The sequence below is a fragment of the Lacticaseibacillus styriensis genome (genome assembly GCF_030770295.1).
GTDB classification, from domain to species: Bacteria; Bacillota; Bacilli; order Lactobacillales; family Lactobacillaceae; genus Lacticaseibacillus; species Lacticaseibacillus casei.
In genome coordinates this window covers 2,533,991-2,649,333 of the sequence record NZ_CP132483.1, presented here as the reverse complement: position 1 = coordinate 2,649,333, position 115,343 = coordinate 2,533,991, and the positions used below count along the sequence as shown (strand labels likewise).

Genomic DNA, 115,343 nt, shown 5'->3' with positions numbered 1-115,343 from the left:
ATGCAAAAACGGATCAGATTATTTGCGGCATATGCCTTATTAACGCTATTTTTCCACTTGAAAAAAACGAGTGGACTTAATTTCGGATTGACACTCGGCGACGTTTATTTATTAGTAAGCTGGTTGGGCGCAGCACCGAATTTTCTCGATAAAATCGAACGTAATGCGCAACGTCTGGCAGCTACTGGTCGATCCACCAAAGATTACGTCGCAGAAATGAAAAAGGATATGAATGTCTATCAGAATTTCATTTACAGTACCACGCCTGTCATGGCATCAATACTAGAAAGCGGCGGTATGGATCGTGTCGGCGCAGTCATCGTTAGATTTACTTTTCAGTTATTTCTTGTTTTGACTGCCCCGGTGATTTGGATCGGAGCGCTGCTCAGCAAATGGTTAAAGTACGTTTGGCGGCGACTCAATTGAGACACTTTTTGCAGAATAATAGCGAAGACCAAAAAACCGGATCAAGTGAGCTTTGCAACTCACCTGATCCGGTTTTTGTTCCGCTAACGGATGTTCATATGATCAACCGTTAATTTTTAGCCTTAGCATCCTGGTCCTTCAAGAGATCGCGAATTTCTTCAAGCAATTCTGTTTGTGTGGAGCCGGCGGGTTTTACCGGCTTGGCCGGGAGAAAGCGATTGACGCTGCGCACGATTAAGAAGACGACAAACGCAATGATCAAAAAGTTGATCACATCGTTCAGAAAATTGCCGTATGTAAACTTGGCACCTAACAGCGTGAAGGACAAACCGCTCAAATCGGTTTTGCCGGCAAACATGGACAGAATCGGGTTGATCAGATTCTTTGTTAAGGACTTAACTAAGCCGGTAAAAGCACTCCCGATGATAACCCCGACAGCAAGATCCAAGACGTTACCGCGCATGATGAATTTCTGGAATTCTTTTAACATCGCTCACACTCCTATGGTTTGAAACATGTTACGGTCAAGTTCAGTATATCGAAATGACCCGCCTTTCTGCACGTGAATGGCTCGCAGTGGTTACCATGCCCTCAGCAGCTGGGCAAGTGCCATGAGCACAATAATGCCAAACGCAATGGCATGCCGCCGTTTGTACAGCACCACTAAGGCAAGATATTCGCGGATAACCGCATTAGGCAGAAAGTAAAAGGAGGTGTTACCGCCAACACCATTGGCATCAATGCCCGCCATGCGCGCGTAAATACCGGCGCGGAAAAGGTGGTAATTGTTGGTAAAGAAGCTAGCCTTATACGGTGCTTCCCCGATTTCCTGCGTAATCAAACGCTTGGAAAAAGTCATGTTTTCCAGCGTCGTCGTTGACTTGTCCTCTAGCAAGGTATCTTTTTCAGGAATACCTTTTCCCAAAGCGTAGCGCTGCATGGCCAATGCCTCGGAAATCGTTTCGTCGCCACCCTTGCCGCCGGAAAAAATAATTCGCGGCGCCGGGCGGCCTTTTTTAATCTGCTTATGATAAAACTTGATGGCGGTGTCGATGCGGCTGGCGAGCAATGGCGAAACCTGGTCGCCATGGAGCAAGCCGGCACCGAGCACGATGAGAAACGTGCGATTGTGCGGCTGGGGGCGGAGGTTGTACAAGACTAGTACCGTGAGGAAGTTATAAAGTGTCAATAAGACATACAGACCGCCGAAGCTGAAGAAAACAGCTAAAGTGATGTAGATTGGCTCCGGAATAAAACGGCGTCCGAATGAGGCGGCGATTTCCAGCAAAAGTAATCCGATGGCGATGTAAAGCGTCAGCATGTTGCTCAATGAATGGCCTTCACGCCGCCAAACCAAGATGGCGTTCCACAACAGCCAGAACAAGTGTAAGGTGAATATGAGAATGACGATCAACACTGTGATGATGAAGAGGGTACCCGTAACCGAAATCAACAGAAGATTACTTGACCCTAAAATGGCTAATGCCAGTGCGAATAAGAAGGCAACAGCAAACAGATTGAACAACCAGCCATTAATCAGGCGGCGCGGCTCAACCGTAAAGCTGATGGCGAAGATGATACCCAGCACGATAGGGATTGAAAAAACAAATAATGTTTCCTGAACAGTCATCGAAAGGACTCCTTGTGTAGAGGTTAGAAATTGATTAGGGTATAATGTGATCAAAAGCGGAGGGATGCCATATGATTGATCCAGTGTTTGGTCGAAAAGATCCTAAGTTAGATTATCACACCCGAATTGGCGCGTATGGCGTGATTCCGGACCACAGCGGTGCACGATTGCTGATTTTACAAGCCCCGAACCATGCGTTGTTTTTACCGGGTGGCGGGGTTGAAAAAGGCGAAACGCCTGAAGCAACTTTGGCGCGCGAGTTGCTTGAGGAATTTGGTGCAACGGTTCACGTGACCAAAGAACTGGGCAAGTCGTCGGAATATTTTTATTCCCACCATCGGCAAACCGCGTATTACCATCCGGCAACCTTTTTTGCCTGTGACGAGCTGGCATTTGTCCAGGATCCCTTGGAAACGTTCAATACGTTGATGCTGATGCCCATCGATCTGGCACTGGCAGAACTCAAGCGTCCGACGCATCGCTGGGCCGTTGCCAAGTGGTTGGCACAACAGCCCAAACGCTGAAGGCGAAAAGACTAGTCGTGCAAGTGGGGGTCAATAACGCCGCCATTTAGTAGGTAATGCTGGAACTTTTCATAAATCGATGAAAAAAGATTGCTGTCCTCGGTGGCAAGCATTTCTTTTGGAAAATAGAATCGTTTATCACCGGTAGCCCGACCACTAAGCGCCGCCACCAACGGGGATAAAGTCGACAACTCCTCGAGGGTGCCGTCTTTTTGCATGATTTCGATTTGGGTCTTCGGATTGGCAGAGGCAGGATCGTATTGATCGTATGGTAAATCGAAGCTGTCATTTTCCGCCGTGTAGTATTGGGCATCAAAGCCGGCTTCTGTCACCAGATGGCGCAGTTTCGGCAGCAGTTCAGCTGTTTGATCGGTGAAGGTGACTGACTTAAGCGGCCGCCGGTTCAGAAAGCGATCGGCAAAGTCACTCAGAATGCTGTCCGGATAATCGAGCCAGTAAGTAAAGTAGGTATTGAGCACGCCGTCATCCAACTTGAGATAATCGCTTAAGGTAAATGACTGTTCAAAGAATGGCACTAATAATCGTGGCGAAAAACCCGGTTCGAACTGGCCAGACTCATAAAGAAACTTGGCGCGTTTCAGCAGATGGGACAAGATAACTTCCATCCCGCGTGATACTGGGTGAAAATACACTTGCTGATACATTTGAAAGCGACTGACAACATAGTCTTCAACCGCATGCATCCCGTTGGCTTCATACGCAATGCCATCTGAGTAAGGCCGCATAACCCGCAAAATGCGAGACAAATCGAACAATCCATATTTAGTTCCGGTATAGTAAGCATCATGTAACAGATAATCCATCCGGTCGGCATCGATTTGACTGGAAATCATCTGAACAACTTGCGGATTTGGATAAGTATGGTTGATGACGGAAGCTACCCGTTCCGGAAAATCAGAACTCACACTGCGTAGAATGCGGTTGACATTGGTATGCGGATCCGTAAGAATGGCGCGGGTAATGGCTTCGTGATCAGTATTGAAGATATGCTCAAAAGTGTGGGAATAGGCGCCATGGCCAATATCGTGCAGCAGTGCGGCACACAGAACAACGGGGCGCTCCCGATCATCCCAAAGGCCGTCTCCCGGCGTTTTGCTAGGGTAATTTGTGACAAAATTGTCGCACATTTCACGGGCAATTTCATAAACCCCTAACGAATGCGCAAACCGGGTATGCTCGGCCCCTTGGAATACATAGTCCGAAACGCCTAACTGCTTAATCCGGCGCAAACGCTGAAACTCCGGCGTATTGATCAAATCAAGAATCACGCGATGCTGCACGTGAATATAATTATGAACCGGATCGCGAAAGACTTTTTCGCGCGGTAATTTTTCAAATTGCATGGTGTTCCCCCATTTTCCTTAAGTGAGCGTGAGCCGGCGCGGTTGGAAGTCGAAGTGTAAGTGGCCTTGGGCGTGATGGCCCGGGTTTAGGCCATTGCGACCAAGGTACTTCTGCGCCGGGGAGCGCGTTATGATAAATGACGATTGCGATTGCGCAGATCCGCAGTGGCCGCAGCGAGTGCCTTGTGGTAGGCAGGATCGCGTAAAATTGCCGGCATCGAGTTCATATCTGCGGCAATGCCATTAGCAGCCAGAGCATTTAACAGTGCTAAAATGGCTTCGTTGCGGGTCAGCGGACGACCCAGCAAATCGCTGAGCGTGGTCATGGTTTCAGAACGAATAATTGGAAACTTGAAGTGCGGACTGGCGCTGGCATGTCCTGCCCGATAGAAGCGGCGTAATAAGTCGCACCGGGCATTTTGATCACCGAAGATGCTGCAATACAGCATGACGACGACACCAGCATGATTGCGTCGCTGGGCCATCCCGGCAAACTTTCGCCCGTGAACACTGAGGTCGTATTTGCCAGGACAATACGAATGAATAATTTCGCTGGTGGCAATGGGCAGGCTCGGGAACGCTGTTCGAAAAAGAGCGGTCATCATATCGTAGGCAGTGTCGATGGACAGATTGTCTTCATTAGGTAAAAAAAGTGAGACATTCAAGACGCCGCTATCGGCAATCACTGCCAAACCGCCGGAATTACGAACAAAGACGCCGTAATGATCACTGGCGAGGACTGGCAAGCCGTGCCCGAATTGCGGTAATTTTAAATCCTGCATTCCAAGGATCACGGTTTGCTCGGCTGTCCAAAAATGCAGCATTAGCGGTGGGTGCAACTCAGGATGTGCTAACAGGGCATTGGTATGGGCAAAGCTGAGCGGAGCTTCTTCTTTGGTGAAATCCTGTTGGAAAATGGCGGCTTGTTGTCCAGCCAGCGACGTCAGGTCCATCGTGCGCCCTCTTTCTTAATAGTAGATTACCTATATTATAACGAAGGTGGCAGGGCACGTCAGTCACAAAGACATTTTCCCTGCTTAAACTCGACCGAGTTGACCCGTGAGCGTACAATACGTTATAGAAAGGATTGACATTATGGATCTTTCACAAGGAGTGCCGATTCAAATTCACCTTGAGACGTTTGTCACACAAGGTGATGACACTGAGACACATGTTTTTGATGAACCCGGGACGTTGGTTCAAATGGGCAACGCACTTTATATTCGATATCAAGAAGTCGATGAAGATGCTGGAACCAGTATGCCAGTGACCATGAAACTGCGCGATGACGGCGACATTCAGCTGTCGCGCGGCAGCAGCAATGGCGATACGCAATTGAAGCTTTTCTTTGCCAACGAAAAGCGGGTTTTGACGCGCTATCGAACACCATACGGCATTATTCCGGTGGAGACAGTCACCCCGCGTATTGATGCCCGCATGACAACCGATCCGGTAGCAGGCGAGATTTACGTTGAGTATGAGTTGTTCGCAAATCACCAACATCTGGGAAATTATCGGTTAAGATTGCAATTCAAGGCATGAGCGTGTACTATAAGAAACAGACTGTAAAGACTTGGAAAGGGCGTGTATCGGTTGAAACTCAAAGCATTTGCCAATGCCGATAAATCAGAATTATCAATGATCGAAGTAGCCCATGAGATCCTCGAAGAAAAAGGGGATACCATGGCGTTCGTTGATCTGGCCAACGAGATCCAGACTTATCTCGGTAAGAGTGACGAAGAAATTCGTGAACGTTTGCCGCAATTCTACACGGATCTGAACGTGGATGGCAGTTTCATTTCTTTAGGCGATAACGTTTGGGGCCTGCGCGCTTGGTATCCATACGATTCCGTCGATGAAGAAGTTAACCATCCGGAAGATGAAGAAGAAGTACCACGTCGCAAGAAGCGCAAGAAGGTTAATGCCTTCTTGGCTGACGTAGCCGATGACGATGATGTCATTGATTACAACGACGATGATCCCGAAGATGAAGATCTCGACGCCGATAACGATGACGATGATTTTGACGACGATGATCATACCGGTTTTCATGATAAGATCGGCAAAGCTGCCGCAACTGACGATGACAGCGACGACGACCCTGACGACGGGTTGCCAGATGGCATTGAAGGCCAGCTAGCCGAGTTCGGAGACAATGACAGCGACGATGATGACGATAACGACGACATCACGGCTGACTTCTCCGGTGATGATGACAGCGATGACGATGATAGTGATGATGACGACAGTGACAGCGATAAGCACTAGTCGTTTAGGCCGTGCCCTTTAAAAAGGCGCGGCTTTTTTGGTTCGGTGAGCGCGTTATAGATCGATCGCACCAATCTTGATTTTACTCAATTCACTTTAATACTTGACGAGCCCCTTACAATTGGTTAATATACGTTTTGGGCGCTTTACAAAAGTGTAAAGCCAATACGGTTCAAGCTCCCTGTTCGTATGAATAGGGAGCTTGTTTTTGTTTTTTCCCGATTATTAAAAAAGGAGATTGGCTATGACCAAGTATATTTTTGTTACCGGTGGGGTCGTATCGTCATTAGGTAAGGGGATCGTTGCTGCATCCCTAGGTCGTTTGTTGAAGAATCGTGGCTTGAAGATCACGATTCAAAAATTCGATCCGTACATCAATGTTGACCCAGGCACCATGAATCCTTATCAGCATGGTGAAGTGTTCGTCACCGATGATGGTGCCGAGACTGACCTCGACCTTGGCCATTATGAACGGTTTATCGATATTAATCTGAATAAGTACAGCAATGTCACAACCGGGAAAATTTATTCTGAAGTCTTGCAACGTGAACGTCGCGGCGAATACCTTGGCGCAACCGTTCAGGTAATCCCCCACATCACCAACATGATTAAAGAGAAGATCATGCGTGCTGCCAAACACAGTGATTCCGATGTGATCATCACGGAAATTGGCGGAACGGTTGGGGACATCGAATCCTTGCCGTTCCTTGAAGCGATTCGGCAGATGAAGCGGGATGTTGGCTCGGATAATGTTTTCTACATTCATGCCAGTTTGGTGCCTTATCTGCGGGCAGCCGACGAAATGAAGACCAAGCCGACCCAGCACAGTGTCAAAGAATTGCGTAGCATTGGCATCCAGCCGAACATGCTCGTTGTTCGGACCGAAAAGCCGATCACGGAAGACATGAAGAAGAAAATCGCGTTGTTTACCGATGTGCCGGAAAATGCCGTGATTGAATCGCGTGACGCCAAAACGCTTTACTCTGTGCCGTTAGCATTGCAGGCGCAAAAAATGGATCAGATTGTCGTTGATCATTTTGGCTTTGATGTTCCTGCCGCGGATATGACCGAGTGGATGAAACTTGAGCATAAGGTTCAGCATTTGACCCACCACACTAAAATTGCGTTGGTCGGTAAATATGTCGCCCTAAAGGATGCCTATATTTCTGTTGCGGAAGCGCTCAAACACGCCGGGTACTACTGGGATTCCGATATTGATTTGGAAATGTTCCAAGCAGAAGATGTCAATGATGATAACGTCGAAAGTCTGCTGCAAGGCTTTGATGGTATCTTGGTTCCCGGCGGCTTCGGCGATCGTGGCTTAGAAGGCAAAATCGCAGCCATTCGTTACGCACGCGAAAATGATATTCCATTCTTGGGCATTTGCCTTGGCATGCAGATGGCATCAATCGAATTTGCCCGGAATGTTTTGGGACTTAAAGATGCCGGCACGACTGAAACCCATCCTGATGTCAAGGATCCGGTCATTGACTTGATGCGCGACCAGGTTGGCGTGAAGAACCTCGGTGGGACGTTGCGGCTTGGCCTATATCCATGTGTGTTGAAGCCTGGCTCTGTTGCAGCCAAGGCGTACGACAATGTTCATGAAATCCAGAAGCGTCATCGTCATCGTTATGAGTTCAACACCAAGTATCGCAAGCCGATGGAAGACAAAGGTTTGGTATTTTCCGGTGTTAGCCCTGATGACCGTTTGATGGAAATCATCGAATATCCGAAGAATAAATTCTTTGTTGCTTCCCAGTATCACCCGGAATTCCAGTCACGTCCGAATAAACCTGAAGGCTTGTTTAAGGCCTTTATCCAATCGGCTGGCGATTTTAAAAATTAATCGTTGATCATTGCTGCCTTGAAGCGGGATGCTTTGGGGCGGCTTTTTTGTTGCGATGGCTTGGTCAAAGCCTAGCGCAGAAGTCTGCGTGTAAGGGCCTCAAGCCTAAATGATCAAAGACCCTGGCTGTCACGTAGAGTCACTAACATTCTCCGCAGCGTCTTCAAAACGCGTTCGCAGTTGCAGGAATCTACGTGTAAGGACCCCAAGCCTAAATGGCCAAAGACCGGCCATTTAGGCTTGGGGCCACTTACACTCCGATTCCTAAGCGCTCCTGCTCATGCTCTCATCTTTTTACTCCTTGTTTTTTCCTCTGGGATTCATTAAACTTGTATATTGAGTGCATGGCGGATGAGTCATGGGCTTGCCTACCAGAAATCGCGTTTTATATTTGAAGCAAAAGATGCAGGTCAGCTTCAGCCTACTTGAAATGAACGACCTTAAGCGAGGATTTAAGTCAAATGGAAAAAATGCTGATCCACGGCGGAAAGAAATTGTCCGGTGAAGTTGTGATCGGCGGTGCGAAGAACAGCACGGTTGCTTTAATTCCGGCTGCAATTTTGTCGCGCACCCCGGTGACACTCGATTCAGTGCCGCACATCCAGGATGTCTATAATTTGATGGCCATTTTGGATGATATGAACGTCAAATCTGATTTTACCGAAAATGTTTTGACGATTGATCCAACAGAAATTCACGATGTACCGTTGCCGAACGGTAAAATTAAAAGTCTGCGCGCTTCCTATTACTTCATGGGGGCGTTATTAGGGCGGTTTGGGAAAGCCATTGTTGGGTTGCCCGGCGGCGATGATATCGGTCCGCGGCCGATTGATCAACATATTAAGGGGTTTGAAGCGTTAGGCGCTTCCGTGAGTAATGAACATGGTGCAATGGCGATTAAAGCACCTGCTGAAGGTTTACACGGTGCCCGGATTTTCTTGGATATGGTCTCGGTTGGCGCCACCATTAACGTGATTTTGGCGGCAGTGACGGCGAAAGGCCGCACGGTGATCGAAAATGCTGCTAAAGAGCCGGAAATCATCGACTTAGCGACTTACTTAAATAATATGGGCGCCAAGGTGCGGGGTGCCGGTACGGATGTGATCCGGATTAGCGGCGTGCCGACGCTTGAAGCACACAACTCGCACACCATCATCCCTGATCGCATTGAAGCCGGTACTTATTTGGCCATGGCCGCAGCGGTTGGCGAAGGCGTTAAAGTTAAGAACATTATTTCGGAACATTTAGACGCCTTTTTGGCTAAATTGGAAGAAATGGGCGTCGTCATGGACGTCGGTGAGGACAGTATTTTTGTCTATCCGTCAGGCGATTTAAAAATGGTCCAAATTAAAACGATGCCGTACCCGGGATTTGCGACCGACTTGCAACAGCCAATTACACCGTTGATGTTAAAAGCTCATGGTGAAGGACTCATCATTGATACAATTTACCCTAAGCGTGTCCGCCATATACCGGAATTATTGCGGATGGGCGCGGACATTACGATTGAAAATGATGTGATCATCCTGCATCATTGCGATCATCTGCAAGGAACCGAGGTCGCGGCTGAGGAAATTCGCGCCGGCGCCTGTCTCATGATTGCCGGGTTGATGGCTGAAGGGACAACGACGATCACCAAAGTCGATAATATCTTGCGTGGCTATGATCGAGTCGTGATGAAACTGCGCGGTTTAGGCGCTGATGTCGAATTGGTTGATTGAGATTGCGTTTATAGGTTGCGCGTGATAGACTATTAGAGTTGTAGTCATAGTATCTCTAGATCAGGCAATGATTTAGGGCAAAAGGAGTAATTGATTATGAAGCAAGGCATCCATCCAGATTATCATCCAGTTGTTTTCATGGATTCAGCAACTGGTTTTAAATTTATTTCCGGTTCCACCAAAACTTCCAAAGAAACCATCAAGTGGGAAGACGGCAAAGAATACCCGTTGGTTCGGGTAGAAATTTCGTCTGATTCTCATCCGTTCTACACCGGCAAGCAGAAGTTCACGCAGGCCGATGGGCGGGTTGATCGCTTCAACAAGAAATACGGCTTGGATAAGAAATAATAACAAAAAGCAGTCCGCTTGGGCTGCTTTTTTGTTAGCCATAACTTATAATAATATAAGTCGATTTATTAATTAAAGGGATAACTTGTCGAAAATGGAATCACGGAGTCGTTAAGAAGTTGTTATACTGATGTCAATGAGGCGGAGGTATTTCTGCCTTAGGCTTACACATTAACTTACACTCCCAAAAAAGTTCCCCCAAACTTTTCCACCGTTATGGTGGTTTTTTTATTGGGGAAAATGGCGCAACCCGATGTCTGGTATTGTGCCCAGCGATGCCTCAGTCCGCCAATATTAGTAAGCAATAATAAAAAGCAGCCAGACTTGGCCGCTTTCGATTTTTATTCTTAGACTTATTTGGCGTTAGGGATGACGTGCTCGATCAAGTCCTCGACTTCAGGGCCTGATAGAATTTGTTGTTCTAGCTTGAGGTTTTGAACGACTTTGCCATCGTGAATAATAATGAGATAAGAATCTTTATATCCGTCATTCAGATAAATAAATGTGATGCCGGCTGCTACAACGACTTGCGCCGATGCGGCACCACCCATAATCGGGTCAGCATCCGCATCACTGTAAAAACTAATCGTGCGATCAGGGTCGGGATCATTTAGCAGCGTGAGTTCGAATTCGAGCTTGGTTGCAGTGTGATCGGTGTCAAAATTTGCGTCATGCGTTAAATCATTGACATAATAAGGGAAGGCAAACGCTTTGGCGACTTCTTTGACGACGGTCTGACTCATGGCGACCAGTTGATCTTCAGGCAACGTTTTGATTGGCATGGGACCACCTCCTAAAACTGAGTCTACACCAAGCGCTTACAAAAATATAATAATTGCATCGATGCCTAGAACCCTTGAGGAAAAGAGGAAACGTCATGACTAAACGATCGAATTTTTTATATTGGTTAAATATTGGTGGCGACTTGCTGTACCTGCTGATTGTCGGCGGGCTTTTCATAAGTGGGCGGCCATTATTCCATGGACAGGCAATGTTGCTGGCGCAAGTTGCGTCAGGGATCTTAATTGTCAGTCTGCCTAGGTTAATGGAACACTGGTGGCATTTCCGGTTTCCGCCACTCTTGATTTACTTATTTGAAATTTTTATTTTGTTGAGCGTTTTGTTAGGCACGGGGTTGCAGTGCTACAGCGTGCCATATTGGGACAAGTTCGAGCATCTCTTCAGTGCGGCTATGTTAGCTGGGTTGGGCTTTGCCATTTTTGCAGCGTTAACGCCCGCAAAACGGTTAGCGACGACGAGTCCTTTGTTAATGGCGTTATTTGCGCTCGCATTTGGTACAACCATCGGCGTATTGTGGGAATTTTATGAATTTACGTTTGACGGCTTGCTGGGCATGAATATGCAACGGTACATGGCGGCAAGCGGGGTGTTGCTGCGCGGTCGGGCCGCGTTGATGGATACCATGGGCGATTTGTTCATGGACTTCTTTGGCTCGCTAGGCTTGGCTTTGTTTGGGTATTTTGGGATTAAACGCGACTTGCGGTGGTTAGATACGTTTACATTCCAACCTGAAGATCGCGGCACGCGAAATGAGGGGAAATAACTCAGGACAACAATTTTCGCAATTCGATTGTTGTATTCGGCGTCAGAAAGTGTGGCTGATAACGGCTGAGAAAATGATATTCTTCGGCGGCGGCCTGACGTTTGGCTAAGTCAGCCGAAGTTGCCAGCCAAATGAGCCACGGGCCGATTTCCGCGCCGGTCATGAACGTCCGCGCATGGTCGAATAAAGCCGGCCAGTCATCGGCGGTAGCAATGACCGCCATGTGGCCAAAGACTTGCGGATCGACAGGTAGTTCAGGTAGACGAACCGGATGTGGCTGCAACTGGTTGAGAAACGTATCAAAATCTGGTGCAACGGTGAGCCATTGGTCGACTTCGGTATCAATGTAACGAATCCGTCGCGGGTCATGACTCAGATCAAAGCCGAAGTATTGATGACCGGTATGAGCGAAAGACAAAAAGTCTGCTGGTAGATCGTCTGCAGTGATGGTGGCTCCCGGTGTTGCGAAGGCGTGAATACCAACACCGTCCAGGCCATCACTGGTTGGTTCCGAAGTTGGCAACCACCATCTTTTTGGCAGGCAACCGGTTTTAATCGTGGAAAAATAAGTCGAAGGTATGAGGTCAGTATGTGGAATTGTTGGTAAATTAGGTTGTGGGATCTTGTTTGGCCAGGGTAACATGTGCAGAACTCCTTTTTTGATTGAAGGGTCAAGATTGCCGCTGAAAGTCGTATAATGGTTGTGGGAGTTATAAGGGGTTTTAATCATGCGAAACGCAATGATTTATGTTCATCATGAACCGTTGGCACATTTATTTTTGACTTATGGTATTTCGGCAAGTGATTTGCTGAACAGTCAGCAAAAAATCCCAAGTCATTTGCTGTTATTGCCACCGGTTAACGAACAGGAACAGATTGATCCACATACTTGGTTTAATATTATTAACGGACGGGATCAAGTGCGTGAGTTTCTGCGAAGTAAAGAGGGTCAGACTCGTTGCTGGTTAGATTATGCCCGTCCGCGTTTTTTGCAGGAACTGACCCCTAACGAGATTGCAGAACTGCTATACTTAGGGCATGTCAAAACGCATCTCAGTTCACCTTTTTATTATAAACTACAAAATGAATTGGTTTACTTGCCGTTGCGTAATGGCATGGTGAACATGTATTTGCGGCATGAGGCGTTGTTCGAAGCCTTTTTGGCCGCAGCAATTAACAAATATTTGCGACGCATTGCCAACGAGCAGCCATTTTGGTTACGGTTGCGGCAACAACACTTTTCACCTTTGTCAGATGAAGCCTATACCCAGCTGTTCCCATTAATGGAGGATGGGGTGCTTTTTGATTTTCGCAATGTGCGGTTTTCCCGTGAACAAATCAGGATTCCGTTACTGGAGCCAAGCAATCGGTTTATTCCGGATAGCGCGTTTCCTGACAATGCCGTTCGGAAGCTTGGTAAATTGGTCTTGATGCGCCAGAAAAATCAGTGGCAGATGGTGCCGACTGAAACTGCCAAAAAAGCGTAACTTTAAGAAACTGCCTGCAAAAGGGCAGTTTCCTGCTTATAATGAATATGTTTGACTGGAAAAAGGTTGATGTGGCCTTTTTTCTGCATGTTGAAACGCGTTCGCTGGGCCAGAGACCTGCACATAAGGACCTTGGTCGCAATGGTCAAAGTCGGGCCATTACGCCTAAGGCCACTTATGCTCCGGTTTCTAACCGGCCCAGCTCACGCTCTTGTTGAAACGCGTTCGCTGGCGCAGGAGTCTGCGTGTAAGGACCTTGATCGCAATGGCCTAGGCCCGGGCCATCACGTTCAAGGCCACTTACACTCCGACTCCTAAGCGCGTCAGCTCACGCTCTACGTTTAAGAATTGGAGTCGAGTTAATGATGAAAATGACATTGGCAGAGATTGCGCGTGTCGTTAAAGCCCAGCCGCTTTCTGAGGCGGATGGTTCGCGCGTGGTTACCGGACTAACCTTTGATTCGCGTCGATTGAAGCCAGGGATGTTATTTGTTCCCTTACAAGGTGAACGTGACGGTCACGAGTTTATTCCGGCTGCCGCTGCTGCGGGGGCGGTGGCGACTTTTGTTGCGGCGGATCATGCACCGATCAAAACTAAATTGGCCGCCTTGGTTGTTCCGGATCCGCTGACGGCCATGCAACAGCTGGCCCAATATTACTTGTTGATGAAGGTCAATCCCAAGGTCGTTGCCATTACCGGCAGCAATGGGAAAACAACGACCAAAGATATGACCGCAGCGATTTTGGCGACGCAATATCATGTTGTGAAAACGCCAGACAATTATAATAACGAAATTGGCGTACCGATGACGATTTTGAGTATGGAACCCAATACCGAAGTGCTGGTCCTTGAGATGGGCATGGATCATCCGGGACAGTTGCACGCGCTGTCCTCCTTAGCCGAACCGGATGTTGCGGTCATCACTATGATTGGCGAAGCGCATATCGAGTTCTTTAAAACCCGCGCTAAAATCGCTGATGCTAAAATGGAAATCATCGATGGCTTAAAAGAAGACGGTACTTTTATCTACAACGGTGATGAGCCATTACTTGTGGAACGCGCCAAAAAAGTTACCCAAAAGCAGGAAACATTTGGTTTACATCCGGAAAACACCTTGTTTGCGCATTCTATTAACGGCCATCGCAATCATACCGAGTTTACGGTAGAACAGTGGCCGGATCTGACTTTCTCGATTCCGATTATGGGTGAGTATAACGTAGTGAATGCGTTGGCCGCGCTGCTTGTCGGTCGGCAATTTCATGTGAAGCCCGAGGTCATGCAAAAGGCACTCGCGCATTTTCAGGTGACTGCCAATCGGACGCAGTGGCTGATCGGTGATGCCGGCGAACAAATTCTCAGTGATGTTTATAACGCCAATCCAACGGCAATGCGGGCTGTGATCCGCGACTTTAGTGAATTTACGGCAACCGGCCGGCATATCGCAGTGTTAGGCGACATGCTGGAACTTGGCGACCAAAGCCAGGCGCTGCATGCAGGTTTGGCCGATGCCCTTGATCCTCATGAAGTACAAGTTGTCTATCTATATGGGTCGGAGATGCACGCACTGGCCGATGCTTTGGCCGACAAGTATTCACCCGATAACCTGCATTATTACCCGCTGTCAGACAAAGACCAGATGATTCGCGATTTGCAAAATGACGTCGGCCATGATGATATGGTGCTGTTAAAGGCAAGTCACGGCTTGCATCTGGAAACGGTTTTGGCCGCGCTGATCGCTGGGGGTCACGCTTAGAACCGGTCCTTTTTTAAAAGAAAATTTAATTGCATTGGATTGAGGCGAACACCAGCTAAGATGTTCGTCTTTTATTATCTTGTAAATTTTCATGAAATAAGCAGTCGCACCTTAGTCTCGAAGCGCTATCATCGCGATACCCCGGCATTTGGCCGGAGATTGTAAGCTCATGACCGCCACCATCCTGCAATGACACTTGTTCTTGTTTTTCAATTGTGAACGTGCTATTGTTGTTGAGATATGTTTTTTTGTCATTTACTGAAAATGCACGTGATGCCCGCGGATTCCTTGAAAACACGCTTGGGTAAACGCGTGCAGGAATTCTCAAGGAGGAACTCATTTGAAGTTTAAAGAACTAGGTTTGGATCATGATCTCTTAAAGGCAATCGCACAGTCAGGTTTTGAAGAAGCGACCCCGATTCAAGCAGAGACGATCCCACTGGTTCTGGAAGGCAAAGATGTGATCGGTCAAGCACAGACCGGTACCGGGAAAACGGCAGCATTTGGCTTGCCGATTCTGCAACACATCGATAAAGCTGACCGGAGTATCCAAGCACTGGTCATTTCCCCAACCCGGGAATTGGCGATTCAGACCCAAGAAGAACTTTATCGTTTAGGTCGCGACAAGAAGATCAAGGTGCAAGCAGTTTATGGTGGTGCTGATATTCGCCGCCAGATCCGTCAGCTTGCTGACCACCCACAAATTGTGGTCGGAACCCCAGGGCGGATTCTTGATCATATCGGGCGTCACACCTTGAAACTGGAACATCTTGATACCTTGGTATTGGATGAAGCCGACGAAATGCTCGACATGGGCTTTATTGACGACATTGAAAAGATTGTTGAACAGATGCCAACAGAACGTCAGACGTTGCTGTTTTCTGCCACCATGCCGGCAGCGATCATGCGCTTGACCAACAAGTTCATGAAGAGCCCGGTTGTTGTTAAGATTAAGGCCAAGGAACTGACTGCTGACACCGTTGAACAATACTATGTTCGCGCAAAGGACTATGAAAAGTTCGATGTGATGACGCGCTTGTTCGACGTTCAGGATCCTGATCTGGCATTGATTTTTGGCCGGACCAAACGCCGCGTTGACGAATTAACCCGCGGCTTGAAGGCACGTGGTTATCGGGCTGAAGGGATTCATGGCGATTTGACGCAGCAAAAGCGTATGAGCGTGTTGCGCCAATTCAAGAGCGGCCAATTGGACTTTTTGGTGGCGACGGATGTTGCGGCCCGTGGGTTGGACATTTCTGGCGTGACGCATGTTTATAACTATGACATTCCGCAAGATCCTGATTCATATGTGCACCGTATCGGTCGGACCGGTCGTGCGGGACACAAAGGGGTTTCGGTAACATTTGTCACACCAAATGAAATTGAATACCTGCACACGATCGAAGACTTGACGAAGAAGCGGATGTTGCCGATGAAGCCGCCAACCGCTGAAGAAGCGTTGATGGGCCAGATTTCCAGCGGCTTATCCACGATCAAAGAACAAGTCGAAGCCAACGACACTGAAAAGTATGAAGCCATGGCGGAAACGCTTTTGGAAAACTACACCCCTCTACAATTGGTTTCTGCCTACCTCAAAGCAGTCAGCCCGGATGATGCCAGTGCGGTTCCGGTCAAAATTACACCAGAACGGCCACTGCCACATCGCGGTCGCAACAATCACGGCCACGGAAACAATCGTGGCGGCGGTTATAAAGGCGGCTACAAAGGTAAGCGGCGCGAAGGCGGCTATCAAGGCAACCGTGACGGCCGGCGCAGCTATGACAAGAAGCGCAACTTCGGCGACAAGCGTAAGAATGTCAAACGTAACTTCAAAATTCGTTCAGGCGAATAAGCTTTCACGAGTCAAAGTTCCTAACACGAAAATTGACGGTTAAAATAAAACAGGCACCGGGGCTGATATCGTCTCGGTGCTTTTTTAATGGAAAGAAAGTTGGTTTTCTTCATGGCAACATGCACGCCGGAGGGATAGATCATTTGCGGCTAAATAAATAGATGCGGCAGCCAATTTGCCGAACATGGCCGATTTTTAATCAAAGCATGCTAAAATGACTTTATCAAATGTATTGGAGGCCAAGTATGATTTATGGCATCGGGGTTGATGTGACTGATTTAGGACGAATTCAAGCCGCCCAGGAAAAGAACCATGGATTCGCCGCAAAAATTTTGACACCCGTGGAATTAGCAAACTATCAACAATTGGATGGCCGCCGTGCCGTGGAATATCTTTCCGGGCGATTTTCAGCGAAGGAATCTTATTCCAAGGCTTTCGGTACCGGACTGGGCAAGGTTGCTTTGCAGGATGTTGAAATTCTGAATAACGAACTTGGCAAGCCGATTCTGACGAAACACCCATTTGCCGGCAATGCATTTGTTTCCATTTCCCATAGTGAGACTTTGGTGTTCACCGAGGTAATTTTAGAAAAAGAAGGTCCTGAACGTGACGATCGGTAACTTCCGACCAGCAACAGTTTTGATTGATGAAACAGCTATTTTGCATAATGTCCAGCATGAGGTGGCGCGGTTAAAAAAGAAGACCCAACTTTTTGCCGTTGTCAAAGCCGATGCTTATGGTCATGGTATGTTACGGGTAGCACGGGTTGCGAAGGCTGCTGGCGCAAGCGGCTTTTGTGTGGCGCTGCTTGACGAAGCGTTAGATTTACGAGATGCGAATTTTGTCGAGCCAATTCTGGTTTTAGGCATTGTGCCAAGCCAGCACGCTGCGATTGCTGCGGCACAAACGATTTCGTTACCGATTAGCAGTGTCGAATGGCTCGAGCAGGCGTTACCGGTGTTGGAAGCCCAACCGGAGTTGCCGCCTTTACGCATTCATCTTGCGTTGGATACCGGCATGGGGCGGATTGGCTTTACGGAAGATCAGGCACTTTTGGATGCCCTTAAGTTCATTCAGGCGCATCCGAAGCAATTTATGGTTGAGGGCATTTTCACCCATTTTGCCACAGCTGACGATCCAGATGATGCTTACTTCAAACAGCAAGTGGCCAAGTTTAACCATATGGTGGACTTATTGCCAACCCGGCCCCGGTACGTGCACGTCTCGAACTCGGCGACCAGTCTGTGGCATGCAGCATGTAATGGCAACATGATTCGCTATGGTGTGGCGATTTATGGCCTGAACCCATCTGGTGATGCGATTCCGACAACACCTTTCCCGCTGGAACCTGCCTTGTCACTGGAAAGTGAATTGACTTACTGCAAGCAGGTTCATGCCGGTGACGGTATTTCCTATGGTGTCACCTATCGCGCTAAAGGTGACGAGTTTATCGGTACCGTTCCAATTGGGTATGCTGATGGATGGCTGCGGCGGCTGCAAGGGTTCCATGTGTTGGTTGATGGACATGCCTGCGAGATTGTTGGCCGAATTTGCATGGATCAGTTCATGATTCGTCTACCAAAAGCCTATCCGGCAGGCACCAAAGTCGTTTTAATCGGGCAAAGCGGCGATCAGGAAATCACGCTCTTAGATGTCGCCAAGTATAGCGACACGATTCATTACGAAATTGCCTGCAATTTGACGCCGCGGTTAAAACGGCAAAGCATCAATCCGATCGGCAAATAACAAGGCAGTTTTTCAGATGATTGGCTAAGTGCGGTAGCTCCTGAATCGATTTTGTGATAAAGTAGCAACATGAACTTGGGAAGTTGGAGGAAGTTGTCATGAAGAAGCAAACGTCAGTAACGGTAACGTTTGATGCTGCTATTAAGGCGCGGTTAGATGCCTATTGTGAGTTGAATGACACGGATACTCAAGATGTGATCACGACAGCAGTGGCCAAATTTTTGCAGTCACAAGCACCCGATATCAACCAGCTGATTTCCGGCTACGTTGCCATGGGACAGATCAATACAGAGATCAGTCATGCTTTCTCCGCCTGCGAAAGTGAGGCATACGCCCATATTCGATAAGCAACGGGGGGCAAAAGCATGGATGTAACCGTAAAACGCGGAGATGTATTCTTCGCCGATTTATCGCCGGTTGTCGGATCTGAACAGGGTGGCAATCGACCTGTACTTATTATTCAAAACAACGTTGGCAACCACTATAGTCCTACGGTTATTGTGGCGGCCATTACCTCCAAGATCCAAAAACCCAAGATGCCCACTCATGTTGGCTTACGGGCAAAACAAGATGGGGTTGAACGTAACTCGGTGATTTTGCTAGAACAGATTCGCACCATCGATAAGCAGCGATTACAGGCGCGCGTGACAGCTTTATCAAGCGCAAAAATGGCGGCCGTTGATCGTGCGTTGGCAATTTCAGTAGGGCTCGTTAGTTTGCCCAAACCAAAAACATACAATAAAAATTAACGCAATATTTTGGCAAAAAGCCGCACCCACCTCAGTGATAAATTGACTGAGATGGGTGCGGCTTTTGGTTTATTCGACAACAACTGGCGTACCAGTTGGGACGGTTTCGAAAATCCACTTGGCATCCGGAATACTGAGGCGTACACAGCCATGTGAACCGGGTTTCTGGCCCAACTTTGCCGCTTCAGATTCAATATATTGACCGTTGACGTCAGTCGGCACGGTGTGGAATAAGTAGGTCCCGTGTAAGTAAAAGCTCGTGTAATAATGCGCGCCCATTTGTTCTTCAGGATTGAAAAAGTCATAGCCGCGTTCAGACTGAATCTTAAAGTGCCCATGCGGTGTCGAGTCGTCGATACCAGTTGAAGCATACATGGTGTAAAGGGTTTTAGCACCATCTTTAACAAATACCCGTTGCTTGTTCAAACTGACAACCAAGGAAAGATTAGGGTGTTGCGTCAAGTCAGGATAAGGCTGATTTTCGGAGGGAGCTTGCCAGTCGATTTTCTTTGTCACGTTGAGCGCAACTTTGCTAGTAGGCTGATGTGAAGACTGGTTAACCTTGGCGAGTGTTGTTCCGGTGCGAAAAATGGTGGCAGCAGGAACCGGTTTTTCTACTTGTTGGCCGGTGATGATGGTCACCAAACATACTGGTACCAAGACAGCGAAGAAAAACAGCTGTTTGCGAAATTTAGGTTTGAAATGATGGCTACGAAGGAAACGAATAGTGAAGACGATTCGATCCCAAAAATGCGTCAGAGTTTTCATGCGAGGTTTTCCTCCCCCGTGTCACGATCATTAGACCTGGATACTTATGCCAACGTATTATAAAGGATCTGCACTGCTTAAACCAGTAAACCGAATTGGCGCCAATGCTAATAGGCGATCTAAGCAGCGAGAAATGCGCGCCATACGCGTTCACCGGCACAGAAGCTTGCGTGTGTAAGAGCCTTGAAGCCTAGATGGCCAAAGCCCAGCCATTTAGGCTTCAAGGCCACTTACGCTCCAGCTTCTGACCGCGCCAGTTCACGCTCACCATATAAAAAAGCTCGGCAGTGGTCAAAACGTTGCCGGGCTTTTTAAAATCAGATTACAGTTCTTCATCTACCCGAATCGGCTGTCCGGATTGCAGATCGTCGATTTCAACTACGCGGAAACTCTTTTTCTCCAGGCGTGAGACAATTTCATTTAACGTGTTTTCATCGGTCCCTGCAGGCAAGGTGAACAAGGTGCGGCGGACGAATTCGTCGCGTTTGGCATCCAAGGTGATACAACCGGAAATGGACACATACTTAGCCAAAATCTTGCTCATTTTTGCCAAGTCGCCGCGTTCGCCGGTGGACATCACAGTCAGAACATAGGAGCCAACGTCAACGTTCCAAGCCTCAGACAGCATCCCAAGCAATTTGGCATGTGTGAGAATCCCGTAAAAGTTGGCATTTTCGTCCAAGACCGCGATGTAAGGCAGATCCTTGATGTTGAAGAAGACTTTGAAGAATGGGGCATTCACCGGAATCGTCTTGGTTGCATTCTTCAGCAGATAAGTAACCGGCAGACTCATATCGCCGCCTTGGGACTTATGGCGATAGATATGCATCTTGTAAATATTGCCGCGGAAGATCGTGCCGCTTTCATCCAAGATCGGCACACAACGAAAGCCGGAGTCTTCAAGGATCTTCAATGCTTCTTCAAGGGTGACCGTTTCCTTGACAGTGGTCAGGAATTCCTTTTTTAATACTAACGACTTAATTAACATTCGTTTTCCTCCATCAAAGGTGCACACTTTATTAAAATGTTCTAATCTTGTCCTATGATACCATAGTTTTTTGACGGTGTAACGGTCTTTCCGGGTAAAAAGTCAGCGCCGGATATTGCTTAACAGTTGGGTACAAAAAATCGGCTCGAGGGACGGGTTCGCCTTATGAGCCGATTTCTTGTTGGTTAAGATGTTACTGACTGAAAACTAATAAACGATAACCGGCGTTCCTTCATCAACTGCGGCATATAACTTGGCCATGAAATCAGGCGGGTTATTGACACAGCCGTGGGAACCGTGTTCCTTGTACCAATCGCCACCGTATTTAGGTTGCCACGGGCTGTCGTGAAGACCGACACCCGTGTAATCGATTGGCATCCAGTAAGAAACCGGGCTGGCATAGGAGCTGCCGTCATCATTTTTACCGCGCAACGTTGCATTACGTTGCTTCGACCAAACATAGAAGACACCGGATGGGGTTTCCTGGCTCGGCTTACCGGTTACGATATCGGAATCCATGACGACCTTCCCATCTTTAATGAACCATTCGTGTTGTTTCTCTTTTGAAACTTCAACGTAGGTATTGCCGATATCGCCGTCAGTTGCGTAACCGGAACCGCTGTGGACGACTTCCTTGTTAAGATCCTGTCCAGCTTTGACGCTGGCAAGAATCATCGCTGCGGTCGAGGTGACATTAATGCTCCAGCCATACGTGCCAGCAGGAACCGAAACTGTCCCTTGCTGTTGCGAGTTAAACTGACGGGTCTTATTAATGGTGCTGTACTGCTGTGATAGCGTCGAGACATAATTGGTAATGGCCTGACTGGAGACTGTTGCCTTGCCGTTGTCGTTGGTAACCCAGCTCATCACGGTTGCTTGAGGAACTGTGACGGTCTTGGACTGAATCTGCAAGGATACTTTGGTTCCGGCAAGCTTATTCATATCCCGTTCTGTCGTTTGCAGACTACTGTCAGACGCCTTAACGGTCGGCTTTTTGTACGTATCCGTTAAATTAACGGTTTGCCGATGATTATCCAAGGCGGTCGTCACCGTTTTAGCAAGTTTATCAGCGTCAATCTGATTACCGTTGACTTCTTTTTGAATCTTGAACTGGGTGCCATCTGCAACGAGTTTGGCATTGACCGGTTCTTGGCGTCCTTGGTTCAGTTTATTGGCAGTGGTGTCCGCAAACTGTTTTAGGGCAACACTGTTAATCGAAGGATCCTCATCAGCATGAGCCTTTTGACCCGCAAAAATCGAAGTGGTCCACAACCACGGATTTTGCTTATTCAGTGCCTGATTGAGACCCTTTTTGAAATCCTGGCTTAAGCCCAGGGCGCGGCCTTTGACCTTCATGACTTTTTTATTGCCTTCAACAAACGTATATTGGCGCTCATTGAACTGTTGTACCAGCTTCTTATTGGCCGCATTAACCGATTGACCAGACACATCAATTCCGAGAATTTCCGTGTTAGGCAAAAAATGATCGCGGTAGTGCATGCTCCGGACGATATAAAATCCGCCTAGAAGAACGACTAGCGCGCCGACAACGAGGAGCCACCGTTTATTCTTATTCACTGATCGCTGCCTCCTGCTCCTTGATTGTTCCTGTTTCGTAGCAAGCACTTCCTCAAAAAAATGACATTGTTCTTGCCTATTATAAGGTAACAAGCCCAGAATTAAAAGCGGTACGCCTCGTTCAGCTATAGGCATTTCGGGTGTGCTAACCATTAGCGGAGCGGCATCTGACAACTTTAAAAAAACATTATACTTTCAGGATGCTGCCAAGCGAGAGAAATGTGCTAAAGTCCCTAATCATTTTCGAGATTAAAAAAAGAACAACCAGGCAGTTGCCCAGCTGTTCTAGACTCAGTCATGATGATGATTACTGACGGGTTTCGATGTCGTTCTTCGCGAAGGCATCAGTCAGAACCTTCTTCAATTGTGAAGCAGATTTCTGCATGGATTCCTCTTCGTGGTCGGTCAATGGGATTTCCAGAATGTTCTGGATACCATTGCGGTTGATCACAGCTGGGGTACCGATGTAGATGTCGTTCAAGCCATATTGACCATCCATGTAAACGGACAGTGGCAGAACAGCATTTTCATCGTTCAGGATAGCCTTGGAGATACGTGCCAAAGCAGTTGCGATACCATAGAAGGTTGCGCCCTTGAGTTTGATGATTTCGTAAGCAGCGTCACGAACGTCTTCAAACATCTTAACAAGCTTGTCTTCCTTGATTTCCGGATGTGCTTTAACCCATTCGGCAATGGTAACGCCACCGATGTTGGCGTGTGACCATACAGGAAATTCAGTGTCACCATGTTCACCCATGATGTAAGCGTGGACCGAACGTGCATCAACGTTAACCATTTCAGCAATGGACTGACGGAAACGTGCGGTGTCCAATGAAGTACCTGAACCAACAACGCGGTTCTTCGGGAAGCCGGAAAGCTTCCAAGTTGCATAGGTCAAGATATCAACTGGGTTGGCAGCAACCAAGAAGATACCGTTAAAGCCAGAATCCACAATCGGATCAACAATGGACTTCAAGATCTTCAAGTTCTTGTTAACCAGATCCAAGCGGGTTTCGCCTGGCTTCTGAGGAGCACCAGCAGTGATAACAACCAGATCAGCATCCTTGGCATCGCTGTATTCAGCAGAATAAATCTTCTTTGGGCTGGTGAATGGCAGCGCGTTGCTTAAATCAATCGCGTCACCCTTCGTCTTGTCCTTAAAAATGTCAACGATCCCGATTTCTTGTGCAATACCTTGCAATACCATTGCATAGGCATAACTTGAACCAACGGCGCCGTCACCAACGAGAATAACTTTTTGGTGATCCTTATCCGTAATACTTGCCACGGTGATATCATCCTTTCTTATGTGCATGCAAACTGCATTTCATTGTGAGTATAACACATTATCAATTCGCCGAAACAAAATTGACAGACTTTTTCATAATTTTGCCATGGTTAAAAAGTCGCGCTCAGCCTTACAATAGCAAGGCTTGTGAATCCTGTGACAAGCTCGCTTTCAGGAACGAAAACGCTTGCATGAGCGATTTTCACGAGGGGTAAAAGCTTAACAGTTCACAAAAGGAATGTGCACAGTTAATCAGCCTTGATGTGTTATACTGCATACTAATAGAAATTCGCGTCCCAGTATGTGGATGACGGTGTATAGCGAAGTGACACCAAGCGCTTAACCTTGTGATGTTGGTTAGTGTTTGGTGTCCTTCGCTTGGCTTGGTTACGCAGGAATACACGCGGCTAAAAAACCAACTGTAGCTTGTCATTGTTGCCAAAAGGGTGCCAACCGCAAGCAACCGGGGCCGTTGAAAAAAGCACTAATTTAAGGAGACAAAATGAAAATGATCGTTGGTCTGGGTAATCCTGGACGAAAATATGCAGGTACCAAACACAACATGGGTTTTATGGTCGTTGACGAACTGGCTAAACGTTTGGGACTCAAACTTGATAAGCTTGAATTTGATGCTGCCACGGCGACTACCCGGATTCATGATGAAAAAGTGTTTTTGGTGAAGCCCCAGACTTATATGAATGCTTCAGGGCGGGCCGTACGCGAACTGATGATGTTTTATCAAATTCGGTTAGACGAAATCCTGGTGGTTCATGATGACATGGATCTGACGCTCGGCAAATTACGGTTGCGGCAACGCGGGTCAGCAGGCGGCCATAACGGGATCAAGGATATTATCAGCGCAACCGGCAGCGATGAATTTTACCGGTTGAAAATCGGCATTCAACACCCTCAGCGTCAGCGGGTTGTTGACTGGGTGCTCACGCCCTTTTCCCAAGCTGATCAGCCAATGATCGATGAGGCCATTACCAGAGCAGATGATGCGTTGGAAGACTGGCTAAATGGCATGCCGTTTCCGCAACTGATGAATAAGTTTAATTAAAAGTCGGTGGCTTGTTCGTGATCGCACGCGGCCGATTAGGTAAACTTAGTAGAAGAAAGAAGTAGGTGAAGCGATGAATTTGATCGACATGGTGCAGGCAGATCCAGAACTGTCGGCATTATGGCCTAAACTCAAGACCGGCCGTCATTTGGTGACAGGGCTTTCGGGTTCCGCCAAGACGGTCTTTTTTGGCGCGCTCTTGCAACAACGTCAGCAACAGCTTCTGATTGTCGAGAATAATCGTTTTCATGCTGACGAATTAGCAGCCGACTTGAGCAGCTTGTTAGGCGATGCGCTGGTTTATGACTTTCCAGTGGAAGACGTGCTGGCTGCCGAAGTTGCGGTGAGCTCACCGGAGACCCGCAATGATCGGATTAATGCATTAACTTTCTTGCAAAGCGGCAAGCCTGGCATTATTGTGACCAGCCTGGCTGGGTATAAGCGTATCTTGCCGGCGCCAGCGGTTTGGGCGGCTAGTGAGCTGGTCATCGATATGGATTCAGAGCTTGAGCCGCAAGATGTTGCCAAGCAATTGATTGCAATGGGGTATCGCCGCGATTCACTGGTTAGCGCGCCGGGGCAATTCGCCATTCGCGGTGGCATTATTGATATCTATCCGCTCAATCAGGATGATCCGATTCGCATTGAATTATTTGATACGGCCGTCGATTCGATTCGCACTTTTGACATTGCGACGCAGCGTAGTTTGAAAAAGCTGACGCGCATCGTGATTTCACCGGCGACCGATATGATCGCGTCAGATCAGGTGCTAAGTGCGACCGGTGAGCGTCTTGTGAAGCAGGCAACGGCTTACAAGGCCAAGGTCAAAGATGCGGATACCAAGCAAGCTATCACTGACGGACTTTTAACCACCGGCCAGCAGTTGCAAGCACTGGAACGGCCGGAGAATCTAGCTCTGTATGCACCGGAACTTTACCCGGAACATCAGCGCATCACTGACTACCTCACACCGGATGCACTCGTTGCCTTTGACGATTACAGCAGGTTACTGGATAGCGATACCCATTTAGTCCAGGAAACCGCAGAGTGGTATGCTCAATTGCAAACGGAAGGCCGGTTGCTGCCCAAGACACCTAATCCAAAAATTCAAGAACTTAATCAGCATGAACCGCATCCACGGCTGTATTTAAGCCTTTTTCAAAAAGGTATGGGACAATTGCGGCTTGATAGCCTGACCAATGTGCCGAGTCGCAATGTTCAACAGTTCTTTAGTCAGATGCCGTTGCTCAAAACAGAAACCGATCGCTGGGTGAAACAAAAACAAACCGTGGTCTTTCTGATTGCGGACAAAAATCGGCTAGATAAGCTGAGCGGAACGTTGAAAGATTTTGAGATTAGCAACGTTCTGACCGAACCCAATCATTTACTGCCAGGTCAGGTTCAATTGACGGAAGGCAGTTTGAAGAACGGCTTCGAACTGCCGGACATGAAGTTGGTCGTTGTCACTGAGCACGAGTTGTTCAATGCACGGCAGCGACGGCGGGCACGGCACCAAACACTGGCCAATACGGAACGACTGCGCAGCTACAATGAGCTGAAGCCCGGCGATTATGTGGTGCATGTTAACCATGGGATTGGGCAGTATACCGGTATGGAGACGATGGAAGTCGACGGTGTTCACCGCGACTACATCACCATCGATTACCGCAATAACGACAAGCTCTTTATTCCGGTTGATCAGCTGAATCTGGTGCAAAAATATGTTTCCGCTGACGGCAAGGCGCCAAGCGTTAATAAGTTGGGCGGCACCGAATGGCAGAAGACCAAACGCAAAGTGGCGGCCCGCATTGAAGACATTGCGGATGAGTTGATTGATTTATACGCCAAACGTGAAGCAGAAAAAGGTTATGCGTTTGGCCCGGATGATGATTTGCAGCAGAAATTTGAAGATGAGTTTCCTTATCCGGAGACGCCGGATCAGTTGCGGTCAGCCAAAGAAATCAAACGCGACATGGAAAAACCGAAGCCAATGGATCGCTTGCTTGTCGGGGATGTCGGCTTTGGCAAAACCGAAGTTGCGTTGCGGGCGGCATTTAAAGCGATTGATTATGGCAAACAGGTGGCCATTTTGGTGCCCACGACGATTTTGGCGCAGCAACATTTTGACACCATGAAAGAACGCTTTGCCGATTTTCCGATTAAAGTCGGGTTGCTGTCCCGTTTTCAGACGCCGCACCAAAATAAAGAGACCATCAAAGGCTTGAAGAATGGCACGATTGACATTGTCGTCGGGACACACCGGTTGTTGTCAAAAGATGTGGCTTTTCGTGATCTTGGTTTGCTGGTCATCGATGAAGAGCAGCGTTTTGGCGTTAAGCATAAGGAGCGTATCAAGCAGCTGAAAAGCAATGTGGACGTCTTAACGTTAACGGCGACTCCCATTCCGCGTACCTTGAATATGTCGATGCTGGGCGTGCGCGATCTGAGTGTCATCGAGACACCGCCGACCAATCGTTACCCGATTCAGACGTTTGTCATGGAGCAAAATCCCGGGGTGATTCGCGAGGCAATTGAACGCGAAATGGAGCGCGGCGGCCAGGTCTTTTACCTGCATAATCGGGTGGAAGATATGGAGCGCACCGTGAGTCAGTTGGAAGAGCTGGTGCCAGATGCCAGTATCGGCTACGCGCATGGGCAGATGACCGAAACGCAGCTGGAAAACGTCATTTATGATTTTCTGCACGGTGCCTATGATGTGCTGGTCACAACGACGATCATCGAAACCGGCGTTGATATGCCAAATGCAAATACGTTAATTATCGAAAATGCCGATCATTACGGCTTATCTCAGTTGTATCAACTGCGGGGACGGATCGGTCGTTCGAGTCGGGTAGCGTATGCCTACTTCATGTATCAGCCGATGAAGGTGCTTAATGAGGAGGCGGAAAAACGACTGCAGGCGATTAAAGATTTTACGGAATTAGGCAGTGGCTTCAAAATTGCCATGCGTGACCTGTCGATTCGCGGAGCCGGCAATCTGTTGGGCAAGCAGCAACATGGCTTCATCGATTCGGTTGGTTACGATCTGTACACCCAGATGCTCCAAGAAGCGGTGAACAAACGGCGCGGGATTAAAACGGCGCAGAAGACCGATGCCGAAATCGATCTGGGCTTGGAAGCTTATCTGCCGACCGACTATGTGGCTGATTCGCGGCAAAAGATCGAACTGTATAAACGGATTCGTGAAGCCAATAGCGATGAAGCCGAAACGGAAATCAGCGAAGACTTGATTGATCGGTTTGGTGACTATCCGCAGCCGGTGACCAACCTGCTGGCGATCGCGCATCTCAAACGGTTTGCCGACTTGGCATGGGTCAACAGCGTGCAAAAGACGGATCAAAAAATCGCGGTTGTGTTATCGCCGCAAGCAACCACTAAAGCGCAAGGCGAACCTATTTTTAAGGCGCTGGCCGCAACGACGCTTAAAGCTCAGGTTGCGATTGCTGATGGTAAGCTGACCGTGACGTTGACAATTCCTAAAACCATGCAGGCCGAGAGTTGGTTGGCGCAACTGACAGCCTTTATGCAGGGATTGGTGAACGTTGTCAATCCCCAGCCGGAGAAAAAGCCGGCAGCTTAATGCCTTATGATTGGCCAGCAGGGGTTTCGCGAATCGAGCGGTCAGCTGTGACCATGTTAACAGGAGACCACCATGCATAATCAACAAATGAAGTATTTAATGCGCGGTGCCTGGATCTTGAGCCTCAGCTCACTGATTGCCAAGATCCTCAGCGCAGTTTACCGGGTGCCATTTCAGAATATGGTTGGCGACACGGGATTTTACGCCTATCAGCAAATCTACCCTATCTACGGGCTAGGGATGACGTTTGCGTTGTCCGGATTTCCGGTTTATATTTCCAAACTTGTTGCGGAAGCTGACGGTGACGAAGCAAAGTTAACGGTGGCTCACCAGAGCAACGTGATTTTGAACTGGGTTTCGTGGGGGTTGTTTTTGGGCCTTGAATTTTTTGGTCAGGAAATTGCCCGTGCGATGGCTGATCCGGAACTATTACCGTTAATCCAAATCGTGGCGTTTATGTTCCTGACGATGCCGGTTTTGGCGACGGGACGCGGTTATTTTCAAGGTACTTTTGATATGGTGAAAACGGCTACGAGCCAAGTGGTTGAGCAGATTGTTCGGGTTGGCGTGATCTTATTGGCGGCATGGTGGTTCGTCCAATATCATTGGAGTGTCTACCAGATGGGTGCGATTGCCATGAGCGGGGCCTTTTTTGGCGGATTGGCAGCAGTGCTGACATTGTGGCGGCCGTATCACCGGATTTTTGGTCGCCGCCGCTTTCGTTTTCCTGGCGTTCACGCGTATGCCCACCTGATTAGTCGCTTCGTCAGGGAAGGCGGCGCGATTACACTGTATGCCGCACTGTTGATTTTGTTACAACTGGTTGACAGCTTCACAGTGACAAAAGGCTTGACCAGTTCCGGTATTGCCATGGCAACGGCCAAAAGTTTAAAAGGGATCTATGACCGTGGCCAACCCCTTGTCCAGCTAGGGCTTGTGGTGGCGGCTTCACTGTCCACAACTTTGCTGCCTAGTCTGACCCAGGCGCGTCAGCTACAGCAACGTCGGCAATTCATTCAACGTGGCGCAGAATTGGTGCATTTTAATCTAGCCTTTGCGCTTGCGGCGACTTCTGGGTTGGCTGTTTTGATGCCGGCAATTGATTTACTGCTTTTTGGCGATACCGCCGGCGCGTTTGTCTTACAATTGTATGCCATTGCGATTGCCGTTGTTGCCATGATTAATGCGTATAACGCCATCTTGCAGAGCTTGGATCGGTATAAGGGCATTAGCGTGGCGCTGCTGATCGGTATTTTGATCAAGTCCGGGATTAACCAGCCGCTGGTTGCCCGGTTTGGGACGGCCGGCGCCAGTGGTGCGACAATTCTGGCATTGGGTGTGATCCTTTGCTTGATTTATTATGCCGTTCCTGAGACGATCAAAGGCAGAAGTGCGCTGCGGCTGTTTGTGCCAAAATTGCTTGCGGTGACCGGTCTCATGGTGTTGGCGGTTTACCTGGCAGTTGGGTGGATTCCGCTGAGCTCACGGCTGGTTGCGCTTGGTGTTACCTTATTAGGCGTGGTTCTCGGCGTCATCGTCTTTTTACTGACAGGTACCTGGTTCAAACTTTTGACGTTGCGCGAAATGCTTGATCTGCCCGGCGGTAAAAAGTATTTAAAATTTGTACGAAAAATAAAAGCGAGGTAAAGATATGCGGTTAGACAAGTTTCTCAAAGTTTCCCGAATTATCAAACGACGCACCGTGGCAAAAGAGATTGCCGACAAAGGACGCATCACGATTAATGGTAAAGTGGCCAAATCCAGTAGCGACGTCAGTGTAGGCGACACGCTGGTCATTAACTTTGGCAACAAAACACTGACGGTGCGCGCCGATGATTTGGTCGAAACAACCAAGAAAAACGATGCGGCAGACATGTACACGGTGCTGAAAGAAAATTATAAAGAAACATTTTAATGCGGATTTGTTGGTCTGTAGCCCCTTTGATTTGTTATACTTGATTTACTGAAGTCGTAACACGTGGCTGGTGAAAACGAGGGTGCGATCAGATGGCAAAGAATAATATCAGTCAATTAAATAATGCGTATACGCGTGAGCACACAGCAAAAAAGCAGCGTGCGCCCAAGTCCCGGGCACACGCGGTACATATGAAACGCATTCGGAATTTGCTGATTCTGATGGTGGTAATTTTGGGTCTGGGGGGCTTTAGTGTGGTTCGGACGCAAATGACACTGGGTGAAACCAATCATGCCGTGACGAAAGCCAAGGCTAATCTAGATAAACTAAAGGCCAACAAAGCCGCACTTAAAGTCCAGGTTGATCAGCTCCACAATGATGACTACACGGCCAAATTGATTCGGGAGAAATATCTGTATTCAAAACCCGGTGAGGTGATTTTCAACTTGCCGGATAAAGCCAATAAGATTCCGAATCTGAACGTCAGTCAATGAGCTTTTTAGCCCTGATTGGCGCAGCTTTTGTGTCGGCGAATGGATGTTGTCAGGTTTCGGTAGTTTGTTGGTTTGTGATTGAGTGGTATGCTTGAAGCGTGCGCGAGTGGCATACAGTTTTGATTGTGACAGGTTCACGCGCTGCTTGCGTGTCTTGCTACCCATGCTATACTTATAGACACATTTAATTAGGAGGACTTCTTTTTTTATGGCAGTTGAAGTTGGTACGAAAGTGACTGGTAAGGTCACCGGGATCACGAAATTCGGTGCATTCGTTGAGTTAGGCGATGGGAAAACCGGATTGGTGCATATCAGCGAGGTCTCTGATGCTTATGTCAAAGACATTCATGATGTGTTGCATGTTGGCGAACCGGTGACGGTTAAAGTTCTTTCGATCCAAGATGGTAAGATTGGCCTGTCTATCCGGAAAGCGGTTGATAAGCCGCAACAGCGTGAACATGAGAACAATCATCATGAAGGCCGGCACGCGCCATCAGCGCATCCGGGCAATAATCGGTTCCAAGGTGGTGCCCGCAATGGTGGCAATCACTTTGGTCATAAAGCCCAACAACCGGCTAAAGGTGATTTTGACGCGATGATGTCCGGTTATTTGAAAGAAAGCGAAGATCGGTTAAGTGTTCTTCGCCGTAATACCGAAGGCAAACGCGGCGGCCGAGGCGGTCGGCGCAGTTAGAAATCGGGTCTGGGACAAATTATGATTTGTTCTGGGCCTATTTTCTTGGATTGCCTTTTTTGACTGACTTAATGCTGAAACGAGGTTAACGTGGAGGAGACGTATGAGCCCGAAACTTTTTCAAACATTCGGTTTCGCACCGCATACCCGTGTGCTTGTGGCCGTTTCCGGCGGCGTTGACTCAATGGTGCTGTTGGATCTGGCGGTTCGGACACCGGATCTGGATGTAATTGTGGCCACTTTTGATCACCGCTTGCGGCCGGAAAGTCGCCAGGAACAAGCATTTGTGGTGGCGGCTGCAGCACAGTATCAGGTTCCCGTTGTCACCGGTGTTTGGCACCGCGAGTCGACGGATACTGCGAGCGAAGCGGCGGCGCGTCAGGCACGCTATGAGTTTTTGACTGCAAGTGCCGAGACACAGCATGCGACCGTGGTCATGACTGCCCATCATGCCGATGACCAACTTGAAACAGTCTTGTTTCGGCTAGGGCGTTCCGGTGATCCGGCCGCGCTGGTTGGCATTCGGGCAGATCAGTCGTGGCATGGGAAACGGTTGGTTCGCCCTTTGTTAGGTTACAGTAAGGCCGCGCTTCAGGCATATGCTCAGGCGCACGACATTGAATTTCGTGATGATGCCTCGAATAACGATACCCGTTATGCTCGCAATCAATTGCGCCACGAGGTCATTCCCGCCTATAAAAGGCAAAATCCGCAATTGCTGGCGCACATGCAACGGTTTACGGTGGAGCAAGCAGGGATGTTGGCACTGGCAGAAGCCGAAGCCGATCGATGGCAGCGGCATCTGCAAATAGATCCGGTGACGATTGACTGGCAAGCAGCGACGCGTCTGCCAAAAGCGGCGCAGCTTGTGCTTTTAAAAAGAATGTTGCGGCAGTGGCAGCCCGAAGTTGACGAAAAACTACTGCCAGAGGTTATGCACCATTTGTTTGCTCAAAGTGAACACCACTTTGACCTTGGCGCCGGCGTTAGCATTGTCGTTCAAAACGGCCGGATCAGGGAGCTGGTTTTGCAACCGGCAATGACCCCAGTGACGTTTACGCAGATTGGGCAGACTGTGAAAACCCCGCGTGGAACGTTTAGTTTACAAACAGAGGCATTGCATTGCGAAGGCGTGCCGGTACAGGTGCGGTTGCCGGTGACATTGCGTACCCGTCAAGCCGGTGATCAAGTTCGGCTGCCGAATGGGGTGACCCAGAAATTGCGGCGGTTTTTTATTAATGAAAAAGTGCCGGCAAGTCAACGTGATCAATTACTTTTATTGGCGCAGGACCATCAGGTTTTTTGGATTGAAGGTCAGCCTTTAGAACGATTGTCGCCTCCAGCTCAAACTGATATACTCCATGTTGTACTGGTGCACTCGCCAGATGTTGACAGAAGTGAGGATAGATGATGAATCCCGATATTTTAAAGGTGTTGTACTCTCAAGACGACATCCATGCCATCACGGCGCGGCTCGGCGCTGAACTCAAGCGCGATTACGCAGGGAAGAATCCCTTAGTGGTGTGCATCTTAAAAGGTGCCATTATGTTCATGACTGATCTTGTCCGTGAGATTGATGACTATATGGAACTTGACTTTATGGATGTGTCTAGCTACGGTGACGCGACCGAATCTAGCGGCGAAGTCAAGATTATCAAGGATCTTGATGCAAGTGTGAAGGATCGGAACGTTTTGATCGTAGAAGATATTGTCGATACCGGTCGAACCCTGAAATACTTAACCGATATCTTTAAAACCCGTAAAGCGAAGTCTGTGCGGATTTGCGCCTTGATGGACAAGCCGGAGGGACGCGTGGTCGATGTTCAGGCAGATTACGTGGGAACCACGGTGCCTAATGAGTTTGTGGTCGGTTATGGTTTGGATTACGCAGAACGTTATCGTAATTTGCCTTATATTGGGGTATTAAAACCAGAAGTCTACGCGGCAAAATCTTAATCTGTGCGCCGTGTTTGTGGTAGTATATAAGGTACTAATTGAATGTTGCCGGAGGTTCTAAATGAAGAAAAAACAAAACGGCCTGTTCAGTAGCACACTAACGTATATCATCATTTTTGTGCTGCTGGTCACCGGTTTTGCGTATTATATGCGCGATAATGGGACAACATCGTCCCAAGAAATTGAAACAAGCACCTTCATGTCCGAATTAAAGAAGGACAATGTCAAGAGTTATTCGCTCCAGCCATCTGGCGGCGTCTACAAAGTCAGCGGTGAATATAAGAAGGCCCAGAAGTCTTCCGGTGCGAATAATTCACTGAGTTTATTTGGCAATCAGACGACCAAGGTGACGAAGTTCTCCACCTATATTCCGACGAACGACGCGACTTTGAGCCAGATTCAGAAGATGACCAGTGCTAACAATGTTAAAACGGATACCCAGGAAGAATCACAGTCCGGGGTCTGGTTTAGCTTACTGATCACGGTCGTGCCGATTGTCATCATGATGATCTTCTTCTATATGATGATGAATCAGGCTGGCCAAGGCGGCGGCTCTGGTCGGGTCATGAGTTTTGGCAAATCACGCGCTAAGCAGGCAGATAAAAATGCCAACAAAGTGCGGTTCTCCGATGTTGCCGGTGCCGAAGAAGAGAAGCAGGAACTGGTTGAAGTGGTTGAGTTCCTAAAAGATCCGCGGAAGTTCTCGGCATTGGGTGCCCGCATTCCAGCCGGTGTGCTGCTTGAGGGTCCTCCTGGTACTGGTAAAACCTTGCTAGCCAAGGCAGTTGCCGGTGAAGCCGGTGTACCGTTCTTCTCGATTTCCGGTTCTGACTTCGTTGAAATGTTCGTGGGTGTCGGGGCTTCCCGTGTTCGTGATCTTTTTGACCAAGCCAAAAAAGCAGCGCCTTCGATCATCTTCATCGATGAAATTGATGCGGTTGGTCGTCAGCGTGGTGCCGGAATGGGCGGCGGCCATGACGAACGTGAGCAGACATTGAACCAGTTGCTGGTTGAAATGGACGGGTTTACCGGTAATGAAGGCGTGATTGTCATTGCCGCAACCAACCGTTCTGATGTCCTTGATCCGGCGTTGCTGCGTCCAGGCCGATTTGACCGGAAGATTCTGGTTGGCCGTCCGGATGTTAAGGGCCGTGAAGCGATTTTGAAAGTGCACGCGAAGAACAAGCCGCTTGCGCCGAATGTTGACCTTAAAGAAATTGCGCGGCAAACGCCTGGTTTTGTCGGGGCTGATTTGGAAAACCTGCTGAATGAAGCGGCCTTGGTTGCTGCAAGACGAAGCAAGAAAGCCATTGATGCTGCCGATGTGGATGAAGCGGAAGATCGAGTCATTGCCGGTCCGGCGAAGAAAGACAGGGTCATCAGTCCAAAAGAACGCAACATGGTGGCCTTCCACGAAGCGGGGCACGCAATTGTCGGTCTGGTCTTAAGCGACTCGCGAACTGTGCGTAAGGTTACGATTATTCCGCGTGGTCGTGCAGGCGGGTATGCGATTATGCTGCCAAAAGATGATCAATTCTTGCTGACCAAGAAGGAGTTGACCGAACAGATTGTCGGCTTACTTGGTGGTCGGACGGCCGAAGAAATTATCTTCGGGGTCGAATCCACCGGGGCGTCCAATGACTTTGAACAGGCAACGCAAATTGCCCGGAGCATGGTCACTCAGTACGGGATGTCCGATCGCTTGGGAACGGTTCAACTCGAAACCGAGGGCCAGCCATTCCTTGGTGCTCAGTATGGCCAGACACCACCTTATTCTGAGACGACAGCAACAGCGATTGATGATGAAGTGCGGCGGATCATTGACGAAGCCCATAAGCAGGCTTACGAGATTATTCAGGCCCACCGTCAGCAGCATAAGCTAATTGCCGAAGCCTTGCTCAAGTACGAAACCTTGAACGAAAAGGAAATCCTCAGCTTGTTCAACGATGGCAAGATGCCAGAACGCGATCAAGACGAATTTCCAAGCGAAAAGGCAGCTACTTTCGAACAATCCAAAGCAGCGCTTGAGCATAAGGATAAAGAAAAGCAAGCAGACGAAGAAGCCAACGCCAAGTCCGAATCTGACTCCCAGGCAAACCAAGATCAGGCGAGCCAGGATGATGATACAGACAGCGTTGAAAAGCCAGATGATACGTCGGCTGACAGCGGTTCTTCAGACAACAATGAACATCAGGATCCGCAAGCGTAACAAAAAAACACCGCCCAAGTTGGTGGTGTTTTTTTGTTACGCATTATCATGAAAAATTCCAGAGGTCAGCTGTGGTTTGAGTCACTTTGTCGCCGAGGTTTGGTTAGCTGCTGTATCGCTACCTAGTGGTTGGTACGGGTGTTTCTTAAGTAAGCGTGTGTAAAAGCCAATATCGTGCATCGTCTCGTGCAAGCGGCGGGCAAAATGCTGGCTGTTCTCGGCAGCAGAATTGATCTGCCCGTTTTCGTCAAAACACGGATCGGCCGACCAAAGTAACGTCGGCGTGGGGAGGACGATCATTTTCAGCATTTGTAAAATCGGAACTAAACTGGCTGCTGCCAGCATACCGCCATCAGAAAAATGCGAATACCCAATGATTTGAACAGGTTTATGTTCAACTTCCGGACCGATTAGATCCAAGGCATTTTTTAAACCGCCGGGTAGCGCGTGATCGTATTCTGGCGTTAATATCACGTAACCATCCTGGTTGGCCACCGCGGTTAACCATTTTGTTTCGATTGGGGTTGGCTCTTGGATCGGATCTTCGAGTGGCGTTTCGGGATGGTCATAAAGTGGCAACGGATAATCCCGAAGATCAAGCCACGTGTAATGAACCTCTGATGTGTCGGGAAATGCTTGTTTTAAATAATTGAAAATACGGGCACCTAGCGCATTTTTTCGAGTTGTACCTAGGATAACGCCGATATGACTGATCAAAAATACCAAGTCCTTTCCAAGTTAATTAATAATTTTATTTTACCTGTTATTCGAAATCAAGGCGGCATTCAGCACAAATTTCACTATGACGGTTGACATTGTGCACTTCGGTATCGCGAATTGAGGGAAAACGTGTGAATCCGAATCTGACTTTGACTAAAATTGGTGCAGTTAGGCATCATTTGAGGCATACTGATGCGTACACTGACTTTTCAATAGCGCACAATTTTGGTAGAATAGCCACGTTTAACTTTCAGAAAAGAGGACCCAACATGAGTGACTATATCGCGAGCGCATTGTCGCGTGATACCCATTTTCGAATTTTCGCTGTCGATGCGACGGAGACAGTACGCGAGGCGCAACGCCGTCATGATACCTGGAGTGCGGCGTCGGCGGCACTGGGGCGGACGCTGGTTGCAACGGCGTTATTGTCCGCTTCCGGATTAAAAAACCGTGATGACATGCTAACAGTGCGCATTAAAGGAGATGGCCCGGTTGGTTCTATCATCACCGATGGCACAGAGATCGGCACGGTTCGCGGCTATGTGCAAGAGCCGCACGTCAATTTGCCGCTCAACCTTGTCGGAAAAATCGACGTCGCCCGTGCTGTCGGTAAACATGGCATGCTTGCAGTCACCAAAGATATCGGGATCGGTGAACCATTTACCGGCCAAGTGCCGCTGGTATCAGGCGAATTAGCCGAGGATTTCACGTATTATCTGGCAAAATCCGAACAAATTCCTGCCGCAGTGGGATTATCCGTTTTCGTCAACGCCGACAACTCGGTTCAGGTCGCTGGCGGCTTCATGCTACAGGCGTTGCCGGGGGCCGATGATGCAGAATTGTCCGCACTGGAAGCCAACGTCAAAACATTGCCGCTTGTGTCGGAACTTTTAAAAAGCGGCCTGACACCAGAGCAAATTATTCAACGTATCGCTGGGGATGCACCGGTGCAATTCCTGGATACCCAGTCACTGCGGTTTGCATGTAATTGTTCTAAAGCCCATTTTGGCGATATCATGGCAACCTTGCCGCATGAACAATTACAGGAAATGATTGATGAAGATGGCGGTGCGGAGACGACCTGCAAGTTTTGCGGTAATCAGTATCATTACAGCGTTGCGGATCTTGAAGCATTAATAGCCCGACACGAATAGTTGCGATTTTTGCTTATTTTAAGTAAAGTTAGCATCGCGAAAGCAAGAAAGAGGTGGCTTGTATGTGGCATATTGCCAATGTTGAAATTCCCAATCGACTCGTTGTTGCCCCGATGGCCGGGGTTACCAATGCGGCCTTTCGGGTAACCGCCAAAGAATTCGGTGCGGGTCTGGTTGTGTGCGAAATGATCAGTGACCGTGGAATTATGTACAAGAATAAGAAAACGTTGAGTATGATGTTTGTGGATCCGCGGGAACATCCAATTTCGATTCAGATTTTTGGCGGGACCAAAGAAACCTTAGTTAATGCGGCGAAATTCATCGACCAAAATACCGCGGCAGATATTATTGATATCAATATGGGCTGCCCGGTTCCTAAAGTCACTAAAACTGACGCAGGTGCTCATTGGTTACTTGATCCGGAAAAGGTTTATGAAATGGTCGCGGCAGTCACCGATGCCGTTTCCAAGCCGGTCACCGTCAAGATGCGAACCGGCTGGGATGAAGACCACATTTATGCGGTTCAAAATGCGTTGGCAGCCGAGCGTGGTGGTGCAGCAGCGCTGGCGATGCATGGTCGTACGCGTAAGCAGCTTTATTCCGGACATGCGGATTGGAATATTTTAAAAGAAGTTAAGCAACATCTGACGATCCCGTTTATGGGCAACGGCGATGTACGGACACCGCAAGATGCCAAACGCATGCTTGAAGAAGTCGGTGCCGATGCCGTGATGGTCGGTCGCGCAGCGTTAGGGAATCCTTGGGTCTTGAAACAGATGGCAGCATATCTGGATGACGGCGAGTTGATCCCGGAACCGACACCACGGGAAAAAATTGCAACTGCCAAGTTACAGCTACAACGGCTGGTTGACTTACACGGTGAGCATCAGGCCGTGCGCGAATTCCGGATGCAGGCAGCTTATTATTTGAAAGGCATCCCGCGTTCAGCGAAGACCAAAGCAGCCGTTAACATGGTTGATACGCAAGCTGAAGTAAATCATATTTTTGACGATTTTGTTGAGCAGACCGAAGCGCGCGCCCGCGAGCGTCAGCGCAGTCATTAACTTACTAGAGCTTTAGACGAAAAAGACGTTCTGCGATGATTTGTTGGCTAATCAATCATTGAGAGCGTCTTTTAATGCGCAGAAGGTTGCTTTTTCGCGGTAAAATTGTCATCATCAAAGAGTGCTATAAATTGGAACGGAGGAACATGTGTTGGCTAAGGAAAACGGACAGCAACCAGAAATGAACGATCAGATGATTGCGCGGCGGGAAAAAATGGAAGCCTTGCGCGAAGCAGGGATTGATCCATTCGGTCATCGGTTTGATCGAACCCACTCGGCAGCGCAAGTGCGCGAAGACTTCGGTGAAGACGACAAGGAAACGTTGCTTGAAGAAAAACCGAAAGTGACGATCGCAGGACGCATGATGTCCAAACGTGGCAAGGGTAAAGTCGGATTTGCAGATATCCGTGATCGTAGTGGCAAAATGCAGATCTACGTTCGTAAAGATGTTGTCGGCGATGAGAACTACATGATTTTCAAGAAGGCCGATCTTGGCGACATTCTTGGTATCAGTGGCGAAGTCATGAAAACCGATTCCGGCGAACTGACGGTCAAAGCCAACCATGTTACCCACTTGGCTAAGGCATTACGGCCATTACCGGACAAGTGGCATGGCTTGACGGACGTTGAGCAAAAGTACCGCAAACGTTATCTGGATCTGATTTCTAACCCTGACAGCTTTGACCGGTTTGTTAAGCGGACAAAGATTGTGAGTGCTGTTCGTGAATATTTAGATAACCACGGCTTCCTTGAAGTCGAGACGCCGGTGTTGCATAACCAAGCCGGTGGCGCCAATGCCCGTCCGTTCATCACGCATCACAATGCACTGGATATCGATCTTTATCTACGAATCGCGCTTGAACTACATCTGAAGCGGCTCATTGTCGGTGGGATGGAACGGGTTTACGAAATTGGTCGGGTTTTCCGTAATGAAGGCATTGATACCAAACATAATCCGGAATTCACCGAGCTTGAAACCTACGCAGCCTATTGGGACTTGACCGATGTCATGACTGAAACTGAAGGTATTTTTCGATTTGCTGCCCACAAGGTTCTTGATTCCGGTAAATTAACGTATCAGGGAATGGACATCGACCTAGATGCGCCGTTTGCCCGCATTAACATGGTCGATGCCATTAAAGACAAAACCGGCGTGGACTTTTGGCCGGAAATGAGCGTTGATGATGCGCGCAAGCTGGCAGACGAACATGATGTCCATTACGAGCCTTATTGGAAGGTCGGTCACATTATCAGTGCCTTCTTTGACCAGTTCGTTGAATCAACGCTGATTCAACCGACTTTCATTACCGGGCATCCAATCGAAGTGTCCCCTCTCGCAAAGAAAAACCCTAAGGATCCCCGCTTTGTCGAGCGGTTCGAACTTTTCGTCGGCGGTGGCGAATACGCCAATGCCTTCACCGAATTAAACGATCCAATTGACCAGCGCCAACGGTTTGAAGCCCAGGCCGCAGAAAAGAGCGCAGGCAATGAGGAAGCGCAAGGTATCGATGATGATTATGTTGAGGCATTGGAATACGGCATGCCGCCAACCGGTGGCTTAGGCATCGGTATCGATCGTCTTGTCATGCTGTTGACAGATGCGCCTTCAATTCGTGATGTCCTTTTGTTCCCGACATTGCGCCCATAACCTAAACTTATGTGTCGCCATTTTGGCGGCACTTTTTGTTTTACGAAAGATTGCGCCGTGAGTAAGTTTATTATAGGCTTATTCACGAATGAAAATCATCAATGGCACACATAATATCCGGATAGTATTTTTATTTAAAAAAGTTGTTGACGATGGCGCAAACCGTTGGTATGATAATAAGCGTCGTAAATGAGCAACGCTGATGTGCTTCAAAGCATCAGAAAAAGTTATTGACAGGTATTGCTTGCCTGTGATAATATATCAAAGTTGTCTTTTGACAAGGTCGTCCTTTGAAAACTGAACAAAGTTTCGTTTAAATGTGCAGGGTCCTTGATACTTCGGTATCGAGGCAAAAAGTAACATTTGCGAAGTCAATTCGCTAGAACAACAAATCGAGCTATTCGAACAGCTCATATTTATATGAGAGTTTGATCCTGGCTCAGGATGAACGCTGGCGGCGTGCCTAATACATGCAAGTCGAACGAGTTTTGGCCGATGAACGGTGCTTGCACTGTGATTCAACTTAAAACGAGTGGCGGACGGGTGAGTAACACGTGGGTAACCTGCCCTTAAGTGGGGGATAACATTTGGAAACAGATGCTAATACCGCATAAATCCAAGAACCGCATGGTTCTTGGCTGAAAGATGGCGTAAGCTATCGCTTTTGGATGGACCCGCGGCGTATTAGCTAGTTGGTGAGGTAACGGCTCACCAAGGCGATGATACGTAGCCGAACTGAGAGGTTGATCGGCCACATTGGGACTGAGACACGGCCCAAACTCCTACGGGAGGCAGCAGTAGGGAATCTTCCACAATGGACGCAAGTCTGATGGAGCAACGCCGCGTGAGTGAAGAAGGCTTTCGGGTCGTAAAACTCTGTTGTTGGAGAAGAATGGTCGGCAGAGTAACTGTTGTCGGCGTGACGGTATCCAACCAGAAAGCCACGGCTAACTACGTGCCAGCAGCCGCGGTAATACGTAGGTGGCAAGCGTTATCCGGATTTATTGGGCGTAAAGCGAGCGCAGGCGGTTTTTTAAGTCTGATGTGAAAGCCCTCGGCTTAACCGAGGAAGCGCATCGGAAACTGGGAAACTTGAGTGCAGAAGAGGACAGTGGAACTCCATGTGTAGCGGTGAAATGCGTAGATATATGGAAGAACACCAGTGGCGAAGGCGGCTGTCTGGTCTGTAACTGACGCTGAGGCTCGAAAGCATGGGTAGCGAACAGGATTAGATACCCTGGTAGTCCATGCCGTAAACGATGAATGCTAGGTGTTGGAGGGTTTCCGCCCTTCAGTGCCGCAGCTAACGCATTAAGCATTCCGCCTGGGGAGTACGACCGCAAGGTTGAAACTCAAAGGAATTGACGGGGGCCCGCACAAGCGGTGGAGCATGTGGTTTAATTCGAAGCAACGCGAAGAACCTTACCAGGTCTTGACATCTTTTGATCACCTGAGAGATCAGGTTTCCCCTTCGGGGGCAAAATGACAGGTGGTGCATGGTTGTCGTCAGCTCGTGTCGTGAGATGTTGGGTTAAGTCCCGCAACGAGCGCAACCCTTATGACTAGTTGCCAGCATTCAGTTGGGCACTCTAGTAAGACTGCCGGTGACAAACCGGAGGAAGGTGGGGATGACGTCAAATCATCATGCCCCTTATGACCTGGGCTACACACGTGCTACAATGGATGGTACAACGAGTTGCGAGACCGCGAGGTCAAGCTAATCTCTTAAAGCCATTCTCAGTTCGGACTGTAGGCTGCAACTCGCCTACACGAAGTCGGAATCGCTAGTAATCGCGGATCAGCACGCCGCGGTGAATACGTTCCCGGGCCTTGTACACACCGCCCGTCACACCATGAGAGTTTGTAACACCCGAAGCCGGTGGCGTAACCCTTTTAGGGAGCGAGCCGTCTAAGGTGGGACAAATGATTAGGGTGAAGTCGTAACAAGGTAGCCGTAGGAGAACCTGCGGCTGGATCACCTCCTTTCTAAGGAAACAGACATTAAGTCTGACGGAAACCTGCACACACGAAACTTTGTTTAGTTTTGAGGGGACGACCTCTCTTTTTACGCCTATCGGGCCTATAGCTCAGTTGGTTAGAGCGCACGCTTGATAAGCGTGAGGTCGATGGTTCAAGTCCATCTAGGCCCATCAAGCGTTCGCTTGTTAATTGAACAACCCTTATGGGGGATTAGCTCAGCTGGGAGAGCGCCTGCTTTGCAAGCAGGAGGTCATCGGTTCGATCCCGTTATCCTCCATTGGCCGTCAGGCCAATTCACCGACGCAAGTCGGCGACTTTGTTCTTTGAAAACTGGATATCATTGTTGTAAATGTTTTAAATTGCCGAGAACACAGCGTATTTGTATGAGTTTCTAATATAGAAATTCGCATCGCATAACCGCTGACGCAAGTCAGTACAGGTTAAGTTACAAAGGGCGCACGGTGGATGCCTTGGCACTAGGAGCCGATGAAGGACGGAACTAATACCGATATGCTTCGGGGAGCTATAAGTAAGCTTTGATCCGGAGATTTCCGAATGGGGGAACCCAGTACACATCAGTGTATTGCCTGCAAGTGAATCCATAGCTTGTTGGCGGCAGACGCGGGGAACTGAAACATCTCAGTACCCGCAGGAAGAGAAAGAAAACTCGATTCCCATAGTAGCGGCGAGCGAAGTGGGAAGAGCCCAAACCGAGAAGCTTGCTTCTCGGGGTTGTAGGACTGGACATTGGAGTTACCAAAGTTCGACGTAGTCGAAGTCAGCTGGAAAGCTGCGCCATAGAAGGTGAAAGCCCTGTAAGCGAAACGGCGGACTCTCCGTCCAGGATCCTGAGTACGGCGGAACACGTGAAATTCCGTCGGAATCCGGGAGGACCATCTCCCAAGGCTAAATACTCCCTAGTGACCGATAGTGAACCAGTACCGTGAGGGAAAGGTGAAAAGCACCCCGGAAGGGGAGTGAAACAGTTCCTGAAACCGTGTGCCTACAATTAGTCAAAGCCCGTTAAGGGGTAATGGCGTGCCTTTTGTAGAATGAACCGGCGAGTTACGTTTGCCTGCGAGGTTAAGATGAAAAGTCGGAGCCGGAGCGAAAGCGAGTCTGAACAGGGCGAATGAGTAGGCAGATGTAGACCCGAAACCAAGTGACCTACCCATGACCAGGTTGAAGGTGTGGTGAAACACACTGGAGGACCGAACCCATGTATGTTGAAAAATGCTGGGATGAGTTGTGGGTAGCGGTGAAATTCCAAACGAACTTGGAGATAGCTGGTTCTCTCCGAAATAGCTTTAGGGTTAGCCTCGGAGGATGGATCATGGAGGTAGAGCACTGTTTGAACTAGGGGCCCATCAAGGGTTACTGAATTCAGATAAACTCCGAATACCATCGATCTTACTCCGGGAGTCAGACAGTGAGCGATAAGGTCCATTGTCGAAAGGGGAACAGCCCAGATCACCAGTTAAGGTCCCTAAATTTGTGCTAAGTGGAAAAGGATGTGGCGTTGCACAGACAACTAGGATGTTGGCTCAGAAGCAGCCACCATTTAAAGAGTGCGTAATAGCTCACTAGTCGAGTGGCACTGCGCCGAAAATATACCGGGGCTAAGCATAATACCGAAACTGTGGGTGCACCCGTAAGGGTGCGCGGTAGGAGAGCGTTCTAAGGGCGTTGAAGGTCGATCGTGAGGACGGCTGGAGCGCTTAGAAGTGAGAATGCCGGCATGAGTAGCGAAAGATCAGTGAGAATCTGATCCACCGTATGACTAAGGTTTCCTGGGGAAGGCTCGTCCTCCCAGGGTTAGTCGGGATCTAAGGCGAGGCCGCAAGGCGTAGTCGATGACAAGCAGGTTGAGATTCCTGCACTAGTTTATTTTGTTTAAGCGATGGAGGGACGCAGGAGGCTAAGGAAAGCGCACGGCTGGAAAAGTGCGTCCAAGCCGCAAGTCTGGTGGCGAGTGAAATGCTTGCGACCATAAGGACAAGCGGTGATGGGGAGCGAAATTAAAGTAGCGAAGTTCCTGATGTCACACTGCCAAGAAAAGCTTCTAGTGAGAAATAAACTACCCGTACCGCAAACCGACACAGGTAGTCGAGGAGAGTATCCTCAGGTGAGCGAGCGAACTCTCGTTAAGGAACTCGGCAAAATGACCCCGTAACTTCGGAAGAAGGGGTGCTGACCGCAAGGTCAGCCGCAGTGAATAGGCCCAAACAACTGTTTATCAAAAACACAGGTCTCTGCTAAATCGAAAGATGATGTATAGGGGCTGACGCCTGCCCGGTGCTGGAAGGTTAAGAGGATGAGTTAGCGCAAGCGAAGCCCAGAATTGAAGCCCCAGTAAACGGCGGCCGTAACTATAACGGTCCTAAGGTAGCGAAATTCCTTGTCGGGTAAGTTCCGACCCGCACGAAAGGCGTAATGATTTGGGCACTGTCTCAACGAGAGACTCGGTGAAATTATAGTACCCGTGAAGATGCGGGTTACCCGCGACAGGACGGAAAGACCCCATGGAGCTTTACTGTAGCTTGATATTGAGTGTTGGTACCGCTTGTACAGGATAGGTAGGAGCCGTAGAGATCGGAACGCTAGTTTCGATGGAGGCGTTGGTGGGATACTACCCTAGCTGTATGAACACTCTAACCCGCGCCACTGATCGTGGCGGGAGACAGTGTCAGGTAGGCAGTTTGACTGGGGCGGTCGCCTCCTAAAATGTAACGGAGGCGCCCAAAGGTTCCCTCAGAATGGTTGGAAATCATTCGCAGAGTGTAAAGGTAGAAGGGAGCTTGACTGCGAGACTGACAAGTCGAGCAGGGACGAAAGTCGGGCTTAGTGATCCGGTGGTTCCGTATGGAAGGGCCATCGCTCAACGGATAAAAGCTACCCTGGGGATAACAGGCTTATCTCCCCCAAGAGTCCACATCGACGGGGAGGTTTGGCACCTCGATGTCGGCTCATCGCATCCTGGGGCTGTAGTCGGTCCCAAGGGTTGGGCTGTTCGCCCATTAAAGCGGTACGCGAGCTGGGTTCAGAACGTCGTGAGACAGTTCGGTCCCTATCCGTCGCGGGCGCAGGAAATTTGAGAGGAGCTGTCCTTAGTACGAGAGGACCGGGATGGACGTTCCGCTGGTGTACCAGTTGTGCCGCCAGGCGCATCGCTGGGTAGCTATGAACGGAAGGGATAAACGCTGAAAGCATCTAAGTGTGAAGCCCCCCTCGAGATGAGATTTCCCATTCCTATATGGAAGTAAGACCCCTGAGAGATGATCAGGTAGATAGGCTGGAAGTGGAAGTGCAGCGATGCATGGAGCGGACCAGTACTAATCGGTCGAGGACTTAACCAAGTAAGAGCGTGAGCAGGAGCGCTTAGAAACCGGAGCATAAGCGGGCCTGAGTTCGTTGGTCGGGTTTTGGCCAATGGACTCAGGGTCCTTATGTGGAGGTTTCTGCGACTGCGAACGCGTTTCGATGAAATACGCCGATTCTCAGCAAAGCAAACAACCAACAATGATAGCCAGTTTTGAGAGCGCAAAGTTCTCATAAGTGTGGTGGCGATAGCAAGAAGGATACACCTGTTCCCATGCCGAACACAGAAGTTAAGCTTCTTCACGCCGAGAGTAGTTGGTGGGAAACTGCCTGCGAGGGTAGGAAGCTGCCACGCTTACATATGGAGGATTAGCTCAGTTGGGAGAGCGTCTGCCTTACAAGCAGAGGGTCACAGGTTCGAGCCCTGTATCCTCCATTGAGCCGTTAGCTCAGTTGGTAGAGCAACTGACTTTTAATCAGTGGGTCGACAGTTCGAGCCTGTCACGGCTCATTTAACCCACCTTTTGCGGGTGTGGCGGAACTGGCAGACGCGCTAGATTTAGGTTCTAGTGGTTTTTGACCGTGGGGGTTCGAGTCCCTTCACCCGCATCGTATCTTGAACGGAATGCTCGGGTCTTTGAAGGCCGCTCCTCGGTCATAATTGAATAGGTTTGATATGCGGAAGTAGTTCAGTGGTAGAACATCACCTTGCCATGGTGGGGGTCGCGGGTTCGAATCCCGTCTTCCGCTTTTCACTTTATGCCGGGGTGGCGGAATTGGCAGACGCACAGGACTTAAAATCCTGCGGTCAGTGATGACCGTACCGGTTCGATCCCGGTCCTCGGCATTTTGTTGAAGCACCCATAGCGCAACTGGATAGAGTGTCTGACTACGAATCAGAAGGTTGTAGGTTCGACTCCTACTGGGTGCATCGTCGATCGCCTATGAAGCTAAGCTGGCGCCGATCAATTTAATATGCGGTATGCGGAAGTAGTTCAGTGGTAGAACATCACCTTGCCATGGTGGGGGTCGCGGGTTCGAATCCCGTCTTCCGCTTTACCGGGAAGTAGCTCAGCTTGGTAGAGCACTACGTTCGGGACGTAGGGGTCGCAAGTTCGAATCTTGTCTTCCCGATTCTTGGATCACGAAAAATCGTGGTCCTTTTTTCGTTTTCAAATGCAGAAATTTGTATAAACTGACCAATGCCAGTATAATGTGTAATAGTCAAGATTGGTCAAAGTCAAAAAGGATTGAACGACATGCAGCGTGAGAATATTTCGGACATTATTGAGGCTTATCTAAAAACGATACTGGCACAGGAGGCTGCGGTTGAAATACGGCGAGCCGAAATTGCACGTCGTTTTAATTGCGTTCCCTCGCAAATCAATTATGTCATTAAAACCCGGTTCACACCGGCTCGCGGCTACATTGTTGAAAGCAAGCGGGGCGGCGGAGGCTACATTCGCATCGTGAAGGTCAAATTGACAGATGATCAAGACCTCATTCAAATCATGCGGCAGCATATCCCCAAACGCTTGCGATTACGCGATGCCCGTGATTTAATTCAGGAATTATTCGATAATGGGCTTATTTCCCAACAATCAGGCAATTTAATGTTGGCGGTCATGAATCATGAGACTTTGGGTATTCTTGATCAAGGGACAGAAGAGCATTTACGGTCGCGCATGTTCCTTGCATTTTTGGATCGTTTGCGGTATGAAAGATAGAACAGTTTATAATTAGTTTTCTAAAAAGGAGCGTGCTTATGGACAACTTATTTACCCCTAGTGCTAAAAATGTTTTGCTTTTAGCCCAGGAACAAGCGAAGTATTTCCATCATCATGCTGTAGGCACTGAACATTTGCTTATGGCGCTGGTTATGGAAAAAGATGGAATCGCTGGTAAGACGCTGCGTCAGTTAGGGGTCACAGAGAATGATGTCCATGACGAGATCGAGCGCTTCACAGGGTATGGAACTGTTGATGCCGCCGGTCAAGCTAGCGATAGTTATTTGCCTTATTCACCAAAGGGTAAGGAAATTCTGGCGTTTGCCGGCGACGAAGCAAAGCGCTTAGGTGCTTTGAAGATCGGCACCGAGCATATTCTGCTGGGGTTGCTTCGTGAAGACGATATTTTAGCCGCGCGGATTCTCCAGAATCTGGGCCTCAGTCTTTCGAAGACACGACAAATGGTGTTTAAGAAAATGGGCATTGCGGACACAGCTGCCAAACGCCGGCCAATGGCGCGTGGTGGTGCTCGCCAAGATAGCCAAGGGACCCCGACACTTGATGGCCTTGCGCGCGATTTAACCCAAATGGCGCGTGAAAACCGGATGGATCCGGTGGTCGGCCGCGAAAAGGAAGTTCGGCGTTTAATTCAGATTCTGGCTCGGCGCACGAAGAACAACCCAGTGTTGATTGGTGAACCAGGTGTCGGGAAAACCGCGATTGCGGAAGGCTTTGCCGAAAAGATTGTCGCGGGCAAAGTTCCGGATGACATGCTGAATAAGCGACTGATGATGCTTGATATGGGCTCACTGGTTGCAGGCACAAAGTATCGTGGTGAATTTGAAGATCGCCTGAAGAAAATCATTGATGAGATTTATAAAGATGGCAACGTCATTTTGTTCATTGATGAATTGCACACGCTGATCGGTGCCGGGGGTGCTGAAGGGGCCATTGACGCTTCCAACATTCTCAAGCCGGCCTTGGCTCGTGGCGAGTTGCAGTTGATCGGTGCAACAACCTTAGACGAATATCAGAAGTATATTGAAAAAGATGCTGCTTTGGAACGGCGGTTTGCGACCATCCAAGTCGATGAACCAACGGAAGAAGAAGCAGAGCAGATTTTGAAAGGGCTGCGTCCACGGTATGAGGCGCATCATGGCGTCACGATTACTGATGAAGCTTTGCATGAAGCAGTTGTCTTGTCCTCACGTTACATTACAACGCGCTTCTTGCCTGACAAGGCCATCGATTTAGTTGACGAAAGTGCTGCCAAGGTACGATTGGATAAAGCTAATGTTGAGACCAAATCCGACAAGCTTCAGGACGAGCTGGCTAAGTTAGTCGCGGACAAAGAAGACGCGATTGATCATCAAGACTTCGAAACAGCGGCTACCATTCGCACCAAAGAGGCGGACGTTAAGGCCAAACTTGCCGATACGCCGGAACCCGTGAACGAAAGCGGCGTTCGAACCGATATCAAAGTGACAGGCGCCGATGTGGCAGAAGTTGTGTCACAATGGACCGGTGTGCCGGTTACCCAGTTGCAAAAGAAGGAATCCGAACGTTTGGTCAACCTGGAGAAGATTCTCCATCAACGGGTTGTTGGTCAGGATGAAGCTGTTTCCGCAGTTGCACGGGCCATCCGCCGGGCACGTTCTGGATTGAAAGATCCTACCCGCCCAATTGGTTCCTTCATGTTCCTTGGGCCAACCGGTGTCGGGAAAACCGAGCTGGCGAAAGCCCTAGCTGAAGCAATGTTTGGATCAGAGGATGCCATGATTCGGGTTGATATGTCCGAATACATGGAGAAATTCAGCACCAGTCGTCTGATTGGCGCGGCACCGGGTTATGTCGGTTACGATGAAGGTGGTCAGTTGACGGAAAAGGTTCGCAACAAGCCGTATTCCGTTGTGCTGCTGGATGAAGTTGAAAAAGCGCATCCGGACGTCTTTAATATCTTGCTTCAAGTCTTGGACGATGGCTACCTGACCGATGCGAAGGGTCGTCGGGTTGATTTCCGTAATACGATTTTGATCATGACCAGTAACATCGGGGCAACTGCCATTCGTGACGATAAAACGGTTGGCTTTGGTGCCAAAGATCCAACTGCAGACTTCAAAGCCATGAAGAGTCGGATGTTAGATGAATTGAAGAAGAGTTTCCGTCCTGAATTCCTGAACCGAATTGATGAAACGGTTGTCTTCCACAGCCTGAACAAGGAAGAGCTGCATGAGATCGTCAAGATCATGACCAAGACCGTGCTCAGTCGCATTAAGGATCAGGGAATCGATGTCAAAATTACGCCAGCAGGCATCGATGCCATCGCGGCTGCCGGATTCGATCCTGAATACGGGGCACGTCCGATCCGACGGGCTTTGCAAACGGATGTTGAAGATCAACTGAGCGAACTTTTGTTGACAGGCCAAGCGAAGACTGGTGATTTGATCCAAATCGGTGCCAAAAAAGGCAAGCTGACGTTTACTGTCAAGGAAAACAAAGGTAAGCATAAAGAAAATGGTGCATCGAAGGAACCGGTTAAGGCGTAAGCGATAGGTCATTGACCTTTCGTAACACTGAAACTGGTCGGTAATTAAGTAGAAAATTAAGAGGCTCCAAGATCCCGAATACTAACGGGATCTTGGAGCCTCTTTTTTGTCTTTGCGGGTTAGCGATTACGGTCTTCTTCCGTTGCCTCTAGCCGGCTGATGAACGCACGATTACGATCACGGCGCACTTTGCGAGCGGTACGGCGCTCAGGGTAGCCACTGAATAAGAGTTGTTCTTCTGCAGTTACCGGAGTGAAACTCGGCAGTGGCGTTGTTTGACCATCAACGACCACATAGGTGCTAAAAGCTGTGGTTGCCAAATAAGTCTTTCCGGTCGTTAACGTTTCTCCCATGACTCGACAGAAAACCTCAATTGATCTGGTACCGACTCCGGAGACGAATGCTGTCAGTGTGACGCTATCATTGGCAGCAATTGGATGGCGAAAATCTACCGAGTCAGTCGAAGCCGTAACCACAATTCGCTGACTGTATTTAACCGCCGCAATTGCGGAAACATCATCAATATAACTTAACAACTTACCGCCGAACAAGGTGTTATGAGCATTGGTGTCGCCAGGCAACACCAAGCGGGTCTGAATCACTTGGCGATCAGTCAAAATGCACCCCCTTTAGCGAAATGAGCTTACTTGGATAACCGCGAACCAGCAGTCAAACATTACGCAGTCGCCTCTGCAGTTTCTTCGTCTGGAATCATCTCATAAATGCCGGCTGCTCCCATGCCGCCACCAATACACATCGTGACCAACCCATAGCGGCCGCCGGTGGCCTGCAAGTAGGAAAGAATCTTGCAGGTCAAAATCGCACCGGTTGCTCCCAACGGATGGCCAAGTGCCAAGGCACCGCCTCGTGGGTTGACTTTGTCGACAGGCAGATTGAGCTTATCAATGCAGACAAGCGACTGAGAGGCAAACGCTTCGTTTAATTCGATACTGTCCATGTCATCAATGGTTAAGCCTGTCCGGGCCATCACTTTTGGCACCGCATAGATCGGGCCAAGTCCCATAACGGCCGGATTGACGCCAGCTACGGCATAACCGACAAAACGGGCAATTGGCTTAACCCCTAACTCGGCAGCTTTGTCTGCTGACATCAAGATGACAAAGGCGGTCCCATCACTTAATGGTGAAGAAGTACCGGCTGTGACCTGACCACCATCTTCTTTAAAAGCGGGCGGCAAAGCGGCTAGTTGATCCATCGTTAGATTGCCACGGACCCCTTCATCTTTGTCGAAGACTTTAGTGTGACCTTCGATGTCGCCATAGTGAACAGGAATAATCTGATCATCAAAAGCATGAGCTTCCTGAGCCGCTGCAGCTTTATGATGACTGTGCATAGCAAATTCGTCCATTTTTTCGCGTGGCACCTGGAATTTTTCGGCAACTACTTCGGCGGTTAGCCCCATTGGCATATAGTCTTGAGGCTTTTCAGCTCGTAATGTCGGATTGATACCGGCCATATCAAAGGACATTGGTACCTGGCTCATGGATTCAACCCCGCCCGCAACAATGATATCAGCTTGATTAGCCATAATGGCGTTGGCCCCGGTTGCGATAGTTTGAATTCCTGATGAACAGAAACGATTAATGGTTTGAGCGGGTACCGAGTCTGGCAGGTTGGCGCGTTGAGAGATCATTCGGGCTACATTGAGTCCTTGAACATCTTCAGGTAATGCACAACCGACCATAACATCATCAATATCGTTGACGTCTAGTTGGGGAACTTTATTCAAAACTCCAGTCAAAACTTCTGCAGCATAATCAACCGGGTGTTCATTCGTCAAAGCACCTTTCAATGAGCGCCCCACGGCAGAGCGGCCATAAGCGACAATGACAGCATCTTTTGTTTCAGGCATTTTATTCTCCTCCTTGAGTGAGCGTGAACTGGCGCGGTTAGAAGTCGGAATGTAAGTGGCCTTGGGCGTGATGGCCCGGGCTTAGGCCATTGCGACCAAGGTCCTTACATGTAGACTTCTGCGCCAGTGAACGCGTTATAAATAGATGCGTTCCAATTAAACTTCAACAGCTTCATCAGCAATTTGGCTGACTTTCAGATTATCTGCAACCGTAAAGTGTGCTCCTGTTTTGGCCCGCACTTCATCCAGTGTTGTTTTAGGTGAAATTTCGGTCAGAACCATTCCGTGATCCGTAATATGGAAAACAGCCAGTTCCGTGATGATCTTGCTGACGCAATGTGCGCCGGTTAATGGGAAGGTACATTCGTCTAAGATTTTAATTTGACCTTTGGCGGTGTGTTCCATCGCGACGATGACTTCCTTCGCGCAGGTTACCAGATCCATCGCACCGCCGAAGCCCACCAACATCTTGTTCGGGATGATCCAGTTGGCGATGTTACCTTGGGCGTCGACTTGCACTGCACCGAGAACTGTGACGTCCACCTTGCCGCTGCGGATCAAACCGAATGCTTTGGCACTGTCGATGAATTGGCCGCCTGGTTTGATCGTTGCCGGCGAACCGCCAGCATCAAAAATATTGGGATTCTCCGGTTCGCCTGGTTTTGGTGCCGGACCGATATTGATGATGCCGTTTTCGCTTTGGAAGATAATGTGTTTGTCATCACTGATGAATTTTGGTACCAGGGTCGGAATGCCAATGCCTAAATTGACAATCTGACCGTCTTCTAATTCATCGGCGACGCGTTTGGCAATATAAGTTCTACTGATCATGACGCATCCCCACTTTCACAATGCCATCGATATAGATTCCTGAAACCGTGATGAGCTCAGATGGAATATCGCCCACTGGAACAATTTCTTCTGCTTCGACCACGGTATACTTCGATGCGGCTGGAACAAGTGCGCCAAAGCTCTTCATGGCACCTTCGATATAACAGTTGCCGTCGTAATCGACTTTGGTGGCTTGCATGAAACCTACGTCAGCATTTAAAGCTTCTTCCAGTAAATACTGGCGACCGTTGAATTCTTTGACCTCTTTGCCTTCTGCCACCATTGTCCCGATGCCGACGGGGGTATAGAATCCGGGAATACCAGCACCGGCTGCGCGCAGACGTTCCGCAAATGTTCCTTGTGGCGTTAGCGTTAACTTGCCTTCTTTAAAAAACTTGGTTGCTGCGCGACTAGTACGGACAAAAGTGGTGGTTAAGTGGCTTGCTCGTTCTGCAATTAACCGATCCAGCGTCGGCAGATACATGCCATTAGGTGCGTTTAAAGCAATATGCAAATCTTTGGCATTACTGAAAAGATACAGCGCTTTCACCAACTGAGCCGGATAACCCAGCGGTCCGAATCCACCGATGACGACAGTATCACCGTCTTTGACTGGTTGAATGGCTTCAATTGGCCACATCAACTTATCTGTTTTTATTTCGACAGCCATAACGAGACTCCTTTCTAAAAAAAGCTTGCTTTCTTATTTCCATGGTTAGCATATTGAAAAGGCTTTAGCGATGGAATGACAAACCAAAATGGGTGTCCAAAAATGGACATTTGCTTTTTCTGTGTGTTTAAAATCGGTGTTTCACAAAATCTGACATCGATCAGGAAACAACGGCGCGATGATCGAGCAGCTGTTGCAGTTCGGCTTTAGCTACTTCGAATGTCGGAATTGTGTGTGTTCTTTCAGCTTCGGTAATCAATTTGACCACTAGATCATTAAATGGTGTTGCAATCCCGTGATCGCGAGCCGTCGCGGTAATTAAACCGTTGATATAATCAACTTCGGTTTTGCGCTGTTTGTATAAGTCCTGTAGCATACTAGCTTTGAGTTTAGCGCTAGCGCCGGTCATCAAACGGAGGGTTGCAATCTGCGTATCAGTAAAGTCGTCACCGGTTAAGCCAAAAGTGGCCGCCAAATCGACCCCCGATAATGGGGTGAAGGTGATGCCATCTGCTTGCCCGACATTGAGACCTTCATTGAGGATGTGCAAAGCACTTTTCACACCGACGTCATCTTGAGCGACTTCCCCAAAAGTTCGATTCATGATGGTTGATAAACCACTAAAGGCAGCATTGACCAGCAACTTCGACCATTTTGTACCCATAAGCTCATTTGAAATTGGGGTCATTCCAACATGAGAGAGAATCGTTTGTACCAATTCCGTGCGCGGTGTTATGGTGCCGTCAATTTCACCAATCTGATAGGCATGGGCTTTAAAGCTATCGTAGGCGGTTGTCAGTTCGGTCACACCTGGGCCCGCACCGGTCGCACCGAAGACAACCGACCCGGCGATCAGATTTTTAGCCGGAATATGCGTCAAAATATATTTTTCCGGAACGCCATTTTGTAAGGAAACTAAAGTGCCATCAGGCTTCAAAAGCTGCTTGACCGCTGGAATGACTGTCGCATTGTCGACCTGCTTGGTATGCAATAAGATGAGATCGAATTGATCGACCACTTCATCTGCCATTACGGCGGTAACAGGTGTGGTGAAGTCTGTTGTTCCGATAACATGTGCGCCCTCTGAATTTAAGGCAGCAACATTTACTGGCCAAGTATCAATCAAGGTGACGTGATCTTTGCCATACGCCGCAGACAAGTAGGCGCCGGAAATGGTTCCGATTGAGCCCGCACCGTAAATGGCAATCTTTAATGTATCCATGGTTACATGTCCTCCTGTGTTTTTGTCCCAATTTAAGTAACACATTGCTCAATTATGCACAGCGGTTAATATCAATTCATTAGCACAAAGCCTATTATGATGGTAATGTAAGGGTTTACATTTTTTAATACCAGTGTTACGCTGAATGTGCGATTTTGGACACTTATGGGTGAACTGTACATAGCAACGCGCTTAATGCTATGGCGATTTTTTCGGCTGCTTCGGTTGGATATCATAAGCAGCCTGCTATGATGCCGATTCATGCTGCGAGACGAGTCGTTAGGGGAGGTTAACCATGGGCAAGCAGCAAAAATATATCAAGCGCGCTTTTCTGGATCTTCTGAAGGAGAATGATCTGCATAGTGTGTCCATTCGCCAGTTGGTTCAAAAAGCTGATGTGAGTCGATCCTGTTTTTACAGCTATTACTCGGATAAATATGAGTTGTTGCAAGAAATCGAAGATGATTTGATTGCCGGTTTTGTGAGCATCATGAAGAAAGTTCGGCAACATTCGGTTGGCTATTTCTATGAAGGCATTACGCATCGTAATTACCCGATATACACGGAATATTTCACGTATATCAAACAACATCAGGAAGTCTTCACCATTCTTTTCTCGGCGCGAATGGGGGATGATTTTACCAATCGCTTCTCGCGTGCGATTGCCAAAACTCGACATGATACATTGCGCTACTGGCATTTGGACCCGGAGCCGAATCCGTGGTTAGCATTTCAGGAGAATCTGTTAGCAGCCTCCTATGTCAGCATCATCAAGACCTGGCTGAATCAGGATTGTCAGCCTAGTATTGAGGAGATGGGCGCCTACCTGAGTACCTTATGGCGTCCGGGATTCTTTTATAACGAAACCCAGTATCAGCGCGCGGTGCAGTATATGGATGACAATCGGACTGCCGTTTTGAGCGGCTGAGGGTTGTAGCGTGGGTAAAAGAAAACCGCCGCGTCAGTCATCTTGATGTGGCGGTTGATTTGATCTAAATTGGATGGCAATGGTGATGTGGTCGCACAGACGCGACGAAAATTTTGCACAGGTATAAGAAATTTTACCACTTGACTTTCTTGACGCCACCGCGTATTATTAAATCAATCGCATTTCGGGTTGGACAGGCTGTCAGGACGATCTATTGTCCGTTCTGGCTAATGGAAAAAGCAAAAACAGCAGGCTGGTTGAAGGCTGATCTGTTTTTGGTTTTTTTTTGCTCAAAATGTCTGCGAGATCGTCATTGTCATGTAAATTTAACAATATTTACATTATTTTTACAATCGACCAAGCCGGAAAATCTTACAAGGGGTGAATAATTTGGCAGGACACTTAGTGAATTATGGTAAGCACCGGACACGCCGGTCTTATGCCCGGATCAAGGAAGTTTTGGATCTTCCTAATCTGATCGAGATCCAAACGAATTCTTACCAATGGTTCCTCGATGAAGGTCTTAAAGAAATGTTCGACGATATTATGCCGATCGATGACTTTCAAGGGAAACTGTCACTGGAATTTGTCGGCTATCAACTGCTGGAACCGAAATATACTGTCGAGGAAGCACGCCAACACGATGCGAACTACTCTGCACCTTTGCATGTAACCTTACGTTTAACGAATCATGAAACCGGTGAAATCAAGAGCCAGGATGTTTTCTTTGGCGATTTTCCACTGATGACCAAACAAGGGACTTTCATCATCAACGGGGCGGAACGGGTTATTGTTTCCCAGCTGGTTCGTTCACCTGGCGTTTATTTCCATAGCGAAACCGATAAGAACTCACGGGTTACCTATGGCACAACTGTCATCCCTAACCGTGGTGCTTGGTTGGAATATGAAACAGACGCCAAGGATATTGCTTATGTCCGGATCGACCGGACGCGGAAGATTCCGTTGACTGAACTGGTTCGTGCTTTGGGCTTCGGGTCTGATCAAGATATTATCAACATGTTCGGCGATAACGATTCGCTGATGCTCACACTTGAAAAAGATGTGCATAAGAACACGGATGATTCCCGTACCGATGAAGCCTTGAAGGATATTTACGAACGCTTACGCCCAGGCGAACCTAAAACCGCTGATTCGTCACGGTCACTTTTGTATGCGCGCTTCTTTGATCCGAAACGCTACGATTTGGCTTCAGTTGGCCGCTATAAGGTTAACAAGAAGTTGAGCTTGAAGACGCGCCTGTTGAATCAGGTTTTGGCTGAAACGTTGGCTGATCCGGATACCGGTGAAGTTATTGCCCAAAAGGGAACCAAAGTTGACCGTCAAGTGATGGACAAATTAGGGGCTTATTTGGATCGCGATGATTTCAAGACCGTCACCTATCAACCTTCCGATCAAGGCGTTGTGACGGATCCGATTGTGCTGCAAAGCATTAAGGTCTACTCACAAGTAACGCCGGATAAAGAAATCAATTTAATCGGCAACGGCCACATTGGCAAGAAAGTTAAGCATATTGTTCCGGCTGATGTTTTGGCATCCATGAACTATTTCCTTAACTTGCAAGAAGGCCTTGGCTCAGTTGACGATATTGACCACTTGGGTAATCGTCGGATTCGTTCCGTCGGTGAATTACTGCAAAACCAGTTCCGGATCGGGCTTTCCCGGATGGAACGGGTTGTGCGTGAGCGGATGTCGATTCAGGATACTGCCACCGTGACGCCGCAACAATTGATCAATATTCGTCCGGTTGTTGCTTCGATCAAGGAATTCTTTGGCAGTTCCCAGCTGTCACAGTTCATGGATCAGACCAACCCGCTTGGCGAATTAACCCACAAGCGTCGTCTTTCTGCCCTTGGACCCGGTGGCTTGACGCGTGATCGTGCGGGTTATGAAGTTCGAGATGTTCATTACACCCATTATGGCCGGATGTGTCCGATTGAAACACCTGAAGGCCCGAACATCGGGTTGATTAACAGCCTGGCTTCTTATGCGGTGGTTAATCCTTATGGCTTCATTGAAACCCCGTATCGTCGTGTTTCTTGGGATACGCATAAGGTTACCGATAAGATTGACTATTTGACCGCCGATGAAGAAGATAACTACATCGTTGCGCAGGCGAACTCCCCACTGAACGATGATGGTTCTTTCGTTGACGATACCGTTTTGGCGCGTCACAAAGATAACAACATTGAAATTTCTCCAGACAAAGTTGACTACATGGACGTTTCGCCTAAGCAGGTTGTTGCGGTTGCGACGGCATGCATTCCATTCTTGGAAAACGATGACTCCAACCGTGCCTTGATGGGTGCGAACATGCAACGTCAGGCGGTGCCGTTGATCAATCCGCACGCCCCACTTGTTGGGACCGGGATGGAATATAAGGCAGCGCATGACTCCGGGACAGCGGTTCTGGCTACGAATGCCGGGACGGTTGAATATGTTGACGCTAAGCAAATTCGGGTTCGCCGTGAAGATGGTGCCTTGGATTCCTACAACTTGATGAAATTCAAGCGTAGTAACGCCGGCAAGAACTACAACCAGCGTCCGATTGTCACGATTGGCGATCATGTTGACGTTGATGAAATCATCGCTGATGGGCCAGCCATGCAAAACGGCGAACTGGCGCTGGGCCAAAACCCAATCATCGCCTTCATGACTTGGAATATGTACAACTACGAAGACGCGATTGTGCTGTCTGAACGGTTGGTTAAAGACGATGTTTACACGTCTATTCATATTGAAGAATATGAATCCGAAGCACGTGATACCAAACTTGGACCTGAAGAAGTGACTCGCGAAATTCCAAACGTCGGTGAAGAAGCCCTCAAGGATCTTGACGAGTTCGGTGTTGTTCGTGTCGGCGCCGAGGTTCGTGATGGCGACATTTTGGTCGGCAAGGTGACACCTAAAGGGGTTACCGAGCTGTCTGCTGAAGAGCGGTTGTTACACGCTATTTTCGGTGAAAAGGCTCGTGAAGTCCGTGATACTTCACTGCGGGTACCTCATGGCGGCGGCGGGATCATTCAGGACGTCAAGATCTTTACTCGTGAAGCGGGCGATGAATTGTCTCCTGGTGTCAACATGATGGTTCGTGTCTACATCACCCAGAAGCGGAAGATTCAGGTTGGCGATAAGATGGCCGGTCGTCACGGGAATAAAGGGACGGTTTCCGTCGTGGTTCCTGAAGAAGACATGCCATACCTGCCAGACGGGACACCGGTTGACATCTGCCTATCGCCAATGGGTGTGCCAAGTCGTATGAACATTGGTCAGGTGCTTGAATTGCATCTGGGCATGGCCGCACGTAACTTGGGTATTCACGTGGCAACCCCTGTTTTTGATGGTGCTAACGATAAAGATCTGTGGTCAACCGTCAAGGAAGCCGGCATGGCCTCCGATGGTAAGTCAGTTCTGTATGACGGTCGTACCGGTGAACCATTTGAAAACCGGGTATCTGTAGGGGTTATGTACTACATGAAGCTGTCACACATGGTTGACGATAAGATCCACGCTCGTTCAATTGGACCTTACAGTTTGGTTACCCAACAGCCACTTGGTGGTAAAGCACAATTTGGTGGCCAGCGGTTTGGTGAAATGGAAGTTTGGGCCCTTGAAGCTTATGGCGCGGCTTACACCTTGCAAGAAATTCTGACCTATAAGTCAGATGACGTTGTCGGGCGGGTCAAGACCTATGAAGCCATTGTCAAAGGCGAACCGATTCCAAAGCCAGGTGTACCGGAATCCTTCCGTGTGCTTGTTAAAGAATTGCAAGCCTTGGGTCTGGACATGAAGGTGCTTGGCGCGGATAAGAAAGAAATTGAATTGCGGGACATGGATGACGACGAAGACGACGTTGTTTCAGTCGATGCTTTGGCGAAGTTCGCAGCCCAGCAAGAAGAAAAGAAGGCACACGAAGCCGCAGCTCAAGCGAGTGACGGTAAGCCTGCCGATAACAGTACCGACGATAAAAAATAGGAGGTTAGCCCTTTGATTGATGTCAATAAGTTTGAAAGTATGCAAATCGGCTTAGCCTCGCCGGACAAGATTCGCAGCTGGTCGTATGGGGAAGTCAAAAAGCCTGAAACGATCAACTACCGAACCTTAAAGCCTGAGCGGGACGGCTTGTTCGATGAACGCATCTTCGGACCGACTAAGGACTGGGAATGTGCCTGTGGTAAGTACAAGCGGATCCGCTATAAGGGGATTGTTTGTGATCGCTGCGGGGTTGAAGTCACACGTTCCAAGGTTCGGCGTGAGCGGATGGGCCATATCGAATTAGCCGCACCGGTCACCCACATCTGGTACTTCAAGGGCATCCCAAGTCGGATGGGTCTGGTACTGGATATGTCGCCACGGTCACTTGAAGAAATTATCTATTTTGCTTCTTACGTTGTGATTGATCCAGGCGATACGCCAATGGAGAAAAAACAACTTCTGACCGAACGCGAATATCGTGAAAAGCGCGAAGAATACGGCAAAACCTTCAATGCCAAGATGGGTGCTGAAGCCATCAAGGAATTGTTGCAGGATGTCGATCTCGACAAAGAAGTTACCGAACTAAAAGATGACCTGAAGTCGGCGCAAGGCCAAAAACGGACACGCGCGATTCGCCGGTTGGATATTTTGGATGCCTTCAAGGAATCCGGTAATGATCCGGCCTGGATGGTCATGGATACGATTCCAGTTATTCCACCGGATCTGCGGCCAATGGTTCAGCTCGAAGGCGGCCGGTTTGCGACGTCTGATCTGAACGACTTGTATCGGCGGGTCATCAACCGTAACAATCGTTTGAAGCGGCTGCTTGACCTGAATGCACCAAGCATCATTGTTCAAAATGAAAAGCGGATGCTGCAGGAAGCGGTTGACGCTTTGATCGATAATGGTCGGCGTGGTCGTCCGGTTACCGGTCCAGGCAATCGTCCACTTAAGTCCCTGTCACACATGCTGAAAGGGAAGCAAGGCCGGTTCCGTCAGAACTTGCTTGGTAAGCGGGTTGACTACTCTGGTCGTTCTGTTATCGATGTCGGCCCATGGTTGAAGTTTTACCAGTGTGGCGTGCCGCGTGAAATGGCTTTGGAACTCTTTAAGCCATTTGTAATGCGCGAACTGGTTAAGCGGGACATGGCAAGCAACATCAAGAATGCCCGGCGCAAGATCGATCGTCAGGATGATGACGTTTGGGATGTGCTTGAAGATGTTATCAAGGAACGGCCGGTACTCTTAAACCGTGCGCCTACGTTGCATCGACTTGGTATTCAAGCGTTTGAACCTGTTTTGGTTGATGGGAAATCCATTCGGTTGCACCCACTGGTCTGCGAAGCGTATAACGCGGACTTTGACGGTGACCAAATGGCGATCCACGTGCCGTTGTCTGATGAAGCGATGGCTGAAGCACGGATGCTCATGCTTGCGGCACACCACATTTTGGCGCCAAAAGACGGCAAGCCAATCGTTACCCCTTCGCAGGACGTTGTGTTAGGTAACTATTACCTGACCATGGAGCAAAAGGGTCGCGAAGGCGAAGGCATGATCTTCAAAGACACCAACGAAATCCTGATGGCATTGCAAAATGGCTACGTTCATTTGCACAGCCGCGTTGGCGTCGCAGCTAATTCCTTCACTAACAAACCATTCACTGACGATCAGAAGCAAAAGATCATGGTGACAAGTGTCGGCAAGGCGATCTTTAACGAGATTATGCCAAAAGACTTCCCGTATCTGAATGAGCCGACGCAAGACAACATCGTCAATGGTGTGCCAGATAAGTACTTCATTGATAAAGGTGAAGACATTCACGCTTATCTCGCGGATGCACCTTTGATCGATCCGTTTAAGAAGGGCTTCTTATCCGATATCATTGCGCAGGTCTTCAAGGTTTATAAGGTTCAGCGGACCAGTGATTTGTTGGATGACATGAAGACTTTGGGCTACACGCAATCAACTAATTCCGGGTTAACTGTCGGAATTTCCGACATCACTAACCTGAAGGAAAAGCCGGAAATTGTGGCTGCTGCCCATAAGAAGGTTGCAACTGTTTCTAAGCAGTTCCGGCGTGGGTTGATCACCGATGATGAACGCCATGATCGGGTTATCCAGATTTGGAACGACGCCAAAGATGAAATTCAGCAAAAGCTGGTTGATTCTTTTGACCCGAACAACCCAATCTCCATGATGTCTGATTCCGGTGCCCGTGGTAATATCTCGAACTTCACTCAGCTTGCCGGTATGCGTGGTCTGATGGCTGCGCCTAACGGTGGGATGATGGAAGTGCCGGTTATCTCGAACTTCCGTGAAGGCTTGACCGTTATGGAAATGTTCATGTCCACTCACGGTGCTCGTAAAGGAATGACCGATACGGCGCTGAAGACGGCTGATTCAGGTTACCTGACCCGGCGGCTGGTTGATGTGGCGCAGGATGTCATTGTTCGTGAAGAAGACTGCGGCACCGATCGTGGTTTGGTCGTTCGCGCTATCCGTGAAGGTAACGAAATGATTGAGCCATTGTATGATCGCCTTGTCGGTCGGTTTACCATGAAAGACGTTCTTGATCCTAAGAGCGGCAAAGTCCTGGTTAAGCGCAATACCTTGATGGACGAAGATATGGCACAGAAGATTGTGGATGCCGGTGTTGAAGCCGTCACTATCCGTTCTGTCTTCACCTGCAATACCAAACACGGTGTTTGCCAGAAGTGCTACGGTCGTAATATGGCAACCGGCGAACAGGTTGAAGTCGGCGAAGCAGTCGGAACCGTTGCTGCCCAGTCAATCGGTGAACCAGGTACCCAGTTGACCATGCGTAACTTCCATACCGGTGGTGTTGCCGGTGGCGAAGATATTACCCAAGGGCTGCCTCGTGTTCAGGAAATTTTTGAAGCCCGGAACCCTAAAGGTGAAGCTGTGATCACGGAAGTAACCGGTGAAGTAACTGCTATTGATGAAAATCCGGCTGAGCATACGCGTGAGATTACGGTCAAGGGTGAAACTGATACCCGAACCTATAGCGTACCTTATGCATCCAGTGTGGCAGTTGCGGAAGGCGATCATGTTAACCGCGGCGAACGACTGACAGGTGGATCAATTGATCCTAAGCAGTTGATCAAAGTGCGCGATGTGATGGCAACCGAAAACTACCTGCTTTCTGAAGTCCAGAAAGTTTACCGTATGCAGGGTGTTGATATTGGTGATAAGCACGTTGAAGTCATGGTTCGGCAGATGTTACGCAAGATCCGCGTCATGGATCCGGGCGATACGAACATCTTGCCAGGAACATTACTCGACATTGCGGACTTCAAAGAGAAGAACACGCAAGCGATCATCAGTGGTGGCATTCCGGCTACCGGCCGTCCGGTGCTGTTAGGGATTACCAAGGCTTCCTTGGAAACCAACAGCTTCCTGTCAGCTGCTTCCTTCCAGGAAACCACGCGGGTTCTGACCGATGCTTCTATCCGCGGCAAGAACGATCCGTTAGTTGGCTTGAAGGAAAATGTCATTATCGGGAAGATCATTCCGGCTGGTACCGGGATGGCAACGTATCGTCACGAAGAACCAAAGAGTGTCGGTACCGTTTCCGACAGTGTCTATTCGATTTCTGACATTGAAAAGCAAATGAAGGAAAAAGACAGCCAGCAAAAAGACGACCAACAGGATGATACTGACAACAAGTAGTCATCATGTTAGCTGCTCAAGCTAATCGAATAATCTAGTTACAAACAAGCACGGCGTAAGTGTCCTTTAAGGGCGTTTACGTCGTGCTTTTTTGTTGTGAGCGTGAACCGGCGCGCTTAGGAGTCGGAGCGTAAGTGGCCTTGGGCGTGATGGGCCCGGTCTTGGCCATTGCGACCAAGGCCCTTACACGCAGACTCCTGCTCCGGCTCGCGCGTTATGGATGGCCACGTTTTGCGGCACTTATCATCATCTCAAAACAGCCAACCACTTGCTAGCTGCACACAGCCATAACCGACCGCTAAATGACTGATGAACGGTAGGGATGGCGGATGGGCTACCAACCAATGGATGACAGCGCTGAAGCACGCCATGCACGTGATGATGAGTGCAATTTCAAGTTGCAAGATGCCACCGAATACGGCAATGAGAAGCACATCGGCACTGCCTAGCCCGTGTGAGACGACCGCGAGCCCACCAACCAAAGCTGCGAGCAAACATACGTTAAACCAATCGCAAGGAAACAGGAGAAGGAGCAGGAAACACCAGCTGCCAAACCAAACGGCAGACACCGCCCGCTCCCGCCAATCTACCACACTAAAAACCAACAAACCCACACTCAACACCATCGTCAGCCAAGTTTGGGCAACCATCCCTAAAAGCACAGCCAGGCAACAGTGGAAATACCGGTTATCTGCCGTCAAGTCCATGATGAACTTCGCAACACTAAGTAACATGAGTCCTGAAATCATAGCGACAATCCTCCTTCATAGGGTAGATTCCGCTTAAAAAAGTAAAAGAACCTAGAAAATAATAATGACACTAACTTTTAGAAAGTGAGTAAGGCGTTTCGGTGATGATAAGTAAGCAAAATGACGTACTTATATTTAGTTAAGGGATTATATTGTTTCTTTTTGAGATTATGTGCCTTGTTTTAAAAAATAAATCTATAAACACTCAAAAAATTAAATGTATATTTGATGAGGATTTTTGTTAACCGCTTCAATATTTATGGCAATGTTATACAATGACAGTGGGTGTAGTTTTAGTTAATGTATTCATAATTCACAAGTTAATGGTTTCGCGGGGGAGTGGCCATGAAAGTCTTTTAGAAGGAGGAGTGGGAACATCATGAAGGAGTTGGGTGTCAAAAAAGCCAGGCACAGGCTGTTCAAGATTGGCGTTTATTTTACTGTCATTCTTGGCATGATTGTGCAGTTGCTTTCGCCAGCGCTGACCCTTGCCGCCGAGAATCCGACACAAGCAGAGACTGGTACACTGACGATTAAGAACCAGGATGAGCAAGGCAAGTCGCTGAATGGCGCAAAGTATGAGGTTCGTAATGAATCCCATCAGGTTGTGGCTAACAGCGCCATTAGCAAAGACGGCCAGACAACTGTACCGAATCTGCCCGTCGGAAATTATACGGCTACCGAAACGCAGTCTGCTTCAGGTTATACAGCCATTGAGCAGACCAAGAATGTGAGTGTCACGGCGTCAGGCAATGAAACACTGTTGTTTAAGAGTCGTGCATCGGCAACGATCACAAGCAGCAGCAGTAGCAGTAGTGCTGCGGCGTCATCGGCAGCGCAGACAGCCAGTGCACAGGAACCGGCTAAAAGTGCCACGCCAGCTGCAAAGGCTGACACGACATTGCCAAACATTTTCACGAAGGTCGTATTGAAAGACGGTAACGGACAGCCGTTGGGGACGGAAGTTAATCAACAGAGTACCGTGAAAATGGAATTAACGTTCACGTTACCGGAAACCAGCACGCCGTTTCCGGCAGGCGCTTCGTTTACCACGCAGCTGCCGAAAGATCAAATTGATTTTCCGCCAAGCAGTACCGGTGTCTTTGACGGCGGTGTTGCAGAGTATCAGTTTGATCAAACAACCGGAAAGTTGACGATCAAGCTTTTGAAGGCCACGGATAATGGCTCATGGCGAGTCAATATTACTGCAAGTTTTAAAGCACTGACCGCCAATGACTCATTGAATCAAACGTTGGTTTTCCATACAAAAGACAATGATACCAAGTTTCCAATTACGTTTCGGTCGAACGCAAAGCCGGTGGTGGTGAATGCGCCAAAAGTCACACCACAGAACTTGAATCCAACCGGTATTTCCGGAAGTGCCAAGTTTAATTTGAACGGGGCCGAAAGTGATAAAACGAACCCGCCTAAGTGGGATAGCGATCCGGCCAAGCGTTTCAAGAATGCTGACATGGAGTTGACCGTCACTGCGCAAGGTAGCGGGACGACTTATCCGAAGTCGCTGACGTTTAGCGACAGCGATCTGGCAAAAATCAAAGTTTCTTCTGCTCCGGTCAATGTCTTAGGCGACTTTTCCGAAGCGTTGAAGCCATTGGTTGCTGGTCGGGATTACCATGCGGTTTTATCGGATGACAAACGCACGGTCAAAATTTATTTGACTGACGGCCTCAAAAAATCAACCGGCTATCAGGTCGATTACACGGCCAGCATTGATCGCTCTTTAGACGATACCGGTAAAGTCGGTAGCGCTTTGGTTGAAGGCTATCGCTATTTAACTGGCACTAAGGGCTATGATGGCTATGATTACAGCAGCGTGACCATGCGTAACTCCGGGGTCGCGATCACCAAGGCCGGGGACATTACGAATAACTTTCGCGCGTTAAAGTGGAAGATTAATTGGAACTATAGTATGGACACCATGAAGGCCGGTGCGATGTTAACCGACCATTTTGGTAAGCAAGTCGGAGGGACCGACGATCACAATCAGCCAAAAATCGAGCAGGATGCTAATCAGTCACTCGATACCAGTTCGCTGAAAGTCTTCCAGGTTACTTTTGACCAAAATGCCTCGCCAACAGTTTCTGAAGACAACATCGCCAAATACTTCAAGCTGACGGATAAAGGCAATGGCACTTTCACGTTGACGTATCTCGGCGGTGCAAAGCTGCCGGACAATGCGTCATTCCAAGTGCAATACCAAACCAAGCTGAAAACGACGCCAGCTAATGGGACTAAGCTAACCAACATTGTCAATGATCAGAAGGACCATTATGCCAATGCGACTTATCAGGTAAGTTTACCGAATAGCATCGACAAGACAGCCGGGAACATTGATACCTACAATGCTCAAATGATGTGGCGGATCAATGCTAATCAAACGTTCCGCGAGATGCGTAACGGCAAGATTTTTGATTTGTTCCCTGATGGCGTTGATAAACTTGGCGACGATCCAACCGCTGCCGATATCAACACGATCAATGGCGAAAATGCGTCGACAGATGATCAGGATGGCAGCAATGACGGGATCTTGGTTTATGCGCAAGATCCTGATGGCAAGCGTACGTTGCTGAAGTCTGGCACCGATTATGCGATGAGCACAAGCGATACCGATGTTCAGACGGCAGTTAAGCAGTACAATGCTAAAGACAAGGAAAATCCGATTGATGCCGATGGCCAGACCAAAGGCATTCGCGGGTTTGTCGTGACGCTTAAAGGCAAGTATGCAGATACCGATTCCCAGATTGTGATCTACACGCACACCAAACTGGACATGTTAAAACTGGGCCAAGTTGCCAATGACCCAGATGCATTGAAAAAGGCTTTAAACAACCGGGCCTTCTTCTTCTTTGATTTACCACCGGGCAGCCATGATACTGCCAGTGGTTCCAGCAGCAATACGCCGACTCCTGAAGAGGGTGCTTTTAGTGGTGCCTTGAAGAATTCGTGGAGTGATACACCGGATACCCAGTATTGGGGCGTTTTGGTGAACCGCTTGGGCGTCAAATATGGGCATTTGCATTTGACGGATATTTTGCCGAGATTTGACGGGGTCAATTATGAGCTGATTCCTGACTCGATTAAGTTTTATGAAGTAACCGGGTCAGATGGTATCGATCCTGCAAACACTGGCGATCCGACCACATCGGGTGACGTCAAAGAAATTAAGACCAACCCTTATTACGGCACCAGTGGCTGGTCAACAACCGCACTGAAGGCGGATGACGCAGCGCAGCAAAATCTGTTGCCGACAAATACACCGAATACTTGGTTGACGGACAATAAAGATTTAGCGCAACAGTTAGATTTTGATTTTCCTAATATCGGTAACGGCCGGGTCTGGGTTGTTTTTGAAACGAAGCGGGCCAATCAGTGGAGCTATAACGACCCTAACTTCACCAATACAGCGACCGTGACGGACAAGAACCAGGCAACCACAGATATTCCGAAGTTTACGCCGTCCGCTTCCAAGTCGGCGCAGAGCTATTGGACGCCAATTAACAAAACGGTTAGTCGGGACTCAAAGCTGAAAAATGTCCTAAACTGGCATGTTCAACTGGAGAATATCCAAGACAAGTACCGGCCGATGGTGAATCCGGTTATTGAAGATACGCTTGATCCATCTGGTACTGGTGCGGAAATCAATGCCACTAGTTTCAAGGTTACCTTGCAGGTTGGATCAGCCAATGAAGTCACGTTGAAACAAGGCAAGGATTACGATCTTGCCTTGAACGGCGACAAATTCACCGTCACGTTCCACCGGACTTTTGGTAATCTGACACAAACGGATGGCAGTCCGCTAAATAATTATCACGTCAACGTGTACTACGCTACCAGTAGCAAAAATGCCGGCAGTGTTTACAACACCAGCAAAGTTTCGTGGAGTGGCGAGGAGACTACCAATCAACCTAGCGATGGTGTTCCTGAAAGCGGCCGAACAGCCTCAACGCAGGGCTATTTGCCATCTTGGGACTCTGGCATAAGTGGGGAGACCATCACGCAGCTGGCCAACTTAGTGGTTGAGAAAAAAGATAAAGTCAGCGGCGCACCGATTCCGGGTATCAAGTTCCGGTTGAGTGACGGTACCCATACTTTTGAAGCAACTACCAAACTCGATGATCAAACGCACAAGGCAACCGCAACTTTCCAAGGCTTGCCAATCGGCGTGGATTATACCTTGACAGAACTCAACACGCCTGCTGGCTACAAGCCGTTGGCGCCACAGAAAATTCGACTGAAAGCGACTTCTGATACCGGCACGGCGATTCAGAATGAAGCAGTTGAAAATGAGCCTTATCAAATTACCCTTTCAAAGTATGACAATCGCGCAAAAGGTCAGTCGGCAGCCGACAGCAAACAATATCGCTTGTCGGGTGCAACCTATGACCTCATCGACACTGATAACCAGCAGACATTACTGTCAGGTCTGAAGACTAATGATGACGGCCAAATCACGGTTGGTACGGCAACCAGTTTTGCTGGTAGTTATACCGATGACAAGTTCAAGCCTGATCTGAAAGCCGGGCAATACGTCCTTGAAGGGCTAAAACCCGGTCACTACCGGTTGGTTGAACGCGAAGCCCCGACCCATTACCGTGGGGACGCGCATGATCAGACAACTGTGACAAGCGGGCCTGACAAGCAACTCTGGATTGATAGCCTCAACGCTGGCAGTGTCAATACCACCATTGATGAAAAAACGCCAAACGCGCAAGTTACGGCTTACAACCAGAAGAAGCCCGGTCAATTGGCCATCAAGAAGCAGGCAGAAACCATCAAGGACGATCATTTTCCGGATCGCCAGCCAATGACCGGTGCGACCTTTAAGCTTTATCGGTATGGCGATGACGGCAAGCTTGACTATGACAAATCATGGGAAGCAACCGTCACGAACAAGGACGGAACCGTTTCGTTTTCCGATAATGACTTATATGAAGGCAAGTATCAGCTGATCGAGACGAAAGCACCTGAAGGCTATGTCATTCCTAATGACTTGGCTAAAGGCGTCGACGTCAACATCACCGGCGATCAAACATTGACGTATCCAACGATTGAAGAACCGGTTTTCCGACGCACAGTCGTTTTGAAAAAGAGTGATGGCAACTTTGGCAATCCGATTGCCGGGATTACCTATGCGCTCTATCAAGAAGACGGTACCGAACTTGCCAAGGATCTGGTCACCAATAAGGATGGCGAGGTTGCTTTACCATTTGACCTGCCAGCCGGACAATATTATTTCAAGGAAACCAAGACGCTGCCGCCTTATCGGCTGAATACCGATAAGCATGCGTTTACCATTAAGCAAACGGATCAAACGCAGACCGCAGCCGCATTAGCCAGCGATAACAAGCAGAAGCCCGTAACCGTGAACGTTACGAACTATCAAGTCAAAACCTTGAACGTGAAGAAGGTTGACCGCACTTATGCCAAACATGCATTACCAGGCGCCGTCTTCCGGCTCACGAACAGCACTGGCTACAGTCGCGATGTCACCACGGATGAAAATGGCGTTGCCTCATTTGGCGATTTGCTGTTGGGTCACTATTCACTGACTGAAGTAAAAGCACCAGCAGGCTACCGACTTGATACCACGATCTATCCGATTACGTTAGCATCCGCGGCCACGCCTAGTGCGATCACGGTCAACAAGGAAATCGCTGATGATCCATATCAAGTCACCTTAACCAAGTACGACAACCGGGTTAAGAAGACTGACGATGCCGCCACGCTTAAGAAGTATCTGTTGCCAGGCGCAACGTACAAACTTGTCGATGAAGTTACCGGCAAGACGCTGAAAGCCGACATGAAGACAGATGCGGACGGGCAGTTGACTTTTGGTGCCGCAAGTAGTTTTGATACGCCGCTTAAAGCCGGAGAGTATGCGATTGAAGGCTTGAAGCCGGATAACGCATACCGTCTGGTTGAAACCGAAGCACCTAAGCACTACGAAGGCGATGCGACTGATCAAGCCCGTGACACAAACGGTACCGCTAAACAGTCGTGGCAGCAGAGCCTGGAAGCTGGCAGTGTCGATTTCATGTTGACAGCCAATCAGGCCCAGCTTAAGTTAACGGCCACCAACCAGAAGAAGGCCGGCCAAGTCGTTATTACCAAGAAAGCAGCCACCACGCATGATGACCGCTTCCCAGCCAAAATGACGATGATTGGCGCTCAGTTTGCGCTTTATCGTTATCGCGATGACGGTACGGTTGATCACAGCCGGTCATGGAAGGCAACGATTACCAACCAGAACGGCATTGTGACCTTCAACGATCACGATCTTTACGAAGGCAAGTATCAACTGGTTGAAACCCAAGCGCCACGCGGGTATGTCATTCCGGACAACTTGGCTAAGGGGATTGATGTGAATGTGAAGGGCGACCAAAAGATCGACCTGGATCCGATCATTGAGCCTGAATTCAAGCGTACTGTTCAGTTGCAAAAGACCGATGGCGATTTTGGTAATCGACTAGCCGGCATTACCTTCAACTTATACGGTAGCAGCGGGAATATCCTGGCCAAAGATCTGGTAACCGACAAGAATGGGCAGATTGATTTGCCATTTAACTTGCCAATCGGTGATTATTACTTTGAAGAGACGAAGACCTTGCCGAAGTATGCATTGACCACCGATAAGATCCGCTTCAAGGTTGAACAAACCAGTCTGACCCAGACAGCCAGTGCCTTAGCTACCCAAAATAAGCAGCAACCGATTACCGTTCAGGTTGCCAATTATCAGATTAATTCGCTTATCATCCAGAAGGTGGACGCGGCCGATCAGCAGAAAGTATTGGCCGGCGCAGTCTTCCGGTTGACCAACGATCAAGGCTACAGCAAAGAAATCACGACTGACGCGAAAGGCTTAGCAACCTTTGACAATTTGAAGTTGGGTCGTTATTGGCTCACTGAAATCAAAGCGCCGAGTGGTTATACGATTAATTCGGATTATGCAAAGCCGGTCGCTGTTGAAATCAAGAGCGGTGATGCCGTCCGAATGACCATCGCCGATCAACCGCACAAAACGTTGCCGGATACAGGCGGCAATGGCGGAAACAACGGTGGTGCGACTAACCCGAGTGGCACGCCAAGCACGCCAAGTATCCCAAGCAGCCCAAGTGCTCACAGCAACAATGTTCGGCATGAACAACCGTCACGACGACTACTCTTTGGCAGCTTTGGCGATCGGGACGCCATAACGTTGATCCTTGCAGGCGTTTTGATTCTTATCATTGCCGGCAGCACGGTCATCCTGCGGCGGCGTAAGCAGTCGTAATGGGTGAGGTGCTAGTCAGTTAGTATTAGATTGAAAAATAGTTCCGCGAAGTAAGCTCTGATGAGGGCTTGCCTTGTGGGGCTATTTTTGTGCTGAAACGCGCTTACTGGCGCACGTGTAAGGACCTTGGGCGCGATGGCCTAAGCCCGGGCCATCACGCCCAAGGCCACTTGCACGCCAACTTCTAACCGCGCCAATTCACGCTCTTGCTCTGAGTCAAGGTGCTTGCTTTGTAGAACAATTTTGTTATGATTAGGAGTTGTTAGTTAACCTGATCTAGTTCAGGTTACGCTTGACACTGATGCGTACAGGATAGTACACTATCAAAGGTGCTTTTTTCCAGTTTATTCGGGTTATCCGGACGTGCTGACTGGGTTAAGAGCCGTCGCCGTTCGGTTGGCCATTTTTTTATCAGAAAAAATGAACCGCCTGGATGTGTGGACTTAAAAATGATGCAAAATAAGGAAGGAGAAGCTTAATGCCTACTATTAATCAATTAGTTCGCCAAGGTCGTAAATCCAAAACAACCAAGTCAGACTCTCCTGCGTTGAACTTCGGTTACAACAGCAAGAAGAAGAGCCTTACCAGTAATCCAGCACCGCAAAAACGTGGGGTTGCTACACGTGTCGGCACGATGACACCTAAGAAACCTAACTCTGCTTTGCGGAAATATGCCCGTGTTCGTCTGTCCAACTTGATCGAAGTGACAGCTTATATTCCGGGGATTGGTCACAACCTGCAGGAACATAGTGTTGTTTTGATCCGTGGCGGCCGTGTTAAGGACTTGCCAGGGGTTCGTTATCACATTGTTCGTGGTGCGCTTGATACTGCCGGTGTTGATGGCCGGATGCAAGGTCGCTCCAAGTATGGTGCAAAGCGCCCTAAGAAGAAGTAAAACATTGATCGCGGTTTAAACCGCAGATGATCATGATAAAAATTTTCTAGTGCCGCTTTGTGCGGTTATAAGGAGAGCGTGATCGGGAAGTTTGGGTTTTCCGAGAGCGCGTTTAAAGAGGAGGCCAAAATACATGCCACGTAAAGGCAGTGTTGCAAAACGCGATGTATTACCTGATCCAGTTTACAATTCAAAACTGGTGACTCGCTTGATCAACCACTTGATGATTGACGGCAAGCGCGGTAAGGCATCAACAATTTTATATGATGCATTTGATATGATTAAGAAACAAACCGGGAACGAACCGTTAGACGTTTTTGAAGAAGCAATGAAGAACGTTATGCCGGTCTTGGAAGTTAAGGCTCGCCGTATCGGTGGTTCTAACTACCAGGTGCCGATCGAAGTTCGTCCGGATCGTCGGACCACACTTGGTCTTCGCTGGATCGTTCAGTATTCCCGTCAACGCGGTGAACATACGATGGACGAACGGTTGGCTAAGGAAATCATGGACGCCGCTAACAACACCGGCGCCGCAGTGAAGAAGCGTGAAGATACCCACAAGATGGCAGACGCCAACCGGGCATTTGCACATTATCGTTGGTAAGATGATTTGGCTATTATATCCGCGGCTTGGTATATAGTAGCCATTCTTTGTATAAAGCCAGTTGAAACAAGAGAGGAGCAATACGCCACATGGCCAACAAACGTGAATTTCCGTTAGACCGTACCCGTAATATCGGGATCATGGCTCACATCGATGCCGGTAAAACGACCACGACTGAACGGATTTTGTATTATACCGGTAAAATTCATAAAATCGGTGAAACTCATGAAGGAGCTTCACAGATGGACTGGATGCCACAGGAACAGGAACGTGGGATCACCATCACCAGTGCTGCTACTACGGCTTTCTGGAAGGATCACCGGGTCAACATCATCGATACCCCAGGGCACGTTGACTTCACCATTGAAGTTGAACGTTCGCTGCGTGTGTTAGATGGTGCGATCACCGTTTTGGATGCCCAATCCGGTGTTGAGCCGCAGACTGAAAACGTTTGGCGTCAAGCGACAACTTACGGCGTTCCGCGGTTGGTTTTCGTTAACAAGATGGATAAGATCGGTGCGGACTTTAACTATTCCCTGCAGACTTTGCATGACCGTCTGCAAGCAAACGCCCACGCTGTTCAATTACCAATCGGTGCTGAAGATAAGTTCGAAGGGGTCATTGACCTGATCGACATGAAAGCCGATTTGTATGACGAAGACGAACTCGGTACCAAGTGGGATACCGTTGACATTCCTGATGACTACAAGGAAGCAGCCCAAAAGGCTCACAACGAACTGATTGAAGCCGTTGCTGATGTTGATGATGGCATCATGGACAAGTACCTTGAAGGCGAAGAAATTTCCAATGCTGAATTAAAGGCAGCGATCCGTAAGGCTACCATCAACTTGGAATTCTACCCGGTTCTTGCCGGTTCTGCTTTCAAGAACAAGGGTGTTCAGATGTTACTGGATGCCGTTATCGACTACTTGCCATCACCGCTGGATGTTCGGCCGTATCACGCAACCGATCCTGAATCCGGGGATGCTGTTGAGTTGACGGCAGGCGACGACAAGCCGTTTGCTGCCTTGGCCTTTAAAGTTGCGACTGATCCGTTCGTTGGCCGTCTGACCTACATTCGGGTATACAGTGGGACACTGGAAGCCGGTTCGTATGTCCTGAACGCAACCAAGGACAACCGTGAACGTGTCGGCCGTCTGTTGCAGATGCACAGTAATCACCGTGAAGAAATTCCTGAAGTATTCTCCGGTGATATTGCTGCGGCGATCGGCTTGAAGAATACCACAACCGGGGATTCCTTAACCGATGTCGATCATCCGTTGATTCTTGAATCCTTGGATGTTCCGGATCCGGTTATCCAGGTTTCCATCGAACCTGATTCCAAGGAAGACCAAGACAAGCTGGATGTTGGCTTGCAGAAGCTTTCCGAAGAAGATCCGACCTTCAAGGCTGAAACCAACCCTGAAACCGGTGAAACTTTGATTGCCGGCATGGGCGAACTGCATTTGGATATCATGGTTGATCGTTTGAAGCGTGAATTCAAAGTGGCTGCCAAAGTCGGCGAACCACAAGTTGCTTATCGTGAAACCTTCACGAAGGAAGCATCTGCTCAAGGTAAGTTCGTTCGTCAGTCTGGTGGTAAAGGTCAGTATGGTGATGTTTGGATCCAATTCACACCAAACGACGAAGGCAAAGGCTTTGAATTCGAAAATGCGATCGTCGGTGGGGTTGTTCCGCGTGAATATATCCCAGCCGTTGAGCAAGGTCTGAAAGAAGCCATGGCCAATGGTGTTCTTGCCGGTTATCCATTAATTGACGTTAAAGCCAAGCTTTACGATGGTTCTTACCACGAAGTCGATTCTTCCGAAGCTGCCTTTAAAGTGGCTGCTTCCATGGCGCTGAAGAATGCTTCAAAGAGTGCCGGTGCGGTTATTCTTGAACCAATCATGCACGTTGAAGTTGTCGCACCTGAAGAATACCTTGGCGATGTGATGGGCCAAATCACGGCACGTCGCGGTCGCGTTGAAGGTATGGAAGCTCGTGGGAATGCGCAGTTGGTTAATGCCATGGTGCCGCTTGCCGAAATGTTCGGTTATGCAACCACCTTGCGTAGTGCAACCCAGGGCCGTGGTACCTTTACCATGACCTTCGACCACTACGAACCAGTACCAAAGAGTATCCAAGCAGAAATCATCAAGAAAAATGGCGGCGGTGTCGCAACCAAGGAATAATTCTTGAATTTTTTGCTTAAAGTGCTCTTGCATGCAAGAGTATTTTTAAAGTCGTAACCAAGGAATAGTCCTTGAATACCCAGCGTTAGCATTGATTAAGAGCACGGCAGACAGTCAACTGAACAGGTTGACATGTCTACCGTGTTTTTTTGTTGGCGGACTGATATGATAAAAGTGAGCGGTGCCAGGACGTTTTTTCAGACAATAGTGTCCCACTGAGAAAAGCCACTGAAGAGGTGTTAGTATGGATCTCGATGAAATTTTGAGCGAACTGACAAAATTGCACAATGAAATGCAGCAATATCGCCCGTTAGATGCCACCCAGGCTAAAATGTTGCGGCAGCAGATCAAAGTTGACCATGTCTGGTCGTCAAACGCGATCGAAGGCAACAGTCTGAGTCAGGCGGAAACCGAGTCGATTCTGGATGCTGGTCTGACAATCCATGGCGCACCGGTGAAAGATATTCTGGAAACGCTCGATCTCAGTGAAGCGTATGATTTTGTTGAGAAGCTGGCCATTGGCAATGAACTGATTAGTGAACGGGATATTCGCGACATTAACCGCATTGTGACCCTGCAAACAGTCAGACAGCGTAGTGAGGCCGGTCAGTTCCGGACGCTGCTCGTTTGGCCGAGTGGAGCAAAAGACCGGCCGTACCTGGAGCCGTTCGAAATCAAACCGGCGATGGCGACGTTGATTCAATGGATGAAGCAAGCTGAAAAAGAGTTGCATCCGGTTTTGTATGCTGCCCAACTTCATGCCAAATTTGTTGCGATTCACCCGTTCTTGGATGGTAATGGTAGAACAGCGCGTCTGCTGATGAACATGGCCTTGACGCGACACGGCTATCCGGTGATTAATATTCAGCCGGATCCAAAGGCGCGATCGGCGTACATGGATGCATTAGAGATAAGCCGCAGCAAGCACGATATGGACCCATTCGCACGACTGGTCGCGACGTATGTCAAAAAGGCTTTGCAGGAGCGAATCGCCATCTTGAAATTGCATGAACAGAATGTCGCCGATGCGAAAACAGCGGAAAATCAGAGCCCGCTGAAAGATCTTTTTAAGCGACTTGAAGATGATTAGGTTACCATCACAAGCGTTCATGACCTGCGATGACAGGGATGCCGCCAGTTTCGGATGATCAACTGCAAAAATCACCTCCCGCTCTGTTCGGCAGTATAGTATACTCGACGTTATATAATAACCTTTGTATTGGAGGCAGGTTGGGTGTCGAGTCAGGAACGGATTGTCACGATTTTGTTACGCTTGTTGCGCGGGGATGTGTTGACCAAGCAAGATTTGATGGCAGAATTTGGAAAAGACGAATCAGCCATTCGCCGGGATATTGACGCGATCAGACGGCTGTTTGACCGGGAGCTGGACGAACCCGATGCCTTTGCCAAAATGCCAGCCGGCCACTATCGTCTGCAGTCGGGCTTGCGTGCTCAAGGGACCAAGTTAACGGACGGCCAGTTAATGGCGGTCGGCTTGATTTTAACGGCTAGCCGCGGCTTGGCAACAGATGAGATGAAAACGTTGTTGCGACAGCTCATGCCGACCGGTGCCGATCATAAAGGCAGCGATGCGGTGATGCGGAATCCGATCTTTGAATATCGCGGTGTCCCGAAGATGCTGTTGAGTGACCGGTTGGAACGACTCAGCCAGGCGATTGTCAATCATGAACTGATCAGTTTCGACTTCACGTATCATGGCGAGCAGCATCATTTTGACCATAAACTGCCGACAGGACTCTTCTTCGGCGACCTGTTCTTCTATCTGATTGTCGATGGCAGCGACGAACAATTTGAAAATTCCGATCACGGTAAGTTTGCCAAGTTTCGCTTGGATGCCATCAGCAACCTGAAGTTCTATGGCCATCATCCGACCCACAATCACGATGACCGGTTCCAAGGTGGGCGGGCTGCAAGTGCACACCTGGTATCCGTATCTCGGCAGACCCATCAACCTGGAAATCGAATATGCTTATGACCCAGCTTATGTGACCGATCGCTTCCCGCAAGCTAAGGTCGACCCCAAGCCGATTCGCGTAGATCCAGATAATGCCAATCCTTATGCACGACGGGTTTACCACATTGAAATTGCAGTCAACGACGGCTTCGGCATTCGCATGTGGCTGTTAGGCCAAGGCGGGCTGGTCAAAATACTAGCGCCAAAATATCTACGCGACTATGTGGTCTGGGTTTTTGCCACGTCACTCAAAGAACGCTACGGGATCTCCGACCTGTCACATTACAACTTATCCGATGACATGTAGCCATCCGCAACCAGTGAAAGCATCCAAACTGGTTGCGGTATTTTTATGCCATTTAAACCGCCATCGCCCAAAAACGCCCTTGTCAAAAGCCGAGCAAACGGCTATCCTTAATATGTAGATGATAATCATTCTAACATTGGAGGCAATATTATGAGCTTTATTGGACAAAAATTACCGGCGTTCAGTTTGACCGCCTATCAAAATGGGGATTTTCATACGGTGACCGATCAAGACATGCGCGGTAAGTGGGCGGTGATCTGCTTCTATCCGGCTGACTTTTCCTTTGTTTGCCCAACCGAATTAGGCGATTTGCAAGATCATTATGATCAGTTCAAGTCAGTCGGCGCTGAAGTCTATTCAGTTTCCGAAGACACCGAATTTGTGCATATGGCTTGGGCAGAAGCAAGCCCGACCATCAAGAAGGTTGCGTATCCGATGGTCGCCGATCCGGCCGGCACCTTAGCCAGTGCGCTTGACGTACGCGATGCCGCAAGCGGCCAGGCCTTCCGTGGCACCTTCATCGTTGATCCGGATGGCGTCATCCAAACCTATTCCGTCAACAACTTCGGCATCGGCCGCAATGCGAATGAAATTCTCCGTACCTTACAAGCAGCCCAATTTGTTGCAGCCCATGGCGACCAAGTATGCCCAGCAAACTGGCAACCAGGCGAGAAGACATTGAAGCCTGGCGCAGCGCTGGTTGGGAAGATTTAATCGCCAGTTAATTGTATTAAGTTAAAAAGCCGTTTATGTCACCAACACCTAAATTGAGGTGTCTGGTGACATAAACGGCTTTTTTGTATAAAGTGCCACTTTTTCGATGCTAGTAAGCTCGCTTAATTAACCAAAAAGTAGCTTGTTTTTTTCGGGCGGCAAATGATGCCTATTGCGGGGATTACACTTACTGTACATCTTAAAAGTTGGAGGCAGGTTCCATGGAAGAAAAAAGCTTGAAACTTTGGAAAACATGGTTAAAGAAAATGAATCCATATACAGAAGTGGATCGGACGGGAAAGACGGTGACGCGGCCTGATCTGGCAGCAAAAATCGAGCGTTACAAGAAACTGAAACATGGACATGAAGATTTTCCGGAATTCAGTTGGATTTTTAACCAAGATCAAAAATTTTTAGATCCTTTTCCGATTAGTTTAGACAACGAGTCAATTAACTACGTTGTCCCAGCAGGGATATTTGAACAAGATCTGCAAAAAGCGCAAATTTATTTCTGTAACTTGAATCCGGCACTTGCGGCGGGTCAAGAGGCGATATTAAGATCGGCTCAAACACGAGTGGCCTTTTCAGCTTTTGCTGAAGCGGAAGACGCTACGTGGATTGACCATGAACCTTCTGAGAATATTATTTATCAACAGCTATTTGGAAATACTCGGCCTGGAGAATCACTGAGCGAGATTTTACAAACCAATAGGAAGTCTGATAAACAACACTGGTATGCACAACACGCGGCTTATATCATTCGACATTTATTTGATGCTGATAGGAATGGAAAAACCGAGATGTCTTTGGATCGCGCCAAAGAACTGTTGTTACGGTATCCGGTTCAATTTGTGGATCTCCTTCCATATCGAACTAGACAGGCCACAGATTTTGTTAAATTTCTGAAAACTGCAAGCACCGTTGATTACCAAACGAATAGCATTCAAGCATATGAAAAAACAAATGGGCAAAAGGAAACCTTTAGTGGTCTTCCAAACGGTGCCAAGGTTGCATTGATGCCGTCAAGTCAGTTTATTCTTGGAAGTCTCCTTGAGCGAATTCGAGTTTACATCGAGGAGGAGCAACATAATAGCGCTGATCATATTCCGGCACCAAGCTTTGTTTTTCGCAGTTACAAACAATGGTGGGAACCCGCTTTGCAGACTTTTTTAGCTGCACAGTGGGATGGACAACTACCAGCATCCATCAAGGAACTCGGTTCGGATAGTAACGCACTTTTGCAAGCGCTCGAAGCACGCTTTTTCTGGCAGTATTCTAGTCAGCAAAGCGTTTATGTAAGCAAAAATAATGTGATTAAGATGTCTGACGATGGTGACTTCGATCGAACCTTTATCGAGCCGTTTAAAGATTAAGTGAAATCAATTGATTGAAGCCAACATCAAGGGCGTTTGTCAGCTTAATGGCGTTAGGTGCACCAAGTTCCGCAAGTTTGGTATCTTCTAACGATTTGAGTTTTGTAGCATTTGGCACTAATAGTTCAGCCGCTTTTAATTCAATAGGCTTGGATGCGCCTAAGAACATTTTGCCTGAAGTCGACGCACTGATCATTTGATCATTGCGGTTCTGCGCTTTGTTGGTGTTCGTAAGTATCGCCACGCAGTATAGCGATACACCATATCGCAAGGATTGACAGTCTTGTTAATGACGATCGTGGGGATTGCCAGTAGCATTGAAACATCATCTTGGTTGGCTAGTTTAATGAGTCGGGTAAACATAACGGATTTTTGGATTCGAATCATCCACGATGAAGTGATCTTGGGGATTATGCCACTGTAAAGATGACTTTGCGTTCAACGTAATGCAAAATAAGCTGTTGGGAAACTTGTCAAGGAGATAAGGTTCCCAGCGAAGGAAAAAGAATCATGTGTTGTACTGCCAAAAAGTAAACAACAAAAGAAAGCACGACAGACCGTCAACTAAGATCAGTTGATGTGTCTGTCGTGCTTTTTTAAATAGAGCGAGACTTTCAGAAGCTTCTTCAGCAGATAGATCAAAATTAACGGCCAGCAGAGACACTAAGCTCTAAAAATGCTGGTCAATATCCACATCTTTTTCATCGCGCGAGTGCTTAAAATCACCACTGACATACGAGAAGACGGTAAGAACCCCCGCTAACACGAGAATGGCGAGCGTCAGCAATAAAGTTTCCGTGCCGCGGTCGTGGAGGACAAGCAGCTGACGCAGAATGGCCGTCATCGAGATCAGGATAAGGTAGCGGATGGGAATGTGATGGCCTTCCTCAATGTAACGAATGAGCATGATCACGAACTCAAACAGCATGAAGAAGCTGGTGACTTCCTGAATGACCTTGCCAAATAGGTCGGCTGAGAGTGGCCGGAGGATCATGCTGCCGATATCGATGATGTAACGGAGCATGAAGACAACGACAACAATGGCAAGCATGCCGAGCAGAACGTCTAAGGCTGCATTGACAATTTTTTTATAGTGGTCAAATTTCATAAGTGGTCTCCAATCCGTTGCGAAAATGAACGTACTTTAGTTGAATGTAGCACAGACGGCTTCTTGAGAAAACAAGTTTGCTTAGATCAATGTGTTACGCGCTGGCGGAGCCAAAAGAGCTTACCGATGAAATGATTGAAGTATATTATGGAAGAAACGGATTGCAGGGCGCATGTTTTTTCTGCAAAGCTCAAGAAATGCTTGTAATGGCACGAATGTTTTTGTATACTATCAAGAGTGCTGTTTCTCGAAGGGGATAACTGTGCACTTGGTTCCAAAGGTGAACCAGAGTAGCGTGGATGTGAGAGGTTGCGACACGCCCGGCCGCTTTGCCACGGTGGCGAGTTGGTAATTTTCACGGAGCTAGTCTACTAACTGATAATAGACGAAGGAGGTCACACAATGGCAAAACAAAAGATTCGGATCCGGCTCAAGGCTTACGAACACCGGATTCTCGATCAATCCGCAGACAAGATCGTGGACACTGCAAAGCGCACTGGCGCAACAATTTCAGGTCCGATCCCACTGCCAACAGAACGCACAATCTATACGGTGCTGCGTTCCCCGCATAAGTACAAGGATTCACGTGAACAATTCGAAATGCGGACACATAAACGTCTGATCGATATTGTGAACCCAACACCGAAGACGGTTGATGCTTTGATGAAGCTCGACTTGCCAAGCGGCGTCGATATCGAAATCAAATTATAATCTATAGAAAATAGGAGGTGTACCCATGGCACGTAAAGGAATCTTAGGCAAAAAAGTTGGCATGACGCAGGTCTTCACCGAGAACGGCGAACTTGTTCCCGTTACCGTCATCGACGTAACGCCCAACGTTGTAATGCAAGTCAAGACCGTTGAATCTGACGGCTATGAAGCAGTTCAACTGGGCTACGGCGATATGCGTGAAGTCTTGACGAATAAGCCAAGCGTCGGTCACGCCAAAAAGGCTGACACGACCCCTAAGCGCTTCGTTCGCGAAATCCGCGATGTAGCGCTTAGTGATTATGAAGTCGGCAGCGAAGTTAAAGCTGACGAATTCGCAGCAGGCGACATTGTGGATGTCACCGGTACTTCCAAAGGTCACGGTTATCAAGGTAACATCAAGAAAGATGGTCAGTCCCGCGGTCCTATGGCTCACGGTTCTCGTTACCATCGTCGTCCAGGTTCTCTTGGGGCCATCATCAACAAGGTCTTCAAGGGTAAGAAATTGCCTGGCCGGATGGGTAACCGTACCCGCACCATGCAAAACCTGCAAGTCGTTGCTGCTGACACAGATCACAATGTTCTGTTGATCAAGGGCAACGTTCCAGGGGCAAACAAGTCCTTTGTTACAATCCGTTCTGCTGTTAAAGCAGCTAAATAATACGAAGGGAGGACAATAACTAATGGCTAACGTTACTTTATATAAGCAAGATGGCTCAGAAAACGGCACAGTTGAACTCAACGATGCCATCTGGGCAGTCGAACCAAATGAAAACGTCGTGTTTGACGCAGTCGTGATGCAACGAGCTTCCCTTCGTCAAGGTACTCACGCCGTTAAGAACCGTTCCGCTGTTTCCGGTGGCGGTCGCAAGCCTTGGCGCCAAAAGGGTACCGGTCGTGCCCGCCAAGGTTCAATCCGCAGCCCGCAATGGCGTGGCGGTGGGATCGTCTTCGGACCGACCCCACGCAGCTATGCTTACAAGCTGCCTAAGAAGGTTCGTCGTTTGGCGATCAAATCCGTACTTTCACAAAAGCTTCTTGATAGCGACCTTGTCGTTGTTGATGGCTTGAACTTTGAAGCACCAAAGACTAAGGCATTCCAAAATGTTTTAGATGGCCTCAAGGTTAATGAAAAGGCATTGGTTGTGCTCGAAGACGGCAATGAAGTTGCTGCCAAAGCGGCACGCAACCTGCCGAATGTGAAAGTTGTTCCTGCAGAGGGTATCAACGTCTTGGATGCTGTTGATTACAAGAAATTGATCTTAACCCAATCTGCGCTCCAAAAGATTGAGGAGGTGCTTGCATAATGGAAGCACGCGATATCATTTTACGTCCGATCGTCACCGAGCAATCGATGGCTGAAATGGATAACCGTAAATACACATTCGAAGTTGCACTGCATGCGACGAAGCAGCAGGTTCGCAAGGCTGTTGAAGAAATCTTCGGCGTGAAAGTGGTTAATGTCAACATTGCCAACGTTCGCGGTAAGAAGAAGCGTCAGGGCCGTTACGAAGGTATGACGCGTCGTCGTCGTAAGGCCTTAGTTGCCTTGAGCGCCGATTCTAAAGAAATCAAGATCTTCGCTGATGAAGATAACGATAACAAGTAACAAAAATTCGTTATAGGAGGTAAAACACGTGGCGATTAGAAAATACAAACCAACAAGCAACGGCCGGCGCAACATGTCCGGTTCCGACTTTGCTGAAATCACCAAAACAAAGCCTGAAAAGACTTTGCTGGTCAGCCAAAGCCATACGGCAGGACGCAATGCCCACGGCCATATCACGGTTCGTCATCGTGGCGGCGGCCACAAGCAATTCTACCGTGTGATTGACTTCAAGCGGAATAAAGATGGCATGGCCGCAACGGTTAAAGCCATTGAATACGATCCAAACCGGACCGCAAACATTGCTTTACTGCATTATGAAGACGGGGTCAAGTCCTACATCTTGGCACCAAAAGGTCTCAAGGTTGGCGATAAAGTTTACTCTGGCGAAAATGTTGATATCAAAGTCGGCAATACGCTCCAGTTGAAGAATATCCCAGCAGGTACCACGATTCATAACATCGAATTAAAGCCAGGTAAAGGTGCTCAGTTAGCACGTTCAGCCGGTGTTTCAGCTCAGTTACTGGGTAAAGACAACGACAAGTACGTCACCATCAAGCTGGCTTCCGGCGAAGTTCGCTTGGTTCTGGGTGAAAACCGTGCCACAATCGGTGCTGTCGGTAATGAACAACACGAATTGATCAGCATTGGTAAAGCTGGCCGTAAGCGCTGGTTAGGCTTCCGTCCGACGGTTCGTGGTTCTGTTATGAACCCTAACGATCACCCGCATGGTGGTGGTGAAGGTAAAGCGCCAATCGGCCGTCCGTCACCATTATCACCATGGGGCAAGAAGACCTTGGGTAAGAAGACCCGGGATCACAAGGCTAAGTCCGAGAAGTTCATCGTTCGTCACCGCAAGACGAAGTAAACACATTAATGTGTTACATCGATTAAAGGAGGTCACACAATGGGTCGCAGTCTTAAAAAAGGACCTTTTGCCGACGCTCATCTCCTGAAGAAGATTGAAGCGCAGGCAGATAACGACAAGAAGACCGTTATTCGTACATGGTCCCGTCGTTCCACAATTTTTCCAAGTTTCATTGGTTACACCATCGCCGTTTACGATGGTCGCAAACATGTCCCAGTTTTCGTGAGTGAAGACATGGTTGGTCACAAGTTGGGCGAGTTTGTTCCTACGCGTACCTTCCGCGGTCACAACACCGATGACAAGAAGACAACAGCACGCTAGAAAGGAGCACAACATTCATGGCTGATCAAATTACGTCTGCAACGGCAACGGCCAAGACAGTTCGGATTGCTGCTCGCAAAGCGCGCTTGGTAATCGACTTGATTCGTGGTCGCGATGTTGCTGAAGCTCTGGCAATTCTTGAGTTTACCCCTCGATCCGGTTCACCGATCATCGAGAAAGTGCTCAAATCTGCTATTGCAAATGCAGAACATAACTATGACTTAGATGCACAAAACCTTTATGTAAGCAAAGCTTATGTCAACGAAGGCCCGACCCTCAAACGGTTCCGTCCTCGTGCCAAGGGGAGCGCATCACCGATCAATAAACGGACAAGCCACGTCACCGTGGTCGTATCCGAAAAAGAAGCATAAGGAGGGATAACGCGTGGGTCAAAAGATTAATCCAACCGGTTTCCGTGTCGGTGTCATCCGTGACTGGGATGCCAAGTGGTATGCAGACAAAGACTTTGCTGACTACTTGCATGAAGACATTGAAATCCGAAACTTCATCAATAAGAAGCTGTCAGAAGCTTCCGTATCACGTATCGAAATCGAACGTGCCGCAAAGCGCGTCAACATTTCCATTCATACTGCTAAGCCGGGTATGGTTATCGGTAAAGGCGGTTCTGAAGTTGAAAACTTGCGCAAGCAGCTTAACAAGCTGACCGGTCGTCAAGTTCACATCAATATTATTGAAATCAAGAAACCTGATCTGGATGCCAAGCTTGTCGGCGAGAACATCGCTCGTCAGCTTGAACAGCGGATTGCATTCCGTCGTGCAATGCGTCAAGCAATGCAACGGACCATGCGGGCAGGCGCCAAGGGGATCAAAACCCAGGCTTCCGGTCGTTTGAATGGTGCCGATATTGCTCGTCGCGAACATTACAACGAAGGCTTAGTACCGCTGCACACCTTGCGTGCCGATATCGACTATGCATGGGAAGAAGCAGCTACCACTTATGGCCGGATCGGGATCAAAACCTGGATCAATCGTGGTGAAATTTTACCTGAAAAGCCACAGCAAAATAGTGCGAAAGGAGGGAAATAATCAATGTTAGTACCTAAGCGTGTCAAGCATCGTCGTGAATTCCGTGGGAAGATGCGCGGTGCAGCCAAGGGCGGCAAGAACGTTGACTTCGGCGAATATGGTTTGGAAGCATTGGAATCCCATTGGATCACCAACCGCCAGATCGAAGCAGCGCGTGTTGCGATGACCCGTTATATGAAGCGTGGTGGGAAAGTATGGATCCGCATTTTCCCTCACAAGTCCTACACCAGTAAAGGTGTCGGCGTCCGGATGGGTAATGGTAAAGGTGCACCTACCGGATGGGTTGCAGTCGTTAAACGTGAGAAGATCATGTTTGAAGTCGGCGGCGTATCCGAAGCAGTCGCAAAGGAAGCTTTGCGCTTAGCATCCAACAAACTCCCAATCCGCACCAAGATCGTTTCACGCGAGGAAGTAGGTGGGCAATCAAATGAAGGCTAAAGAAATTACTGCATTAACCACTGCTGAGATGCTCGACAAAGAGAAGCAATATAAAGAAGAGCTGTTCAACTTGCGCTTCCAACAGGCGACTGGCCAATTGGAAAACACCGCTCGCTTGAAGCAGGTTCGCAAAAACATTGCACGGATCAAAACGGTCCTTCGACAACAGGAACTCAATAAATAATCGGAAAGGAGACATTTACCTTGGCAGAACGTAATTCTCGTAAAGTTTATCAAGGCCGCGTGGTCTCGGATAAAATGGACAAGACCATCACCGTGGAAGTCAGCACATACAAAACACACCCTGTTTATGGCAAGCGTGTTAAGTATTCCAAGAAGTTTTATGCGCATGACGAAGACAATAGCGCTAAAGTTGGCGATATTGTGCAAATCGCGGAGACTCGTCCTTTATCACGCAATAAGCGTTTCCGTTTATTGAACATTGTCGAAAAGGCAGTTATCATCTAATCATTTTTAGAATGAAAGGAGGACCAAATCCGTGATTCAGCAAGAAAGTCGTCTTAAAGTAGCAGATAACTCAGGCGCGCGCGAAATCCTTGTTATCAAGGTACTTGGCGGCTCATACCGCAAGACCGGTAACATCGGTGATATCGTTGTCGCAACTGTAAAACAAGCAACACCAGGTGGCGTTGTCAAGAAGGCTGATGTTGTTAAGGCTGTCATTGTTCGTACTAAGTCCGGTGCTCACCGTGCCGACGGTTCCTACATCAAGTTCGATGAGAACGCAGCTGTCATCATCAACGCTGACAAGAGCCCACGTGGGACTCGTATCTTTGGACCTGTGGCACGTGAATTGCGTGACGGCGATTTCATGAAGATCGTCTCCTTAGCGCCCGAAGTGCTTTAATCATTCTGACCAAATAGGAGGTGCGATACATGAAGTTCAAAACTGGTGACAAAGTGCGGGTTATGCGCGGCAAGGATGCCGGCAAAGAAGGCCAGATCACAAAGGTCCTGAAAGACGCTGATAAAGTTGTCGTTGAAGGCATCAACATGATCAAAAAGCACCAAAAGCCGAACAACGCCAATCCGCAAGGCGGTATCATCGATAAAGAAGCACCTATTCACGTTTCCAACGTGATGCTTCTGGATCCTGAAACCAACAAGCCGACCCGGGTCGGTTCTGAAGTTAAAGATGGCAACAAAGTGCGGATTGCTAAGAAGTCTGGCACCGCAATCGATAAATAATAGGGAAGGAGGACAAACTTTTTCATGGAGAATCGTCTTGAAGAACGTTATAGCAAAGAAATCGCCCCTGCATTGGTAAGCAAGTTCAACTATAAGAGCACCATGCAGGCACCTAAGATCGAAAAGATCGTGTTGAACATGGGTGTTGGTGATGCAACCCAGAATGCTAAATTGCTGGATGAAGCTGTTGATGAATTGACACTGATCTCTGGCCAGCATCCGCTGATCACCAAGGCCAAGAAGAGTATCGCGGGCTTCCGTCTGCGTGAAGGCATGCCAATCGGCGCAAAGGTGACCCTGCGCGGCGAACGCATGTATGATTTCTTAGATAAGCTGATCAATGTCTCCCTGCCGCGTGTGCGTGACTTCCATGGTATTTCCCCTAAGTCCTTCGACGGCCGCGGGAATTATACGTTGGGTGTTAAGGAACAACTGATTTTCCCAGAAATCGATTACGATAAGGTTAATCGGGTTCGTGGATTGGATGTTGTTATTGTCACAACGGCAAATACTGATGAAGAAGCACTCGAATTGCTTACGCAAGTCGGGATGCCATTCGCCAAATAAGGGAGGTCCGCTACTTGGCTAAGAAGTCAATGATCGCTAAAAACAATCGGCCTGCAAAATTTGCAGTCCAAGAATATACGCGGTGCCAACGGTGTGGCCGTCCGCATTCCGTATATCGTAAATTCAAACTCTGCCGGATTTGCCTTCGTGAGTTAGCACATGCCGGCCAAATTCCAGGCATGCGCAAAGCTAGCTGGTAATCACTAGACAAAGGAGGTTAAATCAATGGTCTTGACCGATCCAATCGCAGATTACTTGACCCGGATCCGTAACGCTAATATGGTGCGTCACGAGTCCTTGGTCGTACCTGCATCAAAGATGAAGAAAGACATTTCTGAGATTCTTAAACGTGAAGGGTTCATCCGTGACTACGAAGTTATCGATGATGACAAGCAAGGCATGATCCGCATTTTCTTGAAGTATGGTAAGAACAATGAACGGGTTATCTCTGGCTTGAAGCGGATTTCCAAACCGGGTCTGCGCTCATACGTTAAGAGTGATGCGGTTCCTAAGGTTTTGAATGGCTTAGGGATTGCAATTATCTCAACTTCCGAAGGTGTTATCACCGATAAGGAAGCTCGCGCCAAGAACGTCGGCGGCGAAGTACTCGCTTACGTTTGGTAATTCATTACATCAAAAAGGAGGTGCCGATAAGTGAGTCGTATTGGTTATAAAGTCATTAAAGTCCCGGCCGGTGTTACTGTCACCAAAGATGGCGACAACATCACGGTTAAGGGTCCTAAAGGCGAATTGACGCGTCATTTTGTCCCGGAAATCGAAATGCATCAAGAAGGCGACGAAATCAGTTTCACCCGTCCTGATGATTCGTATAAGGCTATCCACGGTACCATGCGTGCCAACTTAAACAATATGGTCGTCGGTGTTACCGAAGGCTACAAGAAAGAAATGAAACTGGTCGGTGTTGGTTATCGTGCCCAAAAGCAAGGCGAGAAGCTTGTTTTGAACGTCGGTTACTCACACCCAGTTGAAATGACCGCACCAAAAGGGATTACTGTTGAAGTTCCAAGCACCACCCAGATCATCATCAGTGGGATCTCAAAACAGGTTGTTGGCCAATTCGCAGCCGTTGTTCGTTCCGTCCGTGCACCTGAACCTTATAAGGGTAAAGGAATTCGTTACGTTGACGAACATGTCCGTCGTAAGGAAGGTAAGACTGGTAAGTAGTCGTAACCTTCAACAAATTTAACAAGAGGTGAACATTGTGATTTCAAAGCCAGATAAGAACAAGACTCGGCAACGGCGTCACGCCCGCGTACGAGGCAAGATTTCTGGTACGAGCGAGCGCCCACGCTTGAACGTTTTCCGTTCCAATAAAAACATCTACGCGCAATTAATTGATGACGTAGCGGGTGTGACGCTAGCAAGTGCCTCCACTCTTGATAAGGACATTAAAGATCCTGAAAACAAGACCGACGCTGCTGCACAGGTTGGCGCATTGATTGCCAAGCGCGCTGTTGCTGATGGTCATAAAGTTGTGGTCTTTGACCGTGGTGGTTATCTGTACCATGGTCGCGTTGCTGCGTTAGCTGAAGCAGCACGTGAAAATGGCCTCGAATTCTAGTAAAAAGGAGGATAACCAACACATGGCATCATTTATCGATCCAAACCAATTGGACTTAGAAGACCAGGTTGTTGCCATCAACCGTGTTACAAAGGTTGTTAAAGGTGGTCGGCGCCTGCGTTTTGCTGCAATTGCAATTGTCGGTGACAAGAACGGTCACGTCGGCTTTGCAACCGGTAAAGCCCAAGAAGTACCTGAAGCAATCCGTAAAGCTGTTGACGCAGCCAAGAAGAGCCTCATCGAAGTACCGATCGTGGGAACAACCATTCCTCACGAAGTTATCGGTCACTTCGGCGCTGGTGAAGTGCTGTTGAAGCCGGCTGAAGAAGGTTCCGGGGTTGCTGCTGGTGGCGCTATCCGTTCCGTCATGGAACTTGCCGGCATTGCCGATATCACCAGCAAGTCCCTCGGCCGGAACACGCCAATCAACATGATTCGCGCAACAATGGACGGCCTTTCACAATTGCGGACTCGGGAACAAGTTGCTGAATTGCGCGGCGTTTCTGCGTCATCGCTTGAAGACTAGGAGGTAAACACATGGCTCAATTGAAGATTACTTTGACCCGTAGTGCTGCCCACCGTCTTCCTAAGCAACGTAAGATTGTGAAGGAATTAGGTTTAAACCGGGTAAATAGCTCGGTGATTAAGCCAGACAACGCAGCCACTCGCGGTGCGATTTTCCAAATTTCACACTTGGTTTCTGTTGAAGAAATCAAGGATTAATACATTATTTCGACAAGGAGGTGCCCAAGAGTATGCAATTGCACGAATTAAAGCCGAGCGTCGGCTCCCGTCATGCCCGCAAACGTCTGGGCCGCGGTACTTCTAGCGGTCAAGGTAAGACAGCCGGTAAAGGGACAAAGGGTCAATTGGCACGTCAGGGCGGCAAGACGCGTCTTGGCTTCGAAGGTGGCCAGATGCCATTGTTCCGGCGGATGCCTAAACGCGGTTTCAACAACATTAACCGCAAAGAATACGCAATCGTTAACCTTTCCGATCTTAACCGTTTCGACGATGGTGCCGAAGTAACGCCAGCAGCCTTGATCGACGCTGGTATTGTTAAGAACGAAAAGAACGGTGTCAAGTTGCTGGCAGACGGCAAACTTGAGAAAAAATTGACCATTAAGGTTGCAAAAGCTTCAACCGCAGCAAAAGCTGCTGTTGAAGCAGCTGGCGGTTCGATTGAGGTGATCTAATGCTGAGGACCCTAAAAAACGCGCTCAAGGTTAAAGACATCCGTAACAAGATCCTCTTCACTTTAGCGGTTTTATTGGTCTATCGATTAGGTACACTGATCGCGGTGCCAGGCGTTAACGCCAAGGCGCTGCAGTCAATTGGCTCGACAGGCTTGATCTCACTGCTGGATACCGTCAGCGGTGGCGGACTTGCGCAATACTCCATCTTTTCGATGGGGGTTTCGCCGTATATTACGGCGCAAATTGTGGTTCAGCTGCTGCAAATGGATATCGTTCCGAAATTTGTTGAGTGGAGCAAGCAAGGGGAAGTCGGTCGGCGCAAGCTGAATCAGGTCACCCGTTATCTAACCATCATTTTTGGGTTCTTTCAGGCAATTGGGATTACAGCCGGCTTTCAAACGTTAAGTTCGATGGGCTTGGTCAAGAATCCGTCTGTTAGTACCTACATTACGATCGGGATCATCCTCACCGGCGGTACTATGTTGCTGACCTGGATGGGTGAACAAATCACCGATAAGGGGCTTGGTAATGGTGTTTCGCTGCTGATCTTCTCAGGGATCGTTGCACGCCTGCCTTCAGGTCTTCAGGAGTTATATCGGGACAATGTTCAGGTATACTCCGGCGCCGAGATCTGGAAAGGAATTGCGTTCTTGGCCGCCTTGGCAGTGATTGTGATTATCGTGATCACTTTCGTTACTTGGGTACAACAAGCAAACTACAAGATTCCAATTCAGTATACCCGCCGCGTTACCAGTGCAGGTAGCAATAGTTACCTGCCACTTAAGGTGAACGTTGCTGGTGTTATTCCGGTTATTTTTGCGAGTTCTTTCATTGTAACGCCGCAGACAATTTTAATGGCTTTTCAGAAGAGTCATGGTAGTGATGGCTGGTATCAGGTCATGACCAACATCTTCAATATGCAAAAGCCTGCCGGAACTGCGATCTATACGATTTTGATTATCCTGTTCACATTCTTCTATGCGTTCGTTCAGGTCAATCCCGAAAAGGTCGCAGAAAACCTAACCAAACAAGGCAGCTACATTCCCGGTGTTTGGCCGGGTAAGGAAACTGAGAATTATATCTCGCGACTGCTTATGCGCTTGTCAACAGTCGGGGCATTATTCCTTGGTTTGGTTGCCTTACTACCGCAACTGGCCGCTAACATTTGGGGCCTGCCACAATCAATCGGGCTTGGTGGTACCAGCCTGCTGATTGTTGTCATGACTGCGATTGAATTAGTTCGGCAGTTAGACGGCTTGCTCATGAAACGTGAGTACGTCGGCTTTATCCGTGGTGATTTGGTTAAGGATGATCAGAAGAAGTAAACAAAATCGTACGTTAACCGGTTCGATTTTCGAATCGGCTAACGCGGCAAAAGCAGTGTACGTGCCGGTGCACTTGGCAGCAAAAAGATTCAGATATTTTGTTTGAATTCAAACTTTGCTGTTACGCTGGCATGTATATTTAGAGGAGGATGCAACGTGAATCTCATTTTAATGGGACTTCCCGGTGCAGGGAAAGGCACGCAGGCAGAACGGATTGAGGATACTTATCCGATTGCACATATTTCTACTGGGGATATGTTTCGAGCTGCAATGGCTGCTGGCACGGCATTGGGTAAAGAAGCAAAGGGGTTTATTGATAAGGGACAGTTGGTACCGGATTCCGTGACCAACGGCATTGTCAAAGAACGTCTTGCTGAGTCTGATACCGACGCCGGTTACATGCTTGACGGCTTTCCGCGCACCATTCAACAAGCAGAGGCACTCGAAACGATCACAGCTGATCTTAAGAAGCCGTTAGATGCTGTTATCAACATTGATGTTGCGCCTGCAAAATTGGTTGACCGTTTGTCTGGTCGGTTTATCTGCAAGACATGCGGAGCAACTTATCACAAAATCTACAACCCGCCAAAGGTTGCCGGCACTTGTGATCGTTGCGGCGGTCACGAATTTTTCCAACGTGAAGATGACAAGCCGGCAACGGTTAAGAATCGACTTAAAGTAAACATCGAGATGAACACGCCGCTATTGGACTTCTATAAGAAGAAGGGCCTGCTGCACACGGTTAATGGCGACCAGGACATCGATAAGGTGTTTGCCGATATCAAATCGATTTTGGCGACTGTGGCAAAATAAGTGCTTGGACGATTGCACGCCCCTCATGACTGTTTTCAAAGTCGAAGAATTATGGTACAATATCGCGGTATGCGGTGAGTGCCAATCGGCCTCACCCTTTTCGCGCGTTAATAGAACCAATAATTTTTAGGAGGAAACACTTCGTGGCAAAAGACGATGTAATTGAGATCCAAGGCACCGTGACGGATACCTTACCCAACGCGATGTTCAAAGTCAAACTTGAAAACGGTGCGGAAATTCTCGCTCATGTTTCCGGTAAGATTCGGATGCACTATATTCGAATTCTCCCAGGGGACAAGGTAACGGTTGAATTGTCACCATACGATTTGACCAAAGGCCGGATCACCTACCGTTTCAAGTAGTTGCCAACTCAAGGAGGCTAAATTCTCATGAAAGTACGTCCATCTGTTAAAAAGATGTGCGAGCACTGCAAAGTGGTCCGTCGTAAGGGTCGGGTCATGATTATCTGCTCTGCAAACCCAAAGCATAAACAGCGTCAGGGATAATACAAACTAAAACAATAGGAGGTGTCATTGTACATGGCTCGTATCGCAGGTGTCGACTTACCACGTGGTAAGCAAATCGTCATTGCCTTAACCTATATTTATGGTGTTGGCAAGACAACCGCTCAAAAGATTCTCAAGACTGCCGGTGTTCCGGAAGACGTTCGTCAAGATGACCTGACCCCAGAACAAGAAGACAAGATTCGTGCAGCTTTGGATTCATACAAAGTTGAAGGCGATCTCCGTCGTGAAGTGAACCTGAACATCAAACGTTTGATGGAAATCGGTTCATATCGCGGCATCCGTCATCGTCGTGGCTTGCCGGTTCGTGGGCAAAACACCAAAAACAATGCTCGCACCCGTAAAGGGAAGAAAGCAAGCATGGCAGGTAAGAAAAAATAATTAAAGGAGGTCATTGATCGATGGCAGGTAGAAAAACTACGCGGAAGCGCCGTGTCCGCAAGAACGTTGAATCTGGCGTGGCTCATATCCACTCAACCTTCAACAACACCTTAGTAATGATCACGGACCCTCGCGGCAATGCGATCGCTTGGTCCTCTGCTGGTGCACTCGGTTTTAAAGGTAGTCGTAAGTCAACGCCGTTTGCTGCGCAGATGGCAGCTGAAGCGGCTGCGAAGGAATCAATGGAACATGGCATGAAGTCGGTTGAAGTTGCGGTTAAGGGCCCTGGCTCTGGTCGTGAAGCTGCAATCCGTTCGCTTCAGGCAACAGGTCTTGAAGTTACTGCGATCCGTGATGTTACACCGGTTCCGCATAACGGTTCTCGTCCTCCAAAGCGTCGTCGTGTTTAATTGTTACCCTTCGACCGTTATGGCGGTCAGGCAGACAAATCTTCACTTCTCGTTTTGAAAGGGGTACAAACTAGATGATCGAATTCGAAAAGCCGAACATTACCAAAGTTGATGAAAGCACCAACTATGGCAAGTTTGTGGTTGAACCGTTGGAACGCGGCTACGGTACTACGTTAGGTAACTCGTTGCGGCGGATCCTTCTTTCTTCATTGCCGGGCGCAGCTGTCAGCAGCATCCAGATTGACGGGGTACTTCATGAGTTCTCGACAATCGATGGTGTGCTGGAAGATGTCACCCAAATCATTTTGAATATCAAAAAATTGGCACTCAAGATGAATACCGATGAAGACAAGAACATCGAAATTGATGTCAACGGTCCGGCTAAGGTAACTGCTGCTGATATCGTCACTGATCCTGATGTTGAGGTCTTAAATCCTGAACAGTATATCTGTACTGTTGCAGACGGCGGGCACTTCCATGTACGTATGACTGTTAAAAAGGGTCGCGGGTATGTGGCAGCTGACCAGAACAAGTCTGATGACATGCCAATCGGTGTTTTGCCGATCGACTCGATTTTCACCCCGATCAGCCGGGTTAACTATCAAGTTGAAAGCACCCGTGTTGGCCGTCGGAATGATTTCGACAAGTTAACGCTGGATGTTTGGACTAATGGCTCAATCTCACCACGTGAAGCCATCAGTTTAGCAGCGAAGATCCTGACCGAACACCTGGATATTTTCGTCAATCTGACGGATGAGGCTAAAAACGCCGAGATTATGGTTGAAAAAGAAGAAACACACAAGGAAAAGATGCTTGAGATGACCATTGAAGAGCTTGACTTGTCGGTTCGTTCTTACAACTGTTTGAAGCGTGCCGGGATCAACACGGTCCAGGAGTTAACCAACAAAACAGAAGCCGATATGATGAAAGTGCGCAACTTAGGCCGCAAGTCACTTGAAGAAGTTAAAAACAAGTTGGCTGATCTCGGCTTAGGTTTGCGTAAAGAAGACTAAAATTTCGAAAAGGAGGCCAATCCATGAGTTACCGTAAATTAGGGCGGACCAGCTCACAGCGTAAAGCAATGTTGCGTGATCTGACAACTGATCTGCTGATCAATGAACGGATCGTCACAACCGAAGCCCGCGCTAAGGAAGTTCGTTCGACTGCTGAAAAAATGATCACTTTGGGCAAGCGTGGCGATTTACATGCACGCCGCCAAGCAGCAGCTTATGTCCGCAACGAAATTGCAAGTGTCGAGGAACAAGAAGACAGCGTTATTGTGAAGTCCGCTTTGCAAAAGTTGTTCAGTGACTTGGCACCAAAATACGCAGATCGCAATGGCGGTTACACCCGCATCTTGAAGACTGCGCCACGTCGCGGTGACGGTGCCCCAATGGTTATCATTGAGCTCGTCTAAACACAGTTAAAAACCGGCTGGCCCTTGAAGGTCAACCAACTTTGATCATTTGATCGATGGAGCGTTACGATGGTGGCAGGCCCAGTCCTGCTTAGTCTAGCTTGAGAGCACCGGGCAACCGGTGTCTCCATCATTAAATGATTTTTTTGTGTGAGCGCGAGCCAGCGCGGTCAGAAGCCGGAGTGTAAGTGGCCCCAGACCACAATGGCTGGGTTTTGGCCATTGTGGTCTGGGGTCCTTACATGCAGGCTTCTGCGCTGGCGAGCGCGTTATAGAAAGCGGAAGCTAAACCTTCACCAAGACTTCAGTAGCACAAGTCTCAAAGAATAGGGTTTTGGCCATTTAGGCTTGAGGTCCTTACACGTAGATTTCTGCGACTGCGAGCGCGTCACAGAAAGCCAAACCTAAAATCCACACCTGCCGTCAATAGAACTTCCTATTGACCAAACAACCACACCCAAGTGGCAGTAAAAAGCAATCGCCCAGACCTGAAGCGATTCCTTTTTACTGCCACTTTTCTTATTGCCTAGTCGCCTTCGACCTTTCCATATTCACGATGCTGTCGGCAAAAAAGTCACTACCGATCCAGCACAGCCGTCATTTTTCCTGTATACTGCACAATATCGGAGGTGAATGGCATGCACAATTGGTTGAAACAACGCGCACCATGGCAGATAGGATTATTGGTGGTCGGCTGTTGGCTGATACTGTCTTTAACCTTTGTTACTTTGCTAATCAGTGTGACTCCCACGGCTGGCATTACCGGCGGACCATTTGTTCCGAGTGTTTATCGCGCTGCCAATGGCGATGTGACCGTGACGTGGTTGGCCGAAGTGTGGATTTTTGCGATTGTTTGCGGCTACTTGACTGGCAGACAGTATCGCAAACGCCAACAGTCGCCGCGTTTGATTCAAACTTTGATACCACTTTTTTCCATGTGGCTTATTTTGATTGCTCTAACCCAGTGGCATCCGCTGGCAACTCAAACATTTCCAAAGTCAACGGCAGGCTTTTTCTTAGTCGTGATGCTGAGCTTTTTATGCATTTTTCCAGCAGGAATCATGTCTGCCTACATAGGATTATTTCGAAAAGGAAGCCGGTGGATTTGGGCGGTCTTCTTTATCTTTTTGATGCAAATGCAGCGTCCGTATTTATGGATTGTGAATGGCAAAAGTCACGTCGGCATGACGTTGATGCATGGGGATCCAGTGAAATGGGAAGCTTGGATTTTGACGATACTTGGATTGATCTTCGTTGCCTTTTTTGCCTTTATGAGTACAGATCCTGAGATAGTTAAGAAGGAATTTTAACCGACTACTTTCTGCCATGCTTTTCATTGCGAAGGTCTATCTGCAAAGGTACTATTTGCAAGTGCTTATTCCCAACAACTCAGTAAAATATGGTATTATTGTTCGGTATACAAAGCGTAGGAAGAAGGGTCGTCGTGGGCAACGTCATTCGTGTTCAACACTTGAATTACACTTATCCCGAGGCAAAACATCAAGCACTGACGGATGTTTCTTTTGATGTGGCTAAGGGTGAATGGCTCGCCATTATCGGGCATAATGGCAGCGGCAAAAGTACGCTGGCGAAGAATCTGAATGGGTTGCTGGCGCCTGAGTCGGGTACGGTCGAAGTCGCCGGAATGACGCTCAGTGAAGAAACGGTCTGGGATATTCGCGCCAAAGTCGGCATTGTTTTCCAAAATCCCGATAATCAGTTTGTCGGTGCAACAGTGGCTGATGATGTCGCGTTTGGTTTGGAAAATCGGGGTGTTCCTCGTGATGAAATGGTCAAACGCGTTGATGAGTCACTGAAACGGGTTGGTATGACGGCATTTGCCGATCGCGAGCCGGCGCGGTTGTCGGGTGGTCAAAAGCAGCGGGTCGCAATCGCCGGGATTATTGCCCAGCGGCCGGAGATTATCATTTTGGACGAATCGACATCCATGCTGGATCCGGCTGGTCGCCAGGAAGTGTTAGGGGTCATTCGTGAGTTAAAAGACGAACTTAACCTGACTGTCTTGTCGATTACACATGATATTGACGAAGCCGCGGTTGCTCATCGGATTATTTTGCTTAACGATGGTAAAATCAACGAAATTGGAACGCCAAGCGACATCTTTGTCCATGGTACGGACTTGTTGCGCTTGGGATTGGACGTTCCGTATTCGGAAAAGCTGAAAGATGCCTTGATTCAGCGTGGGGTGGCAATGCCGAAAGCATATTTGGATAATGAAAGGTTGGTAGACTACCTGTGGACATTACATTCGACCATGTGAGCTTTACCTATCAGGCAGGTACACCTTTCGCCGGTGACGGCATTAAAGATGTTTCCGGCACGATTCATGATGGCAGTTATACCGCGATCATTGGCCATACAGGTTCTGGGAAGTCAACGATTCTCCAGCACTTAAATGCGTTGTTAAAGCCAACATCCGGTACGGTGACTATTGGTGACAAGGTGATCACCAACGAAACGAATAATAAAAATTTAAAACCATTGCGGCAAAAAGTCGGCATGGTGTTTCAGTTTGCCGAAAACCAGTTGTTTGAACAAACCGTTGCCAAAGACATTGCGTTTGGTCCGCAGAATTTTGGTGTAAGTGAACAGGATGCTTTGGCGTTAGCTGACAAAATGGTCGCCATGGTTGGATTACCACATGATGTGCTAGAAAAGTCGCCTTTCGACTTATCCGGGGGGCAAATGCGGCGGGTTGCCATTGCCGGAGTATTGGCCATGCAGCCTGAAGTCTTGGTTCTGGATGAGCCCACAGCTGGATTGGATCCGGCCGGTCGCCACGAGATGATGACGATGTTTGAACGGTTGCATCGAGAACAAGGCCAAACCATCGTCCTTGTGACCCACCAAATGGACGACGTAGCTGATTATGCCGACACCGTATGGGTGATGGCAAAGGGACGCCTGATTAAAACGGGCACGCCGCGGGAAATCTTCAGTGATCCAGAATGGTTGAAAGCCAACCAGTTGGGACTACCTAAAACCGCCCAGATGGCGCAACAGTTGACAGCAAAGGGCTTCCATTTTGATCCGCAGCCGTTGACTGAGACTGAGCTGGCTGATCAGCTGTTGCCGCAGATTGGGGGTGGCCAGCGTGGATAAGCTTCTGCTTGGCCGGTATATTCCGGGCCATTCATGGATTCATGAGTTGGATCCGCGGACTAAACTGATGGCGAGTTTCTATTATATTGGCATTGTTTTTCTCGCCAACAACTGGCAGACATATTTAATGATGTTTGTTGCCACCTTATTCATGATCTGGCTATCCGGTATTCGGATTGGCTTTTTCCTGCGTGGTGTGCGGCCGTTGATTTGGCTGATTCTGTTTACCGTTGCCCTCCAGGTTCTGTTTGTGCGTGGCGGTACGGTTTACTGGCATTGGGGCTGGTTATGGATCACGAAGCTTGGGCTGATTAATGGTGCCTTTATTTTCGTTCGGTTTGTGTTGATCATTTTCATGTCGACCTTATTAACCTTGACCACGCAGCCATTGTCGTTGGCGGATGCGGTTGAAAGTCTGCTCAAACCATTACGCGTGATTCGGGTACCGGTCACCGAACTGGCACTGGTTTTGCAAATTGCCTTGCGCTTCGTACCAACATTAATGGATCAGACAACGAAAATTATGAATGCGCAGCGTGCGCGCGGCGTCGATTTCGGTGAAGGTAACATTTTCCAACAGATGAAAGCTGTCGTACCATTGCTGATTCCACTGTTTGTTTCCAGTTTTACCACTGCGGATGAGCTGGCCACGGCGATGGAAGCACGTGGCTATCAAGGCGGTGATGATCGCACGAAGTATCGAATCTTACGTTACCATCAGCGCGATTGGATTGCTGCAGGCGGGATGGCTGTTTTGACTGGGTTGTTGCTTTTGCTGCGGGCGTATTAGAAAGGAAACATGGTTTTTGACGCATTATAAAGTGACATTAGCTTACGATGGCACCAACTTTGCCGGCTATCAGGTTCAGCCAAAACAACGGACGGTTCAAGGCGTGTTGCAAAAAGCTTTGACCAAAATGACGAAGGGCCAGCCGGTGCATGTAGACGGATCGGGGCGGACCGATTCAGGCGTTCATGCTTTAGGTCAGGTGATTAGCTTTGATTACCCGGGAAATATTCCTGCCGAGTCAATGTTGCGGGCGATGAATTCATTGATGCCTTTAGATATCGAGATATTGAAGGCAGAAATTGTCGCCGCGGACTTTCATGCGCGCTACTCGGCTAAAGGCAAGCGTTACATGTATCGGGTTGCGCGCGGCTATTATACGAATCCGTTTAATCGGCTTTATACTGGCCACTATCCCTATAAGCTGGATGTTGCCCGAATTGAAGTTGCTCTGAAGGATCTCGTCGGTACACATGACTTTACGAGCTTCGCTGCCAGTGGCGGTGTGATTAAGGATAAGGTCCGGACGATTTACGAGGCGACGGTTCGCGAAGATACGGCGACAAATGAACTCATTTTTGAGTTTTATGGCAATGGTTTCTTGTACAACATGGTACGGATATTGGTTGCCACGGCGCTTGAGATCGGCAACGGCCGACGCGAAGTCCATGACTTTCAACGGCTGTTTGAAGTTAAGGACCGGCAGCAGGCAAGAGGGACAGCGCCTGCTTCGGGATTGTACTTGAAGGAAGTTTATTATTAAGCTTAAAAAAAGGACGGTGACACAGTGTCACTGCCTTTTTTGTTAAGCTTGATTTTTCAATTGCGTTTGATGAACTGTCTTCGCATTCAGAAGATATGCTTGCCGAACTTTTTCAATCTACCGTGTATAGTGGCGAATAATGGCGTTTAGCGTTTCAGCAGCACCATTTTTGCCGGTTCCATCTTCATAGTACTTGCTGAAACGTGGATCTGAGACGTACAGGGCGGCAAGGCTACGATGGGCTTTTGGCGAGTATTGTTTGGATGGCCAGGTGAGCTGCAAAAATTGTTTGTGCAGTTTGAAAAGGTGTTTGGCTTCTGGCGTGTTGAAGTCGGTTGTGCCGACAAGAGGTTTTAATTCATCTAGAATCTTTTGTTGCAATGCAGTGAGCTGTGCCACCTGTGCTTGCGACATTTTGCGGAATTTCTCGTTACTGGCGTTCACAATGTCCTCACCGTATTGTTCGCGGACTTCTTTGCCAAAAGTTTGTTCATTATCATTGATTGCCCGATTTTTAAAAGCTGCGAATTTCTCATCGTCTGTCATAGTGTCGACCCCTTTCTCTAAAGTTTGATCCAAGGTTTGCAGCAATAAGCTCAGTTGGTCGCGTTTTGCCATGATCAGTTCGCGCTTACACCAAAAGAACCGCGGCCCGGGGCTGCGGTTCGCGGTTCATGATGTTCAGTTTTTGATTATTTCTTGAGGAGCTTTTCTGCCAGTGCCTTGACTTCATCGTCGGACATGTCGAGGACTGGTTTCATTTCTTCCTCGGTCTTGATGGTGTCGCGGCTGTTCTTTTCCATGTAATAATCCCACAGCGCGTCACGAACGGGTGCTTCGCTGTCGCTCCAGTCAAATACCTTGTTCATTGGTTCATCGAGAAACAATGTCTTTTCAGGATCTACTGATGCCATAATGAATTACCTCCATGATTTAGACTCAATTTTGATACAGGTTCATTATAAGCCTTTTACCGGTTAATGATGCAAATTTTTAGCACTGTTTTTAATTGAGTGCTAAAAATTAAATAATTTTGACTAAATCGCGGTTTCCTGAATTTTTTCCAAGCTGGACTTAGGAAGGGCTCTGAGGTGGCCGTCGCGCATTTCATAAACGGTGTCGACGGGATCGAGTAATCGGGTGTCGTGAGTGATCATGATGACGCCGCGGTCGGTATTGTGCGCAATATCGGCGAGTTGTTGTACGACTTGCAGCGCACGCTTGGTGTCTAGGCTGGCGGTCGGCTCATCGGCCAAGACGATCGGCGGGTCATTGTACAGTGCCCGAGCGATGGCCACCCGCTGCCGCTCGCCACCGGAAAGTGCCGCTGGGTAGTTGCCGGCAAGATCGGTGATGCCCAGCATGTCGAATAACTCGCTTTTCGACATTTTGTGATGTTTATGGTGATTGAACCGATCGACTAACGCCAGCTGATCTTTGACAGTTAAAAAGGGGATCAGATTACTGGCTTGCAAGATGAAGCCGAATGTGTTGAAGCGCAGTTCAGTGCGTTGATGCTCCGTGAAATGTGTGGTGTCTTGATGATTAATGATGACCTTGCCGCCACTAGGACGCTGCAAATTACCGATAATGGTGAGCAGCGTGGTTTTTCCCGAGCCTGAAGGACCGATAATCGCGGCAAATTCACCTGCTTTCAAAACGAAATCGGTTGGTTGCAAGGCCGTGACTGCAGTGCGGCCGCTGCCGTATATTTTCGTTACTTGGGTTAATTCAACGAGATTGGTCATGTTATTCCCCTCCTCCGATGGCAGCTAATGGGTCAACTTTAATAATGCGGCGCAGCGAGAACAGGCCACCGACTAATGACATCACAATCAGAGCAGCGGCAATACTTGAGAAGAGTGCGGTGTTAGCATAGAACGGCATTGTTTTTGGCAAAATGAACTGCGTGAGTCCTAGCAATCCGGCGCCAATGCCAACCCCGACGACGGCAAGAATCAGAATTTGCCAGAACAACGCAGCGATAATAGATCGGGTACGAATACCTTGCGCTCGCATGACGCCGTACATCGAGATTTTTTGAATCGTCAAAATATACATAAAAATACCGATAATCAGTAACATGATCCCGATCATGGCGCCAATCATCAACGCAAAGGTGGATGTTTCGGCGGTATAGCCAGGGATGTTGTTAATCAAGGTTGCCCGATCAATTTGCTGGGTTTTGGCGGGAATTGTCTTAAACGGGCGACTACTGATGACGATTGAAACATTGGCCGCGTTGGCTTGGCCATATTTTAATTGGCGAAAAGTTGTCAAAGTTGTATAAAATACAGGTACAGTGTAGAAGCGGCGATCATGCGTGAACCCGACAATCCGGTACTTTTGGTCACTGCCATTGAGTGTGATGCGGTCACCTTTGTGCAGACCTTCGTTGGTCACACTATCGTCGGCCAGAACCTCATGATTGTTTCTCGGCATGCGGCCACTGGTGACAGTCGGATTTAACTTACCGGCGAGGTTAATCCCAAAAACGTTGCTATTGACTTTCTTGTCTGTGCTGGTATTCTCGGCGACCACAGAAACTTGGCCGAGCACGGCGGTGTGCTTGTTAGCAACTTTATCGACCTGCTGTTTGGTCAGGCTGGAACTCAGCAGGTTTTTGTTGGCATATTTAGACATGAGTACGTAATCACCAGGCAAGGCGTCAATTGCAGTGCGGTTGTTGCGCGCCAGTCCGGTTGCCAGCCCCGTCAAGAAGAAGACCAGATAGGCAATGAGGACAAACGTGACGACAACAAGAAGATAACGCGCCTTGTTATGCAGAATTTCTTTAATGGCAAGAAACATTTCGATCACCTCCACTTGAATTTTGTAAAATCATTATAGCACTCGTTTATCAATTGATAAATAAAAAGGGCTTGGTAAAAATGAATCAACGAGAACAGCAAAAGAAGGCGACCATTGCACGCATTTTGGCCGCAGCGCAGACATTATTTATGACTAACGGCTATGCCAGCGTCACGACGCGGATGATTGCTGAAGCCAGCAACGTGCAGCAACCGTTGCTGTATCACTACTTCGGCACCAAAGAAAAACTGTACTTGGCAGTGGTGATGCAGGTGAGTGACAGCATGGCGGCCAAAATCGCATCGGCGCAAACCGGCAGTGGCAGTCTAGCCGTTAAGGTGAACCATTTAGGGCATGTTTTGACCGATGACAATGATATGAACCTGCAGATGGTGATTCACGATATCGCCAGCTTGAAGGCCAGCGCGCGCGGACGGGTTTTCAAGGCATGGCAGGACAGTCTGCTCGCGCCGTTAGACCGCTTTTTTGCAGGGTTTCAATCAGAATTACTGAAGGCGTATCAGCCTCGAGAAGTCACGTTATATTTTTTAAACGTTCTTGCTGTTTATTTGCGACCGTCTAGTACTGCTGAAAACGGTGGCTTTCAGCAACAACTGCCACTTGATCGGGCGTTGCAGATGTTTTGTACAGGTGTTAGCCGAACGGACGAAAAAGAGTGATGTGGGCACCTCTTTTGTTCGTGAGATTAACGGCCTCATTCCTCTTTTAAATAACAAACATTTTAATTTTTGTGATAAGCTTAGTATTAATTAAAGGTTGATCGAGCATAGCAACAAGGGGAGCGCGCACATGAGGGTTACCGGGAATTTTTGGGTGAGACATGTCAATCGGTGTGACTATGTGCCACAAGCTGACCCGCGAGAAAGCGGTGTTGCAGCTTTGCGCATGGTTTTAAAATTTTATGGGGCAGAGATATCACCGACGCGTTTGCGGGCACTGGCTGAAGTGGACCAGACCGGGACGACATTAGATGACCTGATTCATGCTGCCGAGGCGCTTCATTTCACAACGAAAAGTGTTATCAACATCACCCCGAAGCACTTAAACGAAACCCCGCTTATTGTGGCGAACCGAGACGCGCAGGCCGGCCAGCAACGTTTTGCCGTTGTGTTCAAAGTCACCAAACAGCATTTGTTGGTAGCGGATCCTGATGTGACGGTTGGTGTTAAGTGGTTATCGTATCAACAATTCAACCAAACCTGGGCTGCAGCCGGCGCCATTATTAAACCGAGATTGAACCATACAGCCGTTAAAATGCCTTCATTACATTTACGGATGATTAAAGCGTTGATTTTGCAGCAAAAAGTGGCTTTGGTGCATTTAATACTTGCGATGCTAGCGACAACAGGTATCAGTGTCGCTGGAGCTTTTTTCCTCCAGATCATTGTGGATACTTATCTGCCAAATGGATTAATGAGGCCGTTAGCCATCATGGCGCTTGCACTAATGGGAGCAGGGCTTTTTGAAGCAGTGCTGACCTGGGGCCGTGAGCTTTTGTTGGGGATGTTGGATCAGCGGCTCATGATTGATGTGACCTTGGCCTACGTGCGGCGGTTATACGCAATGCCGTTGCCTTTTTTGAATCGACAACGACAAGCGCTCACTGCGCAAGTGGCTGAAACGAATCGACTCATTGGGGTTGCTGCCAAAACACTTGCGACCCAATGGCTTGAAACACTTGCTGCGACAATATTACTTGTTTTACTGGTTGGTATGAACTGGAAGTTGGCGCTACTAGCCGTTCTGGCTATATTCGGGGATGCCTTACTGATGTGGCTTTTTCGTGATCGTTTGCGAGCAGCCGGTTACGCTACGAGTCAGTCCGATGTGGCGCTTAGCACCGAAATTACTGAAGGCCTTCGTGGCGTTGAGGCAATGCAGGCATTACGTGCCGAACCTGATCTTTTTCGACGGGTTGATCAGGCGTTTGCCGATGATTTACATAAAAAGTTTGCTCAGCTGCAGTTTGTGCAACTTCAACGGGCGGTGCAGCGGGCGTTTCATTTCATTTTAACAGTCGGTCTTTTATGGCTAGGTGCCGGCATGGTCTTAACGCAACAACTTAGCCTCGGCCAAATGGTAGCATTTGCTGCCTTATTCGTTTACTTTATCGGCCACTTGACACAGGTGGTGCGGTTGCAGCCGCAACAGCAATTGATTGCCGTTGCCGACAGCCGCTTGCGTGATCTTCCGTCAAGCAGTGCGGCTGATCAACAACGGCGCGTCAGTGATTCGCAACAAATTTCCGGGACGATCAAATTAAGGCAAGTCACGTTTGGCTATCGGCAAAAGCAGCCGGTTTTACAAAAGATTAATTTAACGATTATGCCAAATCATAACATGGCAATCGTTGGCGCAAGTGGTGCTGGTAAAACGACTTTGGCACGTTTGATCGGCGGTTTATGGCCGCTTGATGCCGGAGGGGGGACGATCACTTTTAACCAAACGAATATTAATGACATTCGCTTGTCGCTACTACGCCAATATGTTGCCTATGTTCCAGAACGGCCGGTGATTTTCTCCGGCTCCATCCTGGACAATCTGCGTCTTGGCAATCGATCTGACGTGACCGATGATGATATGGATGCTGCTTGTGAAACGGCCGAAATTGCCGATGACATTACAAACCTGCCAAACCTAGTTTACACACTGGTTGATGCCAATACCGAAACGTTGACAGCGAGTCAAAAGCAGCGGCTGGCAATTGCCCGGGCGTTACTATCGCCAGCAAAAGTGCTTATTTTTGACGGGACTTTTAGTCAGATTGAAAATGCTACGGCTGAGCGAATTCTTAATCGCCTGTTTGCGATCAAGAATCGAACGATTATTTTAATGACGCAACAACCGCAGCTAGCGCGTAATGCCGATAAAATTGTTGTGTTGGTTAATGGCCGCATCGTTGAGCAGGGAAGCTATCCGATTTTGTTTGCCAAGCACGGGTATTATGCCCAAATGCTGAGGAGGTAGTCGCCATGAGTCAAAAGGAAAATCAATTGGTGACGGCTACTGATTTTACCCGGCGTTTCAAGCATTTTAAGCGTTGGATCGCTTTACCATTCATCGTGTTTATTTGTCTCCTCGTTCTGTTTTTGGCCTTTACCAAACAAGAAAAAGCCATTCAGGCAAATGGCACCGTGGCTACCAGTCAGCGAGGCCGGGCGCTTTATGTACAAGGCCCGGCGACTATCACCCGAGTCATGATGCAGTTCGGCCAAAGGGTTCGCAAAAATCAGCCTATTTTGGCTTATCGCGTAACCGCTGATACTGATCGAATTGACGATCTTGCCAGTCAGATAACCGACCTGAAAAAACAGCAAAAGCAATTGCAAGTTTTCGGACAAAGCGTTGATCAAAATAAGAATCTTTTTTCAAAAGCCGATCAATATGGCTATCAACAAGCGGTACAGACTTATTTAAACCAACGGCAAAAGGTGACGCAGACGTTATCTGGAAATGCGGCGGCGAGTGACAACCAGGCGCTTACTAACAAAAGGCAGGAAGTTAACCAGCTGCTGACAACGATAATCGCTCAGACGGCGACCGAAATCGGCCAGATTCAAGTTGCTGAAGCTGCCATTCATGGTCAAGGAAGTGTTGCCGCTGCCAATCCTTATGCTGGCTTTTATCAACATTACCAGCAGGCAGTCGCCACCGCAGATGCAGCGGAGAAGGCGGCCATTCAAACCCAAGATCTTGCCCAACTGCAAGGTCGATTAAATGATCGGCAAAAACAACTGGCTGCCTTGCAAGCACAGCAGCAAGAAAATCAACAAACGACAGGAACTGGTCAGGCCAGTGCAGAAACTTTGCTAACGACTTTGCAAACCATAACTGAACAAACGATCGTAGCAGACGCGAAACGCATCCAGCAAACCCTTGGAAAGCTTGAGGCAAAAGCCGATGACTTAAGGCACGCCAGCCAACCGCAAACCATTAAAGCACCAGTAACAGGGTTGATCTATTTTCGCCAGTCAGCGGTGGCTGATCAGCAAATCGTTGCTAAAAGACAGGTAATCGGCCGGATTTTACCTGAGCAAAATCACCAATCTTCAATCAGCTTCAACTTGAAGGTCGCAAAAAAGGACGTTTCTAGCGTTAAACGTGGTCAGCAGGTGCGTGTAAAAGTCGAACCAAATGCTGGGGACACACTTATACTTACCGGAAAAGTCACGCAGATACCATCAACAAACCAGCTGCAGCAAGGAGCCTTGCAGATAACGGTTCAGAGTCGGGTTAGTCAATCGCAACTTGCCCGGCTTCATGACGGAATAACGGTACATGCTTCGATTGTTACCGGCTCGCAATCTTCCTGGCAGGCATTGGTGCGGAAGCTTGGGGTCTAACGGCAGAAGTTTTGTGATGATGCTAAAAACCCACCGACAAACTCGCTTGTGTTGTAATTTAACATTGACTGTCAAGCGATTTTCGACTTTGACAGTAAATTCCATAAAACATGCGTCCGAAAACTGGACGCGAGATGATCCTGATTAGACTTGAATCGCTTGTGAATTCTTGTATGGATATCGATCGGCGACCAACTGTTTAACCCTTGTCCTGTTAATGCCAAGAGAATCAAGGTAATCGCGATAGTTGGCGCGGCGCCACGGATGCGTAATTGCCGGGATTTTCTTGGTTCGTTTAGGAGTTGGTGCCGCAGCTGGCGTAAGATCGAATTTGGCTGACATGAACTGTTCTTTTGGCACACAGAAAAGATCGTACACCTGGTCATCATCAGTGGTCATATAAAGTCTGCCCGTGAAGCTTTTGATGACTAAGACCTTTGTATGCGGGGGTAAATAAACCAATTCGCCATTCCGGTGTGGCAGATAGCGTTTGTTATCAAAGCGAACACAATGTCCGTGGCCGATGCTGCGTTCATTGGCAATGATCAAAATATTGTCAATTTCCTTGGGTGTTAGTTGCTTATCAAACACCGACATGCTACTTTTGATGGTAGATGCGAAGCGGTCATTGTAACGCTTGATAAAGCCGACCAAAAACCGATTGGCATCTGCGATTGTGGTGATGTTATGCAACCGCAGTTCACTTGTGAGCCGATCTTGAAAAGTCTCCGGAAGACGTTCTATACGGCCTTTGGCTTGCGGAATACTGGTGACCGAAAGTTCTGTTCCAAGTGTCTGGCAGGCATAACCGAAACGTGTAAGAGGGTTCTCGGTCGAAGGTGAGCCCTCTTTTTTGTTGCTGTTAAACACGGTGCGCCGATCCGTTAGGAATTCTGCTGGAGCGCCATAATCGCGAAGGACTTGGGCAAACACATGATAATAGCCGCTGAGTGTTTCTTGTTTGGCAAAGTAGCCGCCGACAACGTTCCCGGACTGATCATCAATGGCTGCGTGTAAGGTGGTTTTTTGAGTGCCAAACCAATACTCCCAGGAAGCATCCATTTGTACCTGTTCACCAGAATAATGTTTCCGAGGACGTTCTGGATGGGCTTTGATGTTTTCAACGACTTCGATGGCTGACAAGGTGGCTTCATCACGTTTGGATAGGAGCTTGGACTTCTTTTCTTTTTCTTTTAACTCACGCTTGACTCGGCGCTTGGTGGCTTTATGGGCTTTGGGTGACAGAATGTGGTGGTGTCTGAATAAGAGCCGGAGTGAGGATTCGGAGATGGCGATTTGTTCGGCAGTGGTTAAGAACTCGTGAAAATGGGCGATGTTGAATCCGGCATACTTGTTGGTGTACAGACGAATGATCTGGCGTTCGAGTTGCGCGTTGCGTTTGTTGGCGGGCTCACGACCGGCATTGCCATGGATAAAGCCGTCTTTGCCTTGTTGCTTGTAAAGCTTGATCAATCGGTAGATGGTTCGTTCGGAGCGCTTGAGCTTAACGGCTGCGCGTTGCACGGAGGTCTTACCATTGACCACTGCTTTGATGACTCGGTAACGTTCTTCTTCTTTCACTGTTAAGACAACCTTCTTCATGTGATTCCTCCTAGATGTATCTTCTAAGAGGTTACAGTTTTTGTGACACTTTGGCTAACTGCTTACTTAAGACAATATCGCTTGCGATCGACACTCGCTTGTGTTGTAATTTAACATTGACTTGAGCCTGAATCGTTGGTATTCTAATAGCTGGTATTGTTTGCCCCACGATAAGCCCCGGAAACTTAACGTGTTCAAACAAGCACAGAATTATGGAGGAAACAAATCGTGCGTACAACATTTTTGGCTAAGCCAGGTGAAATCGAACGTAAATGGTATGTGATTGACGCAACGGATATCGCGTTGGGTCGTCTGTCATCTGTCGTTGCTTCGATCTTGCGTGGTAAGAACAAGCCGCAATTCACCCCAAACGTTGATACCGGTGACAATGTGATCGTTATCAATGCTTCCAAGCTAAAGTTGACTGGCAAAAAAGCCTCAGACAAGATTTACTATCGTCACAGTCAGCATCCAGGTGGTTTGAAACATGAAATTGCTGGGGATCTCTTGCGGGACAACCCGGCACGTCTGGTTGAATATTCTGTTAAGAAGATGCTCCCGACCAAGAATACACTTGGCCATCAGCAATTCTTGAAGCTTCATGTCTATGCTGGGGAGGAACACCCGCATTTGGCACAGAAGCCAGAAGTACTCGACATTTCAAACTTAATCTAAGGAGGCAATTACTGTGGCACAAGTACAATACGCAGGTACAGGTCGTCGCAAGAACTCCGTTGCCCGGGTCCGTTTGGTCCCCGGCACCGGCAAGATCACGATGAACGGTAAAGACGTTCGCGACTACCTTCCATATGAAAACCTGATCACCGATTTAACTCAGCCATTTGGCATCACCGAAACCACTGGCAGCTACGACGTTCTTGTTAACGTCAATGGCGGCGGCTTCTCTGGCCAAGCTGGCGCAACTCGTCACGGCATTGCCCGTGCCCTGTTGACCGTTGATCCTGACTTCCGCGGCCCACTTAAGAAGGCCGGCATGCTGACCCGTGACCCTCGTATGAAGGAACGGAAGAAGTATGGTTTGAAGAAGGCTCGTAAAGCTTCACAATTCTCCAAGCGTTAATCATTCGATCAATATTTGGAGCATCGACACTTTCCCGAAGTTTGGGGAGGTGTTTTTTTGTGGCAAACAAATGCACCAAAGCTTTACGATGCGCTTGGATATGGATAATGGCAGTGTTTCTGACGATGAAATGACAAAATGTGTATTAGTAGGAGAGTCAGTCGATCTTTAATTAACTAACACATTCAAACACAGTTTCATGCTATAATGGTGTTTGAATGTGGGAGATGAGGATATGCGATTTGATCCTATAAGAAAAATACTAGAAACAAATAACGGGCAAGTTACTCGCCGACAAGTTGACCAGGCTGGACTTGACCCACATATACTTGTGGAACTAACTAGATCTGGAAAGTTGGAACGAGTAGATCGGGGTGTGTACATCGATCCAGCTATTTTTGAAGATGACATGTATATTTTACAGTACCGGTTTAGCAAAGGAATTTTTTTTAAAGATACAGCATTGTTTTTACATGACATGATTGATCGGACGCCGGGAACGTATGAGATGAATTTCCCGCAGGACTATCATCCAACTAAGATTGATCAGTATCCAGTCAAGGTCTACCGACAAAAAAACGCGTGGTATGAACTCGGTGTAGAACTTGTTAAAAGTCCAGGGCAGCATATGGTACGAACTTATAATATTGAACGTACATTGTGTGATATTCTAAGAACGCGCGATCGATCTGATGCAGAAACCATTCAACAAGCGATGGTATCGTTTTCAAGGATGAAGCATAAGAATTTGCATCGCTTAAGTGAATATGCGGATATTTTTAATGTGAAAGATAAGATCAGACCCTATATGGAGGTGCTTTTATGAAACTTGGCTTCAATAATGGTCAGCAGTTTAAGACAAAAGTTAGAAACCTAGCTAGGCAAAACCACATTGACCCGCAGCTATTGATGCAGGAGGTTGTGTTGGACGAGATTGTCTACAGAATTTCTAGATCAAGATATCGCGATAACTTGATTCTAAAGGGCGGGTTCTTGATTGCCTCTATGTTGGGTGTTGATACCCGTTCCACACGTGATATTGACACATCAATCAAGGGGTTGCCAGTGACTAAGGATGAGGTATTTAAGGTTTTCTCGGAAATTGCAGATATGAATGATCTTGATAGTGACATTGCGATTCAAATCATTAAAATTAATGAAATCCGTGTTGCAGCTGACTATGCAGGTTTTCGCATTCAGGTGTTGGCTAAGATCTTTGCCAGTGAGATTGTCACTAAGATTGATGTTTCAACGGGGGATGTGATTACGCCGCGTGAAATTTCGTGGCACCATCGTACCATATTCAACGATCAGGATATTACAATCATGGCATATAATGTCGAGACAATTCTATCGGAAAAGTTGGAGTCATTGGTAGCCAGAAAAGACTTGAATACAAGGCTCAAGGATTATTATGATTTGTACTTATTTGATAAAGTGCAAATTCAAAACATTGATTTTGCAACATTAAAATCAGCGTTATGGGCGACTGCTAAGCTCCGAGGAACGGAGATGTTGTTGCCGAATTACATATCAACTATTGAGTCTCTTCGGGTCAATAATAGCCTGAAAATCTTGTGGAAGAAGTATCAAGAACGTAACGAGTATGCATGCGGTATAAAGTTTGAGGCCACGTGTGATGCCGCCATTGATTTGGTTAGTCGTGCTGAGATATAGGTTGTAGAAGATGATCGAACGCACTCGCCCACACATTCAAACATAGTCCAGCATGTTTGAACGTGTGCACGTGCTCAGTTGGTCAGATAAGCGCCGCTCTGTGTCATCTAGCAAAGAGATGGTGGTCAACAACCTTGAAACTTCAATTCCTCCGAACACGGGCATATGCCGTCATTTTACACAGTTGTTATCGGAGTGTGTGTAAAACGGCGGTATATAACTTGAAAAAGTAAAAGGGTCTCTTGACCAGCCATGGTAGGGAGAATATCTCAAATTTAACAAAATTGATTTTTGATATGTAGCCTAATTCAGACAAAACAAGGGAGCATGACATGTTCACGCTTTTACTCGGTTTTCTTTTAGCTTTTAACGGTTGCGTGTTTATCGCTGCCTACTTTAAGCTTCGTGAAAACGATACTCGCGAGATACTTGAAGTTTCACCATTTGGTATCGTCCTGTTTGTCTTATTGGCAGGAGAAGTTGCTAAGCTCCTTGGCGTAAACAATCCTTACCGCCGCGCTTCGTTAGTGGGTGGCATTGTTTTGATGCCTACTTCGCTTGTCTTAATTGCGATAGGACTGGGAGAAATTATGGCTTAAGGTCTTTCATTTCGGACTTTGCTTGTAAAACGGCCATTTAGTGCCTGGTTTTTAAAATTCGGTAACGTCAAATATTTCTTGAATCGCATGGTTCATATTTGTGAAAGGATCATTTAGGAAAAGCGGTTCAGAATATCCATTTTCTAGAGCATCAGCATTCATCTTAGCTGTTTTCACCTTGTCATAAAGAAGGTCATCGTAAGGCTTTCCCTTAAAACGTTCGTAATTTGTGTTGAAGAAAGCAGGACCTGACAGAATACTGTTTAACTTAGTTGGCGTGTATGGGCGCCGGACGGATTGAAAATGCATCAAGATCCAGATTTCAAGATTGACATTTGAGAAAATGATAGACATGTTGTGTTGCATGGCGAACCTGCGACAATCCGCAATTTCACTTGGGCCTAAACTGTCTCTATCAAATACGACATAGACTTCTTCTGCCTGCTCATTGTTTTTTAGCCGCTGAACTTTTTGGAAGGCTTTTTTAAGTAGCGACATGCCACTCAGGCCAACGGAAGTGATGACCAATTTAGGTGAGTGGACGTGTACATTGGCTGCATGATACTTTCTTTTTAACATTTTGAAATAAGCTTTTTCTGACTCGCCTTCGCAGTAAATTGCGATGATCTTTTTATAAGGTATCTTCCGTGATTTTCGGGGCATCATTACTTCCTCGTTGGTGGATTGCTGGCATTTAATGCGTTGAGCATCTCGTCGACATCAATTTGCGGCAGGGAGCCGAATCGGCCTTCAATATAGCGCTTCATATATTGAACGTCATGGCGGGCTGTGTTTTTACTGTCCTTGAAATCAAAAACAGAGTAAAGCGAACTTCTGCCTTGAAAATCTTTCTCAACCAAATAAATTTGATCCGTTCGCAATTCTGAATTGAGCAGTTGCAGTTCGTGGGTGGTCAAAATGAACTGGTTTCTATTTTGCTTAGAGTTGAAGATTTCGATTAACGCTTTTGATAATTCGAAATGTAGGGAATCATCAAATTCGTCGAAGAGAATTGTTTTACCATTGCCGTTAAGATGGGCATTGATGATAGAGAGTGCAATCAGAAAAATCTTTTGGGTGCCCCGTGATTCTTGAGTAAGTGGGATTTCCTCAGTGCCAATAACGTTGCCGTTATCATCGTATTGTTTGTGGGAAGCATAGAGTTCTTTTCGAGTATCAGGAAGGTCAATCTCTGGTTGCAAAGTCGCCATGATTTTTTTGATCTCTTCCGGGAGGCTCAAAGGAATATCTCTGACTTTAACATCAACAATATTGAAGTCAGCAAAGCGAAGAAAGCGTAGAAATTCATTTTTGATTCGTTTGTCATCCATTAACTCGGTTAGCTGGTCAGGAATAATGTTCTTGCTATTGACGAAAACAAGATCCTTTTGAAACCATTCGAGAACTGTAATTGCCGCGGAAATATTTGCCTTTTGTGCATTGAAAAGAAAAAGTGAGTTCTTTTTGGTATTTGCGGCAACTTTCTTAAGCTCCTCATCCAGCACCGGATAATTTTGACCCTCCCTAGCAAAAATCGTCCGTTCAGTTGTTTTGAGAACCTGGGTTAGTTTCTCGGCAACGATTGCTTTGGAAACGTAAGAGAAGGAATATTGAAAGGTTTGATTTCCATAATTGAATTTAACTTGAAATTTGGTCGGTGTTTTGGCATTAAGCGGATTTAACCTAAATGGATTATACGGCAATGATGTAGTGATTTTATCAGGGTCGTTTAAGACCATGGATCGCATCAATTTAAGTGCATTGATGATATTTGTCTTGCCAGAGCCGTTTGGACCAATAATTATGAGATTTTTTAGCAGCGAACTGTTGTTTTCCCTGATGGTATTGGTTTCCTTGAGGCGGCTGAGACGTTCACCTGTTTCAGCTGAAAGGATCATTTCGTCTTTGATAGAAGTAGCATTCTGGACGGAAAATTCAATAAGCATGATGGTAACCCTCCTTTGTGCTTTATATAGGCAGTATATCATGGTTAGATTGAAAAGTATTAGCAGATGCATAAAAAGTGTGAACTGCAATTCGTGGCTCTTTACGTGCAACTTTTATTATCTAATTTAGCGAGATATTTATGAGAGTTATCTTCGTTATGACATTCATCAGTTCACGCTTTTATGTGTTTAATGTCATTATGGAGGTGTCTTTCAGTGTGAGATACTACAATGAGATCATGAATCATTTGCCTCATGCACTGCCGTAAAACGTTCCCTATAGCGTGACAATCACAAACAAAAATCCGCCATCCTCTTCATATTCGTAATTAACAAAGACCATGTTAAAATGATAACAAGTACGGTCTCTCAATTAACCAAAGAAGGCGGAAGTTTGAATCATGATACATTCAAAGAATATGTGATATCCCATTGCCATGCTGTACGTGATTTTCGGCGACGCGCGGTTGTCTACCAGCGGCTGAAGCACGCGCAGGGATGCGCGGCGGACCAGCGAGATCCCGTGATAGAAGAAAAGGCTGTTGAGGCGATGGTGGAGCGGTTTGTGTGCAGCGCTTATTGCAACTTGAAACGCTACATTAAAGAAGAGGATCAAGACTCGCGGCAGGCTTGGATTACTTTCATCGAACAGCAAGACGTCTTGGCTAGCTTGGAGGCAAGTGCCAGCCAGATAGTTTTGCACGACGAGTGAGTGAAGGTTAGCTGTGCTTTGTTGACGGTCAATTAGCATTCAAGTGGTCAGCATATGCCCGCTGGTGCGCCGCGCTATTGATCTGCACGGATTTTTTTCCTGTCGAAAAGTCGTAAAAGTGAACTTGCTTACAAACCCGTTAGTTACGCCTTGTGATTTGTTAGACAATTCTATTTCCAACATAAACGCCCCCTTGATAAACTGTCTGAAAGCCTGACAGCTATGGAAACAAGCATCTCTTTGAATAGCTGGCGGCTGGAAATTAAAAAAGGGGCGAAACGACATTGAAAAAAATGCTAATAGGATTGGTTGTCCTGATTGTGTTGGGATTCGGTGCCACGAAAGCTTATCAACATTTTAGCTACGGCGGTCCGAGCTACTATACGAAGATTACGGAAAATGGTAAAGAATCAAATGACAGTGAAGGCAACAAGATGTTTGACTATAAGCTGACCGGTTATGATGAGAAGGGTCAAGCAAAGCAACTTAAGTTTAAAGTTTATCGTGACCGGCCTTTGAAGATGAATGCGTACCTAAAAATGACTTACAACAAAAATCGCGGCGTTACCCGCTGGCAAAGTGTTCCGTCTAAAGATGTGCCAAAAGCGGCAAGAGAGAAATTAGATTAAGCGACTGCTCTTTGGTCAATAGCGCGAGTATTAAGAAGCGACAAGGTTTCGGTTGATGGGATTTAAAAGATCAAAGCCTTGTTTTTCTTTTGCCACGATATGCTCATTGATACACGACTGCCTCCTCATTAACAGGCGGTACACCAGCAACTTTCTTGTCGCAGCTGTCGGAACAGTCGTAGGTGCAAAAAATCAGAAGTAAAGAAAAGTTAAAGTGGCTTACAAAGACGTTAGCTTGAAAAGGTTGTTTGTTAGCCCATTATCAGGAAATGCCGGTCTAGAGCCGGTATGATGACATTATTCAAAAAAGCAAACACGCAAATGGAGGATTATCATGGACAAACAACCAGTTGTAACGGTTGAAAATGTGACCAAAACTTATGGCAAACGCGGTGAAAAGCAGACGCCAGCATTGAAAGGTGTTAGTTTCCA

At 48.0% G+C, this 115,343-nt stretch carries 110 protein-coding genes, 10 tRNA genes, 3 rRNA genes and 2 pseudogenes (1 of these 125 cut by a window edge); 99 read left to right on the top strand and 26 right to left on the bottom strand.

The window, feature by feature from the left end; translation table 11 throughout:
• Window positions 1-426: a hypothetical protein gene (locus LACSTY_RS12505; RefSeq protein WP_087912857.1), complete on the top strand. Its 426-nt coding sequence runs from the start codon at window positions 1-3 to the stop codon at window positions 424-426.
• Between the two features lie 109 nt (window positions 427-535).
• Here the strand turns inward: LACSTY_RS12505 and mscL are convergent, their stop codons facing one another.
• Window positions 536-916: a large-conductance mechanosensitive channel protein MscL gene (gene mscL / locus LACSTY_RS12500; protein ID WP_087912856.1), complete on the bottom strand. Its 381-nt coding sequence runs from the start codon at window positions 914-916 to the stop codon at window positions 536-538.
• A gap of 90 nt (window positions 917-1,006) precedes the next feature.
• Window positions 1,007-2,056 carry a YdcF family protein gene (locus LACSTY_RS12495; RefSeq protein WP_087912855.1) on the bottom strand — a complete coding sequence of 350 codons (1,050 nt, stop codon included), beginning with the start codon at window positions 2,054-2,056 and terminating at the stop codon, window positions 1,007-1,009.
• Between the two features lie 71 nt (window positions 2,057-2,127).
• Here LACSTY_RS12495 and LACSTY_RS12490 point away from each other — a divergent pair, with 71 nt between their 5' ends.
• Window positions 2,128-2,580, top strand: a complete 453-nt coding sequence (locus LACSTY_RS12490; protein WP_010490975.1) for an NUDIX hydrolase — start codon at window positions 2,128-2,130, stop codon at window positions 2,578-2,580.
• A gap of 11 nt (window positions 2,581-2,591) precedes the next feature.
• On the opposite strand, the gene LACSTY_RS12485 is transcribed toward LACSTY_RS12490, so the two are convergent.
• Window positions 2,592-3,944 carry an HD domain-containing protein gene (locus LACSTY_RS12485; protein WP_010490976.1) on the bottom strand — a complete coding sequence of 451 codons (1,353 nt, stop codon included), beginning with the start codon at window positions 3,942-3,944 and terminating at the stop codon, window positions 2,592-2,594.
• A 128-nt stretch (window positions 3,945-4,072) separates the two neighbouring features.
• Entirely contained in the window at window positions 4,073-4,897 is an 825-nt protein-coding gene (locus LACSTY_RS12480) for a lipoate--protein ligase family protein (protein WP_087912854.1), read from the bottom strand.
• A gap of 142 nt (window positions 4,898-5,039) precedes the next feature.
• Between LACSTY_RS12480 and LACSTY_RS12475 the strand changes: the two genes are divergently transcribed.
• The 5 genes from LACSTY_RS12475 (at window position 5,040) to LACSTY_RS12455 (ending at window position 10,130) form a co-directional block, all read left to right on the top strand.
• The gene (locus tag LACSTY_RS12475; RefSeq protein ID WP_010490984.1) at window positions 5,040-5,486 is read left to right on the top strand and encodes a YwiB family protein; all 447 of its coding nucleotides are present in this window, start codon (window positions 5,040-5,042) and stop codon (window positions 5,484-5,486) included.
• Window positions 5,487-5,537: 51 nt separating this feature from the next.
• Window positions 5,538-6,212, top strand: coding sequence for a DNA-directed RNA polymerase subunit delta (rpoE, locus tag LACSTY_RS12470; RefSeq protein ID WP_087912853.1), 675 nt, complete (start codon window positions 5,538-5,540; stop codon window positions 6,210-6,212).
• Window positions 6,213-6,456: 244 nt separating this feature from the next.
• Window positions 6,457-8,061, top strand: coding sequence for a CTP synthase (gene pyrG / locus LACSTY_RS12465; protein WP_087912852.1), 1,605 nt, complete (start codon window positions 6,457-6,459; stop codon window positions 8,059-8,061).
• A 461-nt stretch (window positions 8,062-8,522) separates the two neighbouring features.
• The gene (gene murA, locus LACSTY_RS12460; protein ID WP_087912850.1) at window positions 8,523-9,782 is read left to right on the top strand and encodes a UDP-N-acetylglucosamine 1-carboxyvinyltransferase; all 1,260 of its coding nucleotides are present in this window, start codon (window positions 8,523-8,525) and stop codon (window positions 9,780-9,782) included.
• A 96-nt stretch (window positions 9,783-9,878) separates the two neighbouring features.
• Window positions 9,879-10,130 (top strand): type B 50S ribosomal protein L31, encoded by a 252-nt coding sequence (locus LACSTY_RS12455; protein ID WP_025013790.1) that lies wholly within the window; start codon window positions 9,879-9,881, stop codon window positions 10,128-10,130.
• 353 nt (window positions 10,131-10,483) lie between these two features.
• Here the strand turns inward: LACSTY_RS12455 and LACSTY_RS12450 are convergent, their stop codons facing one another.
• Window positions 10,484-10,912, bottom strand: a complete 429-nt coding sequence (locus LACSTY_RS12450) for a hypothetical protein (RefSeq protein WP_010491222.1) — start codon at window positions 10,910-10,912, stop codon at window positions 10,484-10,486.
• Window positions 10,913-11,007: 95 nt separating this feature from the next.
• On the opposite strand from LACSTY_RS12450, the gene LACSTY_RS12445 reads away from it, so the two are divergent.
• Entirely contained in the window at window positions 11,008-11,694 is a 687-nt protein-coding gene (locus LACSTY_RS12445) for a DUF2238 domain-containing protein (protein ID WP_087912849.1), read from the top strand.
• Window position 11,695: 1 nt separating this feature from the next.
• Here the strand turns inward: LACSTY_RS12445 and LACSTY_RS12440 are convergent, their stop codons facing one another.
• A complete protein-coding gene (locus LACSTY_RS12440; protein WP_087912848.1) occupies window positions 11,696-12,337 on the bottom strand; it encodes an SMI1/KNR4 family protein in 642 nt (213 codons plus the stop codon).
• A gap of 85 nt (window positions 12,338-12,422) precedes the next feature.
• Between LACSTY_RS12440 and LACSTY_RS12435 the strand changes: the two genes are divergently transcribed.
• From LACSTY_RS12435 to LACSTY_RS12405, 7 genes are all read left to right on the top strand, one after another.
• Window positions 12,423-13,181 carry a hypothetical protein gene (locus LACSTY_RS12435; protein ID WP_087912847.1) on the top strand — a complete coding sequence of 253 codons (759 nt, stop codon included), beginning with the start codon at window positions 12,423-12,425 and terminating at the stop codon, window positions 13,179-13,181.
• A gap of 365 nt (window positions 13,182-13,546) precedes the next feature.
• Entirely contained in the window at window positions 13,547-14,935 is a 1,389-nt protein-coding gene (locus LACSTY_RS12430; protein WP_087913299.1) for a UDP-N-acetylmuramoyl-tripeptide--D-alanyl-D-alanine ligase, read from the top strand.
• Between the two features lie 340 nt (window positions 14,936-15,275).
• Window positions 15,276-16,787 carry a degradosome RNA helicase CshA gene (cshA, locus tag LACSTY_RS12425; RefSeq protein ID WP_087912846.1) on the top strand — a complete coding sequence of 504 codons (1,512 nt, stop codon included), beginning with the start codon at window positions 15,276-15,278 and terminating at the stop codon, window positions 16,785-16,787.
• A 245-nt stretch (window positions 16,788-17,032) separates the two neighbouring features.
• Window positions 17,033-17,407 (top strand): holo-ACP synthase, encoded by a 375-nt coding sequence (gene acpS / locus LACSTY_RS12420; protein WP_010491243.1) that lies wholly within the window; start codon window positions 17,033-17,035, stop codon window positions 17,405-17,407.
• Complete coding sequence (gene alr, locus LACSTY_RS12415; protein WP_087912845.1) at window positions 17,394-18,533, top strand: alanine racemase; 1,140 nt, start codon at window positions 17,394-17,396, stop codon at window positions 18,531-18,533. Before acpS ends, alr begins: the two co-directional genes overlap by 14 nt.
• A 98-nt stretch (window positions 18,534-18,631) precedes the next feature.
• The gene (locus tag LACSTY_RS12410; protein ID WP_010491246.1) at window positions 18,632-18,880 is read left to right on the top strand and encodes an antitoxin; all 249 of its coding nucleotides are present in this window, start codon (window positions 18,632-18,634) and stop codon (window positions 18,878-18,880) included.
• A gap of 18 nt (window positions 18,881-18,898) precedes the next feature.
• Entirely contained in the window at window positions 18,899-19,282 is a 384-nt protein-coding gene (locus LACSTY_RS12405; protein ID WP_005686631.1) for a type II toxin-antitoxin system PemK/MazF family toxin, read from the top strand.
• 69 nt (window positions 19,283-19,351) lie between these two features.
• Here LACSTY_RS12405 and LACSTY_RS12400 read toward each other — a convergent pair whose 3' ends face one another.
• The 4 genes from LACSTY_RS12400 to LACSTY_RS12385 form a co-directional block, all read right to left on the bottom strand.
• Window positions 19,352-20,050: a L,D-transpeptidase gene (locus LACSTY_RS12400; protein ID WP_087912844.1), complete on the bottom strand. Its 699-nt coding sequence runs from the start codon at window positions 20,048-20,050 to the stop codon at window positions 19,352-19,354.
• A 322-nt stretch (window positions 20,051-20,372) separates the two neighbouring features.
• Window positions 20,373-21,038 (bottom strand): cyclic di-AMP binding protein CbpA, encoded by a 666-nt coding sequence (gene cbpA / locus LACSTY_RS12395; RefSeq protein ID WP_010491258.1) that lies wholly within the window; start codon window positions 21,036-21,038, stop codon window positions 20,373-20,375.
• A 207-nt stretch (window positions 21,039-21,245) separates the two neighbouring features.
• Entirely contained in the window at window positions 21,246-22,616 is a 1,371-nt protein-coding gene (locus LACSTY_RS12390) for a L,D-transpeptidase family protein (RefSeq protein WP_075761421.1), read from the bottom strand.
• A 307-nt stretch (window positions 22,617-22,923) separates the two neighbouring features.
• Window positions 22,924-23,931 carry an L-lactate dehydrogenase gene (locus LACSTY_RS12385; protein ID WP_003662706.1) on the bottom strand — a complete coding sequence of 336 codons (1,008 nt, stop codon included), beginning with the start codon at window positions 23,929-23,931 and terminating at the stop codon, window positions 22,924-22,926.
• Window positions 23,932-24,406: 475 nt separating this feature from the next.
• On the opposite strand from LACSTY_RS12385, the gene pth reads away from it, so the two are divergent.
• The 9 genes from pth to ftsH all read left to right on the top strand — a co-directional run bounded on the left by pth (window position 24,407) and on the right by ftsH (window position 35,833).
• Window positions 24,407-24,964: an aminoacyl-tRNA hydrolase gene (gene pth, locus LACSTY_RS12380; protein WP_087912843.1), complete on the top strand. Its 558-nt coding sequence runs from the start codon at window positions 24,407-24,409 to the stop codon at window positions 24,962-24,964.
• A 73-nt stretch (window positions 24,965-25,037) separates the two neighbouring features.
• The gene (gene mfd / locus LACSTY_RS12375; protein ID WP_087912842.1) at window positions 25,038-28,565 is read left to right on the top strand and encodes a transcription-repair coupling factor; all 3,528 of its coding nucleotides are present in this window, start codon (window positions 25,038-25,040) and stop codon (window positions 28,563-28,565) included.
• Between the two features lie 72 nt (window positions 28,566-28,637).
• A complete protein-coding gene (locus LACSTY_RS12370) occupies window positions 28,638-30,212 on the top strand; it encodes a putative polysaccharide biosynthesis protein (protein ID WP_087912841.1) in 1,575 nt (524 codons plus the stop codon).
• Window positions 30,213-30,216: 4 nt separating this feature from the next.
• Window positions 30,217-30,480, top strand: a complete 264-nt coding sequence (locus LACSTY_RS12365; protein ID WP_010491289.1) for an RNA-binding S4 domain-containing protein — start codon at window positions 30,217-30,219, stop codon at window positions 30,478-30,480.
• A 92-nt stretch (window positions 30,481-30,572) separates the two neighbouring features.
• Window positions 30,573-30,974 carry an FtsB family cell division protein gene (locus LACSTY_RS12360; protein ID WP_025013382.1) on the top strand — a complete coding sequence of 134 codons (402 nt, stop codon included), beginning with the start codon at window positions 30,573-30,575 and terminating at the stop codon, window positions 30,972-30,974.
• 208 nt (window positions 30,975-31,182) lie between these two features.
• Window positions 31,183-31,668: a S1 domain-containing RNA-binding protein gene (locus LACSTY_RS12355; protein ID WP_010491293.1), complete on the top strand. Its 486-nt coding sequence runs from the start codon at window positions 31,183-31,185 to the stop codon at window positions 31,666-31,668.
• Between the two features lie 103 nt (window positions 31,669-31,771).
• Entirely contained in the window at window positions 31,772-33,079 is a 1,308-nt protein-coding gene (tilS, locus tag LACSTY_RS12350; protein WP_087912840.1) for a tRNA lysidine(34) synthetase TilS, read from the top strand.
• Window positions 33,079-33,624, top strand: coding sequence for a hypoxanthine phosphoribosyltransferase (gene hpt / locus LACSTY_RS12345; RefSeq protein WP_087912839.1), 546 nt, complete (start codon window positions 33,079-33,081; stop codon window positions 33,622-33,624). The genes tilS and hpt overlap by 1 nt, the downstream gene beginning before the upstream one ends.
• A 61-nt stretch (window positions 33,625-33,685) precedes the next feature.
• Window positions 33,686-35,833 (top strand): ATP-dependent zinc metalloprotease FtsH, encoded by a 2,148-nt coding sequence (gene ftsH / locus LACSTY_RS12340; protein WP_087912838.1) that lies wholly within the window; start codon window positions 33,686-33,688, stop codon window positions 35,831-35,833.
• Between the two features lie 81 nt (window positions 35,834-35,914).
• On the opposite strand, the gene LACSTY_RS12335 is transcribed toward ftsH, so the two are convergent.
• Window positions 35,915-36,550 carry an NADPH-dependent FMN reductase gene (locus LACSTY_RS12335; RefSeq protein WP_087912837.1) on the bottom strand — a complete coding sequence of 212 codons (636 nt, stop codon included), beginning with the start codon at window positions 36,548-36,550 and terminating at the stop codon, window positions 35,915-35,917.
• 272 nt (window positions 36,551-36,822) lie between these two features.
• Here LACSTY_RS12335 and hslO point away from each other — a divergent pair, with 272 nt between their 5' ends.
• From hslO to LACSTY_RS12245, 18 genes are all read left to right on the top strand, one after another.
• Window positions 36,823-37,707, top strand: coding sequence for an Hsp33 family molecular chaperone HslO (gene hslO, locus LACSTY_RS12330; protein ID WP_049170386.1), 885 nt, complete (start codon window positions 36,823-36,825; stop codon window positions 37,705-37,707).
• Window positions 37,708-37,769: 62 nt separating this feature from the next.
• Window positions 37,770-38,771 (top strand): tRNA dihydrouridine synthase DusB, encoded by a 1,002-nt coding sequence (gene dusB, locus LACSTY_RS12325; protein WP_049170387.1) that lies wholly within the window; start codon window positions 37,770-37,772, stop codon window positions 38,769-38,771.
• A gap of 148 nt (window positions 38,772-38,919) precedes the next feature.
• Window positions 38,920-40,419, top strand: a complete 1,500-nt coding sequence (gene lysS / locus LACSTY_RS12320; RefSeq protein ID WP_025013390.1) for a lysine--tRNA ligase — start codon at window positions 38,920-38,922, stop codon at window positions 40,417-40,419.
• A gap of 416 nt (window positions 40,420-40,835) precedes the next feature.
• Window positions 40,836-42,405 (top strand): 16S ribosomal RNA (locus tag LACSTY_RS12315).
• A 90-nt stretch (window positions 42,406-42,495) separates the two neighbouring features.
• Window positions 42,496-42,569: transfer RNA gene (locus LACSTY_RS12310), tRNA-Ile, on the top strand.
• Window positions 42,570-42,603: 34 nt separating this feature from the next.
• Window positions 42,604-42,676 (top strand) — tRNA-Ala (locus tag LACSTY_RS12305).
• 161 nt (window positions 42,677-42,837) lie between these two features.
• Window positions 42,838-45,755 (top strand): 23S ribosomal RNA (locus tag LACSTY_RS12300).
• A gap of 200 nt (window positions 45,756-45,955) precedes the next feature.
• Window positions 45,956-46,072, top strand: a 5S ribosomal RNA gene (gene rrf, locus LACSTY_RS12295).
• The 16S, 23S and 5S rRNA genes sit together here with 10 tRNA genes alongside, the layout of an rRNA operon.
• Before the next feature lie 8 nt (window positions 46,073-46,080).
• Window positions 46,081-46,153, top strand: a tRNA-Val gene (locus LACSTY_RS12290).
• Window positions 46,154-46,155: 2 nt separating this feature from the next.
• Window positions 46,156-46,228: transfer RNA gene (locus LACSTY_RS12285), tRNA-Lys, on the top strand.
• Between the two features lie 15 nt (window positions 46,229-46,243).
• Window positions 46,244-46,326: transfer RNA gene (locus LACSTY_RS12280), tRNA-Leu, on the top strand.
• A 69-nt stretch (window positions 46,327-46,395) separates the two neighbouring features.
• Window positions 46,396-46,467 (top strand) — tRNA-Gly (locus tag LACSTY_RS12275).
• Between the two features lie 11 nt (window positions 46,468-46,478).
• Window positions 46,479-46,564: transfer RNA gene (locus tag LACSTY_RS12270), tRNA-Leu, on the top strand.
• A gap of 10 nt (window positions 46,565-46,574) precedes the next feature.
• A tRNA-Arg gene (locus tag LACSTY_RS12265) sits at window positions 46,575-46,648 on the top strand.
• Between the two features lie 53 nt (window positions 46,649-46,701).
• Window positions 46,702-46,773, top strand: a tRNA-Gly gene (locus LACSTY_RS12260).
• Window positions 46,774-46,777: 4 nt separating this feature from the next.
• Window positions 46,778-46,851, top strand: a tRNA-Pro gene (locus LACSTY_RS12255).
• 125 nt (window positions 46,852-46,976) lie between these two features.
• Window positions 46,977-47,444, top strand: a complete 468-nt coding sequence (locus LACSTY_RS12250; protein WP_087912836.1) for a CtsR family transcriptional regulator — start codon at window positions 46,977-46,979, stop codon at window positions 47,442-47,444.
• 38 nt (window positions 47,445-47,482) lie between these two features.
• Window positions 47,483-49,990 carry an ATP-dependent Clp protease ATP-binding subunit gene (locus LACSTY_RS12245; RefSeq protein ID WP_047105387.1) on the top strand — a complete coding sequence of 836 codons (2,508 nt, stop codon included), beginning with the start codon at window positions 47,483-47,485 and terminating at the stop codon, window positions 49,988-49,990.
• Window positions 49,991-50,109: 119 nt separating this feature from the next.
• Here the strand turns inward: LACSTY_RS12245 and LACSTY_RS12240 are convergent, their stop codons facing one another.
• The 5 genes from LACSTY_RS12240 to LACSTY_RS12220 form a co-directional block, all read right to left on the bottom strand.
• Entirely contained in the window at window positions 50,110-50,607 is a 498-nt protein-coding gene (locus LACSTY_RS12240) for an acyl-CoA thioesterase (protein WP_161492251.1), read from the bottom strand.
• Between the two features lie 59 nt (window positions 50,608-50,666).
• Complete coding sequence (locus LACSTY_RS12235) at window positions 50,667-51,863, bottom strand: thiolase family protein (protein ID WP_049170419.1); 1,197 nt, start codon at window positions 51,861-51,863, stop codon at window positions 50,667-50,669.
• Window positions 51,864-52,019: 156 nt separating this feature from the next.
• Window positions 52,020-52,694: a 3-oxoacid CoA-transferase subunit B gene (locus LACSTY_RS12230; RefSeq protein WP_010492671.1), complete on the bottom strand. Its 675-nt coding sequence runs from the start codon at window positions 52,692-52,694 to the stop codon at window positions 52,020-52,022.
• Window positions 52,684-53,364 carry a CoA transferase subunit A gene (locus LACSTY_RS12225; protein ID WP_087912834.1) on the bottom strand — a complete coding sequence of 227 codons (681 nt, stop codon included), beginning with the start codon at window positions 53,362-53,364 and terminating at the stop codon, window positions 52,684-52,686. The genes LACSTY_RS12230 and LACSTY_RS12225 overlap by 11 nt, the downstream gene beginning before the upstream one ends.
• A 160-nt stretch (window positions 53,365-53,524) precedes the next feature.
• Complete coding sequence (locus LACSTY_RS12220) at window positions 53,525-54,586, bottom strand: ketopantoate reductase family protein (RefSeq protein ID WP_087912833.1); 1,062 nt, start codon at window positions 54,584-54,586, stop codon at window positions 53,525-53,527.
• 295 nt (window positions 54,587-54,881) lie between these two features.
• On the opposite strand from LACSTY_RS12220, the gene LACSTY_RS12215 reads away from it, so the two are divergent.
• The 3 genes from LACSTY_RS12215 to rpoC all read left to right on the top strand — a co-directional run bounded on the left by LACSTY_RS12215 (window position 54,882) and on the right by rpoC (window position 63,197).
• The gene (locus LACSTY_RS12215; RefSeq protein WP_087912832.1) at window positions 54,882-55,514 is read left to right on the top strand and encodes a TetR/AcrR family transcriptional regulator; all 633 of its coding nucleotides are present in this window, start codon (window positions 54,882-54,884) and stop codon (window positions 55,512-55,514) included.
• A gap of 390 nt (window positions 55,515-55,904) precedes the next feature.
• Window positions 55,905-59,507 (top strand): DNA-directed RNA polymerase subunit beta, encoded by a 3,603-nt coding sequence (gene rpoB, locus LACSTY_RS12210; RefSeq protein ID WP_010492660.1) that lies wholly within the window; start codon window positions 55,905-55,907, stop codon window positions 59,505-59,507.
• A gap of 12 nt (window positions 59,508-59,519) precedes the next feature.
• Window positions 59,520-63,197: a DNA-directed RNA polymerase subunit beta' gene (gene rpoC / locus LACSTY_RS12205; protein ID WP_087912831.1), complete on the top strand. Its 3,678-nt coding sequence runs from the start codon at window positions 59,520-59,522 to the stop codon at window positions 63,195-63,197.
• Window positions 63,198-63,448: 251 nt separating this feature from the next.
• Here the strand turns inward: rpoC and LACSTY_RS12200 are convergent, their stop codons facing one another.
• Window positions 63,449-63,946 (bottom strand): peptidase, encoded by a 498-nt coding sequence (locus LACSTY_RS12200; protein ID WP_087912830.1) that lies wholly within the window; start codon window positions 63,944-63,946, stop codon window positions 63,449-63,451.
• A gap of 379 nt (window positions 63,947-64,325) precedes the next feature.
• Between LACSTY_RS12200 and LACSTY_RS12195 the strand changes: the two genes are divergently transcribed.
• The 8 genes and pseudogenes from LACSTY_RS12195 to LACSTY_RS12160 all read left to right on the top strand — a co-directional run bounded on the left by LACSTY_RS12195 (window position 64,326) and on the right by LACSTY_RS12160 (window position 79,297).
• A complete protein-coding gene (locus LACSTY_RS12195; protein ID WP_087912829.1) occupies window positions 64,326-71,237 on the top strand; it encodes a SpaA isopeptide-forming pilin-related protein in 6,912 nt (2,303 codons plus the stop codon).
• A 478-nt stretch (window positions 71,238-71,715) separates the two neighbouring features.
• Window positions 71,716-72,132, top strand: a complete 417-nt coding sequence (gene rpsL, locus LACSTY_RS12190) for a 30S ribosomal protein S12 (RefSeq protein WP_010492654.1) — start codon at window positions 71,716-71,718, stop codon at window positions 72,130-72,132.
• 133 nt (window positions 72,133-72,265) lie between these two features.
• Window positions 72,266-72,736 carry a 30S ribosomal protein S7 gene (rpsG, locus tag LACSTY_RS12185; protein WP_003567577.1) on the top strand — a complete coding sequence of 157 codons (471 nt, stop codon included), beginning with the start codon at window positions 72,266-72,268 and terminating at the stop codon, window positions 72,734-72,736.
• Between the two features lie 89 nt (window positions 72,737-72,825).
• A complete protein-coding gene (gene fusA, locus LACSTY_RS12180; RefSeq protein WP_010492653.1) occupies window positions 72,826-74,928 on the top strand; it encodes an elongation factor G in 2,103 nt (700 codons plus the stop codon).
• 244 nt (window positions 74,929-75,172) lie between these two features.
• Complete coding sequence (locus tag LACSTY_RS12175; protein WP_087912828.1) at window positions 75,173-76,018, top strand: Fic family protein; 846 nt, start codon at window positions 75,173-75,175, stop codon at window positions 76,016-76,018.
• 144 nt (window positions 76,019-76,162) lie between these two features.
• Window positions 76,163-77,210 (top strand): annotated as a pseudogene (locus tag LACSTY_RS12170) (helix-turn-helix transcriptional regulator).
• Between the two features lie 150 nt (window positions 77,211-77,360).
• Window positions 77,361-77,924, top strand: coding sequence for a redoxin domain-containing protein (locus tag LACSTY_RS12165; RefSeq protein WP_010492650.1), 564 nt, complete (start codon window positions 77,361-77,363; stop codon window positions 77,922-77,924).
• A gap of 221 nt (window positions 77,925-78,145) precedes the next feature.
• A complete protein-coding gene (locus LACSTY_RS12160; RefSeq protein ID WP_087912827.1) occupies window positions 78,146-79,297 on the top strand; it encodes a hypothetical protein in 1,152 nt (383 codons plus the stop codon).
• On the opposite strand, the gene LACSTY_RS12155 is transcribed toward LACSTY_RS12160, so the two are convergent.
• A complete protein-coding gene (locus LACSTY_RS12155; protein ID WP_087912826.1) occupies window positions 79,287-79,541 on the bottom strand; it encodes a hypothetical protein in 255 nt (84 codons plus the stop codon). The two genes, LACSTY_RS12160 and LACSTY_RS12155, sit on opposite strands and share 11 nt — an antisense overlap.
• A 39-nt stretch (window positions 79,542-79,580) precedes the next feature.
• Here LACSTY_RS12155 and LACSTY_RS12150 point away from each other — a divergent pair, with 39 nt between their 5' ends.
• Window positions 79,581-79,721 (top strand): hypothetical protein, encoded by a 141-nt coding sequence (locus LACSTY_RS12150; protein ID WP_161492250.1) that lies wholly within the window; start codon window positions 79,581-79,583, stop codon window positions 79,719-79,721.
• A 246-nt stretch (window positions 79,722-79,967) separates the two neighbouring features.
• On the opposite strand, the gene psiE is transcribed toward LACSTY_RS12150, so the two are convergent.
• Complete coding sequence (gene psiE, locus LACSTY_RS12145; RefSeq protein WP_087912825.1) at window positions 79,968-80,405, bottom strand: phosphate-starvation-inducible protein PsiE; 438 nt, start codon at window positions 80,403-80,405, stop codon at window positions 79,968-79,970.
• Between the two features lie 402 nt (window positions 80,406-80,807).
• On the opposite strand from psiE, the gene rpsJ reads away from it, so the two are divergent.
• The 34 genes from rpsJ (at window position 80,808) to truA (ending at window position 99,490) form a co-directional block, all read left to right on the top strand.
• The gene (gene rpsJ, locus LACSTY_RS12140) at window positions 80,808-81,116 is read left to right on the top strand and encodes a 30S ribosomal protein S10 (protein WP_005686699.1); all 309 of its coding nucleotides are present in this window, start codon (window positions 80,808-80,810) and stop codon (window positions 81,114-81,116) included.
• A gap of 25 nt (window positions 81,117-81,141) precedes the next feature.
• Entirely contained in the window at window positions 81,142-81,774 is a 633-nt protein-coding gene (gene rplC, locus LACSTY_RS12135) for a 50S ribosomal protein L3 (protein ID WP_010492633.1), read from the top strand.
• A 22-nt stretch (window positions 81,775-81,796) separates the two neighbouring features.
• Entirely contained in the window at window positions 81,797-82,420 is a 624-nt protein-coding gene (gene rplD / locus LACSTY_RS12130; RefSeq protein ID WP_049170288.1) for a 50S ribosomal protein L4, read from the top strand.
• Window positions 82,420-82,722 carry a 50S ribosomal protein L23 gene (gene rplW, locus LACSTY_RS12125; protein ID WP_010492629.1) on the top strand — a complete coding sequence of 101 codons (303 nt, stop codon included), beginning with the start codon at window positions 82,420-82,422 and terminating at the stop codon, window positions 82,720-82,722. Before rplD ends, rplW begins: the two co-directional genes overlap by 1 nt.
• Window positions 82,723-82,750: 28 nt before the next feature.
• On the top strand, window positions 82,751-83,587 hold the full coding sequence (rplB, locus tag LACSTY_RS12120; protein ID WP_039639959.1) for a 50S ribosomal protein L2: 837 nt from the start codon (window positions 82,751-82,753) through the stop codon (window positions 83,585-83,587).
• Window positions 83,588-83,626: 39 nt separating this feature from the next.
• Complete coding sequence (gene rpsS / locus LACSTY_RS12115; protein WP_003567557.1) at window positions 83,627-83,908, top strand: 30S ribosomal protein S19; 282 nt, start codon at window positions 83,627-83,629, stop codon at window positions 83,906-83,908.
• 17 nt (window positions 83,909-83,925) lie between these two features.
• Complete coding sequence (rplV, locus tag LACSTY_RS12110) at window positions 83,926-84,279, top strand: 50S ribosomal protein L22 (RefSeq protein ID WP_003567555.1); 354 nt, start codon at window positions 83,926-83,928, stop codon at window positions 84,277-84,279.
• Between the two features lie 13 nt (window positions 84,280-84,292).
• Window positions 84,293-84,955, top strand: coding sequence for a 30S ribosomal protein S3 (rpsC, locus tag LACSTY_RS12105; RefSeq protein WP_010492622.1), 663 nt, complete (start codon window positions 84,293-84,295; stop codon window positions 84,953-84,955).
• Window positions 84,956-84,958: 3 nt separating this feature from the next.
• The gene (gene rplP, locus LACSTY_RS12100; RefSeq protein WP_005686719.1) at window positions 84,959-85,393 is read left to right on the top strand and encodes a 50S ribosomal protein L16; all 435 of its coding nucleotides are present in this window, start codon (window positions 84,959-84,961) and stop codon (window positions 85,391-85,393) included.
• On the top strand, window positions 85,383-85,577 hold the full coding sequence (gene rpmC / locus LACSTY_RS12095) for a 50S ribosomal protein L29 (RefSeq protein WP_005686721.1): 195 nt from the start codon (window positions 85,383-85,385) through the stop codon (window positions 85,575-85,577). Before rplP ends, rpmC begins: the two co-directional genes overlap by 11 nt.
• 20 nt (window positions 85,578-85,597) lie before the next feature.
• A complete protein-coding gene (rpsQ, locus tag LACSTY_RS12090; protein ID WP_005699404.1) occupies window positions 85,598-85,861 on the top strand; it encodes a 30S ribosomal protein S17 in 264 nt (87 codons plus the stop codon).
• 31 nt (window positions 85,862-85,892) lie between these two features.
• Entirely contained in the window at window positions 85,893-86,261 is a 369-nt protein-coding gene (gene rplN / locus LACSTY_RS12085) for a 50S ribosomal protein L14 (protein WP_010492614.1), read from the top strand.
• 29 nt (window positions 86,262-86,290) lie between these two features.
• Complete coding sequence (gene rplX, locus LACSTY_RS12080; protein WP_010492612.1) at window positions 86,291-86,602, top strand: 50S ribosomal protein L24; 312 nt, start codon at window positions 86,291-86,293, stop codon at window positions 86,600-86,602.
• 24 nt (window positions 86,603-86,626) lie between these two features.
• A complete protein-coding gene (gene rplE / locus LACSTY_RS12075; protein WP_003567542.1) occupies window positions 86,627-87,169 on the top strand; it encodes a 50S ribosomal protein L5 in 543 nt (180 codons plus the stop codon).
• 14 nt (window positions 87,170-87,183) lie between these two features.
• Window positions 87,184-87,369 (top strand): type Z 30S ribosomal protein S14, encoded by a 186-nt coding sequence (locus LACSTY_RS12070; RefSeq protein WP_003567540.1) that lies wholly within the window; start codon window positions 87,184-87,186, stop codon window positions 87,367-87,369.
• Between the two features lie 25 nt (window positions 87,370-87,394).
• On the top strand, window positions 87,395-87,793 hold the full coding sequence (rpsH, locus tag LACSTY_RS12065; protein ID WP_010492608.1) for a 30S ribosomal protein S8: 399 nt from the start codon (window positions 87,395-87,397) through the stop codon (window positions 87,791-87,793).
• 30 nt (window positions 87,794-87,823) lie between these two features.
• Window positions 87,824-88,354 (top strand): 50S ribosomal protein L6, encoded by a 531-nt coding sequence (rplF, locus tag LACSTY_RS12060; protein WP_025012539.1) that lies wholly within the window; start codon window positions 87,824-87,826, stop codon window positions 88,352-88,354.
• Between the two features lie 37 nt (window positions 88,355-88,391).
• Window positions 88,392-88,751 carry a 50S ribosomal protein L18 gene (gene rplR / locus LACSTY_RS12055; RefSeq protein ID WP_005686733.1) on the top strand — a complete coding sequence of 120 codons (360 nt, stop codon included), beginning with the start codon at window positions 88,392-88,394 and terminating at the stop codon, window positions 88,749-88,751.
• Between the two features lie 22 nt (window positions 88,752-88,773).
• Window positions 88,774-89,277 carry a 30S ribosomal protein S5 gene (gene rpsE / locus LACSTY_RS12050; protein ID WP_010492603.1) on the top strand — a complete coding sequence of 168 codons (504 nt, stop codon included), beginning with the start codon at window positions 88,774-88,776 and terminating at the stop codon, window positions 89,275-89,277.
• Window positions 89,278-89,288: 11 nt separating this feature from the next.
• The gene (gene rpmD / locus LACSTY_RS12045) at window positions 89,289-89,474 is read left to right on the top strand and encodes a 50S ribosomal protein L30 (protein WP_005686735.1); all 186 of its coding nucleotides are present in this window, start codon (window positions 89,289-89,291) and stop codon (window positions 89,472-89,474) included.
• Between the two features lie 32 nt (window positions 89,475-89,506).
• Complete coding sequence (gene rplO, locus LACSTY_RS12040) at window positions 89,507-89,947, top strand: 50S ribosomal protein L15 (protein WP_005692118.1); 441 nt, start codon at window positions 89,507-89,509, stop codon at window positions 89,945-89,947.
• Window positions 89,947-91,272: a preprotein translocase subunit SecY gene (gene secY / locus LACSTY_RS12035; RefSeq protein WP_049170285.1), complete on the top strand. Its 1,326-nt coding sequence runs from the start codon at window positions 89,947-89,949 to the stop codon at window positions 91,270-91,272. Before rplO ends, secY begins: the two co-directional genes overlap by 1 nt.
• A 156-nt stretch (window positions 91,273-91,428) precedes the next feature.
• Window positions 91,429-92,085, top strand: a complete 657-nt coding sequence (locus LACSTY_RS12030) for an adenylate kinase (protein ID WP_151466861.1) — start codon at window positions 91,429-91,431, stop codon at window positions 92,083-92,085.
• A 143-nt stretch (window positions 92,086-92,228) separates the two neighbouring features.
• Window positions 92,229-92,447: a translation initiation factor IF-1 gene (gene infA / locus LACSTY_RS12025; RefSeq protein ID WP_003567521.1), complete on the top strand. Its 219-nt coding sequence runs from the start codon at window positions 92,229-92,231 to the stop codon at window positions 92,445-92,447.
• 27 nt (window positions 92,448-92,474) lie between these two features.
• Complete coding sequence (gene rpmJ, locus LACSTY_RS12020; RefSeq protein WP_003567518.1) at window positions 92,475-92,591, top strand: 50S ribosomal protein L36; 117 nt, start codon at window positions 92,475-92,477, stop codon at window positions 92,589-92,591.
• Window positions 92,592-92,624: 33 nt separating this feature from the next.
• Complete coding sequence (gene rpsM, locus LACSTY_RS12015; RefSeq protein WP_039639965.1) at window positions 92,625-92,990, top strand: 30S ribosomal protein S13; 366 nt, start codon at window positions 92,625-92,627, stop codon at window positions 92,988-92,990.
• A 20-nt stretch (window positions 92,991-93,010) separates the two neighbouring features.
• Entirely contained in the window at window positions 93,011-93,400 is a 390-nt protein-coding gene (rpsK, locus tag LACSTY_RS12010) for a 30S ribosomal protein S11 (RefSeq protein WP_003567514.1), read from the top strand.
• Between the two features lie 74 nt (window positions 93,401-93,474).
• Window positions 93,475-94,413, top strand: a complete 939-nt coding sequence (locus LACSTY_RS12005) for a DNA-directed RNA polymerase subunit alpha (protein WP_047105402.1) — start codon at window positions 93,475-93,477, stop codon at window positions 94,411-94,413.
• 23 nt (window positions 94,414-94,436) lie between these two features.
• Window positions 94,437-94,817 carry a 50S ribosomal protein L17 gene (rplQ, locus tag LACSTY_RS12000; protein WP_010492577.1) on the top strand — a complete coding sequence of 127 codons (381 nt, stop codon included), beginning with the start codon at window positions 94,437-94,439 and terminating at the stop codon, window positions 94,815-94,817.
• A gap of 638 nt (window positions 94,818-95,455) precedes the next feature.
• Window positions 95,456-96,127, top strand: coding sequence for a hypothetical protein (locus tag LACSTY_RS11995; protein ID WP_087912824.1), 672 nt, complete (start codon window positions 95,456-95,458; stop codon window positions 96,125-96,127).
• Window positions 96,128-96,261: 134 nt separating this feature from the next.
• Window positions 96,262-97,098: an energy-coupling factor ABC transporter ATP-binding protein gene (locus LACSTY_RS11990; RefSeq protein WP_087912823.1), complete on the top strand. Its 837-nt coding sequence runs from the start codon at window positions 96,262-96,264 to the stop codon at window positions 97,096-97,098.
• A complete protein-coding gene (locus tag LACSTY_RS11985; protein ID WP_010492570.1) occupies window positions 97,074-97,940 on the top strand; it encodes an energy-coupling factor ABC transporter ATP-binding protein in 867 nt (288 codons plus the stop codon). The genes LACSTY_RS11990 and LACSTY_RS11985 overlap by 25 nt, the downstream gene beginning before the upstream one ends.
• Window positions 97,933-98,730 carry an energy-coupling factor transporter transmembrane component T family protein gene (locus LACSTY_RS11980; RefSeq protein WP_010492569.1) on the top strand — a complete coding sequence of 266 codons (798 nt, stop codon included), beginning with the start codon at window positions 97,933-97,935 and terminating at the stop codon, window positions 98,728-98,730. Before LACSTY_RS11985 ends, LACSTY_RS11980 begins: the two co-directional genes overlap by 8 nt.
• Window positions 98,731-98,746: 16 nt before the next feature.
• Complete coding sequence (gene truA / locus LACSTY_RS11975) at window positions 98,747-99,490, top strand: tRNA pseudouridine(38-40) synthase TruA (protein WP_087912822.1); 744 nt, start codon at window positions 98,747-98,749, stop codon at window positions 99,488-99,490.
• 117 nt (window positions 99,491-99,607) lie between these two features.
• Here truA and LACSTY_RS11970 read toward each other — a convergent pair.
• The 4 genes and pseudogenes from LACSTY_RS11970 to LACSTY_RS11955 all read right to left on the bottom strand — a co-directional run.
• A pseudogene (locus LACSTY_RS11970) lies at window positions 99,608-100,123 on the bottom strand (TipAS antibiotic-recognition domain-containing protein); the annotation flags it as partial.
• 59 nt (window positions 100,124-100,182) lie between these two features.
• Window positions 100,183-100,404 carry a P8 family protein gene (locus tag LACSTY_RS11965; protein WP_049170276.1) on the bottom strand — a complete coding sequence of 74 codons (222 nt, stop codon included), beginning with the start codon at window positions 100,402-100,404 and terminating at the stop codon, window positions 100,183-100,185.
• Between the two features lie 123 nt (window positions 100,405-100,527).
• Entirely contained in the window at window positions 100,528-101,238 is a 711-nt protein-coding gene (locus LACSTY_RS11960; RefSeq protein ID WP_087912821.1) for an ABC transporter ATP-binding protein, read from the bottom strand.
• Between the two features lies 1 nt (window position 101,239).
• A complete protein-coding gene (locus LACSTY_RS11955; RefSeq protein WP_087912820.1) occupies window positions 101,240-102,301 on the bottom strand; it encodes an ABC transporter permease in 1,062 nt (353 codons plus the stop codon).
• A gap of 80 nt (window positions 102,302-102,381) precedes the next feature.
• Between LACSTY_RS11955 and LACSTY_RS11950 the strand changes: the two genes are divergently transcribed.
• From LACSTY_RS11950 to LACSTY_RS11940, 3 genes are all read left to right on the top strand, one after another.
• On the top strand, window positions 102,382-102,981 hold the full coding sequence (locus LACSTY_RS11950) for a TetR/AcrR family transcriptional regulator (RefSeq protein ID WP_087912819.1): 600 nt from the start codon (window positions 102,382-102,384) through the stop codon (window positions 102,979-102,981).
• 130 nt (window positions 102,982-103,111) lie between these two features.
• Window positions 103,112-105,289 carry a peptide cleavage/export ABC transporter gene (locus LACSTY_RS11945; protein ID WP_087912818.1) on the top strand — a complete coding sequence of 726 codons (2,178 nt, stop codon included), beginning with the start codon at window positions 103,112-103,114 and terminating at the stop codon, window positions 105,287-105,289.
• Between the two features lie 5 nt (window positions 105,290-105,294).
• Window positions 105,295-106,665 carry an HlyD family secretion protein gene (locus LACSTY_RS11940; protein WP_087912817.1) on the top strand — a complete coding sequence of 457 codons (1,371 nt, stop codon included), beginning with the start codon at window positions 105,295-105,297 and terminating at the stop codon, window positions 106,663-106,665.
• 144 nt (window positions 106,666-106,809) lie between these two features.
• Here LACSTY_RS11940 and LACSTY_RS11935 read toward each other — a convergent pair whose 3' ends face one another.
• On the bottom strand, window positions 106,810-108,267 hold the full coding sequence (locus tag LACSTY_RS11935) for an ISNCY family transposase (RefSeq protein WP_087912816.1): 1,458 nt from the start codon (window positions 108,265-108,267) through the stop codon (window positions 106,810-106,812).
• Between the two features lie 228 nt (window positions 108,268-108,495).
• Between LACSTY_RS11935 and rplM the strand changes: the two genes are divergently transcribed.
• From rplM to LACSTY_RS11910, 5 genes are all read left to right on the top strand, one after another.
• Window positions 108,496-108,942: a 50S ribosomal protein L13 gene (gene rplM, locus LACSTY_RS11930; RefSeq protein WP_005686771.1), complete on the top strand. Its 447-nt coding sequence runs from the start codon at window positions 108,496-108,498 to the stop codon at window positions 108,940-108,942.
• A gap of 13 nt (window positions 108,943-108,955) precedes the next feature.
• Window positions 108,956-109,348, top strand: coding sequence for a 30S ribosomal protein S9 (gene rpsI, locus LACSTY_RS11925; protein WP_010492533.1), 393 nt, complete (start codon window positions 108,956-108,958; stop codon window positions 109,346-109,348).
• Between the two features lie 235 nt (window positions 109,349-109,583).
• Window positions 109,584-110,174, top strand: coding sequence for a type IV toxin-antitoxin system AbiEi family antitoxin domain-containing protein (locus tag LACSTY_RS11920; RefSeq protein ID WP_087912815.1), 591 nt, complete (start codon window positions 109,584-109,586; stop codon window positions 110,172-110,174).
• A complete protein-coding gene (locus LACSTY_RS11915) occupies window positions 110,171-111,025 on the top strand; it encodes a nucleotidyl transferase AbiEii/AbiGii toxin family protein (RefSeq protein ID WP_087912814.1) in 855 nt (284 codons plus the stop codon). Before LACSTY_RS11920 ends, LACSTY_RS11915 begins: the two co-directional genes overlap by 4 nt.
• A 332-nt stretch (window positions 111,026-111,357) precedes the next feature.
• Window positions 111,358-111,624: a hypothetical protein gene (locus LACSTY_RS11910; protein WP_087912813.1), complete on the top strand. Its 267-nt coding sequence runs from the start codon at window positions 111,358-111,360 to the stop codon at window positions 111,622-111,624.
• A gap of 51 nt (window positions 111,625-111,675) precedes the next feature.
• Here LACSTY_RS11910 and LACSTY_RS11905 read toward each other — a convergent pair whose 3' ends face one another.
• Window positions 111,676-112,290, bottom strand: a complete 615-nt coding sequence (locus tag LACSTY_RS11905) for an RloB family protein (RefSeq protein WP_087912812.1) — start codon at window positions 112,288-112,290, stop codon at window positions 111,676-111,678.
• Window positions 112,290-113,570 (bottom strand): AAA family ATPase, encoded by a 1,281-nt coding sequence (locus LACSTY_RS11900; protein WP_087912811.1) that lies wholly within the window; start codon window positions 113,568-113,570, stop codon window positions 112,290-112,292. The genes LACSTY_RS11905 and LACSTY_RS11900 overlap by 1 nt, the downstream gene beginning before the upstream one ends.
• A 394-nt stretch (window positions 113,571-113,964) precedes the next feature.
• Here LACSTY_RS11900 and LACSTY_RS11895 point away from each other — a divergent pair, with 394 nt between their 5' ends.
• The 3 genes from LACSTY_RS11895 to LACSTY_RS11885 form a co-directional block, all read left to right on the top strand.
• Window positions 113,965-114,282 (top strand): hypothetical protein, encoded by a 318-nt coding sequence (locus LACSTY_RS11895; RefSeq protein ID WP_087912810.1) that lies wholly within the window; start codon window positions 113,965-113,967, stop codon window positions 114,280-114,282.
• A 284-nt stretch (window positions 114,283-114,566) separates the two neighbouring features.
• The gene (locus tag LACSTY_RS11890; RefSeq protein WP_087912809.1) at window positions 114,567-114,911 is read left to right on the top strand and encodes a YxeA family protein; all 345 of its coding nucleotides are present in this window, start codon (window positions 114,567-114,569) and stop codon (window positions 114,909-114,911) included.
• A gap of 334 nt (window positions 114,912-115,245) precedes the next feature.
• Window positions 115,246-115,343, top strand: partial view of an ABC transporter ATP-binding protein gene (locus LACSTY_RS11885; protein ID WP_049170238.1) — the 5' portion only. 661 nt of this gene lie beyond the right edge of the window; 98 of the gene's 759 nt are visible here — the first part of the coding sequence; its start codon is at window positions 115,246-115,248; its stop codon lies beyond the right edge, outside the window.

Excerpts from the sequence above, each read along its gene's own strand:
- rplQ (WP_010492577.1), top strand. The coding sequence starts at position 94,437 with ATGAGTTACCGTAAATTAGGGCGGACCAGCTCACAGCGTAAAGCAATG.
- psiE (WP_087912825.1), bottom strand. The coding sequence starts at position 80,405 with ATGAAATTTGACCACTATAAAAAAATTGTCAATGCAGCCTTAGACGTT.
- LACSTY_RS12250 (WP_087912836.1), top strand. The coding sequence starts at position 46,977 with ATGCAGCGTGAGAATATTTCGGACATTATTGAGGCTTATCTAAAAACG.
- LACSTY_RS11950 (WP_087912819.1), top strand. The coding sequence starts at position 102,382 with ATGAATCAACGAGAACAGCAAAAGAAGGCGACCATTGCACGCATTTTG.
- LACSTY_RS12505 (WP_087912857.1), top strand. The coding sequence starts at position 1 with ATGCAAAAACGGATCAGATTATTTGCGGCATATGCCTTATTAACGCTA.
- LACSTY_RS12495 (WP_087912855.1), bottom strand. The coding sequence starts at position 2,056 with ATGACTGTTCAGGAAACATTATTTGTTTTTTCAATCCCTATCGTGCTG.
- LACSTY_RS11955 (WP_087912820.1), bottom strand. The coding sequence starts at position 102,301 with ATGTTTCTTGCCATTAAAGAAATTCTGCATAACAAGGCGCGTTATCTT.
- rplE (WP_003567542.1), top strand. The coding sequence starts at position 86,627 with ATGGAGAATCGTCTTGAAGAACGTTATAGCAAAGAAATCGCCCCTGCA.
- fusA (WP_010492653.1), top strand. The coding sequence starts at position 72,826 with ATGGCCAACAAACGTGAATTTCCGTTAGACCGTACCCGTAATATCGGG.
- mscL (WP_087912856.1), bottom strand. The coding sequence starts at position 916 with ATGTTAAAAGAATTCCAGAAATTCATCATGCGCGGTAACGTCTTGGAT.
- cbpA (WP_010491258.1), bottom strand. The coding sequence starts at position 21,038 with ATGTTAATTAAGTCGTTAGTATTAAAAAAGGAATTCCTGACCACTGTC.
- LACSTY_RS12230 (WP_010492671.1), bottom strand. The coding sequence starts at position 52,694 with ATGATCAGTAGAACTTATATTGCCAAACGCGTCGCCGATGAATTAGAA.
- LACSTY_RS12455 (WP_025013790.1), top strand. The coding sequence starts at position 9,879 with ATGAAGCAAGGCATCCATCCAGATTATCATCCAGTTGTTTTCATGGAT.
- rpsL (WP_010492654.1), top strand. The coding sequence starts at position 71,716 with ATGCCTACTATTAATCAATTAGTTCGCCAAGGTCGTAAATCCAAAACA.
- rpsE (WP_010492603.1), top strand. The coding sequence starts at position 88,774 with ATGGCATCATTTATCGATCCAAACCAATTGGACTTAGAAGACCAGGTT.
- LACSTY_RS12410 (WP_010491246.1), top strand. The coding sequence starts at position 18,632 with ATGAAGAAGCAAACGTCAGTAACGGTAACGTTTGATGCTGCTATTAAG.
- LACSTY_RS12355 (WP_010491293.1), top strand. The coding sequence starts at position 31,183 with ATGGCAGTTGAAGTTGGTACGAAAGTGACTGGTAAGGTCACCGGGATC.
- rplV (WP_003567555.1), top strand. The coding sequence starts at position 83,926 with ATGGCTGATCAAATTACGTCTGCAACGGCAACGGCCAAGACAGTTCGG.
- LACSTY_RS12365 (WP_010491289.1), top strand. The coding sequence starts at position 30,217 with ATGCGGTTAGACAAGTTTCTCAAAGTTTCCCGAATTATCAAACGACGC.
- LACSTY_RS12175 (WP_087912828.1), top strand. The coding sequence starts at position 75,173 with ATGGATCTCGATGAAATTTTGAGCGAACTGACAAAATTGCACAATGAA.
- LACSTY_RS11945 (WP_087912818.1), top strand. The coding sequence starts at position 103,112 with ATGAGGGTTACCGGGAATTTTTGGGTGAGACATGTCAATCGGTGTGAC.
- LACSTY_RS12200 (WP_087912830.1), bottom strand. The coding sequence starts at position 63,946 with ATGATTTCAGGACTCATGTTACTTAGTGTTGCGAAGTTCATCATGGAC.
- rpsG (WP_003567577.1), top strand. The coding sequence starts at position 72,266 with ATGCCACGTAAAGGCAGTGTTGCAAAACGCGATGTATTACCTGATCCA.
- rpsM (WP_039639965.1), top strand. The coding sequence starts at position 92,625 with ATGGCTCGTATCGCAGGTGTCGACTTACCACGTGGTAAGCAAATCGTC.
- hpt (WP_087912839.1), top strand. The coding sequence starts at position 33,079 with ATGAATCCCGATATTTTAAAGGTGTTGTACTCTCAAGACGACATCCAT.
- LACSTY_RS11910 (WP_087912813.1), top strand. The coding sequence starts at position 111,358 with ATGTTCACGCTTTTACTCGGTTTTCTTTTAGCTTTTAACGGTTGCGTG.
- LACSTY_RS11920 (WP_087912815.1), top strand. The coding sequence starts at position 109,584 with ATGCGATTTGATCCTATAAGAAAAATACTAGAAACAAATAACGGGCAA.
- LACSTY_RS12435 (WP_087912847.1), top strand. The coding sequence starts at position 12,423 with ATGCGAAACGCAATGATTTATGTTCATCATGAACCGTTGGCACATTTA.
- LACSTY_RS12220 (WP_087912833.1), bottom strand. The coding sequence starts at position 54,586 with ATGGATACATTAAAGATTGCCATTTACGGTGCGGGCTCAATCGGAACC.
- rpmC (WP_005686721.1), top strand. The coding sequence starts at position 85,383 with ATGAAGGCTAAAGAAATTACTGCATTAACCACTGCTGAGATGCTCGAC.
- LACSTY_RS11900 (WP_087912811.1), bottom strand. The coding sequence starts at position 113,570 with ATGCTTATTGAATTTTCCGTCCAGAATGCTACTTCTATCAAAGACGAA.
- mfd (WP_087912842.1), top strand. The coding sequence starts at position 25,038 with ATGAATTTGATCGACATGGTGCAGGCAGATCCAGAACTGTCGGCATTA.
- tilS (WP_087912840.1), top strand. The coding sequence starts at position 31,772 with ATGAGCCCGAAACTTTTTCAAACATTCGGTTTCGCACCGCATACCCGT.
- rplX (WP_010492612.1), top strand. The coding sequence starts at position 86,291 with ATGAAGTTCAAAACTGGTGACAAAGTGCGGGTTATGCGCGGCAAGGAT.
- pyrG (WP_087912852.1), top strand. The coding sequence starts at position 6,457 with ATGACCAAGTATATTTTTGTTACCGGTGGGGTCGTATCGTCATTAGGT.
- LACSTY_RS12490 (WP_010490975.1), top strand. The coding sequence starts at position 2,128 with ATGATTGATCCAGTGTTTGGTCGAAAAGATCCTAAGTTAGATTATCAC.
- LACSTY_RS11915 (WP_087912814.1), top strand. The coding sequence starts at position 110,171 with ATGAAACTTGGCTTCAATAATGGTCAGCAGTTTAAGACAAAAGTTAGA.
- rpsS (WP_003567557.1), top strand. The coding sequence starts at position 83,627 with ATGGGTCGCAGTCTTAAAAAAGGACCTTTTGCCGACGCTCATCTCCTG.
- hslO (WP_049170386.1), top strand. The coding sequence starts at position 36,823 with ATGAGTGACTATATCGCGAGCGCATTGTCGCGTGATACCCATTTTCGA.
- LACSTY_RS12005 (WP_047105402.1), top strand. The coding sequence starts at position 93,475 with ATGATCGAATTCGAAAAGCCGAACATTACCAAAGTTGATGAAAGCACC.
- LACSTY_RS12475 (WP_010490984.1), top strand. The coding sequence starts at position 5,040 with ATGGATCTTTCACAAGGAGTGCCGATTCAAATTCACCTTGAGACGTTT.
- LACSTY_RS12385 (WP_003662706.1), bottom strand. The coding sequence starts at position 23,931 with ATGCACATAAGAAAGGATGATATCACCGTGGCAAGTATTACGGATAAG.
- dusB (WP_049170387.1), top strand. The coding sequence starts at position 37,770 with ATGTGGCATATTGCCAATGTTGAAATTCCCAATCGACTCGTTGTTGCC.
- LACSTY_RS12370 (WP_087912841.1), top strand. The coding sequence starts at position 28,638 with ATGCATAATCAACAAATGAAGTATTTAATGCGCGGTGCCTGGATCTTG.
- rpsH (WP_010492608.1), top strand. The coding sequence starts at position 87,395 with ATGGTCTTGACCGATCCAATCGCAGATTACTTGACCCGGATCCGTAAC.
- LACSTY_RS12235 (WP_049170419.1), bottom strand. The coding sequence starts at position 51,863 with ATGCCTGAAACAAAAGATGCTGTCATTGTCGCTTATGGCCGCTCTGCC.
- LACSTY_RS12215 (WP_087912832.1), top strand. The coding sequence starts at position 54,882 with ATGGGCAAGCAGCAAAAATATATCAAGCGCGCTTTTCTGGATCTTCTG.
- LACSTY_RS11965 (WP_049170276.1), bottom strand. The coding sequence starts at position 100,404 with ATGGCATCAGTAGATCCTGAAAAGACATTGTTTCTCGATGAACCAATG.
- LACSTY_RS12225 (WP_087912834.1), bottom strand. The coding sequence starts at position 53,364 with ATGGCTGTCGAAATAAAAACAGATAAGTTGATGTGGCCAATTGAAGCC.
- rplC (WP_010492633.1), top strand. The coding sequence starts at position 81,142 with ATGGCACGTAAAGGAATCTTAGGCAAAAAAGTTGGCATGACGCAGGTC.
- rpsJ (WP_005686699.1), top strand. The coding sequence starts at position 80,808 with ATGGCAAAACAAAAGATTCGGATCCGGCTCAAGGCTTACGAACACCGG.
- ftsH (WP_087912838.1), top strand. The coding sequence starts at position 33,686 with ATGAAGAAAAAACAAAACGGCCTGTTCAGTAGCACACTAACGTATATC.
- LACSTY_RS12450 (WP_010491222.1), bottom strand. The coding sequence starts at position 10,912 with ATGCCAATCAAAACGTTGCCTGAAGATCAACTGGTCGCCATGAGTCAG.
- LACSTY_RS12480 (WP_087912854.1), bottom strand. The coding sequence starts at position 4,897 with ATGGACCTGACGTCGCTGGCTGGACAACAAGCCGCCATTTTCCAACAG.
- rpsK (WP_003567514.1), top strand. The coding sequence starts at position 93,011 with ATGGCAGGTAGAAAAACTACGCGGAAGCGCCGTGTCCGCAAGAACGTT.
- LACSTY_RS11995 (WP_087912824.1), top strand. The coding sequence starts at position 95,456 with ATGCACAATTGGTTGAAACAACGCGCACCATGGCAGATAGGATTATTG.
- acpS (WP_010491243.1), top strand. The coding sequence starts at position 17,033 with ATGATTTATGGCATCGGGGTTGATGTGACTGATTTAGGACGAATTCAA.
- rpmD (WP_005686735.1), top strand. The coding sequence starts at position 89,289 with ATGGCTCAATTGAAGATTACTTTGACCCGTAGTGCTGCCCACCGTCTT.
- rplD (WP_049170288.1), top strand. The coding sequence starts at position 81,797 with ATGGCTAACGTTACTTTATATAAGCAAGATGGCTCAGAAAACGGCACA.
- LACSTY_RS11940 (WP_087912817.1), top strand. The coding sequence starts at position 105,295 with ATGAGTCAAAAGGAAAATCAATTGGTGACGGCTACTGATTTTACCCGG.
- LACSTY_RS12160 (WP_087912827.1), top strand. The coding sequence starts at position 78,146 with ATGGAAGAAAAAAGCTTGAAACTTTGGAAAACATGGTTAAAGAAAATG.
- LACSTY_RS12485 (WP_010490976.1), bottom strand. The coding sequence starts at position 3,944 with ATGCAATTTGAAAAATTACCGCGCGAAAAAGTCTTTCGCGATCCGGTT.
- rplP (WP_005686719.1), top strand. The coding sequence starts at position 84,959 with ATGTTAGTACCTAAGCGTGTCAAGCATCGTCGTGAATTCCGTGGGAAG.
- murA (WP_087912850.1), top strand. The coding sequence starts at position 8,523 with ATGGAAAAAATGCTGATCCACGGCGGAAAGAAATTGTCCGGTGAAGTT.
- LACSTY_RS12195 (WP_087912829.1), top strand. The coding sequence starts at position 64,326 with ATGAAGGAGTTGGGTGTCAAAAAAGCCAGGCACAGGCTGTTCAAGATT.
- LACSTY_RS12445 (WP_087912849.1), top strand. The coding sequence starts at position 11,008 with ATGACTAAACGATCGAATTTTTTATATTGGTTAAATATTGGTGGCGAC.
- rplO (WP_005692118.1), top strand. The coding sequence starts at position 89,507 with ATGCAATTGCACGAATTAAAGCCGAGCGTCGGCTCCCGTCATGCCCGC.
- pth (WP_087912843.1), top strand. The coding sequence starts at position 24,407 with ATGAAAATGATCGTTGGTCTGGGTAATCCTGGACGAAAATATGCAGGT.
- LACSTY_RS12400 (WP_087912844.1), bottom strand. The coding sequence starts at position 20,050 with ATGAAAACTCTGACGCATTTTTGGGATCGAATCGTCTTCACTATTCGT.
- LACSTY_RS12165 (WP_010492650.1), top strand. The coding sequence starts at position 77,361 with ATGAGCTTTATTGGACAAAAATTACCGGCGTTCAGTTTGACCGCCTAT.
- LACSTY_RS12245 (WP_047105387.1), top strand. The coding sequence starts at position 47,483 with ATGGACAACTTATTTACCCCTAGTGCTAAAAATGTTTTGCTTTTAGCC.
- LACSTY_RS12430 (WP_087913299.1), top strand. The coding sequence starts at position 13,547 with ATGAAAATGACATTGGCAGAGATTGCGCGTGTCGTTAAAGCCCAGCCG.
- LACSTY_RS12405 (WP_005686631.1), top strand. The coding sequence starts at position 18,899 with ATGGATGTAACCGTAAAACGCGGAGATGTATTCTTCGCCGATTTATCG.
- LACSTY_RS11905 (WP_087912812.1), bottom strand. The coding sequence starts at position 112,290 with ATGATGCCCCGAAAATCACGGAAGATACCTTATAAAAAGATCATCGCA.
- LACSTY_RS12440 (WP_087912848.1), bottom strand. The coding sequence starts at position 12,337 with ATGTTACCCTGGCCAAACAAGATCCCACAACCTAATTTACCAACAATT.
- secY (WP_049170285.1), top strand. The coding sequence starts at position 89,947 with ATGCTGAGGACCCTAAAAAACGCGCTCAAGGTTAAAGACATCCGTAAC.
- rplW (WP_010492629.1), top strand. The coding sequence starts at position 82,420 with ATGGAAGCACGCGATATCATTTTACGTCCGATCGTCACCGAGCAATCG.
- LACSTY_RS11960 (WP_087912821.1), bottom strand. The coding sequence starts at position 101,238 with ATGACCAATCTCGTTGAATTAACCCAAGTAACGAAAATATACGGCAGC.
- LACSTY_RS12360 (WP_025013382.1), top strand. The coding sequence starts at position 30,573 with ATGGCAAAGAATAATATCAGTCAATTAAATAATGCGTATACGCGTGAG.
- LACSTY_RS11935 (WP_087912816.1), bottom strand. The coding sequence starts at position 108,267 with ATGAAGAAGGTTGTCTTAACAGTGAAAGAAGAAGAACGTTACCGAGTC.
- rpmJ (WP_003567518.1), top strand. The coding sequence starts at position 92,475 with ATGAAAGTACGTCCATCTGTTAAAAAGATGTGCGAGCACTGCAAAGTG.